Raw genomic sequence first — 108513 nt, 5'->3', positions numbered from 1 at the left:
ACGCTCGGCGCTGAGTACGTTCGAGGAGCGCATCCTGGAAGAGGCGCGGCAAAAAGCCGAGGTCTCTGCCGACGGCGTGCTGAACGGGCTCAACATGCTGATGCTGAACGGCATCATCAGCGATGCCGACCAGCGCAAGCTGTATGTGGAGAAGATGGGGGCTTCGAACAAGGTGGTCAATCTGCGCGTGATGCGCCACACCCCCGTCATCGAACAATTCGGTGCCGGATTGCCTTCCGAGCAGGCCAAGGATGAGATGGACAGGGAGGCATTGTCCACCGGCAAGCAGCAGACGCGGGTGGAGAAGCAGGGCGAGTTGCACACCTTGCGCGTCGTCGTGCCGTTCATCGCGCAGGCGGATTTCCGCGGCACCAATTGCCTGATGTGCCACATCGTTCCTGAAGGTTCCGTCAACGGTGCGGCCAGCATCACGCTGGACGTTTCCGAGGAGTTCGATCTGATGGCGCGTGCCAATACCGTGTTGTGGGGCATCCAGATCGCGATCCAGATATTCCTCTATTTCATGATCGGCTGGCTGATCGGATTCGTCACCGGGCCGACCCGGACGCTGCAGCAAGCCATGCTGACGATGCAGGCTACCGGCGACCTGTCCAAGCGTGCCCCGGTGAGCACCGAGGATGAAGTCGGGCAGACCGTGCAGGCGTTCAACGCGCTGGCCAACAATTTCCAGGTCATCGTATCGCAGGTCGACGGACAAGCTTCGCAAGTGGCGAGCGCCTCGCATTCCCTGTCTGGCGATGCCGCCACACTGGCGACCAGTGTGCAGAAGCAAAGCGATGCGGCGGCCGTCGTGGCGAGCGCAGTCTCGCAAGTGAGCAGCAGTATCGGCCAGGTCGCGGAAAGTACCAGCCGCGTGGCCAAACTCTCCCACGAGAGTCTGGAACGCGCCAATCGCGGACAGGAGAGTTTGCAGGAGATGGTGCAGGAACTGAGCAACGTCGAGCGTGCGGTGGGCGAGATCGCCAATTCGGTCAACCAGTTCGTGGCCAACACGCAGAGCATCACCAGCATGACGCAGCAGGTGCGCGACATCGCCGAGCAGACCAATCTGCTGGCACTGAATGCCGCGATCGAGGCGGCGCGCGCCGGCGAGCAGGGCCGAGGCTTCGCGGTGGTGGCCGATGAAGTGCGCAAGCTGGCGGAGAAGTCCGCCCAGTCCGCCACCCAGATCGACGAAGTGACGCAGTCGCTGGGCAGCCAGTCCGAGCAGGTCGAGCGCACGGTGCAGACCGGCATGAGCGCCTTGCAGACCAGCCAGGCACATGTGGGTGATGTGACCAAGATCCTGATCGAATCGAACCAGTCGGTCGGCGGCGTGAATGAAGGACTGGAGGAGATATCCCGTTCCATCAATTCACAGCGCGACGCGGCACAGGAGATCGCGCGCAACGTCGAGAACATCGCCGCCATGGCCGAGCAGAGCAATGCCGTGGTGCAACGCACCGTGGCATCTGCGCAAACCATGGAACAAGTCGCGGAAAGTCTGAAATCCACGGTGGGCAAATTCAAGATCTGATGAGCAGGCAGCACCAGGAGGAAGATCATGCAAAACAAGAACGCATATGTGTCGCAGAAGGAGGTCACCTTCCCGGAGGGGGAGGTGCTGATCTCCAAGACCGACACCAAGGGCATCATCACCTATTGCAATGACGCCTTCGAGCGGCTGTCCGGTTTTTCACGCGAAGAGTTGATCGGCAAGAGCCACAACATCGTGCGCCACCCCGACATGCCGCCGCAGGCATTCAAATGGTTGTGGGATACCCTGAAATCCGAACGTCCGTGGCGCGGGTTGGTGAAGAACCGCTGCAAGAACGGTGACCACTATTGGGTGCGTGCCACGGTCGCTCCCATCCTGGAAGGCGGCAATATCATCGGCTATGTCTCGGTGCGACGGCCTCCCACGCGGGCGCAGATCGCCAGGGCAGAATCCAAGTATCGCGAACTCAACCAGGGCGGCGGCGAGGTCGTCTCCCGCTACGAGAAGTTCAAGATCAAGAACTGGTCGCTGAAAGCCAAGCTGCAGGCCGCGATCCAGATCCCGCTGTTGCTCATCCTGACCGTGGCGCAGATGTATCTGACCGGCAGCATGCAGGACGAGGCGAAGCTGCAGGCGGAATCCAAAGGCGCACAGATCGCCACGCAGATCATCGACAACGCCAACATGCTGATGGTGACCGGCCAGATCGGTATCGAGGAGAACCGCAAGCTGCTGATCGAGAAGGTCACCTCATCGGGTCATGTGAAATCCGCGGTCATCCTGCGTTCGGATCATCTGGCATCCCAGTACGGTGCCGGCACGCCCGAGCAGAAGGCCAGGGACGACGTGCAGCGCGATGTCCTGACTTCCGGCAAGGCTAAAGTGAGCTATGGCGAAGACAGTGCCGGTTCACCGATCCTGCGTATCGTCACCCCCTATCCCGCCAGCAAGGACTTCCACGGCACGGATTGCACGCTGTGCCATGCCGGGCCGGATAACTGGGTGACGGGTGCATCCGACATCACCATCGACCTCAAGGACGATTTCGACCGCATCCATCTGATGGAGATGAAGGTACTGGCAGGACAGATCGTGCTGCAACTGTTCCTGTTCTTCTTCATCGGCTACTGCGTGGACCGCTTCATCCATCGTCCGCTGTCCCAGGTCGAAAGAGAATTCCGCAACATCATGGAAGGCAACCTGGATACCGAACTGGACATCACCATCCAGGACGAGATGGGCAAACTGTTGTGCGCGATCCAGACCATGCAGACCTATCTGCGCACCATGGTGGACGAGATCGTCACGCCGGTCGGCAAGATGCGCGACAAGGTACGCTCCGTGGACGAGAAGGTGGGCATGGTGGCGAGCAATGCCGTGACGGAACAGGCGCAGATACAAAGTATCGCGGCGACCATGGAGCAGTTCAGCCAGTCCATCGCCGAAGTGGCGAACATGGCGTCCGACTCACTGACCGAGATGAAGCGTACCCAGAGCATCGTGGAACAGAACAATGCGAATATGGGGCTCAGTATCGACGCGACCACCAAGGTGGCCGAGACCGTGCAGCGCTCCAGCAAGACCATTTCCGATCTGGGGGCTTCCATAGAAAGAATCGGTAAAATAGCAAACTCGATCAAGGAGATCGCCGACCAGACCAACCTGCTGGCGCTGAATGCCGCGATCGAAGCGGCGCGTGCCGGCGAGCAGGGTCGCGGGTTCGCGGTGGTGGCGGACGAGGTGCGCAAGCTGGCGGAACGCACGGCCTCAAGCACCAAAGACATCACCAGGACCATCGCCGAGATCACGGCCATCTCCGAGGAGGCGGTCAAATCCATGGGCGAGGCGGTGACCGAGGTGGAGAGTGGTATAACCCTCATCCGCACCAATGGCGAGCAGCTGAAAGAAGTGATGGAGGCTACCGTGAGCATGTCGCAGCGCATCGATCACATCACGCTGTCGTCGAAGGAACAATCGGTGGCAGGTGAGAACGTGGCCAAGAGTCTGGAACACATCACCAGTCTGGTGGACGAGAATGCCCGGTCTTCGCAGCAGACGCGCGATGCGGCGGTAGAACTGGCGAAGTCGGCCGATGAATTGAGCAAGGCCGGTTATCCGCTGACCAAATGTGGCATGCGGAACCAGGGCTGAGCAAGGAGGAAGCAATGTCAGAACTGTTAAAGAATATCGACGCGCGCACCAAGCTTGCGGGTACCAACAAACTGGAGATATTGATGTTCTCCCTCGGCAAGGACCTGCGCACCGGTCGCGAGGAGACCTTCGGCATCAACGTGTTCAAGGTGCGCGAAGTGATGCGCATACCAGAGATCACACGCGCGCCAGAGATGCCCCCGTCGGTCGAGGGCATGGTGAGCCTGCGCGGTGCACTGGTGCCGGTGATCGATCTGGCGAAATATATCGGCATGGAGTCCGACACCAAGCCTGGCATCATGATCGTGACCGAGTACAACGGTCACACGCAGGGCTTCCTGGTGAAGTCGGTGGATAACATCCTGCGTCTGGACTGGTCTGCGATGCGCGTTCCGCCCGAGATGCTGGTGGCCGAGATGGGCGGACTGGTGACTGCCATCACCGAGCTGAAGGACAAGCGGCTGGTGATGATGCTGGATGTGGAGAAGGTGCTGGCGGAGACCGGTCACTTCGGCTCCGACGAGATGATCTTCAAGGCGGTCCAGCCCATCAACAAGGAGAACCGCACCGTGTTCTTCGCCGACGATTCGTCCGTCGCCCGCAACCAGATCGCGCGCACCCTCGAGGCGATGGGCGTCAAATCCATCTCCGCCATCAACGGGCGCAAGGCTTGGGAGGAGCTGGCACGCATGGCGGACTATGCCGAGTCTTCCAACACGCCGTTGAAAGAGATGGTGCAGGTGATCCTGACCGACGTGGAGATGCCGGAGATGGACGGCTACATGCTGACCCGCAAGATCAAGGCGGACAAGCGCTTCAACGGGATCCCGGTGCTGATGCATTCCTCGCTGTCCAGCAGCTCCAACCAGCAGTTGGGTAAGGCGGTCGGCGTGGATGAATATGTACCCAAGTTCGAACCGCAGAAATTGTCGCAGACGCTGGCGCGTCTGCTGGGATAAGGGGGCACGACATGGCATACAACGAAGACATGCTGGCATCAGAACACGACGGGCTGCTCGATCATATCGATGCGCGCACCAATCTTGCGGGCACCAACAAGATGGAGATCCTGTTGTTCAATCTGGGCACGGAAGAGAAGTTCGGCATCAACGTGTTCAAGGTGAAGGAGGTGTCGCAGGCCGGCAAGATCACGCGCACCCCCAATATGCCGCAGGGCGTGGACGGCATCGTCAGCCTGCGCGGTCATGTGATGCCGGTGCTGAACCTGGCGAAGTTCATGGCGATCCGCGAGGAACAGCCGCACCAGACCATGATGGTGGCCGAATACAACAACCATATCCTCGGCTTCCTGGTGAAGGATGTGGATCGCATCATCCGCGTCGACTGGGACAAGGTGCGGCCGACCGAGGGCATGCTGTCCGACAAGGACGCGCTGATCACCGCCATCACCAATCTGGATGACGGCTCGCTGGTGTCCATCCTGGATGTGGAGCAGATCCTGTCCAACGCGTTCGGCGAGGCCATCGTCGGCAACGTCGAACGCATCGAGTCCGCGCATGACCTGTGCGTGTTCTTCGCGGATGATTCGATGGTCGCGCGGCGCAAGATCGTCGAGGTGCTGGACCGCATGGGTGTCAAGCACATCCAGTCCAACAACGGGCAGGAGGCGTGGGACCGTTTGCGCGCGATGGCGGATGCCGCCCAGAGCAGCGGACAGAACCTGCATGACCAGATCCAGGTCATCCTGACCGATGCCGAGATGCCGGCCATGGACGGCTATGTGCTGACCCAGTATGTGAAGAACGACCGACGCTTCGAGGGTATCCCGGTGGTGATGCACTCGTCGCTGTCGTCCGATGCCAACCGCGCGATGGGCAAGCGTGTGGGCGTCGACTATTACGTGCCCAAGTTCGACTCGATGGTGTTGTCGTCGACCTTGCGACCGTTGCTGACATAACAAGCTGTATGGAAGGTGTAACGAGGAGATTGAGATGGGAATAGAGAACACAAAATTTCTGGTGGTGGATGATTTCTCCACGATGCGACGCATCGTGCGCAATCTCCTGAAAGAGCTGGGTTTCGTCAACGTGCAGGAAGCAGAGGACGGTGTCGATGCGCTGAACAAACTCCGCAGCGAGCAGTTCGAGTTCGTGGTGTCGGACTGGAACATGCCGAACATGACCGGCATCGAACTGCTGCGCGCCATCCGCGCCGATGCGTCACTCAAGCATCTGCCGGTATTGATGGTGACGGCAGAAGCGAAGAAGGAGAACATCATCGAGGCGGCACAAGCGGGAGCGTCCGGCTACGTGGTCAAGCCGTTCACTGCCGCGACGCTGGATGAGAAACTGAAGAAGATATTCGCGGCTAACCCGCATCTGAACAAGTGAGGTGAATCATGGCTAATCCTGCAAATCAAGACTCGGACGATCTCGAAGCACTGTTCGACAGCATCATTTCCGCCAATACCGACGAGCCCAAGGCGCCGGCCAAGGTGATCCAGCTGAACGCCGATGCCGAGCCCGCGAAAGTCATCAACCAGGTCGGACAGATGGCGCGCAAGCTGCATGACACGCTGCGCGAGCTGGGCCTGCACAATGAGATCGAGAAGGCGACCTCTTCCATCCCCGATGCGCGCGACCGCCTCAACTATGTCGCGACCCTGACGCAGCAGGCCGCCGAGCGCGTGCTGACCGCCACGGAAGCGGCGCAGCCGCTGGTCGACAAACTCTCCGACGAATCGCAGCGCCTGGCCTCGCAGTGGGATCTGCTGTTCCAGAAGAAACTGGATGTGCAGCAGTTCAAGGAACTGGTCACGCAGACACATGCCCATCTGCACGAGGCCCCCAAACAGGGCAAGGAAGTGAACGCCTATCTGCTCGAGATCATGATGGCGCAGGACTTCCAGGATCTGACCGGGCAGGTCATCAAGAAGATCATCCAGTTGACGCAGGAGATGGAGAAGCAACTGGTAGAACTGTTGCTGGAGAACGCACCGCCTGCGGTGCGTGCCGAGAACTCGGGTCTGCTGAACGGTCCGGTTATCAACGCTACCGGCAGGAACGATGTGGTCACCAGCCAGGATCAGGTGGACGACCTGCTGGAAAGTTTGGGATTTTAACCATGACGTGTATGAACAGCAGGTCTGCAACACCTCCCGCACCAGACGGCTACGCCGCACCGTGTCGGAATGGCTACCTGCTGGAGAGCTTGGGGTTCTAGAACGAGAAGGTCAAAAGGCGAAGAGAGAAGTGGCGTTGCGAGCGGAGGTCCGATCCGGCCCGCAGAGCCAGCTTCCCTAACCAGGAGAAGAACATGAACGATTTTGCCGGAATGGAAGACCTGTTGAGCGATTTCCTGATGGAAGCGGGAGACATGTTGTCCGATGTGGACAGCAAACTGATGGAGCTTGAGAAAGCGCCCGACGACAGTGGTTTGCTGAACGAGATATTCCGCGGTTTCCACACCATCAAGGGCGGGGCCGGATTCCTGAATGCAACGGAACTGGTCACCTTGTGTCATCTGACCGAGAACCTGTTCGACAAACTGCGCAACAAGGAGCTGAAGCTCAGTGCGGAACTGATGGATGTGATCTTCGCCGCCACGGCGGAAGTGCGCCATATGTTCGGTGCCCTGCAGCAGAGCGTGCAGCCGCAGGCGGCACCCGCCGACATCATCCGAGCCCTGAAGGATGCGCTGGAAGGCAAGGCGGTCGCTGCGATCAAATCTGCCGCCGCCCCTTCTGCCGCAGCACCTGCGGCAGCACCCGCACCGGCGGCCCTGCCGACCATCGAGGCGGAGAACGTCGACTGGGACGCCTTGTACAAGGCGCTCACCGGCAGCGATATCGTCGAGCAGGTCGGTGCCAAGCGCGATCCGGAAGTGATCAAGCAGGCGATCAACGAAGAAGAATCCACACGCAAAGCGTTCGGCAGACGTTCCACCGACGTGCCGGGCAGCACGGTCGGCCGGCGCGGCGGCGATGTGCCGGCAACCGAAGCCAAGGAGACCACCATCCGGGTGGATACCGAGCGTCTGGACCAGGTGCTCAACCTGTCGGGCGAGATCGGTCTGACCAAGAACCGGTTGACGCACCTGCGCTCGGACATCCTGCAGGGCCGCACGGACGCCGATATCCTGCGAGAACTGGACCTGTCCGTGACACAACTCGACATGCTGGTGGTCAACCTGCAGAACGCGGTGATGAAGACGCGCATGCAGCCGATCGGCCGACTGTTCAAGAAATATCCGCGCCTCGCACGCGATCTGGCACGCTCGCTGGGCAAGGATGTGGAGCTGGTACTGTCCGGCGAAGAGACCGAGATGGACAAGACCATGATCGAGGACCTGAACGACCCGCTGGTGCACTTGGTGCGCAACGCGGTCGACCACGGCGTGGAGACGATAGAGGAGCGCCGCGCTGCTGGCAAGCCGGAAAAGAGCGTGGTCGAACTTTCCGCCCGGCAGGAGGGTGATCACATCCTGATCACCATCACCGATGACGGCAAGGGGATGCGCCCCGAAGTGATACGCAACAAGGCGGTGGAGAAGGGGCTCATCACCAACGAGGTGGCCAACACGCTGGACGAGAACCAGTGTCTGGAGCTGGTGTTCCTGCCCGGCTTCTCCACCAAGGACGAGATATCCAGTGTATCGGGACGCGGCGTCGGCATGGACGTGGTGAAGACCAATATCCAGAAGCTGAACGGCAGCATCCAGATCCAGTCCGAAGTCGGCAAGGGTTCCACCTTCTCCATCTCGCTGCCGCTGACGCTGGCCATCCTGCCGGTGCTGGTGCTGCGCCTGGGCGACCAGTCTTTCGCAGTGCCGTTGTCCATGGTGCGCGAGATCCTGCCGGTCACGCGAGACGCGCTGCAACAGGTTTCCGGCAAGGCGACCATGATCGTGCGCGGCGAGGTGTTGCCGGTGCTGCCGCTCACCCAGCTCATCGGCTGGGGCAGCAATGAGCGGTCCGAGGTCGGGGTGCTGATGCAGTTCGGCAGCAACAGCTTCATCCTGACTGCGGACGGTTTCGTCGGCCATGAGGATGTGGTTATCAAGTCGCTGGATACCTTCCGCCCCAAGGGCGTGGCGGGTGTCACCATGTCCAGCGAGGGCGATATCGTGCTGATCCTGGACATCAAGGAACTGCTGAGCGACGTGCGCGGCAACTGAACCGATAACAAGAACAGCAACAACCGGAGGATTAGATGTTTGCAGCACTTTCGTTGAAGAAAAAATTCCTTGCCCTGGAAGCGACGTCGTTCGCCATGTTCGTGGCGATGGCGGTGTTCGCGCTGGTCATGCTCAAGGGGGCAGTGGACGCGGAGCAACACGAGGTGGAAAGACTGAAGTCCGACATCACGGTGATGGAACATATCAGCACCATGGACATCGCGTTCCTGAAGCAGACCAAGCATGCCAAGAACGTGTGGATGCGCGGCGATGATGCGGACAAGAAAAAGAAATACCGGGCCGGTTTCATCGAAGAGCGCGAACGTTTCGAACATAGTCTGCAAGCGGCCAGTGCAGGGCTGAAGCAGCTCGCTGCCGGTCATGAACAGGAATTCGCCGGTTTCATCGGCAAGCTGGACGCGCTGGGTGATGAGCACAGGGATGTGAGTGACCAGTACCTCGCCCAGATCGATGCGCACCGCGGGGACGGCATGGCTTCGGATGCGAAAGTGGAAGGGATAGACCGTCCCGTGCTGGCACATGTCAGGGAGTTGCGTGAAAGTTTCGTGTCCTTCACCGAACAGAAAGCGTCCGAGAAGATATTGCTGGCGCAGCAGGATTATCAACACCGGCGCAACGTGATCATCACCTGGGTTCTGGTCTCGCTGGCCATCTCATTCCTGCTGGCAACCGCCATCATCCGCCAGGTCATGCGCCAGTTGGGTGGCGATCCGCGCGATGTCGCGGCGGTCGTGAATACGATGGCGCAGGGTGACTTCTCGCGGCAGCCTGCTGCCCAGCCCGTGCCGGGCAGCCTGCTGGCGAACGCCTACCTCATGCAGAACAGCCTGCGCGACATGATCGGTCAGGTCAAGTCACAAGCCTACCATGTAGGGGATATGGCCCATAACCTCGCTACCTCGGCCAACCAGATCGCACAGAACGTCAATCATGAGTCGGATTCCGTGTCGGGTATGGCCGCTGCGATCGAGGAATTGAGCGTCTCCACGACGCATATCAGCGACCGGGGCGGCAATGCCAAACAGATCGCCAACAGCTCCCGTGCCAGTGCCGAAAAAGGGGCGCAGGTCGTCAACAAGACGGTCGCCGGCCTGCTGGAGATCGCGGGCGAGATCGAGAGCGCCTCGGGTGAAGTTTCGCGGCTCGGCGAGGATGCGTCGCGCATCAGCGATGTGGTGAAGGTGATCAAGGAGATCGCCGACCAGACCAACCTGCTGGCGTTGAATGCGGCCATCGAGGCTGCAAGGGCGGGCGAGCAGGGGCGGGGTTTCGCCGTGGTGGCGGACGAGGTGCGCAAGCTGGCCGAGCGCACCGCCGGGGCGACCAACGAGATCAGCCAGATGTCGGGCAAGATCGGTGCCGTGGCGGCGAATGCCCTGGAGGGGATGGACAAGGTGGTCAATACCACGCGGCTGGGGGTGGCGGATGCCGAGACGGCGCAGACTTCCATCAAGCAGATACAGAGCAGTTTCGGCGAGGTCGCCGGTGTGATCGACGACATCGCGGTGGCGCTGGAGGAGCAGAATGCCGCCGCCACCGAGCTGGCCAAGAGCACCGAGCGAGTGTCGCAGATGTCGGAAGAGAATGCGGGCGCAGCAAAAGGCCTGCTCGATCTGGCGAACTCGCTGGAAATGAAATCAAGGGAAGTCAGGCAGTCGGTGGAAGTGTTCAAGGTCTGACCCGGTTACGAATAAAACAACATCATCAAATCTGGAGGAAGTCATGTTTGGCGGAAAGATCAAGCAGGACTACCAGGCGGCGCAACGCCGTCTGGTAGAGACGGAACGTGACATCGGCAATCTTCGCGACGAACTGTCCAGGCTGGAAAGCCAGCGCGAGTCGTACCGGCAGGAGGCCGAGCAGGCGAAACTGAAATGCGAGGTGGCCGACCGGATATTCGCCAACATGCAGGGATTCGGCGAGTCTTTCATCGCCCTGCAAACCTCGCAGGTCGAGGCGGCGACCTCTTTGGGCGCAGAGAAGCAGCATGCCATCGAGGCGGCGAACGTCTCGGTGAACAACCGCGAAGCGGTGCTCAACATCGCCTCCAGTCTGGAATCGTTGTCCGGCGACACGCTACGCACATCGAAGAACGTGCAGGGACTGACCGAACGTGCGGCGCAGATCGGCAGTATCGTGCAACTCATCAAGGAGATCGCGGACCAGACCAATCTGCTGGCGCTGAATGCGGCCATCGAGGCCGCCCGTGCCGGCGAGCAGGGACGCGGTTTCGCGGTGGTGGCGGATGAGGTGCGCAAACTGGCTGAGCGTACCGCCAAGGCGACCAGCGAGATCTCGGTCATCGTCACCGCCATCCAGGATGAGACGCAGCATGCCCGTACCCAGATGGAAGAATGGGCGGAGAAGTCCAGGGTGTTCAGCAGCGATGTGGGCACTGTGATGGAGAACATGAAGCATCTGCTGGATCTGTCGCATACCATGGAAGGCACCATCTCCGCCGCCGCGCTGCGCAGTTTCGTCGAAGTCGCCAAGATCGATCACATCCTGTACAAGTTCGAGATCTACAAGGTGTTCATTGGTATCTCCGACCGAGCCCCGGACAGCTTCGCCTCGCACACCGCCTGCCGTCTGGGTAAATGGTATTTCGAGGGAGAAGGCAAGGATTGTTTCTCCAAACTGGATGGCTATCAGGCGGTGGCAGCGCCGCACCAGAGCTTCCATCACAACGGCAAAGATGCGGTGGCGGCGTTCCATGCGAACGATCCGTTGCGCGGCATGGAACTGGTGGCCAAGATGGAGGCAGACAGCATGGCCGTCCTGTCCGCACTGGAGCGTATCGCTATCGCCGGAGAAGGGGACAACAGCCTGTTGTGCGCTTCCACGAAATAATGGATGCACCGGGTTCCGGCTGTGCTGTGCGCGGCAGCCGGAGTCAGTGGTTGTGACTTCATGATGAACCGTGAATTCGTTTTTACCGATCAGGACTTCGAGAAGATCCGCGCCCTGATCCATCGCCATGCCGGTATCGCCCTGACAGACAGCAAACAGGAACTGGTCTACAGCCGGTTGGCAAGAAGGCTGCGTGCGACCGGCATCAAGACCTTTGCCGAATACCTGTCGCTGCTGCAGAAAGGTAACGAACAGGAATGGGAGGCGTTCGTCAATTCCCTGACGACCAATCTCACCTCGTTCTTCCGTGAGGCGCATCACTTCAAATTATTGTCGGAGCACCTGAAGAAGCTCGGCCCGTCGCGTCCGATACATCTTTGGTGTTCCGCCTGCTCCACCGGCGAGGAGGCCTATTCGATGGCGATCACCGCCGCCGAGACGTTCGGCGGTTTCGACCACCCGGTCCGCATCATCGCTTCGGATCTGGACAGCCATGTGCTGGTGACCGCCAAAGCCGGTCGTTACAAGGCCGAAGCAGTCCTCAAGCTGGGAACGGAGCGGGTGGCCCGCTTCTTTGTGGCGGATGGGGACGGATATTTCAAGGTGCGCCCGGAATTGCAGCAGTGCATCGAGTTCAAACGCATCAACCTGCTCGATGCCAGCTACCCGATCCGGCAGAAACTGGACGGTATCTTCTGTCGCAATGTGATGATCTATTTCGACAAGGATACCCAGCTCGGCATCCTGAAGAAGTTCGCACCCTTGCTGCACCCGCACGGACTGTTGTTCGCGGGACATTCGGAGAGTTTCTATCATGCCGCCGCCTATTTCAGGCTGCGCGGCCAGACCGTCTACGAGTTGGCCGGACATGCCTGACGGGCGCATCATCGTCGTCGGTTCCTCCACCGGCGGGACGGATGCCTTGCGTGTGTTCCTGTCGCAGATGCCGGCCGATGCGCCGCCCATCCTCATTGCGCAGCATATGCCGGAGAACTTCGTGCCTTCTTTTGCCGAGCGTCTGGACGGGCTGTGCAAGTTGCGCGTCAAACTGGCCGAGCAGGGAGAGGACGTCCGTGGTGGCACGGTATATCTCTCCCCGGGCAATGCCCATCTGCAGATCGCAAGATATGGCGCGGGTTACCGCATCCAGCTGAACGATGGACCGCCGGTGAACTTCCACCGCCCGTCGGTGGAGATGCTGTTCCGCTCCGCCGCCACGGTACTGGGGGCGCGCGCACTCGGCGTGATGCTGACCGGCATGGGCAAGGACGGGGCGGTCGCGATGCGGGAGATGAAGCAGGCCGGTGCCATCAACCTGGCGCAGGACGAGGACAGTTGTGTGGTGTTCGGCATGCCGCGCGCGGCGATCGAACTGGGCGCGGTGGATGAGGTGTTGCCGCTGGAAAGGATCGCCGAGCGGGCGATCCTGCGCAGCAGGGAACGCTGAGCGGGGGCAGACGCGCGGACCGCGCCGCCTGCCGACGGTCAGCCGCGCTTCGCTACATGCGGGTGCTTGTCGGCAACCATCTGGTCGATGACGGCCATCACTTCCAGGCTGGCGTCTTCCGCCACTTTAAGTTGCGCCAGGATCTGATCCTGCAGCGACTCGTCGTGTGCCCAGTTCATCTCCATCAGTGACAGCATGCGATGCACGGAACCGTGCACCTTGCCGTGCGGCACGTCCAGTTTGCGGAACGAGGGCATCTCGCCGAACACGTCCTTGCCGGCACCTTCATACCACTTGCCCAGACGGCAGTTGTGGTGGTCGACACCGACTGCGGTCTTGTATTCCTCGTTGTCCCAGTCGTTGACCAGCACATAGGCGCGCTGTTTGTAGATGACGTGATCGACCTTCACCAGCGAGGCGAAGCTCAGGTCCTGTGCATAGCGGGCGCTGGCCAGCGAGGTCACCGCCGATTCGTAGAACTGGCCGAACTTGTGTTCCAGTTTTCCGATGACGCTCTGCGAGGAATTGGCGATCTCGTGCATCTCCTGCGAGTCGGTCAGCATCTTGGCCGATTCGCTCTGCAGCATCAGCATGATGCGGCCGATGGATTCGGAAGCGTTCTTGGTGTTCTCCGCCAGCTTGCGCACCTCGTCCGCGACCACGGCAAAACCGCGTCCGGCCTCGCCCGCTCGGGCCGCCTCGATGGCGGCGTTCAGGGCGAGCAGGTTGGTCTGGTCGGCGATGGATGTGATCAGGCCGACCGCCTTGGTGATCTCACTGCTGCGCGCATTCAGGTTGGTGATCGCCTCGTTGGCGTGGTTCACCCGCGCCACGATGCCGGACAGGCGCTGCACCACATCCTTCACCGATTCGCGGCTCTCCTCGGCATCCTCGCGCGTGCGGCGCGACAGGCGTGCCAGCTCTTCCATGTTGTCGGTGATGGTCTTCAGGTCGCTCTGGTTGGAGACCAGGTTCTTCAGCAGATTGTCGGTGTTCAGATGGTGGGCGCGCGACAACATGTGCGTGCGCATGGCGCTGCGTTTCTGCTCGGCCATGCCTTCCAGCAGGATGTTCTGGTTGGTCAGCCCTTTCTTGAAGCCGCCGTGCACGCCGCCGCTCATGGCCTGGCGCTCGAAGTTGCCCGCGAGGTTGGCGCGGAAGCTGGTCTCCTGCTCACGGAAGAAGGTGGCCAGCTGGTCCAGCATGTCGTTCACGTCCCAGCACAGCAGGCTGATCTCGTCGCGCGCATGGCCGATGCCGGTGACGCGGGAATTGAACTTGCCCGCCGCGACGGCATGCACCACCTCTTCCACTTTTTTCAGTGGGGACAACCAGCGTCTGGCCAGCATCTGTCCTGCGGCAGAGACAGCGATGCCGACCACCAGGAAGGTGATCATGAACGCATCGAACCCGTGGCGCGCGAAGCTGGTCAGGATGATGACCAGCGTACCGAAGGAGAACGCCCACAACAGGGCGGAGAATCTAGATTGCAAGGACCAGTTCGTCATAGCTCATTCCTTTTTCGTTCAGCAGATCCACCAGGATCTTGGTGGAGGCGGCGATGGCATTGGCCGGTCCGGCCTTGCGCTCGGCTTCCAGCATGGCGGCATACAGCGGGGTCACCGCGTCGATGCCGCTGCGCCTGGGTTTGCGTCGTACCGAGAAATATCCGTTGATGTTGCCGGAAGAATCGAAGGTCGGCGTCACGTTGGTGAATACCCAGTAGAAGCCGCCGTCCTTGGACATGTTCTTCACATAGGCGAAGCATTCCTCTTTCTTCTGGATCTTGTCCCACAATAGCTGGAACACTGCGCGCGGCATGTCCGGGTGTCGGATGATGTTGTGCTGGGTACCCAGCAATTCTTCTTCCTGGTAGCCTGAGAACTCGATGAAGATGCGGTTGCCGTAGGTGATGCGGCCTTTGGTGTCGGTCATGGAGACGATGAAGTCGTCGTCCCGCATCACGCGCTCGAACGTGGTCGGTGTGATATCCCTTTTCATGCTTCCCCCTGATGCATTATGTCTGTCTTATCGGCGACTTCCGTGTTTGCTTGAGACGCCTGCCGCTAATGATGCCATCTTATGCCTGCCCGGTGCACGGGAATCTGTGCAATAGCGTGGGAAAACCCCTTCATTTCGGACACTTGGCCGCGCGCGGCCACGTCCATAATCGCCGCACCGATACAGGACGGAAGACATGGCCGAGCAGGACAGCGACCTAGAAAAGACAGAACTCCCCTCGCAACGCAAACTTGACAAGGCGCGCGAGGAGGGGCAGGTCGCGCGCTCGCGCGAGCTATCCACTTTCCTGGGGCTGGTGGCGGGCGGGGCCGGGTTGTGGATGATGGGGGAGGCGCTGGGACAGGGCATGTTGCGCCTGCTGCAGAACGGCCTCACGCTGGACCGCGCGCTCGCCTTCAACATCGAGCTGATGGTGCCCAGACTGCACGACCTGTTCATGGACATCCTGCTCACCTTCGTGCCTTTGCTCGGGCTGCTGTTGCTGGTGGCACTGTTCTCGCCGATGCTGATGAGCGGCTGGCTGTTCTCGACCAAGGCGCTACAACCGAAATTCGGCAAGCTCAACCCGCTCAGCGGCATCAAGCGGATGTTCTCCGCCCATAGTCTGATCGAGCTGGTCAAGGCACTGGGCAAGGCTATCCTGGTCGGCGGCATCGGAGCCTGGGTGGTCTGGGCCAATCGCGACGAGGTGATGCAGCTGGTGAGCGAGCCGGCGGTGCGCGCCATCCCGCACCTGAACGACATGATCTGGTGGAGTTACGCCGCCATCATGGCTGGCATGGTGCTGATCGTCGTACTGGACGTGCCGTTCCAGCTGTACGAACACACCAAGAAGCTGAAGATGACCAAGGAAGAGGTGCGGCAGGAAGGCAAGGAGACGGAAGGCGATCCGCACGTCAAGGGACGCATCCGCAGCATGCAGCGCGAGATCGCCCGCCGCCGCATGATGTCCGAGATCCCGACCGCCGACGTGGTGGTGACCAACCCGACCCACTACTCGGTGGCACTCAAATACAGCGAGGACAAGATGCGCGCGCCCATCGTGGTCGCCAAAGGCTCGCATCTGCTGGCGGCGAAGATCAAGGAGATCGCCAAGGAACACAACGTGCCCATCCTCGAAGCGCCGCCGCTGGCGCGAGCCCTGCACAAGCACGGCGAACTGGGGGCACCCATCCCCGAGGCGTTGTACACCGCCGTCGCCGAAGTGCTGGCCTATGTCTATCAGCTGCGCCGCTACAAGAAGCTGGGCGGTGCCAAGCCGGTGATGCCGGGTGAACTGCCCGTGCCCAAAGAGCTCGACCCGCTGAACAAGGAGCCGGCCGAAGCGGCGGCGGATTGATGCAGTGTCCGGGCACTGCGATTAATAGCCGCACAATTCCCCTTCTATTCCCACCTTTGATTTGACGCGCGCTCCAGATAATACGCATGAGCCATGAACCTCTGCACGGGGCGGCAAAACGGAACGGATAACGGGGCGCGACATGAACGATTTCTTGGGCACATTGAAAGCATCACTGACCAGCACCGGCGTGCGCGGCCTGGCCGGGCCGTTGCTGATCGTGATGATCCTGTCGATGATGGTGTTGCCGTTGCCGCCGCTGCTGCTCGACATCCTGTTCACATTCAATATCGCGCTGGCCATCATGGTGCTGCTGGTGGCGATGAACACCACCAAGCCGCTGGATTTCGCGGTGTTCCCGGCAGTGCTGCTGATCTCCACGCTGCTGCGCCTGTCGCTCAACGTCGCCTCCACGCGGGTGGTGCTGCTGGAAGGTCACACCGGCCCGGCTGCTGCCGGCAAGGTCATCGAATCGTTCGGCCACTTCCTCGTCGGCGGCAATTACGCCGTCGGACTGGTGGTGTTCATCATCCTGGTCATCATCAACTTCGTGGTCATCACCAAGGGCGCGGGCCGTATCGCCGAAGTCGGCGCGCGCTTCACGCTGGACGCGATGCCGGGCAAGCAGATGGCCATCGACGCCGATCTCAACGCCGGCCTGATCGGCGAGGATGTGGCGCGCAAACGCCGCGCCGAGATCGCGCAGGAAGCCGAATTCTACGGGGCCATGGACGGTGCCTCCAAGTTCGTGCGCGGCGACGCGGTGGCCGGCATCATGATCATGTTGATCAACGTGATCGGCGGTCTGGTGGTCGGCATGCTGCAACATGATCTGGATCTGGCGACCGCCGCCAAGTACTACACCCTGTTGACCATCGGCGACGGGCTGGTGGCGCAGATCCCGGCATTGGTGATCTCCACGGCGGCCGGTATGGTGGTCAGCCGCGTCGCATCCGAGGACAACATCGGCCAGCAGCTGAGCAAGCAGCTGATCTCCAATCCGCATGTGATCGTTCTGACCGCTGCCATCATCGGCATGCTGGGCATGATCCCCGGCATGCCGCATTTCGCCTTCCTGATGCTGGCCGGTGCGATGGGCTGGTTCGCCTACTTCCTGATGCAGAAGGGCAAACGGGCCGAAGTGCAGGCGCAGCAGACCGAGACGCAGGAAGTGGTGATCCCGGAAGCGGCGGAAGCGAGCTGGGAAGATGTGTCGCAGGTGGATGTGCTGGGGCTGGAAGTGGGCTATCGCCTGATTGCGCTGGTGGACAAGGCGCAGGACGGTGACCTGCTGCGCCGCATCAAGGGCATCCGCAAGAAATTCACACAGGACATGGGCTTCCTGCCGCCGCCGGTGCATATCCGTGACAACCTCGATCTGTCGCCCAACAGCTACCGCATCACCCTCAAAGGAGCCGAGATCGGTAGCGGCGAAGCCTATGCGCAACAGTTGCTGGCGATCAATCCCGGTAACGTGAGCGGCGTATTGCCCGGCACCCCGACCAAGGATCCGGCCTTCGGTCTGCCCGCCGTCTGGATCGAGCAGAACCTGCGCGACCAGGCGCAGGCCATGGGCTACACCGTGGTCGATGCCGGCACCGTGGTGGCGACCCACATGAGCCACCTGATCCAGAGCAATGCCGCCGAGCTGCTGGGCCGTCAGGAACTGCAACAGCTGCTGGATCATCTGGGCAAGATCGCGCCCAAGCTGACCGAGGACCTGATCCCCAACCTGCTGCCGTTCACCACCGTGCAGAAGGTGCTGCAGAACCTGCTCGACGAGGGCATGCATATCCGCGACATGCGCACCATCCTCGAGACGCTGGCCGAGCATGCGCCGCGCACGCAGGATGCCACGGTGCTCACCTCGCTGGTGCGTGTCGGACTGGGGGCCGCCATCGTGCAGCAATACTATCCGTCGTCGCAGGAACTGCAGGTCATCGGCATGGACAAGGAACTCGAATACGTGCTCGGCCAGGCCTTGCAGGCCGGTGGTTCCGCCATCGAGCCCGGGCTGGCCAACACCCTGCTGAACGAGGCGCGCGCCGCCACCGAGGCACAGGAACGGCTGGGTCTGCCCACCGTGCTGCTGGTGCCCGGCGGTCTGCGCGACCTGTTGGCGCGCTTCCTGAAACGCGCCGTGCCGCAACTCAAAGTCATTTCACAAGAAGAGGTACCCGGCTTCAAGACCATCCGGGTGACAGCCATGGTAGGAGGTAGAGCATGAACGCAAGGAAATTCATCGCAGGCAGCTCGCGCGAGGCCCTGAAACTGGTACGTATCGAACTGGGCGAAGACGCAGTCATCCTGTCCAATCGCAAAGTGGCCGAGGGGGTGGAGATCGTCGCCATCCCGGGCAGCGAGCTGGCACATCTGAACGAGACGCGCGTGGTCGAATCGCGCGCCTCTTCCAGGCCGCCCCTGGCGCAGCGCACAGCACCCCGTTCCTCGCTATCCGACCGGGCGCAGAACCAGGCCGCCACACTGGGTGCGAAAGTGCTCGCGGCCGACACGCAACGTGCCGTGACGCCGGCTCCTGCCCTCGTCCAAGTCGGGCAGTCGGAAGAACCCGCCGAGCAGCAGCGCCTGTTGAGCGAACTCAAGGCCATGCACAAGCAGATGCAGGAACAGATGGCCACGCTGGCCTGGGGCAACATCCAGCAACAGGATCCGAAGCGCTCCAGTCTGATGCGTGACATGGTCAATGTCGGCTTTAGCCCCGCGCTCTCGCGTCGTCTGCTGGACAAGATGCCTGCCGATGCCGACCTGAACTGGGTCAAGCGCGTCCTTGCGCACAACCTGCGCGTGGCCGGTGTGCAGGACGATGTGGTGACGCGCGGCGGTGTGTATGCATTGGTCGGCCCCACCGGTGTCGGCAAGACCACCACCACCGCCAAACTGGCCGCTCGCGCCGTGGTGCGCTACGGCGCGGACAAGGTGGCGCTGGTCACCACCGACAGCTACCGTGTCGGCGCTTACGAACAACTGCGCATCTACGCCAAGATCCTCGGCGTCAGCGTGCATGCGGTGCGCGATGCCAACGACCTCAAGCTCACCCTGTCCGGCCTCAAACACAAGCATCTGGTGCTGATCGACACCATGGGTGTGGGCCAGCGCGACAGCCGCGTGGCCGAGCAGACCCGCATGTTCGACGAGGCGGGCATCAAACGCCTGCTGCTGTTGAACGCCACCAGCGCCGGCGGCACGCTGGACGACGTGGTGAAGATGTACGGCGGGCCGGGGGTGATCGGTTGCATCCCGACCAAACTGGACGAGGCGGTGACGCTGGGCACGGTGCTCGATGTGGTGGCACGCCACAAGCTGGCCATGCACTACATCGCCAGCGGCCAGCGTGTGCCGGAGGACCTGCATGAGGTGAAGCTGGACTATCTGCTGCACCGCACCTTCAAGGATATCGGCAAGGCCTCGAACTTCGCCCTGCCGGAGATGGATTTCCCGGCCTTCATGGCCGGACTGACCAGCGGCGCGACCGCGGGGAGGGAATATGCCCACTAAGACCTCCCACTTCGGTTTCGGCGACCAGGCCGCCGGATTGCGCAAACTGCTGGCGCGGGGCAATGCCCAGGTGATCACCGTGCTGGGCGCGCGCGACGGACTGGGCGCGACCAGCATCGTCACTAACCTGGCGGCGGTGTTCGCCCATGGCGGCAAGGATGTGCTGGTGCTGGACGAGAACCTGTCGCACGACAACGTGGCCAACACGCTGGCGCTGCGTCCGCGTTACGACCTGTTGCATGCCGCACGCGGCGACAAGACCTGGCAGGAGGTGCTGCTGCAGGGCGTGGCCGGTCCCGGTGTGTTGCCGGTGGCGCGAGCGATGCAATCCTTGCCCAAGATGCAGGAGGACGAACGCGAACGTCTGCTGGAAGCGCTGCTGGGGGCGGCGGTCGGGCGCGATGTGGTGCTGGTGGATGCGGCACGCGACGGTCATTCCGTCTGTGCCAGCCTGTCCGGCGACGAGCCCTTGCTGCTGGTGCTGAACGCGACCGCCAGCGGCATCACTGAAAGTTACGCATTGCTGAAGAAGATGGCGGTACACAACGGTCGCCAGGCTTTCGATATCGTGGTCAACCGCGTCGGCAGCGAGCGCGAGGCGCTGGCGGTGTTCGACAATATGGACAAGGTCGCACGTCATCATTTGCAGGTAAGCCTTTCGTATCTGGGCTATATTCCGGTTGATGAGAAGTTGCATCGTGCGACACAATTGTGCCGTCCGGTGGTGGAAGCGTTCCCCTCGGCCGCATCGTCGATGGCGATGCGCGAGATCGCACAGGGACTGTTGCGCGCGCCCGCTGTCAACGAGCATGTGCAGGACCGACTGGGAAGCGTCATGCAAAGACTGATGCGCATGTCGCAGCCGCGAGCCCTCAGGGGCGTGCGGTCGCATGCCGGCGGCATGGCGGCGCTGACATGAGTCCCGTCGCCGTCGCCGAGGCGCCGGTGACGCGCCAGGCACAGTCCGCTGCTGGCAAGATCGGAAGAGTGAAGAAAATGTACACGCCCAATGGACTGAACGACAAGAACCAATGCCTGCAGGAACATGCGGCGCTGGTGAAGCGCATCGCTCACCATATGATGCTGAAACTGCCGGGCAGCGTGGATGTGGACGACCTGATCCAGGCCGGCATGATCGGCCTGCTGGATGCGGCAAGCCGCTACGACGAACTGCGCGGCGCGCAGTTCGAGACCTATGCGGCGCAGCGCATCCGCGGTGCCATGCTGGACGAGTTGCGCGGGGCCGACTGGCTGCCGCGCAGCATGCGCCGCGACACGCGCCGTATCGAGAACGCCATCAGCAGGCTGCAGCAGCGGCTGGGGCGTGCACCGAGCGAGACCGAGATCGCCAAGGAGCTGGGGGTGGGTCTGACCGAATACCAGCAGTTGCTGCAGGAGGCACGCGGCGCGCAGCTGGTCTATTACGAGGATTTCCACAACGAGGACGAAGAAAGCTTCTTCGACCGGCACGATTACAGCACCGAAGCCAACCCGATGGAACTGTTGCAGGACGAGCGTTTTCGTGCCGCTCTGGTGCAAGCCATCGAACGCCTGCCGGAGCGCGAGAGACTATTGATGGGTATGCACTACGAACAGGAGATGAACTTGCGCGAGATCGGCGAAGTGATGGGCGTGTCCGAATCGCGCGTGTGCCAGTTGCATAGCCAGGCCGTGGCGCGCCTGCGCACGTCTTTGCGGGGACACTGATGGACATCCTCAGCCTGTTCGGACTGGTCGTCGCCGTCGCCGGCATACTCGGCGGCCAGTTCCTCGAGGGTGGGGCGATCGATGTGCTGCTGCAATTGGCGGCTTTCCTCATCGTGTTCGGCGGCACGCTGGGCGCGGTGATGGTGCAGCATCCGATGAAGATATTCCTGAATGGCGTGAAGATGGCGAAGTGGGTGTTCGTCACCCCCAAGAGCGAAGCCCAGCAACTGTCTTATCGTCTCACCGCATGGGGCAATGCCGCGCGCAAGGACGGCATCCTCTCCCTGGAAAGCCAGATCAAGACCGTGAACGATCCCTTCGTGCAGAAGGGCTTGCAGCTGCTGGTGGACGGCCACAGCGCGGAGAAGATCCGCGAGGTGCTGGATATCGACCTGAACAGTTACGAGACGCTGCACTGGCAGAGTGCGCGCGTGTGGGAAGCGGCGGCAGGTTATTCGCCCACCATCGGCATCCTGGGCGCGGTGCTGGGCCTGGTGCATGTGATGCAGAGTCTGGGCGAACCGGCCAAACTGGGGGCGGGTATCGCGGTCGCCTTCATCGCCACCATCTACGGCGTGGGCTTCGCCAATCTGGTGTTCCTGCCCATCTCAGGCAAACTCAAGATCCTCATCCAGCGCCAGGTGAACACGCGCGAGATGGTGATCGACGGCCTGTGCATGATCGCCAATGCGGAGAACCCTCACTTCATCGAGAACAAACTCAGGGGTTACCTGAACTGACATGGCGCGCCGGGCGAAAAGACAGGGGCCGGACAACCATGACCGCTGGATGGTCTCCTACGCGGACTTCATCACCCTGCTGTTCGCCTTCTTCGTGGTGATGTACGGCATCTCCTCGGTCAATGAGGGCAAGTACAAGGTGTTCAGTGGTTCCATGACCAAGGCCTTCGGTGCCAAGGAAGGCACAGATGCCGGAACCGGCATGAGCGAAGAGGAGATGTACTTCAAGGCGCTGATCGAGCGCCGCAACGCCCGCCTGGCGGAGAAATACATCAAACAGCAGGAACGCATGAAACGCCTGAGCGAGGCGCTCAACGGCAAGCTGGCGAACTTCGTCAACAAGGGCGCGATGAGCGTCACTCAGACCGAGCGCGGCGTCACGCTGGACATCAATGCCAGCCTGCTGTTCCTGCAGGGCGATGCGACGCTGCAAGCCGAGGCGGTAGCGACCCTGACGGATGTCGCAAAGATACTGGCCGAAGAGAGCGCGCCTGTTGAGGTGGAAGGCTATACCGACAACCTGCCCATCGCGACCGTGAAATTCCCTTCCAACTGGGAACTGTCCTCCGCCCGCGCCAGCAGTGTGGTACGCCTGTTCATCGAACAAGGCTTGGCTGCAGAACGACTCAAGGCCATCGGCCATGCGGACAACGATCCGGTGGCATCGAACGACAGCAACGAAGGCCGGGCGCGCAACCGCCGCGTGACGGTCACCGTGCTGGCGCCACCGCCCGAAGCGGCGATCTCAACCAGCGAGAACTGATCCCTTTTCCTGCAGATGCCGCTGCAGGCCGTGCACGAGGTTCTGTGTCAATTCCGCTTGCAACTCCTCGAATTCCGGTGCGATACCCAGTTCCAGACATTGCGTCACGCGCAGCCCCTGATAACCGCAGGGGTTGATGTTGTCGAACGGTGTAAGGTCCATGGCTACATTGAACGACAGGCCGTGGTAGCAGCAGCCGTTCTTGATCTTCAGCCCGAGCGCGGAGATCTTGGCACCGTTCACGTACACGCCGGGCGCGTCCGTCCGTCCTTCCGCCTGCACACCGTGTTCCGCCAGCAGGTCGATCACGGCCTGCTCGATCAGGCGCACCAGGTCGCGCACGTTGATCTTCCAGCGGCGCAGGTCGAGCAATAGATAGAGCACGATCTGGCCGGGGCCGTGGTAGGTGATCTGGCCGCCGCGGTCTATCTTGACCACCGGGATGTCGGTCGGGTTGAGCAGGTGCTCGGGCTTGCCTGCCTGTCCTTGTGTGTAGGTGGGTGGGTGCTGCACCAGCCAGATCTCGTCCACGGTGTCGGCAGTGCGCTCATTGGTGAACTGCTGCATGGCACGCCAGGTCGGCTCGTAGTCGACCAGTCCCATGGCGCGGATGTGGAAGGGCGGTGTCATAGCACCATCTTCACCATCGGGTGGCCGCTAAGGGTGCGATAGACGTCGTCCAGTTGATCCTTGGAAGTGACGCGTACGGTGCAGGTCAGGCTGAGATACTTCGCACCACTGCTGGCACGCATCTCGATGCTGGCGGCATCGAAGTCCGGTGCATGGATCTGCACGGCCTCGGCCACGGCCTGTGCGAAGCCGTGCTGTGCGACGCCGAACACCTTGATGGGGAAGTCGCAGGGGAAATCGATCAGGGTATCTTTGGGTTCGCTCATTTACGCATGACCTCTCGTTTGAATGTCTGGTACAGCCCGTACAACTGTTCGAATATCGGCCCCGGCTTGCCGTTGCCGATGGGTCGGCCGTCCACCGAGGTGATGGCCATCACCTCGCGGGTGGAGGAGGTGAGCAGCAGTTCGTCGGCGCTGAACAGTTCTTCTTTCATTATCTTGCGGATCTGCGATGGAATGCCGTGGCTGGCGGCGAGTTCCAGCATCACATCGTAGGTGATGCCGGGCAGCATCAGGTGGTCCTTGGGCGGGGCGAGCAGCACGCCGTCCTTCACCAGGAAGATGTTGCTGGCCGAACCTTCGGTCAGGAAGCTGTCGTCGCGGATGAGGATGGCTTCGCCGCAGCCGGCATCGACCGACGCCTGTCGCATCAGTACGTTGGGCAGCAGTGAGATGGCCTTGATGTCGCAGCGCAACCAGCGGTTGTCCTGCACCGTGATGCAGGCTACGCCTTGCGTGACTTGTTCTGCCGACGGATGCGTGAGCGGGCTGCTCATCACGAACACGGTGGGTGGCACCGGCGGGTTCGGAAAGGGATGATCACGCCTGGCGACGCCGCGCGTGATGTGCAGGTAGAGGTAATGGTCGTCAAGCGACAGTGGCGCGATCATGGTCTCCAATATGGCTTCCCACTCTTCGACGCTATGCGGATTGGGCAGGCGGATGCCGTCCAGGCTGTGTTGCAGGCGCTGCAGATGGTCGCGCATGCGGAACGGGCGGCGCGCATACACCGGGATGACCTCGTACACGCCATCACCGAACATGAAGCCGCGATCCAGCACCGGGATGCGGGCTTCTTCCATGGGCATGTATTCCCCGTTCAGATAGACATCCATCGTCGCCTCCTATTGGAACAGCAATCGTATCGCATCCACCCCGCGCGAGAACACATTGGCCAGCGGGACGGTATGCAACGCCATCACGGGCAGATCCAGGAACGGCTCGCCGTTCAGGGACAGATGCAGCGTGCCGACCTGTTGCCCCGCATTCACTGGCGCGAGCAGGGGCTGCATGGTTTCCAGTCGTGCGCTCAATCCTTCTCGTTGTCCTGCCGGAATGGTGATGTAGCGATCCTCGCGGAAACCGATGTCGAGCCGGTCCTCGGTGCCTTTCCACACCGGCATGCTGCGCATGGCCTGCTGCTTTTGATACAGACGCAGCGATTCATATTCGCGGAAACCGTGGTTGAGCAGGCGCTGCGTCTCGGAGGTGCGCAACATCTCCTTGTCGGCACCGATCAATACAGCGATCAGGCGGCGCGGTTCGCGCAATGCGGACGCGACCATCGAGAAGCCGGTCTCTTCGCTCCAGGCGGTCTGCATCCCGTCAACATGGGGATCCAGCCACAACAGACGGTTGCGGTTGAACTGGTTGATGCCGTTGTAGCTGTATTCGCGCAGGGCATACAGGCTGTAGTACTGCGGAAAGTCGCGCACCAGCGCCGCCGCGATCAGCGCCAGGTCATGCGCGCTGCTGTAATGCTGCGGGTCGGCCTCGCCGGTCGCGTTGGTGAAATGCGTGTCGCGCAGCCCCAGCCGTTTTGCTTCGCTGTTCATGCGATCCGCAAAGGCGATCTCATGGTTCGCGACAGCTTCAGCCAGTACCCGCGCGGCATCGTTGGCCGATTGCACGATCATCCCGCGCAGCAACACTTCGACGGTCACTTCCTTGTCCGCCTCCAGGAACATGCGCGGCTCCTCTTTCTGTAACCGTAGCGCATAGGGTGTGGGGGTCAGGCGTCGCACGGGAGACAGTTCGCCGCGTTCGATCGCGCCGAACACGACATACGCGGTCATCAGCTTGGTCAGGGAGGCGGGGGCGATATGCGCATCCGCCGCTTCGGACACCAGCATCTGTCCGCTGCTGGCGTCATACAGCGCATAGTGCTTCGCCGCCAGGGTCGGGGCAGGAGGGAGTGCATGGGCTGCATTGCACCAGCCGGACAGCACACACAGCAGGAAGAGGGGAAGTCGCATATCGATCATGGCAGAGACGGGCGCGGATTATACAGTGCCATGGCGGGTCGATCGTCCGCGGCGAACTTGAGTTGCCGGCGATCTGCACGTATCCTCCTCTCCACTATGACAGTCGATAACTCCCGCACCCTGGATTTCACCCAGGAAACGAACAGATCCGTTGACCTGCGGCAAGGCATACGCCATCTGGATTCTCTCCCTGCCATGCCCGTCATCGCGCAAAAGCTCATGTCGCTGAATCTGGATAGCGACGAGGGCGAGCAGCAGATGATGTTGCTGATCTCACAGGACCCGCTGATCTCGGCCAAGATCATCGGCCTGTCGAACTCGCCGTTGCTCGGTACTTCACGCAAGGCGGGCTCGGTCAAGGAAGCGGCCATGCTGCTCGGTCTGAACCGCGTCAAATCGGTGGCGACCGGCATTGCCGTGATGTCGCTGGTGAGCAAATCCATCGGTCGTTTCGACCCGCAGGAGTTATGGCTGCACAACCTGAGTGTCGCGTTCGCCATGCTGCCGGTGGTGCGCGCCATGCCTTACAAATCACGTCCGCAGGACGACCTGATCTTCCTCGCCGGCATGTTGCACGATATCGGCTATCTGGCGCTTGCGCATCTGGATGCACAGCTCAGCGACGATCTGCACACGCGGATCGCCATCGAGCCGGAGCGGCCTTCCATCGAGATCGAACGGGAACTGCTGGAGGCGACGCATGATGAGCTGGGGGCCGAACTGGCAAAGTACTGGAACCTGCCGGATGAACTGGTCGCCGTGATCCGCTATCACCATACACCCGGCGCGCCCGAGGCTGCGGCAGGGTTGCCGCTGGCGCGCATCATCCATATCACAGAAAAACTGATCCCGTCCGTGGGGCTGCGCGAATTCGTCGGTGTCCATATCGACGATGAGGAATGGCTGGCTTTGGGTATCGATCCCGGTCAGTCAGAAGAGATCGCCGCACAGGCCATCGAGCAGGCAGACCAGGCAGTGCAGTTCGTCAGCTCGCTCTGAACGTTGCGCCGGTCGGCGCGCTGATCAATCCACCACGTGTCTTTTCGCCAGCTTGCGCTGCAGGGTGCGGCGGTGCATGTTGAGCAGGCGCGCGGTGGCGGAGATGTTGCCGTTCTGTTCCAGTAGCACGCGATTGATGTGTTCCCATTCCAGTCGGTCGACGGTGGCGGGCTGGGCTTCCACCGCCTTGTCCGGGTCTGCACTGTGGCCGAAGGCAGCCACGATCTCATCGGCGTTGGCCGGTTTGGAAAGGTATTGCGTGGCCCCCAGTTTGATCGCCTCCACGGCGGTGGCGATGCTGGCATAGCCGGTGAGCATGACGATGCGCGTGTTGGGATCGAGCTCGTGCAGACGCTGCACCAGCACCAGTCCCGACGCACCGTTCATCTTGAGGTCGATCACCGCGAATTCGGGCGGATTCTCTTCCGCCAGCGGCAAGGCGCTTTCCACGCTGTTCGCGGCGCTCACGGCATAGCCGCGTTTTTCCAGTGCCCGTTTCAACACGCCGCGAAAGGTGTCGTCGTCGTCCACCAGCAACAGGGTGGGCAGGTCGCTCATGCGTTCACCTTGCTGCGCGGCAGCACCACTTCGGTGGTCGCGCCGCCGCCCTCGCGGTTGGAGAGTTGCACGCTGCCGCCCAGCCGTTCCAGTGTGGCATTGGCGAGGAACAGGCCGAGTCCGCGACCTTCCGCCTTGGTGGTGAAGAAGGCGGCACCGGCACGTTCCGCCGCTTCCGGCGTGAGGCCGGGGCCATGGTCGCGTATCTCCAGTACGGTGTGCTGATCGTCCCAGTGCAGCAGGATGTCCATCTCGTCCGGCGAAGCGTCGGCGGCGTTGTTGAGCAGGTTCAGCAGGGCGGCGCGCAGCGCCGGATCGGCGCTGATCTGCGGCGCGGGCTGTGCACCGTCGGTCTGGTAGCGGTAATGCACGGTGGGGCGCAGCAACTGCCATTCGTCCAGCACGTCGTGCAGGAAGGTCGCCACGTCCGCCTCGCCCGGTGTCTCCTGTGCATGTCGGATCAGCGTGTCTAGGATGCGTTTGCAGTTCTTCACCTGGTCTTCGAGCAGGCCGAGGTTCTCCTGCTGCTCCGGGTTGTCGCATTCATCGCGCATCTCGCCGATCACCACCGCCATGGTGGACAGCGGCGTGCCCATCTCGTGCGCGGCGCTGGCCGCCAGCGTGCCGAGCGCCACGATGCGTTCATTGCGTAGCGTCTCCTCGCGCACGCGGTTCAGCTGCGCATCTCGCAGGCGCACCGCCGCCGCCATCTCCACCGCGAAATAGGCGATCACCGCCGCACTGATGAGGAAGCCCAGCCACATGCCTATCACATGCGTATTGAAGGCATCGCCCAGCGGCGAGGCATCGGGTTCGGAGGCGGAGGGGGGCTCGGTGCGGCAGAAGTCGGGGTCGTCATGCCCGGTGTGCTGGTCGGGGGCGATCTGCGATATTGGGGATGCGTGTTGTGCATGGGCATCCCCGGTCGGGAGCGGCACATACCACACCATCAACAAGCTGTAGCAGGCCAGCGTCAGGCCCGCCATGCCCCAGGTGTAGCGGCGCGGCAGGATAGCGGCGGCCAGCACCAGCGGGAGCAGGTAGAGCGAGATGAAGGGGTTGGTGGAACCGCCCGCGTGATAGAGCAAGACGCTGAGTATGGTCACGTCCAGTGTCAACTGCACGAACAGCTCCAGGTGGCTGACCGGATAGTCGCGCGACAGTCGCCACCAGGTCAGGCCGTTCGCCAGCGCCAGCACACCGACCGTGGACAGCATCGGCAGCCAGGCGAGTTCCGTGCTGAGGAAGCGATATACCAGCAGCAGCGTGGCGAGCTGCGCGAGGATGGCCCAGTTGCGCAACATGAACAGGCGGCGCAGATGCGAGTGTCCGGTCTGGGTGGCGAGCAGGGAGGAATGCATGGCGCGGATTCTACCGGAAGCCCGTGGTGGCGGGCGTGCGACAAAATGACGCAGGGGTGCGCAGCTTGAATTCCCTACAATCTTTTTCGCTTGTATTTCTATAAACCGGAGGAGATTGAGATGAAGTTGAAGTTGATCGCGGCAAGCGTCGCACTGGCGTTGGGCAACCCGGTCATGGCCGCAGACGAGGTGCTGGATGAAGTGGTGGTGACCGCGCCGCAGAGCAGCGCGCCGCTGACGGTGCAGACTGATCCGCGCAAACCGCGCCAGCCGGTGCCGGCCCACGACGGGGCAGATTATCTCAAGACCATCCCCGGTTTCTCGGTGATCCGCAAAGGCGGCACCGACGGCGATCCGGTACTGCGCGGCATGGCCGGTTCGCGCCTGAACATCCTGCTCGACGGTGAACAGATCCTGGGCGGATGCGGCGGCCGTATGGATCCGCCGACGGCCTATGTGTTCCCTGGTGCGTATGACCGCATCACCGTGCTCAAAGGCCCGCAGACCGTGTTGTACGGTGCCGGAAACTCGGCGGGCACGGTGTTGTTCGAGCGCAGCATGGACCGCGATGCACAGGTCGGTACGCATGGTCAGGCATCGTTGATGTTGGGCAGCTACGGCCGCAACGACGAGATGTTGAGCGTCACCTCCGGCAACGAAGAATATTACGTGCGCGCCGACGCGACGCGCTCGGATGCCAACGATTACCAGGACGGCAACGGCGTGGCCGTGCATTCTTCCTACACACGCTGGAGCGGCAACGCGGCGCTGGGCTGGACGCCGGATGACGATACGCGGCTGGAAATGACACTGGCCAAGAGCGACGGCGAAGCGGCCTATGCGGATCGCAGCGTGGACGGCACCAAGTTCGCACGCGACAACTTCGGTGCGAAGTTCGAGAAGCGCAATCTGGGCGGCATGCTGGAAGCAGTGGAGGCACAGGCGTATTACAACTATGTCGATCATGTGATGGACGTTTACACCCTGCGCAGTGGCAATCCCGCTTCGATGATGGCGGCGATGAACCCGGACCGAAAGACCACTGGCGGACGTGCCGTCGGCACGCTGCAACTGGCGGACGACAGCCAGCTCAAACTGGGGCTTGATACGCAGAACAATGTGCATACCAACCGTAGCGGTGCGGCACCGGGTTACACGGGCGACTACACGCTGAAAGCGCGCACCAGGGATGCCGAGTTCAAGAACCTCGGCGTGTTCGGCGAGTGGCGTCAGGACATGAGCGACACGCGCCGCGTGATCGCCGGTCTGCGTGCAGACAGTTGGCAGGCGACCGACTATCGAACCATGATCATGCGCGGCATGACCTCGGTGATGAACCCCACCGCCAATCAGACGCGAAAGGAAACGCTGTCCAGCGGATTCCTGCGCTACGAGCAGGATACTTCCGCGACGCACACCTGGTATGTCGGGGCGGGGCGCACTTCGCGCGCGCCGGATTACTGGGAACTGTTCAACAAGGAAAGCCTGACCACGGCCAGTTCGTTCAACACCCGCAGCGAGAAGACCACGCAACTCGACGTCGGCATGAACTACCGCGCGGGTGACTATCTGTCCGGCTCGGTATCCGCGTTCTACAGCAAGATCACCGACTTCAACCTGATCCAGTCGAACGTGATGAAGGGTATGACGGCCGTCACCGTGACGCGCAATGTCGACGCGACGACCTATGGTGCCGAGGCGGGTGTTGCCTATGCTTTGATGGATGACTGGAAGGTGGACGGCAGCCTGGCCTATGTCCATGGCAGCAACGATACCGACGCTACCGCGCTGGGGCAGATGCCGCCGCTGGAAGCGCGTATCGGTCTGAACTACGACGACAATGTCTGGTCGTTCGGCGCCTTGCTGCGTGCGGTTGCCGCGCAGGATCGCGTGGCGGTGAACCAGGGCAATATCGCCGGGCAGGACATCGCGGCGTCTGGCGGTTTCAGCGTGTTCTCGCTGAACGGCGGCTGGCATGCGAATACGGCGTTCAAGGTGAGTGCGGGCGTGGATAACCTGTTCAACAAGACCTATGCCGAGCACATCAGCCGTGCCGGTGCGATGGTGACAGGCTACACGCAGACCACGCGCGTGAACGAGATGGGACGCAATCTGTGGCTGAAAGGGGATTTCGCTTTTTAAGGCGGGATCGGAGCTAGAATAGTGTGCCGCCGCGATGCGGCACCTCATTGATAAGGAGTGTCAAATGCGTAAGGTTATTTTAGCGGTCTTGTTCGGTCTGTCGTTCGCGGCGCAGGCGGCCGATGTGGAAGTCTCAGAAGCCTGGACACGCGCCACCGCGCCGGGGCAGAACAGTGCGATGGTGCAGGCTGTCATCACCAGCCGTCAGGCAGCCGAGCTGGTCGGTGTCACCTGTTCCTGCGCCGAGACTGCCGAGTTGCACAGCATGGTGCACGAAGGCGGCATGATGAGGATGCGCCAGGTCGAGTCCATCGAACTGCCTGCCGGTACCGCGGTCGACCTGGGGGCGGCTGGCTACCACCTGATGCTGCTGGGTTTGAAGCAACAGATCCGGGAAGGCAAGAAGATCGAGCTGACTCTGACCCTGCGCTACAAGAACGGCAAGAGCGGAAAAGTGAAGTTCCAGGCACCGGCCAGGGCCCTGGACGCAAGTTCAAGCAAACCCATGCACGACATGCCAGCCGCCGGTGGGCATGACATGGGTAACATGTACAAACATATGCAGCATTGATAACGGAGGGCGGCATGCTCAGATCCCTGTTCATTGTCCTGGCATTGCTGGTTGCGCCGCAAGTGTTCGCGGCCAGGGATGTGATCGTGGACAAGGCATGGATGCGCGAGAGCGTTCCGGGGCAGACAGCCGCCACCGTGCAACTCAATCTGTATGTGACCCGGGATGCGACACTGCTGGGCGTCAGCAGCCCGCTGGCGGGCACCGGCGAGATACGCCACGTCATGAAGCGCGGGGGCAAGATGCAGCAGCGCACTTTGCGCGACCTGAAACTCGCGGGGCACAGCAACACGCTGTTCGGAGAACGCGGCCTGTACCTGATGCTGAACGGGCTGAAGCAGCCGCTCGGCGTGGGTGACAAGGTGCCGGTGACCCTGTCACTCAGGATTGGCGGAAAGACGCGCGATGTCGAAGTCGAAGCGACTGTTCGCGCATTGGAGTTGAGCTACAAGCATTATAACGATCCGGCGGTGATGGATCACCAGTGAAGCATATGCCTGCAAAGGAAAAAGGCGGCTGTCAGCCGCCTTTTTTCATGCCCTTGAAATTCATGCGGGCGACCATAGATTGCTGTCAGGCGGGGTTGCCCGCCAGTCCGTGAACGCAACCGAAGGAGAACGAAATGGCCAACATCAGCAGATACAACCCGACCCGCGATGCCCTGGACGACCTGTTCCGGGGGTTCTTCATGCAGCCTGTGCGCCTGGAGGGACAGCAGGAAGTGCAGATCAGGATGGACGTCAGCGAGGACGACAAGGCATACAAAGTACACGCCGAGATCCCCGGCGTGAAGAAGGACGATATACATGTGCATATCGACGGCAACCAGGTTTCCATCAGTGCCGAGGTCAAGAACGAGAAGGAAGTGAAGGAAGGCGAGAAGCTGCTGCGCAGCGAACGTTATTACGGCAGCGTGTCGCGCGCCTTCACATTGGCGCAGGATGTGGACGAGAACGCGGCGCAGGCGAAATACCAGGACGGCGTGCTGGAACTGACGCTGCCCAAGAAGGTGGCGGTCAGCGCGAAGAAGCTGGTCATCCAGTAGGCATCAGCTGGCAACATGCATGCGGGCGGCGCTTTGCCGCCCGTTTTCATTCTGTCTGGAGTAGAATCCGCGGCAATTTCTTCAGGAGCTGCCATGCCTCTATCTGCCGCCACCGCTGCGCAAAAAGCCCACACCCTGTCTGAAGCGCTGCCCTATATCCAGCGCTTCTTCGACAAGACCATCGTCATCAAGTACGGCGGCAATGCCATGACCGACCCGAAGCTGCAGGAAGGTTTCGCGCGCGACGTAGTGCTGCTCAAACTGGTCGGCATGAACCCGGTGGTGGTGCATGGCGGCGGCCCGCAGATCAACGAGCTGCTGCAGAAGGTGGGCAAGAAGGGCGAGTTCATCCAGGGCATGCGCGTCACCGATGACGAAACCATGGACGTGGTCGAAATGGTGCTGGGCAAGGTCAACAAGGACATCGTCAACCTCATCAACCGCTACGGCGGCAAGGCGGTCGGCCTGACCGGGCAGGACGGTGCCTTCATCCGCGCTGACAAGATGATGCTGGAGAGCCACGATGAGCCGGGCAAGATGCTGGACATCGGCCAGGTGGGCGAGATCAGCAAGATCGACCCGTCCATCATCACTTTCCTCGATTCCGGCGACTTCATCCCGGTGATCGCACCCATAGGCGTCGCACCGGACGGCGAGACGATGAACATCAACGCCGACCTGGTGGCGGGCAAGCTGGCCGAAGTGTTGCGTGCCGAGAAACTGGTGCTGATGACCAACACGCCGGGCGTGCTGGACAAGGACGGCAAGCTGCTCACCGGTCTGACGCCCAAGCTGGTCGACGAACTGGTGGCGGACGGCACCTTGTCCGGCGGCATGCTGCCCAAGATCGGTTCTGCGCTGGATGCTGCACGCAGCGGCGTCAAGGCGGTGCACATCATCGACGGACGCGTGGCGCATGCGCTGCTGCTGGAGATCCTGACCGACGAAGGCGTCGGCACGCTGATCAAGAGCAAGTGAACGGGCGCGTTTGGGTCTTCGATCTGGACAATACGTTGCATGATGCGACGCCGCATATCTTTCCGCACATCAACCGCAGCATGACGGCCTACTTGCAGGAGCACCTCAAGTTGGATGTGAAGGAGGCGAACGCGTTACGCATCGATTACTGGCAACGCTACGGTGCGACGCTGACCGGCCTGATGAAGCATCACGGCACCGACCCTGACCATTTCCTGTGGCATACCCACCAGTTCCCGGAACTGCCCGAGATGGTGTTGCGCGAGCCGCGCCTGCGCTGGGCATTGAAACGTCTGCCGGGGCGCAAGCTGGTCTATTCGAACGCCCCGGCGCATTATGCGCGGGCGGTGCTGAAACTGATGCAGGTGGACGATCTGTTCGATGACGTGTTCGCCATCGAGAACGCGCGCTACCGCCCCAAACCGGAGGCGGCCGGTTTTCGCCGCCTGTTGCGCAAGCACGGGCTGAGTGCCGCGCAGTGTGTGATGGTGGAAGACAGCGCGGAGAACCTGCGCACCGCGAAACGATTGGGCATGCATACCGTATGGGTGAGTCGTGCGCCGCGTACGCCGCGCTTTGTGGATGTGAAGATAGGTGATGTGCTGGATTTGCCGCGCATCGCGAGCAAGTTATAGGAAAGGAATAAGGATGGCGACCAAACAGACGGGCGAACGGAAATTGCAGATCTTGCAGACCATTGCCGAGATGCTGGAGCAACCCAAGGGCGAGAAGATCACCACCGCCGCTTTGGCGGCGCGCCTGCAATTGTCCGAGGCGGCGCTGTACCGCCATTTCGCCAGCAAGTTCATGATGTACCAGGGGCTGATCGATTTCATCGAGCAGACCGTGTTCGGCCTGATCAACAAGATCGCCACTGAAGAACAGGACGGGTTACGGCAGGTGGAGGGTATTCTGGCACTGCTGCTGGGCTTCGCGCAGAAGAACCGCGGCATGACGCGCGTGCTGATCGGCGACGCGCTGGTGAACGAGGACGAGCGCCTGCAGCAGCGTATCAACCAGTTCCTCGACCGTGTCGAGACCACGCTCAAGCAATCGCTGCGCATCGCCTCCTCGCAGGGCGGATTGTCGGCGGATGCCGACGTCGGCGCACATGCCAACCTGTTGCTGTGCTACGTGGTCGGGCGCTGGCAGCAGTTCGGCAAGAGTGGCTACAAGCGACTGCCGCTGGAACAGTGGCCGCAGCAGTGGGCGATCATGCTGCAGCAGTTCAAGTAAGCACGGTTGCGGCCCCCAATAAAAGCCGCTATATTGCGGGCCATGCATTTCTCCCGCCACATCTCGCTTTTGCATTCCACCTTCAGCCTGCTGGCCGCGCTGAAGCTGCGCCCGCGCGCAAACTGAACCCACCCCCACATGTATCAAAGCAGGCGGCTCGGTCGGTGAGAGCCGTGGATGAACAATTGCGATGGAGCTACACAAAATGACTGACAAACTGATCATATTCGATACCACCTTGCGCGACGGCGAACAGAGTCCGGGCGCTTCCATGACCAAAGAAGAGAAGATGCGCATCGCGCGCCAGCTGGAGAAGCTGGGCGTGGATGTGATCGAAGCCGGTTTCGCCGCGGCCAGTCCCGGCGACTTCGATGCGATCAAGTCCATCGCCGAAGTCATCAAGGATTCCACGGTCTGTTCGCTGGCACGCGCCAACGAGAAGGATGTGCGCGCGGCAGGCGAGGCGATCAAACCGGCCAAACGCGGGCGCATCCACACCTTCATCGCCACCTCGCCCATCCACATGCAGCACAAGTTGCGCATGACCGAGGACCATGTGGTGGAACGCGCGGTGCAGGCCGTGAAGTGGGCGCTGGAATACACCGATGATGTGGAGTTCTCCGCAGAGGACGCGGTGCGCTCGGAGATGGATTTCCTGGTGCGTGTGTTCGATGCGGTGATCAAGGCGGGCGCGAAGACATTGAACGTGCCGGATACTGTGGGTTACAGCATCCCGGCCCTGTGGGGCGAGCGTTTCAAGGAGCTGATCGCGCGCGTGCCGAACAGTGACAAGGTGATCTGGTCCACCCATTGTCATAACGACCTGGGTATGGCTTCCGCCAACTCGCTCTCTGCCGTGTTGAACGGCGCACGCCAGGTGGAGTGCACCATCAACGGTCTGGGCGAGCGCGCGGGCAACGCCTCGCTGGAAGAGATCGTGATGGCGGTGCGTACCCGTCGCGACGTTTTCTCTTGCGATTGCCGCATCGATGCCACGCAGATCGTGCCGACTTCCAAGCTGGTGTCCAGCATCACCGGTTATCCGGTGCAGCCGAACAAGGCCATCGTGGGGGCCAACGCCTTCGCGCACGAATCCGGCATCCATCAGGATGGCGTGCTCAAGCACCGTGAGACCTACGAGATCATGCGCGCCGAAGATGTGGGCTGGAGTACCAACAAGTTGACCCTCGGCAAACTGTCCGGGCGCAATGCCTTCCGTACCCGCTTGCAGGAACTGGGTATCGTGCTGGAGAGCGAGGACGCCTTGAATGCCGCGTTCGCCCGCTTCAAGGATCTGGCCGACCGTAAGAGCGAGATCTTCGACGAGGATATCCAGGCACTGGTGAGCGACGAGGAAGTGACGCAAGTGAGCGAGCATTACCGGCTGGTAGCGATGGGAGCCCATTCAGAGACCGGTGCCCTGCCGGTGGCGCGGGTCGTGCTCAATGTCGGCGGGAAAGAACAGCATGCCGATGCGCAGGGCGGTGGACCGGTGGATGCCACGTTCAAGGCGATCGAACAGATCGTGCAGAGCGGCACCGAGTTGTTGCTGTACTCGGTGAACAACATCACCAGCGGCACCGATGCACAGGGCGAGGTGACCGTGCGTCTGTCCAAAGGAGGGCGTGTGGTGAACGGGCAGGGGGCCGATACCGACATTGTGGTCGCTTCAGCGAAGTCCTATCTGAACGCTCTGAACAAGTTGCACGCCGGGACCGAGCGTGCGCATCCGCAGGTGTGAAGCGGGATGAGGCCGGTGCGTGAACGGAGCCGGTATCCGACCCTGATGCTCGGGTGGATGCTGGCTGTGTTCGCGGCATCTTCATCGGCCGCGCCTTTGGCTGAAGCAGCCGTCCAGACTCAGGCAGTCCCGCCTTCGAAAGGGAAAGCGGTGCTCTACATCGAGAATATCCCGGAAACTCACCCGCAGGATCAGAAAGCCTTGAAAGCGCGGAAGGCCAGGCAGTTTCCGGCTGAAGCGCTTCCGCCGACAGTCAGCGAACCGCCGCCGCTGGAGTTGAAAGGCGTGCGCGGTTAAGCAGATGCAGTGCGGATGGCGCTGAGGGCGTCAGCCGAGCTGAGCGCAATCTCTTTGAAATCCTGGCGTCGTGTTTTGCCGGCCTGCATCAGGTCGCAACCGTCGCAATCGACCCCTATCCACAAGCTGTCGGCATTCTGGCTGTGGCTGTTCAGTTCCGCGAGCAAGCCATCCTCTTCATCCATCAGCGGGTATCTGGAAACCAGATAGCGTTCGCCCTTGACCCAGTGGATGTCGCCGAAACCGCCGATGTAGCGGATCGCCAGTGGTGTGATGCGGTAGAAATTGAAGTCTGCCATGTCGTAATAGGTCTGCGCTTCCGGGAAGTAACGCAGATAGCGTTTGCCGCAACGCTCCCTGTCCTGCTGGAACACAGCGTGCCCGACCACGGTGACACGTCCCTGTGTCTGGATGTGCGGATCATCCTGATTGTGGGTGATCAGGCTGACGCGCGAATCGCCGAGGATGTTTTTGGTGTGTTCCGCCAGTCCGCTGATCAGGATCAGCAGGCTGCCATCATGGTCGACCAGATAGGGCGTGATGGAGGTGAAGGGGTGGCCGTCGAATTTTTTTGAAAGCGTGCCGAGTGCGCCGTAGCGGTGGGCACGCAACAAGCGGCGCGCCATGCTGCCGTGGTCTTGTTGTGCGGTTTTGTCGGTTATCATGCGCGCATTGTATGGAGTCTGGCTGGAATATGGAACGTCTAAAACAGGATGTGCTGGATGCACTGCGTTTCTTGCGCTTCGTCGCCCTGCGACTGCGCGATGACCGCTGTATGGAGATGGCGGCCAGTCTGACTTTCACCACGCTGCTGTCGCTGGTCCCGCTGATCACCATCATGCTGACGGTGTTCTCCGCCTTCCCGGTCTTTTCGGACATGGCGGCCGAGATCAAATCCTTCTTCCTGTCGAACATGCTGCCCGAGACCGGTGGCAAGATGATCACGCGCTACGTCGAGCAGTTCGCGGAAAGTGCATCGCGCCTCACCGCGATGGGTATCGCCTTCCTCGGTATCGCCGCGATGATGCTGATGATGACGATAGACAACGCGTTCCATCGCATCTTCCGCGTATCCAGGCAGCGCAAGCTGTTGCAGCGCATCCTGGTGTACTGGGCGGTCATCACGCTCGCCCCGCTGCTGGTCGGGGCCAGCCTGTCGTTGACTTCCTGGCTGACCGGCCTGTCCGTCGGCTATGCCAAACATGTGCCGCCGGGCGGGCTCGCGGTCTTGAAGGTGTTCCCCGTGATACTGACGGCTGCGGCGTTCACCATGTTGTTCAGTGTCGTGCCCAATCGCTATGTCCCGATCCGTCATGCGCTCATCGGTGGTGTGATCGCTGCGGTCGCCTTTGAGTCCATGAACATGGCGTTCGCCTACTACATCACCCATTTCCCGACATACAAGCTGGTGTACGGGGCTTTTGCCAGCCTCCCGATCTTCCTGTTGTGGATATACCTGTCCTGGCTGATGCTGCTGTTCGGGGCCATCATCTCGGCGGCGATCCCGCACTGGCGCAGCGAGCATGCCGTCAGGAAAGATCAGGTGACCCAGCTGTATTTCGCGCTGCACATGCTCAAATTCATGGATGAAGGGCTGAAGAGCGGGGAAGTGCAGGTGTTGCAAGGGCTGTCTCGCAGGCTACGTATCGGTTACGAAGAGGTCGAGCGCATCCTGCAAAGACTGAGCGACGCGAAGATCGTGGGCAAATTGTCGGATCAGGGCTGGGGAATGGTGCGTGCGCCGGAATATGTCATGGTGTCCGAACTGATGCGCATGTTCCTGCTGGATACCTCCAGCTTGCCCAAGCAGGCCAGCGATCCGCATATCGATGCCTGGTTCAAGGTGCTGGAACAGCGCTTGTTCCAGTCCGAGCAACAGACGCTGCGCGACCTTTGGGAGACGCGGCTCTGAGCGGTTGCCGCCGGGAGGCATTTCGGTTCTAATGCGCGCCGTTCGAATCCCGTAACATGTACTGATCAGGAGAGATGCAATGAAATTCTTTGAACAACTGTTCGAGGGCGCGCTGTGGAACAGCCGCTTCGTCATCATGGCCGCGGTGGTCGGCAGTCTGCTGGCGGGCTTCGCCATCTTCTACATGGCCACGGTCGACGTGATAAACCTGTTCCAGCATGCCTTGCATTATGGTGATGCTTCGCTGAGCGACGAGGCGCGCAAGGCCCTGCACGACAGCATCGTGTCGCACATCGTGGAAGTGGTGGACGGTTATCTGCTGGGGACGGTGATGTTCATCTTCTCGCTGGGACTGTACGAGCTGTTCATCAGCGACATCGACCAGGCTCACGGCAGCAAGGCATCCAGCAAGATACTGGTGATCAACAATCTGGACGACCTGAAGTCCAAACTGGCCAAGGTGATCCTGATGATCATGATCGTTACGCTGTTCGAGGAAGCGATCACCATGCATGTCGAGAGTCCGCTCGATCTGGTGTATTTCGGTGCCGCCATCGCGCTGATCTCGCTGGCGCTGTACCTGACGCACGCTGCGGACGGGCATTCTGGCGGGCATGATGCGGACGCGACTGACATCGGACATGACGACCGGAAAAGCGGTCACTGATGCGTCGTCTGTTTTTGCTGTTGCTGTTCCTGCTGGTCGCGACCCCGGTCGCGGCCGGCAGCTTCAGTTTCAAGGACCTGCAGGGAAAGACACAGCGCCTGTCCGATTACAAGGGCAAATGGGTGCTGGTCAACTTCTGGGCGACCTGGTGTCCGCCCTGTCTGGAAGAGATCCCCGATCTGGTCGACCTTCATGAAGCCCATCGGCGCAAGGATCTGGTGGTGATCGGCGTGGCCCTCGACTCCACCGAGAAATCGGTACGCGAGTTCGTGACGCGCTTCGCTATCAGTTATCCGGTGGCCGTCAGTGACTATGACCAGGCGGCGCAGGTGGGCGAAGTGAACGTGTTACCCACTTCGTATCTCTACGATCCCCAAGGCGAGTTGGTCAGTTATCAGGAAGGCCTGTTGACGCGCAGCAGCGTCGAGTCCTACATCAAACGCCGTCCGTGATCAGCCCTCATGGCGCGGCGAAGCGAACGGCGAATGCCAGTGTTTTTGCCAAGCTGATTTGACCAGATTGGGATATTTGGACTTTCCGAGGCTGCCGTTGTAACGCCCGAGCGCGCGGTACAGATTGCCTTTCTCGATATCCAGATAGTGGCGCAGGATGGTGCAGCCGTAGCGCAGGTTGGTGCGCAGGTGGAACAGATTGTGTTCGCTGGAACCGATAGCTTTGGTCCAGAAGGGCATCACCTGCATGTAACCGCGCGCGCCGACTTTCGAAACCGCATATTTCTTGAAGCCACTCTCCACTTCGATCAGACCCAGCACCATATGCGGGTCCAGTCCGGCGCGCGTCGCCTCGTAATGCACGGTACTGAGGAAATCGAACCGGAAGTCCGCGTCAGGCATGCGTTTCTCCAGACGCCGCGACATCTCGTCCAGCCAGGTCTGCGCCTCCTGCTGCGACGCAAAGGCCAGTTTGGGCGCGGCCTGGTCGGACACGGCGCGCTGCAACATGGCTCGTACGCTGGCGGACAGTTTTTCCTGTTTCTGAGCGCCGGCGTGCGCGGCGAGCGGCAGGCAGAGCGCGAAAGCAAGGACCAAGGGTACGGGATTCAGGATTCCGGGAGATGCGAAGCCGCGGGGCGGCGTATTGGCGTCCCCGAATCCCGAATCCTGAATCCTGAATCCTGTTTTCATAGTTTTGATTGTACGAGCTTGAGCACATCTTGCAAGGCGACGACTTGTGCGGCATCGTCCTTGCGGCCCTGATATTCCACGTTTTTTTCCTTCAAGCTGCGGTCGCCGATCACGATGCGGTGCGGGATGCCGATCAGCTCCAGATCGGCGAACATCACGCCGGGACGCTCGTCGCGATCGTCCAGCAACACTTCTATACCGGCTGTTTGTAACTCGGAATAGAGCTGGTCGGCGGCGGCTTTCACCGCCTCGCTCTTCTTGTAGCCGATCGGCGCGATGGCGACCTGGAAAGGTGCCATGCCGGCCGGCAGCGCGATGCCGCGTGCATCGAAGTTCTGTTCGATGGCCGCGGCCACGATGCGCGATACGCCGATACCGTAGCAACCCATCTCCATGACCTGTGTCTTGCCGTTCTCGTCCAGATAAGTGGCTTGCAGTGCTTCGGAATACTTGGTGCGCAGCTGGAAGATGTGGCCGACTTCGATTCCTCGGCACAGTTCCAGCGTGCCTTTGCCGTCCGGTGACGGATCGCCCGCCACCACGTTGCGGATGTCCGCGACCAGATCCGGTTCGGGCAGGTCACGGCCCCAGTTGATGCCGGCGGTGTGGAACTTGGGCTTGTTGCTGCCGGCCACGAAGTCGCTCATCGCGGCGACGGTGCGGTCCGCGATCACGCGCGCTTGGCGGCGGTCGATGCCGACCGGGCCGAGGAAACCGGGCGGGCAGCTGAAGAAGGCGCGGATCTCGTCCTCGCGCGCGAAGCGGAATTCGGACAGGCCGGGCAATTTGTTGACCTTGATCTCGTTCAGGCTGTGGTCGCCGCGCAGCAGCAGGATAACCAGCTTTTCTTCCGCAACGATGGCCAGCAGTTTCACCGTGCGTTGCAAGGGGATGCCAAGCAGTTCGGCCACTTCTTCGCAGGTGGTCTGGCGCGGCGTGTCGACTTCGCGCATGGTCTCGCAGGCAGCTGCACGAGGCGCAGTCGGCGCCAGCGCTTCGGCCAGCTCCACGTTGGCGGCGTAATCCGAGTCCGGGCAGAAAGCCAGGCCGTCCTCGCCGGAATCGGCCAGCACGTGGAACTCGTGCGAGCCGGAACCGCCGATGGCGCCGGTGTCCGCCGCCACGGCGCGGAACTGCAGGCCGAGGCGCGTGAAGATGCGCGAATAGGTGTCGTACATCACCTGATAGGTCTGCTCCAGACTACTGAAATCCGCATGGAAGGAATAGGCGTCCTTCATCACGAACTCGCGCGCGCGCATCACGCCGAAACGCGGACGCACCTCGTCGCGGAACTTGGTCTGTATCTGGTAGAAGTTCAAGGGTAGCTGGCGATAACTCTTCACTTCGCGTCGCGCGATGTCGGTGATGACTTCCTCGTGGGTGGGGCCGAAGCAGAACTGGTGATCATGCCGGTCGCGGATCTTCAACATCTGCGGGCCGAACACATCCCAGCGTCCCGTCTCCTGCCACAGTTCGGCGGGCTGCACGGCCGGCATCAGCAGTTCGATGCCGCCGCTGTTGTCCATCTCTTCGCGCACCACGGCCTCGACTTTGCGCAGCACGCGCAGGCCAAGAGGCATCCAGGTGTATAAGCCACTGGCGAGCTTGCGGATGTAGCCCGCGCGCAGCATCAGGCGGTGGCTGGGCAGTTCGGCCTCGGCAGGGGCTTCCTTGAGAGTGGAGATGAAGAATTTTGAAACGCGCATGTTATCGACTCGTGGGGCGTAAGTAAGAGGGCGCGATTCTACTGCAAGCTGCCAGCCCCGTCTTTCCCGCAGGGCTGAAATGTGGAACAATCGGGCCATCGAAAAATGTATGGGGCGAATCATGATAGACCGAGAAGGTTATCGCCCGAACGTCGGCATCATTCTGACCAACGCAAAGAATCAGGTATTCTGGGGCAAACGAATCAGGCAGGACGCATGGCAGTTCCCGCAGGGGGGTATCCAGCACGGTGAGACGCCGGAACAGGCGATGTACCGTGAGCTGCACGAGGAAGTGGGCCTGCAAGCCTGCCATGTGAAGATACTGGGCCGGACCCGGGACTGGATGCGTTACGATGTGCCGCAAAGTTGGGGCAAGTCGCGCTCGCATTATAAGGGTCAAAAGCAGATTTGGTTCCTGTTGCGTCTGACCGGACGGGACTGTGATGTGTCCTTGCGCGCGTCAGGACATCCCGAGTTCGACGCCTGGCGCTGGACCGAATACTGGATAGAGTTGGACACCGTGATCGATTTCAAGCGGGATGTATATCGTTCGGCACTCAACGAACTGGTGCGTTTCCTGCCCGCCTTGCGCGGACAGGAACATCTGGCAACACAAAAATAGCACTCGTCCACTTCACACAGGAGGAATCATGATCACCCAGTACAAGCCGTTGACATCTGCAGTATTGAAAACCGGTTCTTCCTTCGTGCGCCCGACCCAGTCCTTGCCCGAGCGTGTCAAGCTCAGCAATCCTGCCACGGACGTCATGACCGACCTGTCCAAGGTCTCGGTGGTCAGCGTGCGTGCCAAGACCTCGATGGACAAGGCCAATGCCAAGATGATCAAGTACGGCGTGCGCATGCTGCTGGTGCTGGACGACAACGAGCAGATCGCCGGCCTGATCACCGCCACCGACGTGCTGGGCGAGAAGCCGATGCGCTTCCTGCAGAACATGGGCGGCACCCATGCCGACATCATGGTGCGCGACATCATGACCACGCAGCGCGAGATGGAAGTGCTGAACATCGAGGACGTGAAGAAGGCCAAGGTCGGTGACGTGGTGATGACGCTGAAGGCGGCCCATCGCCAACACTCGATGGTGGCTTCGACGGCGCCCGACGGAACGCAGACCATATGCGGCCTGTTCTCCATCACCCAGATCGCCCGCCAGCTGGGTGCACAAGTGCAGAACTTCGAGCTGGCAAGCACTTTTGCCGAGATCGAAGCGGTCATCGCCCAGAGTTAACATCGCTCGCCCGCTTTCCGGGCTTGTGTCAGCAAAGTATAAGGAACGCTCAATGTTGAAATCGCAGTGGCTATTCCCCGGATTGTTTCTGGTTGCAATGCTTGCAGGCTGTGCGGGGACGCAGGAGCCGGGTAATGCCATCTATATGCATATCGGCGACAAACCTTCCCCCAACGCCCGCCAGCAGAAATATCCGGTGATGGTGCGACTGGCGGCGTATCAGGATGCGCGCGATGTATCCGATCCGCACCTGCTGGGCGTTGCGACGACCCGCGTGCTGGGCATGACGGGCAAGGACATCATGCTGGATAGCGAGGTGGCGGCAGCGGTCGGTGCCAGCATGAAGAAACGCCTCAGCGACGATGGATTGCAATTCGTCGAGGCCGACCAGGCGCAGTACCAGTTGGGCGGTGTGGTCAAGACGCTGGCGGTGGACATCAAGGATCGTGATCAACTGAGCATCGCCATCGAATCTACCTTGACTGAGACCGGCAGCGGGCGGGTCGTCTGGTCGGGCGTGGTGACCGAGAAGAAGGAGCGTTATGCCGGGGTCATGGGTAACAGCAAAGGAGACGTCGCCAACTTCCTGAAAGCCGGATTGGATGCGGTCGCGCACAAGACCAGCGAGTCCATCCTGTCCGTGCTGATGGCGACGCGTCCCGAGCTGTTCGGTGTGGCGGGTGTGGCCAAGGTTGTGCCGGGTGTGACGGTCTATACGGGCGCACCGCCGACCATCGCAGCCCCGCCAGCCGTGGCTACCGGGCCGGTAGCCGCGACAGGCGTGCTGGCACTGACTTCCGAGCCTGCCAACGTCAAAGTCTATGTCGACGATGTCTATTACGGCCTGACGCCGCTCGATGCCGAGATGCCCGCAGGCATATATCAGTTGCGTTTCGAACTCGATGGCTATGGCAAGAGCAGCGAGAAGGTATCGGTGCGCAGCGGTGACCGCACCGAACTGAAGGTCAAGCTACACCGGTGAGTATGGGCCGGCCAGAAAAAAAGCCCGCGTGATGCGGGCTTTTTCATTGGGACAGGGGTCAGTGCTTGCCGGTGCTGCCGAAACCCCCTGCGCCGCGATGGCTGATGGGGAATTCTTCCACGATATTGAACTGCACCTGTGCCACAGGCACGATCACCATCTGTGCGATACGTTCCATCGGCATCAGTTCGAACGGGTGAGAACCGCGGTTCCAGACCGAGATGAAGATCTGTCCCTGATAGTCCGAGTCGATCAGGCCGACCAGATTGCCGAGCACGATGCCATGTTTGTGGCCGAGGCCGGAACGGGGCAGGATCATCGCGGCGTAGTGCGGGTCGTTGAGGTGCAGCGCAACGCCGCTGGGAACCAACTCGCATTGCCCCGGCCGAATGGTGACGGCATGGTCTATGCAAGCGCGCAGATCGATGCCGGCAGAGCCCGGTGTGGCGTACAGCGGCGGATGATCGTGCAGGCGCGGGTCGAGTATCTTGACGTCCACTTTCTTCATTGCGATTTCCCTTTCTTGTAAAGCATGGCGGCATGCCGCAACAGGGCGCGTGCCAGTGACAATTTGTCGGTGCGCGGCAATACATGTTCACCCGCATCGTCGAACAGCACGAGTTCGTTATCCTCTGCACCGATGGCATCCTGAGCCAGATTGGCGGCCAGCAGCGGGATGTTCTTCTTCTTGCGCTTGGCCGTGGCGTGCTCGCGCAGTCTCTCGCTTTCGGCGGCGAAGCCCACGCAGAAAGGGGGAGGGGTCTGGCTGGCGACCCAGCCGAGGATGTCGGGATTAGGTATCAGTTCCAGATGCAGGTTGGCATCGCTCTTCTTGATCTTCTGTGTACTCGGTTGCGCCGCACGATAATCGGCTACGGCGGCGACGCCGATGAACATGTCGCTCTGCGGCACAGCCTGCTGCACTGCCTCGAACATCTCCGCTGCGGAAGTGACATTCCGCACTTGCGCGCCGGGAGGCGGTGCAAGCGCAACAGGTCCTGAAACGAGTGTGACCTGTGCGCCCATCTCTATGGCGGCCTGCGCGATGGCATAGCCCATCTTGCCGCTGCTGCGATTGGTGATGCCGCGCACCGCGTCGATGGCTTCATAGGTCGGGCCGGCGGTGACGAGCAGGCGCACGCCTGCAAGCTCACCGGAGCGTTCAGTCGACAAGGCGTCCAGGATGTCCTGTGCCAGAGCTTCCGCTTCCAGCATGCGTCCCATGCCTTCCTCGCCGCAGGCCTGCACGCCGCTGACCGGGCCGAGCAGCGTCACGCCGTCCGTGGCCAGTTGCCGCACGTTGCGCTGTGTCACGGCATTCGACCACATCTGCCTGTTCATGGCCGGTGCGACCAGTAGCGGGCAATCGCGCGCCAGGCAAAGCGTGGACAGCAGATCGTCCGCCAGGCCATGCGCCAGCTTGGAGATGAAGTCGGCCGTGGCCGGAGCGATCACGATCGCATCGGCCATGCGACTGCTGTGGATGTGCGACATGCCTTTGTCATCCTGCCATTGGTCGAGCAGGACGGGCTGGCCAGTGAGCGCCTGCAGGGTGGCGGGGGTGATGAAGTGTGTCGCGGCGTCGGTCATCGCCACCTGCACCGTGACACCCTGTTTGATCAGCAGGCGAGCCAGTTCGGCGGCCTTGTAGGCCGCGATGCCGCCGGTGATGCCGAGCACGATGCGTCGCTGGGGAGTGGCTGGTGTCATGTCGCGCATCTTAACAAGAAAGTATGGCTTATGCGGGTGTGGCGGCCGGGTCAATGCTGGCAGTGCGGGCAATAGAAGGTCGAGCGTTGTCCTTGCCTGATGACGCGGACCGGCGTCCTGCAGCGGTGGCAAACTTCGCCGCCGCGCCCGTAGACGAAGTAATGCTGCTGGAAGTAGCCGCTCGAACCGTCGCTGTGGATGAAGTCGCGTAGCGAACTGCCCCCCTTGTCGATGGCGGCGCGCAACACCTCCTGCACGGTCTGCACCAATATCGCGCAACGGGCTCGCGACAGCCGCTTTGCCGGAAGTTGCGGGCGGATGCCGGCACGGAACAGCGCCTCGTTGGCGTAGATGTTGCCCACGCCGACCACCAGGTGGTTGTCCATCAGTGCCAGTTTGATCGCGGCGCTGCGCGAGCGGGTGGCGCGGTACAGATAGTCTGCGTCGAAAGCCTCGCCCAATGGCTCCGGTCCGAGCGTCACCAGCAATGGATGTTCAAGGATGTCCCCTTTGTGCCACAACACGGCACCGAAGCGTCGCGGGTCGCGCAGGCGCATCAGTTTGCCGTTGTCCAGCACGAGGTCGAAATGGTCGTGTCTTTCCGGCGGAGTGCCGTGCGGCAGGATGCGCAGGCTGCCGCTCATGCCCAGATGCAGGATCAGCGTGCCGTGTTCGAATGCAATCAGCAGATATTTCGCGCGGCGCTGCAAACCGAGGATCGCGCGGCCTCGCAACAGCGAAGGCAATGCGGCGGGTATCGGCCAGCGCAGTTGCGCATTGCGCACGATCACGTCTTGCACGAGTGCCCCTTGCAGGTGCGGCGCGATGCCGCGCAGCGTGGTCTCGACTTCGGGTAACTCGGGCATCAGGCGGCGCGATGTCTGCGCCACCACAGCAAGCCGCCGATGGCGACCATCAGCAGCGGCAGCGCGAGCAGCAGACTGTAGGTGAACACGGTCAATTGGAGCTTGCTGAAGGTGAGGGCACCGTCCTTGGCCGTATGCGGGGCGAGCGTGATGAACTGTTCGTCGCCCGCCAGCCAGTTCACCATGTTCATGCCCAGATCCAGGTTGCCGCCGTTGCCCGAATATGCGTTCGACAGGAAGGCACCGCTGCCGACCACCACGATGCGCTGCTCATGTCCGGGGTCACCGCGCTGCAGGGAGACAGCGAGACTGAACGGGCCGGGGACATCCTGCGTCGCATCGAAGCGCAGGTCGCGCCGCTGGCTCACCCAGCCGTTGGTCGCGCCTTCAACCAGGGTGTGGCGCACCCAGTCCGGATTGTCTTCCGCGTTCAGCGCGGTGGCATACGGGAATGCGGTGATCAGGTCGAAATCGCGCGTGACGGCGTGCGGCGGGTAGCCGCCACCCAGCGTCCAGTCCGAAGGGGCGTTCAGTTGCTGCGCTGCGGGGTCGACGATCATGCCCGGCAGCGGGTCGATATGCAGTCGTTCGGCCAGACTCTCCAGGCCGCGCAGAGGCTCGGCATCCAGCAGCCACAGCAGGTTGCCGCCGCGTTCCACGAAGCGCAGCAGTTTGGCGCTCTCACCCTTGAACAGTTTGTGCTGTGGCTGGGTGATCACCAGCAGGCTGATGTTGTCGGGCACCTCCGGCGCGACGGTCAGATTGAGCGGGGAGACGCGGTAACCGTTCTGCACCAGTCTGCGCCCGAACTCGCCCAGATCATGGTTGGCGTTGCCGTCCAGCTTGCGTTCGCCATGGCCGGTCACATACATCACCCATTGTTCGCGGTTGCGGGCCAGGCGCATCAGGGCGCTGGTCAGCGTCTGCTCGTTGAGCGTAGTCAGGTGCTCGCTGCGGCCGGCGTAATGCACCACCATCTCGCCGTTGCCGCGTATGCCGGATTTTCGCAGCGCTTCTGGTTCCTTCAAGGGGTCGATGAAAGTGAGGTGGATGTCGGATTTATAGCGCTGGTACAGCGCGACGAAATCGCTCACCAGCTTGCGCACATCGCCTTGCTGAGCATCCTGCCCGGTGGCGAAGACGGTGATGTCCAGCGGCTGGTCGAGCTGGGCCAGGATATGCACGCTGCCTTCTTCCAGGCTGTTCAGCGCGTTCTGCGTGAAGTCGTGCTGCAAGGGGAAGCGTGCGGCCAACTGGAACAGTGCGACGCAGGCCGCGAGCAGGACGATGTAGAACAGGCTGCGATAGACCAGCGGACGGTTCATCAATGGCCTCCCCGTTCGCGGCGCAGATGATGGATGGTCAGCAGCAGGAAGAAGACGCAGAACAGGATGAAGTAGACGATGTCCGCGCTGCTGAGCAAGCCCGAGTTCAGATTCTGGAAATGCGTGTTGGGCGACAGCGCGCGCAAGGTGCCGCCCGCCATCTCCAGCAGCCACAGCGCGACCGAGACAGCCAGTGCGGTGAAGGCCGCAACCACCGGCTGGCGGCTGATGGCGGAAAAATACAGGCCGAGTGCGGCATAGGCGGCGGCGAGCAGCCACAGGCCGAGCAGGTTGCACAGGATCAGCCCGGCATCGGCAGCTGTGCCCAGCGCCAGCAGTGCCATCATCGCCACGGCAGCCAGGATGACGAGGGATAGCAGCGCCAGCAGACCGGCGAACTTGCCGAGCACGATCTGTGCGGAAGAGAGCGGGGAGGTCGACAGCAGCAGCCAGGTCTGGTTGCGCCGCTCTTCCGCGATCAGGCGCATGCTGAACAGGGGCGTCAGCATCATGAGCAGCAGTGCGAGCAGATTGGCGAGCGGCGCGGCGATGGAGATGGTCGCGCCCGGCGCGTCGTCCATCTGTGCCAGCTGCGTTTGTACTTGCAGGTAATCGTCCAGGCGCGCCAGGAAGAACCAGCCGAGGATGAACTGCAGCAGCGCCAGCATCATCCAGGTCGATGGCGCACTGAACAGGGTGTGCAGGTCTTTGCGGGCGAGGATGCGGATCATGTCGGCGTACTTCCCGCATCGGCGTTCAGGCGCAGGAAGCTCGATTCGATATCGCTCTGTGCGCGCAACTCGTCCAGCGTGCCGTTGAAGATCGCGCGCCCCTCGCGCAGGATCACGGCGCGGTCGCAGACTTGCTCGACCTCGTGCAGCAGGTGGGTGGACAGGATCACGCTGCTGGAATCCCCAAGTTCGCATATCAGGTCGCGGATGTCGCGGATCTGCGCCGGGTCGAGGCCGACCGTGGGTTCGTCCAGGATGACCACTGCCGGTCGGTGGATGATCGCTTGGGCGATGCCCACGCGCTGCTGGTAGCCTTTGGAAAGGTCACCTATCAGGCGGCGTCCGTGATCAAGCAGGCCGCAACGTCTTTTCGCCAGTTCCAGATGTTCGGACAAATGTGTCTTGTCCAGCTTGTGCAGGCGGGCGGCGAACAGCAACTGGTCGTCCACGCGCATGTCGCGATAGAGCGGGGGATGCTCGGGCAGGAAGCCGAGGCAGGCCTTGCCCAGGTCCGGGCGTCGAGACAGGTCGAAATCGCAGACCTCGACCTTGCCGCTGTCGGGTTGCAGCGCGCCGGACAACATCATCAGCGTGGTGCTTTTTCCGGCACCGTTGTGGCCCAGCAAACCCAGCACCTCGCCCCGCCGCAGCTCCAGGGACACATCGTCCACGACCCGGTGTCTGCCGTGTGAGCACACCAGATTCCGGGCGGAAAGCGTAGTTGGGGCGGGCATGGAGGGTGGGTGTCGCGCGGTTTTGAGTTGCGGCGAATATAACCTAAACTGTCGGCTCGCATCAAAACACTCGGGCCCTAGATGAACTTTCCGTCACGAATCCTTGCGCTGCCGCTGGTCCTCATGTTGGCAGCCTGCGCGAGCACGCCGCAGAAACCGGCGGCAGACGAGCCAGCCGGCGATGGCTCGCCGCATGGCCGTCTGGAGCAGATCGCTCCCGAGCCCAAGCTGGATCTGCCCGATGTCGAACTCACGGATCGCCTGATGTACGGATTCCTGCTGGGAGACATCGCGGCACAGCGCGGTCGCCCGGAGCTGGCTGCGCAAGCCTATCTCGACTTGGCGCGCACCACCCGCGATCCGCGTGTGGCGCGCCGCGCCGCGCAACTGACCTTCGAGGCGCACCAGTACGACCAGTCGCTGGAGGCGTTCAAACTGTGGCAGGAACTGGAACCCGCCTCGCCGCTGGCCAAGCAGATGCTGGTCTCGCTGCTGCTCTCCGGCGGCAAGCTGGAAGAGGCGCGCCCGCTGGTCACCGAGATGCTGGCTGCGGAACAACAGAAGGGGCGCGCCTTCATGAGCCTGTATGGCTTGCTGGCGCGCGTGCAGGACAAGGCGGCCGCGCTGGACTGGCTGACCGGCGTGGCGCAGCCCTATCCGGATGTGGCCGAGGCGCACTGGGTGCTGGCACAGACCGCCATCACGGCCGGCAAGCAGGAGCTGGCGCTGGCGGAAGCGAACAGGTCGCTCGCGCTCAAGCCGGACTGGGACCTGGCGGTGATGCTCGCCGCGCAGCAGACGCAGCGCAACGAACCGCAACGTGCGACCACCATGCTGTCGCGCTTCCTGGACACTTATCCGGAACGCCACGAGGTGCGGCTGTTCTACGCGCGCATGCTGCTGGAACAGAAGCAATACCAGCCGGCACGCGAGCAGTTCAGCGAATTGCTGAAGCAACGCCCGGGCAGCGCGGAGCTGGCATTCGCCATCGCCATGATCTCGCTGCAGCTGGGCGAGCTGGACCGGGCGGAACAGGAACTGCGTCAAGCGCTGTCCAGCAAGGGCAGCGACAACGACACGCTACGTTTCTATCTCGGTCAACTGTACGAGGCGAGGGAAGACTGGTCGTCCGCGATGCAGCATTACCGCGAGATACAGGGCGGCGACAGGCTGTATGCCGCGCGCTTGCGCATCGCCTATCTGCAGAACAAACAGGGCGAGTTGCAGGCCGCGCGCGAGACGCTGGCGAAGATCGTGGCGAAGGACGATGCGCAGCGTGTGCAGCTGCTGATGGTGGAGGCGCAGTTCCTGCGCGAGGCCGGCCACCATGCCGAAGGCTTCCAGGTGCTGTCGCGCGGATTGAAGCGCTTTCCCGATCAGGCGGAATTGTTGTACCAGGCCGCGCTGCTGGCCGACCGGCTGGACAAGCACGCAGACTTCGAACGCCTGATCCGCAGACTGATCGAGATCGAGCCGGACAACGCGCACGCCTACAACGCGCTGGGCTACGGCTGGCTGGCGCGCAACATCCGCATCTCGGAAGCCATGCAACTGGTCGAGCAAGCCTATCGGCTGGCACCGGACGATGCGGCCATCATCGACAGCATGGGATGGGGCTATTACCGCTCCGGGCAACTGGAGAAGAGTCTGGAATTCCTGCGCCGTGCCTATGCGGCCAATCCCGACCCCGAGATCGCCGCCCATCTGGGAGAGGTGCTGTGGGTGAAGGGCGAGCGTGAAGCCGCGCAGAAGGTCTGGCGCGCCAGCGAGCAGGCGCATCCCGACAACACACTGTTGCGCGATGTGATCCACAAGTTCCTGCCCTGATCCGATGCGCCGCATAGTTTTGCTGTCCCTGCTGTTGTCCGCATGTGCCACGACGCCGCCCGTCGTGCAGCGCCCGGCTGCTGACGAAGCGCCGTTCACCATCAATGGCCGTATCGCCATCATCCAGCCCGAGCGGCGCGACAGTGCCGGTCTGCGCTGGACGCATGACGCAGCCACGGACGAGGTGTTGTTGCTGGCCCCGCTTGGACAGGTCTTTGCGCGCATCACTTCCGATGTACAGGGGGTGACGCTGGAGGCGGACGGAGAGAAGCATATGGCGCCGGACGCAGAGACACTCACCCAAGACTTGCTGGGCTGGCAGCTGCCGCTTTCCGGCTTGCGCTACTGGGTTGCGGCATTGCCCGCTCCGGACGGGGAATACCGCAGTGAGCAGGACGAAACGGGCAGGCTGTCCGTGTTGTATCAACAGGGCTGGACCATCCGCTACACGCGCTATGCGGGGGAAGGGCGTGACGCATTGCCGCTGCGTCTGAGCCTGCAGCGGGAGGGCATGGAGGTGCGCGTGCTGATAGACGAATGGGAAACGCGATGAACACGCTGGTCTGTAGCGCACCGGCCAAACTGAACCTGTTCCTGCATGTGGTGGGCCGCCGCGACGACGGCTATCACCTGCTGCAGACATTGTTCCGCTTCATCGACCTGCACGACACCCTGCATTTCACCCTGCGCGAAGATGGCCAGGTGCGGCGTCTGAATGCGCTGGAAGGTGTGCCGCCAGAGCAGGACCTGTGCGTGCGCGCCGCGCGTCTGCTGCAGCGGGAGGCCGCTTGTACGCTCGGCGTGGATATCGAAGTGGAGAAACGCATCCCCATGGGCGGCGGCCTGGGGGGCGGCAGCTCGGATGCGGCCACCACTTTGCTGGCCCTGAACATGCTGTGGGGATTGGGTTTAAGCCGTGAACGACTGATGGCGCTGGGCCTGACGCTGGGGGCGGATGTGCCGGTGTTCGTGTTCGGCGATAACGCATTCGCGGAAGGCGTGGGGGAACGTCTGCAGGCATACGAACTGCCGGACGCGTGGTATGTGGTGCTGTGCCCGCCGGTGCATGTGCCGACGGCGAAGATATTTACGCATCCGGAATTGACACGAAATACGATTTCGATGACAATGCGCGCCCTTCCGAAGGGGCTGTCTTTTCGGGCGGGCCGGCAAGCCGGTCTGCGCAACGATCTGCAGGCGGTAGCGTGCAGCTTGTACCCCGAAGTGGCCGAACATCTTGCCTGGCTGGCGAACTTTGCCCCGGCGATGATGACAGGCTCCGGCGCATGCGTGTTCGCCGAGTTCGCAACGGAAGCGGAAGCAATAGCGGTATTGCAGCAGTTGCCGCCGGATATGCGCGGATATGTCGCGCACGGCCTGCAACAGCACCCTCTCAGGGCATTCGCTGCATAGAGTTTTTGGGGAGTCGCCAAGTGGTAAGGCATCGGATTTTGATTCCGACATTCGTAGGTTCGATCCCTACCTCCCCAGCCAGTTTCTTCAAGGATCGATGGGCGTTCGCGCCCTTTTCATTTTTCTAAAGAGGTGCACACGATGTCCGGCGACATGATGGTTTTCACCGGCAATGCCAATCCCAAGCTGGCCGAAAGCGTGGCGCGGCATCTGGGCATCCATCTGGGTCGCGCAACCGTCAGCCGTTTCTCCGACGGCGAAGTGATGGTGGAGATCCTGGAACATGTGCGCGGCAAAGACGTGTTCATCCTGCAGTCCACCTGCGCCCCCACCAATGACAATCTGATGGAGATCATGGTGATGGTCGATGCCTTGCGCCGCGCGTCGGCAGCACGCATCACCGCCGCCATCCCGTATTTCGGCTATGCACGCCAGGATCGCCGTCCGCGTTCGGCGCGCGTGGCGATCACCGCCAAGGTCGTCGCCAACATGCTGTCCGGTGTCGGCGTCGACCGCGTGCTGACCATGGACCTGCACTCCGACCAGATCCAGGGTTTCTTCGATATCCCGGTGGACAACATCTATGCCAGCCCCATCCTGCTGTCCGATGTGTGGAAGCAGAATTACGAGAACCTGATCGTGGTGTCGCCAGACGTCGGCGGCGTGGTGCGCGCGCGGGCATTGGCCAAGCAGCTGGATGCGGACCTCGCCATCATCGACAAACGCCGCCCCAAGCCGAACGTGGCCAAGGTGATGAACATCATCGGCGACGTGGCCGGTCGCACCTGCCTGATCATGGACGACATGGTCGATACCGCCAACACCCTGTGCGAGGCCGCCAATGCGCTGAAAGAGAAGGGTGCGACCCGCGTGCTGGCCTACTGTACCCACGGCGTGTTGTCCGGCCCGGCCATCGAACGCATCGAGAAGTCCTCCATCGACGAGCTGGTGGTGACGGACACCATCCCGCTGCAGGAGAACGCGCGCAACTGCAAACGCATCCGCCAGCTCAGCGTCGCCGAACTGATGGCGGAGACCCTGCGCCGTATCAACGCGGAAGAATCTGTCAGTTCGCTGTTCGTGGACTGACGAAATTGCGGTGGCCATGTCGGTCATCGCGTAACCCGGAAGCTCTGGTCGCGGAGCCTTCCAATTGAAGTGGAGAAGTAACAATGGCAATCGAAATCAGCGCAACAAAACGCCAAGCGCAAGGAACGGGTGCGAGCCGCCGTCTGCGTAAAGCGAACCGCGTACCCGGCGTCGTATACGGCTCTGGCGACGCAGTCATGATCGAACTCGATCACAACAACGTCTATTTCGCACTGAAGAACGAAGCGTTCCACGCTTCCGTGCTGTCGCTGGACCTGGAAGGCAAGAAGGAATCCGTGCTGCTGCGCGACTTCCAGATGCACCCGTTCCGCCAGCAAGTGATGCACATCGACTTCCAGCGCGTCGATGCGAAGAAGAAGGTGCACATGAAGGTGCCTCTGCACTTCGTGAACGCCGAGATCGCGCCGGGTGTGAAGCAAGGTGGCGGCATCATCACCCACGTGCTGAACGAACTGGATATCGTCTGTCTGGCGAAAGATCTGCCGACATCGATCGAGATCGATCTGTCTGGTCTGGAACTGGGCCATTCCATCCACATTTCCGACGTCAAGCTGCCCAAGGGAGTGGAAGTTGCGACTCATCACCATGCTGGTGATGCCGTGGCGACGGTCACAGTGCCGCGCGGCCACGTTGAAGCTGCTGCCGAAGCTGCAGCTGCAGCTGACGCGTCTGCTGCTTCAGCCGCTGCCGCCGCACCTGCCGCCAAGAAGTAATACGCAACAGGAACAACCCGCCATGTCATCTACGGTGCATGGCGGGTTTTTTCATTATGGATGCCTCTAAAAATCCAGATTTCATCCCAACTGCTGCGTTGCGGAAAAAATCTCTTGCTTGCATATTCTCCATATGCGGCGCGGCTAGATTTTTCCCGCGCCTTGCATTTGGGCGAACTCTGAATTTTTAAAGGCATCCAGCGTGAGCGAACCGATCAAACTCATCGTCGGACTGGGCAATCCCGGCAAGGAATATGAAGCCACGCGCCACAATGCAGGTTTCTGGTGGGTGGATGAACTCGCGCGCGCACACAACGCCAGTTTCAAGACCGAGAACAGGTTCCACGGTTTGGTCGCCAAAGCCGTGCTGCACGGACACGAAGTACATCTGCTCAAGCCGCAGACCTTCATGAACGTGAGCGGTCGAGCTGTGGGTGCGCTGGCGCAGTTCTACAAGTTCACGCCGTCACAGCTGCTGGTCGTGCATGACGAGCTCGACCTGCCGCCGGGCAGCGCCAAGCTGAAGCTGGGTGGTGGGCACGGCGGACACAACGGTCTGAAGGACATCATCGCGCATCTCGGCAGCAAAGATTTCTGGCGTCTGCGTATCGGTGTAGGCCATCCGGGCGACCGCGCGCAAGTGGTGAATTTCGTGCTGAACGCGCCGCGCAAGGAAGAACAGGGTTTGATCGATGAAGCATCGCAACGCGCACAGGATGTCGCATCGCTTATCATCGAAGGCAAGCTGGAAGCGGCGATGTTGAAGCTGCATAGCAACTAAGAAGGAAACAAACATGAGTCTCAAATGCGGTATCGTCGGTCTGCCCAACGTGGGCAAATCCACCATGTTCAATGCGCTGACCAAGGCCGGCATCGCAGCGGAGAACTATCCTTTCTGCACCATCGAGCCCAATGTAGGCATCGTCGAAGTGCCCGATCCGCGCATGGAAGAGCTGGCCAAGATCGTCAAGCCGCAGCGCATGCAGTATGCCATCGTCGAGTTCGTCGACATCGCGGGGTTGGTGGCGGGCGCGTCCAAGGGTGAAGGTCTGGGCAACCAGTTCCTCGCCAACATCCGCGAGACGGATGCCATCGTCAACGTGGTGCGCTGTTTCGACGACGAGAACGTGGTGCACGTGGCGGGCAAGGTCGATCCTATCTCCGACATCGAGGTCATCCTCACCGAACTGGCTCTGGCCGACCTCGCCGTGGTGGAACGCACCATCCAGCGCGACGGCAAGAAGGCCAAGTCCGGCGACAAGGACGCGCAGAAGCTGGTGGCGCTGCTGGAGAAACTGCTGCCGCACCTGAACGAAGGCAAGCCGGCGCGCACCTTCGGGCTGAGCGAAGAAGAGGTGCAATTGCTCAAGCCGCTGTGCCTGCTCACCATCAAGCCTGCGATGTATGTCGGCAACGTGCTGGAGGACGGCTTCGAGAACAACCCCTATCTGGACCGTTTGCGCGAGCACGCCGCGAAAGAGGGGGCACCCGTCGTCGCGCTGTGTGCCAAGATCGAGCAGGAACTGGCCGATCTCGACGATGCCGACAAGAAGGAATTCCTGGCCGACCTCGGCCTGGAAGAGCCTGGCCTGAACCGCCTGATCCGCGTCGGTTATGACCTGCTCGGCCTGCAGACCTATTTCACCGCAGGGGTGAAGGAAGTGCGCGCCTGGACCATCCACAAGGGCGACACCGCCCCGCAGGCGGCCGGTGTGATCCACACCGACTTCGAGAAAGGTTTCATCCGCGCGCAGACCATCTCCTACGAGGATTTCATCGCCTGTGGCGGTGAAGCCGGTGCGAAGGAGAAGGGCAAGATGCGTGTCGAAGGAAAAGAGTACGTCGTGCAGGACGGCGACGTGATGAACTTCCTGTTCAACGTCTAAGTCGGGATCCATACAAGAAGGCCAAGCCGGGAAGCCGGCTTGGCCTTCTTGCATTCATGGAGAGTCCGTTGCGCTCACTCGCCGTTCAGGAATGCCAGCATGTCCCATTTCAGTTCCGAGTATTCCTGCTCGGACATCTCGAAGTGTGCCAGCACCAGCTCGCCATGCTTGTCCCATTCCTTGTCGCGCACATGCAGATGTTCGTCCGTGACATTCTCCGCCATGTGGATCAGTCCGATCAGGTCGCGCACGTCCGCACCGGCACGGTCGTCCGGTGAGGTGAAGACCGTCTCGTCATGATGGAAGAGGATGGCCATGCTGACCCGGGCCGGCAATGCCCAGGAGCGGGTCAGCATGTTGCCGACCACGGCATGATTGGTGGAGTAGTGCTTGTCCTCCGTTGCGCAGAGCGGGATGCCCAGCTTGCCCTCCGTCATTACCGTGGTCCGGTAGTCCGGGTATTTCTGCATCAGTACAGGGATGCCGCAATCGTGGAACAGTGCGGCGATATAGCTTTCCTCGCGCGAGACCGTCGGGAATCTGGCTGCCATCCTTTCGGCGACGCTGGCTGCGATGCTGGAGCGCTCCCAGAATTTGTCGAAGCTCTGGCCGTCTCCGCCCAGGCTTTGCCGCAATGCGATGTTGTGCACCAGATTCATGATGTTCTTGAGGCCGAGTATGCTGGCCGCGTGGAACACCGATGACACCTTGGTGCGCAGGCCGACGAACGGCGAGTTGGCCAGTTTCAGCAATGGTGCGAGGATGCCCGCATCCCTGCTGATCAACTGCGCGATCCTGTCCAGATCGGCTTCCGGGTGTTTGATCTCGCGCATGAGTTCGGTCAGCGTGGCCGGGCAGGGCGGGATAAAGATTCCGTTGAGCGTCTGTTCGGTGGCGGAGAGGGTCAATTCAGAATTCATCGTGTGTCCTGTGTCTGCATGGTTGATGCGCTGTGCCGCATGATGCATAAGTTTCGGCGTTTTTCATATATGCCGAAATATATAGACCAAGGTATAGATATGCTGTTTGGAAATGATGCATGCGGTGTGTTTATGTTCTGTTACACTGCGCGCCGCAATCACGTTTCAGTCTGGTGATCGCCGCCGATCCCGGTTCGCAACACCCACCTCATTCAGCCTCAGACTGGCGCTCATCCGAGCGACAGGCCGTTTGTAAAATCCAAGAAAGAACAAGAATATGTCATTCGCATCCCTCGGCTTGTCCGAAGAAATCGTTCGCGCCGTCACCGAGCGCGGTTATACCGAACCCACCCCTATTCAAGCCCAAGCCATCCCTGTCATCCTCAAAGGTGGCGACCTCATGGGCGGCGCGCAGACCGGCACCGGCAAGACCGCCGGCTTCACCCTGCCGCTGCTGCAACGCCTGATGGAAAAGCCCGTCAGCGGAAAACATTTCATCCGCGCACTGGTACTGACCCCGACCCGCGAACTCGCCGCGCAAGTGGAAGAGAGCGTGCGCCTGTACGGCAAACACCTGCCGCTCAAGTCGATGATGATGTTCGGTGGTGTCAACATCAATCCGCAGATCAAGCAGCTGCACGGCCGCGTCGATATTCTCGTCGCGACACCGGGTCGCCTGCTCGACCACCTGCAACAGAAGACGGTCGACCTGTCGCACGTCGAGATCCTGGTGCTGGACGAGGCCGACCGCATGCTGGACATGGGCTTCATCCGCGACATCAAGAAGATCCTCGCCGTGCTGCCGAAACAGCGTCAGAACCTGCTGTTCTCCGCCACCTTCTCCGACGAGATCAAGCTGCTGGCCGACGGCCTGCTGACCAATCCGGCGCTGATCGAAGTGGCACGCCGCAATCAGGCCAACGAACTGATCGAACAGCGCGTGTACCCGGTGGACCGCGAACGCAAGCGCGAACTGCTCACCCACCTCATCAAGGAACATAACTGGTTCCAGGTGCTGGTGTTCACGCGCACCAAGCACGGTGCCAATCGTCTGGCCGAACAGCTCGACAAGGACGGCATTCCCGCCATGGCGATCCACGGCAACAAGAGTCAGGCTGCCCGCACGCGCGCGCTGGCCGAATTCAAGACCGGCAAGTTGCAAGTACTGGTCGCCACCGACATCGCCGCGCGCGGCATCGACATCAGCGAACTGCCGCATGTAGTCAACTTCGAACTGCCCAACGTGCCAGAAGACTATGTGCACCGTATCGGTCGCACCGGCCGCGCGGGCAGCGAAGGCGAAGCAAGCTCGCTGGTGTGCATCGACGAAAAGAAATTGCTGAACGACATCGAGCGCCTCATCAAGCGCGAGATCCCCGTGGTGAACGTGCCGGGCTTCGATGTCGACCCGCGCATCAAGGCCGAGCCCATCCTGAACGGTTCCAATCGCGGTGGAGGACAGCGCCAAGGTCAGGGACGCGGCGGTCAGCCGCGCACAGGCGGCGGACAAGGCCGTAGCGCGCCGCGCCCCGGTGCCGCCAAACCGGCAGGTGGCGCGGGTCGCGGTGCGGCACCGAGCGGTGCGCAACACCGTTCGGGTGGACGCGGTCGTTAAGGTGGTCGTCATTCCGGCGAAGGCCGGAATGACGCTTGCTGGAAAGGGCTGATAAAAATGAACTCAACCGTAACCGACGAACAAGCTATCGCCGACACCAAACTGTGGCTGGAGAAGGCCGTCATCGGCCTCAACCTGTGTCCGTTCGCCAAGGGCGTGCATGTCAAAGGCCAGATACGCTATTTCGTGAGCACCGCGACGACGCCGGATGAACTGCTGGCCGATGTGTTGCGCGAACTGGAGCTGCTGGCCGAGACCCCGCGCACCAAGGTCGACACCACGCTGCTGATCCACCCGCACGTGCTGACCGACTTCCTCGATTACAACGACTTCCTCGCCGTGGTGGATGCTGCGCTGGAAGAGGTGGATCTGGCGGGCGAGTTGCAGGTCGCCAGCATGCACCCCGACTACCAGTTCGCCGATACCGAAGCGGACGACATCACCAACTACACCAACCGCTCGCCCTATCCCACGCTGCACCTGATCCGCGAGGACAGTATCGACGAAGCCGTGGCCGCTTTCCCCGAGGCCGAGATGATCTTCGAGAAGAACATGGAGACCATGCGCAAGCTGGGCCACGAGGGATGGGATGCGCTGGGTCTGGCGGAAGTGCAAAGAAGCAAAAAGTGATTCAGGCATAATCCTGCCCGGCCTCAAGCTATCAGATTTTCTTGAACCCGGAGACACACATGGACATCGCCCGCATCGCCCTGAACCGCCACACCTGCAAAGCCTACGACCCTGCCCGCAAGATCCCCGCCGCGCAGGTCGAACAACTCAAGACACTGTTGCGCTTCTCGCCTTCTTCGATCAACTCGCAGCCCTGGCACTTCATCATCGCCGCCAGCGATGAGGGCAAAGCGCGCATCGCCAAGGCCGCGCAGCAAGGCCCCTACGCCGCCAACGGCACCAAGATACTCAACGCCTCCCACGTAGTCGTATTCTGCGCCCGCACCACCATGGACGACACCCACCTCGCCAGCCTGCTTGCGCAGGAAGATGCAGACGGCCGCTACCCCACGCCGGAGAGCAAAGCCGCGCAAAGCAAGGGCCGCAGTTTCTACACCGGCCTGCACCGCTACGATTACAAAGACACGCAGCACTGGATGGAAAAACAGGTGTACCTCGCCCTAGGCACCCTGCTGCTGGGCGCTGCCGCACTGGAGATCGACGCCACCCCCATCGAAGGCTTCGACCCGCGCATCCTCAACGAAGAACTCGGCCTGCGCGAACAGGGCCTGACCAGCGTGGTCATCGCCGCGCTGGGCTATCGCAGTGCGGACGACTTCAATGCCAAGTTGCCGAAATCGCGCTTTCCGATGGAGAGGGTGATTTCGGAGTTGTGACGAGTGAATGACTGTATCCTAGATCCATGACCACACCTGACTATTCGCAACTGACACCCGACTGCGTCCTCAACGCGCTGGAGAGTATCGGCCTGCGTTGCGACGGGCGTCTGCTCGCGCTCAACAGCTACGAGAATCGCGTGTATCAGGTGGGCATGGATGAGGGCGCGCCGCTGGTCGCCAAGTTCTATCGCCCGGCGCGTTGGACCGATGCGGCCATCCTCGAAGAGCATGGTTTTGTGCAGGAGCTGGTGGAGCGCGAGATCCCGGTGGTGCCTGCGCTGAGCATCGACGGCAACACGCTGCACCACTTCGACGGCTTCCGCTTCTCGGTGTTCGAGAAGAAGGGCGGGCGGGCGCCGGAACTGGAAGATCGTGACACGCTGGAATGGCTGGGGCGTTTCCTCGGGCGCATCCATGCGGTGGGGGAGACCAAGGCGTTTGAACATCGACCGGAATTGAACATCGAGACCTTCGGCGTCGAGCCGCGCGATTATCTGTTGGCCAACAACTTCATCCCCACTGACATCGAAGCGGCCTATCGCAGCGTGATCGATCAGGCGCTGGATGGCGTGCGCCATTGTTTCGATCGCGCGGGCAAGGTGCAGACCTTGCGCCTGCATGGCGATTGCCACGCGGGCAACGTGCTGTGGACGGACGACGGCCCGCACTTCGTCGATTTCGACGACAGCCGCATGGGGCCGGCCGTGCAAGACCTGTGGATGCTGCTCTCCGGCGAACGCGAAGAACGCGTGAAGCAGATGGGCGATGTGCTGGCCGGCTATGAAGACTTCTGCGAGTTCGACGCACGCGAACTGCACCTCATCGAAGGACTGCGCACCCTGCGTCTCATCCATTACTCCGCATGGCTCGCCCGCCGCTGGGAGGATGTAGCCTTCAAGCAGGCCTTCCCCTGGTTCAACACCCAGCACTACTGGCAGAACCGCATCCTCGAACTGCGCGAGCAGATCGCCCTGATGGAAGAACCGCCGCTGTGGCAAAACTGAACGCCTGTCCCTGCGGCAGCAACAAACCCTACACCTCCTGCTGCGCCCGCTACATCGAAGCAGGCCAACCCGCGCCCGCTGCCGAAGCACTCATGCGTTCGCGCTACAGCGCTTACACCCTGCTCAAGGAAGACTACCTGCTGGCAAGCTGGCATCCCTCCACACGACCCGCCGCACTGGGCTTGGCAGAAGAAGCGCCGACCAAATGGATCGGACTCGAAGTGAAACGCCATGAACAGCAGGACGCGACGCATGCCATCGTCGAATTCGTCGCGCGTTACAAGGTGAACGGGCGGGCGCATCGTCTGCATGAAGTGAGCCGATTCGTGAAGGAGGCGGGGCAGTGGTTCTATCTGGACGGGGACATTCAGGACAGCCATCCCGCCACAGTCAGGCGCTAGAATGCCTGCAGATTCCGCGCATAACCAAGGTCACCCAACCATGAGAACCGAGATAGACAACACCCACCTGATCATCACCGCCTGCGGCCCTGACCGGCCCGGATTGGTCGAGCGGCTTAGCGGTTGCATCGCCGACAGCGGATGCAGCATCGAAGAGAGCCGCATGTCAGCGCTGGCCGGACAATGCACCATTGCCGTGCTCGCCGCCGGCCCCTGGCATGCACTCTCCAAACTGGAAGGGCAACTGGATGCACTCGGCACATCGCTCGGGCTGACGCTGCATCACGAACGCACCGGCAAGCGCGCTGCCCCCGCCATCCCCTACAGCGTCGAGCTCATCACAGCGGACCGTCCCGGCGTCGTGCGCAACCTCGCGGCATTCTTCACGCGTAGCGGCATCAACATCGAAGACCTGCAGTCCAGCACCTACCCCGCGCCGCATACCGGATCCACCTCACTGTCCGTGGTGATGACCGTCGGCATCCCCGCCAATATGCACATCGCCACCCTGCGCGGCGATTTCCTCGACTACTGTGACAGCCTGAATCTGGACGCGACGCTGGAGCCAGTGCGGGGCTGATCGCTGCGCTTGCATAAAGCAGGGCGGTGATTTTTGTGGAGGGGGAGGCCGGTTGTCGGCCAAAGCCGCCATTTGCAGGGCCTACCAAGTCGTTCCGCTTTATTGTCCGTAACGGACATCGCTATCTAGGCTATATATAGATATTTCGGCATATATGCTGAAAGAGGATTTGCTGCTACGGTGCTATCCGTTGCGGTGTCTCGAATAATGCCGCGTTTGCAAGAGGAAGTGCCGTGTTCGAAAGTTGATAAACCAATAAAATCGAACCATTAGCCAATTCATTCCAGCTTATGCGGCATATCGCTCCAATATATGGTGTTTTTGCCATCTACTTTACGTTAGGCATGCAATCCCTACTATGAAGGCCTCCACTCTTCACTCACTCATTACCGCCCGCACCCTTCACGATGAAGCCCGGCGGCTCGTTGCTGCGGGTGATCGGCACATGTCGTCTGCGGGCTTGATCCTCCTGCAAGACGCCTTAGAAGTGGTCTTCTTAGCCATGTTGGTCGAGAAAGACATCGACGAGCAGAAGACACTTGAGTCAAAAAGTTTCGACGAACTCATCGGCGAATTAAAAAAGTCTGGCGTCCCAGTGCCGAAGTCCGGCACGCTCAAGGCGCTGAATAAGCAGCGGGTAATTACAAAGCACTATGGACAGCTCGCTGAGCCGCTTACGGTGCAAACGTACGCTGAAGCTGCAGATATCGCCGTCGAAGCTATTGTGCAAACAGTTCTCGGGCGACGGTATCGAGAGATCTTTTTGTCGGACCTTCTATCCGATGGGGAGGCAAAGGCTTTCCTGACCGAGGCTGCCACTCACCTTGAGCAAGCAGCCTTCCTCGAGGCACTCATTGCAGTGCGCAAAGCCCTGTTTGTGGAGATCGAGACAGAGTATTGCATCCACAAGTGGTCCGATGCTGATCCAAATGAAGGACTTGGACTTCTCTCGTTTTCTCGCGGAGGTATGAAGGCTCCGTACTGGACAAGAAAGCGAGACTGGATACAGAAGCATGTATTCACGCCGTTCGACTTCATTCAAATCGATCACGAAAAGCTCCGGATGGATGCAATGGAATGGGGGGTCAACACTGCCGAGCTCGACAATCTCCGGCGACTCACGCCCGAGGTTTTTCGCGAAGACAAAGATGCGCAATGGCAAATTCAGTACGACCTTGAATTCCCGCCAAACGAAGCAACTGCCGCCAACGCTCGCTATTGCCTAGACCGGGCGATCTCTATCCTCCTGAGAAAGCAGCAACACAGCACTGCCCGTCGTTGGCCCAGCCGAGATGTGGGCTTTGACCCGCCCACTATTTATCTGGATGCTCCAGTTTTCTCTAAGGCCCGCCAAGACTCCGAAGTTGTTCATCGCATTAACGATCAATACCGGTACAGGCTGAGTGCCTTGGTTTCTGGCTTCAACGCAGCAGAGCAGTACTACACGATCAGCGGACACAGACCTGTCGAAGGCAAAGAGTTCGGAGCCGACTGGATTCACGGGTACTTGCTCGTGCAAGGCGATGCCTAACCCCTCGGTCAAGGCGCGCCCTTCGGTCGCTGGGACGCGCCGCAAGCGGCGCGCCCCTTACCTCAAACGTTGGGCCTGCGAATAGCGCTATGCCAAAGCTCCGTACAAAAATTTCCCCCGACCTTGTGCATACCGTGCTCTATAAGAGCGCCAAGACCTGCTGTGTCTGCCGCATTCCGCGAGCGCCCGTCGAAGTTCATCATATCGACCAGAATCCGGCAAACAATGTCGAAGAAAACCTAATTGCCATTTGCCGAAACTGTCACGATGAAGCGCATACAAAGCGATCCCTTTCTCAAAACCTGACGCCTGCTCGCCTCATTGATTTCAAACATAGGTGGCAAGAAGAGGTTGCCTCAAGGGCCGCACATGCCATGCTGCCAAGTTCCAATCTATCGCAAGCGATGTGGACCTACGTGAATCACCAACGCCTTCCCGACGTCATGAAGTCGAAAGGAGTTAAGTTCGATCCATCACTTCTTCGCATGCTTCGCGCTGCTCACGTCGTCGACAATGCAGGAATACCGACGTTTCAGCGCAAAGGAAAATCCACAGGCCTCAATACGATATACGACCGATTCGAGTGGGATGATTCTCAGAGACTTCACCTTCTTTATACCCGCGCAGTCGATGCACTAATCGTCGAATCGCACCCGATTGAACTTGGCGCAATCTGGACCAAGACAGACATCAAGAGCATTTTGCGCCCAGGTGATATTTGCTTTTGTATGCGAGGGTTTCGCTTTAAGCGAGGCACTGAAGTTGATGGAGAAGAAGATCGAGTGGCGTACGCGAAGGCACAAGGTATTGAGGTGCGGTTCACCGCCAATACTAGGCATATGTATGGCAGTTCCGCTCTCTATGACGCGTTTTCAGGCAATCGATTTGCAGCGGTATTACTGCTCGTGCGTGATATCTCTCAAGAGGATTCAACCCTCGTTATCAGGACCACACCACTAGCAATGGGAGCAGGATTTGTTTCCTCCGAATACAAAACGCCATTTACATTGCGCTATGGCTGGGCGCGGTAGGCCCAACCCAGCAGTCGAGAGGGACGCTTCGCGGCGAAGCCGCTCGCGCCCCTCACTTTTACGTTGATCATCTGTTGTTGAACTAGTAGCGGACTAAATTCTGAACTGGTTGGAAGGTCCGCATTGGCCGAAGAGCGGCCTCTTTGAAGACTCACTCCACGCCCGGCTTCGCGCCGGGCGTTGTGTTTTCTAGCCCCCGCAGATTACCCGCTGCTTCCGCATGCTGCGGATCAAGCTGCAATGCGCGTTCGAATTCGCGGCGCGCTTCATCTTCGGTTCCTGCCAGAAGCCAGGCGAAGCCGAGGTTGTTGTGTACGCGCGCTTTGTTGGGCGACTGTTCCACTGTGGCTTGCCACAGGGCGATCTCGCTGCGGTAGTCGAGGTTGCGTTGGGCGGTGAGCAGTGCGGCTGCGAGCAGCAAGGTGAGCAGGGCGATGCGCACGTGGTCGGCCCTCAGCTGCTGGAAAATTTCGATGCACAGGGCCAGTGCGAGCGGCCAGCCGACGAGGTAGAGCTGGCGTTCGTTGGCAATGTCGAGGCGCGGCAGCAGAACGTAGAGGGGCAGTAGTTGCAGCACGGCCCAGGCCAGCGCGAAGGACCACCACGGGCGCAGCTTGCGCAGCCACCATGCGGTGACTAGCAGTGCCAGCGTGAGCAGCAATGCCGACGGGGCCTCGAAGAGATGGCGATACAGCGGCAGGTCGGGGTCGATGTTGAGCCATAGCGGCAGCGCCCATTGCTGCAACAGCCACAGCATGCCGTTCGCCTGCGTGGCGAGGTTGCCGCCCAGTGTGTTGAAGTGGGCGCTGCGCGCCATGTGGGATTGATAGGCGGTGCTGAACAGGAACAGCAGCACGGCCGCCAGCAGCAGTGCCCAGCTCGTCCATTGCGCTTTAAAGGAGTTGCGTTGTTCGGCCAGCGCATAGCGTTCCCACAGCAGCAGGGCGAAGGGGAAGGTGATGGCGGTCTCTTTGCACAGCAGCGCGGCGAGGAAGCACAGCGGCGTAAGCAGATGCAGGTGCAGTGCGCTCGCGTGCTGGCGGCCGTGGGTATAGGCGAGCAGGCCGGCCAGATAGCACAGCGTCATCAGCGAGGCGGAGCGGCCGCTGATGTAGCTCACCGCTTCGCTGTGCGCGGGATGCAGCACGAACAGCAGGGCGACGAACAGCGGCAGCGTGGCGGGCAGTCCGCCGTGGCGCACGTAGTAGTGCTGGCTGAGGCGATAGACCAGCCAGCCGTTGAGCAGGTGGATGAGGAGGTTGCTGAGGTGGAAGCCGGTCGTGCCCAGACCCAGCGTCCAGTCCAGGGTGTAGCTGGCTTTCAGCAGGGCGCGGATGCCGTGGCCTAGACCGGCCAGCCAGTTTCCCCAGCTATGCACTTCGGGGTTGTGGACGATGACCTTGTAGTCATCGAACTGGAACGGTGCGCCGAGCACGTTGGCATAGGCGAGGCAGACGGCCAGCGCCAGCCAGGCGAAGGCGCGCGGGTCACTGTTTTCGCTGGGCTTCGGCGAAGGCCACATCGAGGATGTCCACCGCGTCCCACCAGCGGTCGTTGCCGTGCAGCAGCACCAGCAGCACGGTGGTGTCGCCACGCTTGACGTAGGCGATCAGGCATTTTCCGGCGCGGGCGGTGTAGCCGGTCTTGAGACCGAACGCACCGCGATAGCGGCCGACCAGCGCGTTCTTGTTCTCGAAGCGGATGCGGCGTGTGCCGTCCACGCTCTGGATGTCCTGTTCGATGCGCGAGGTGAGTCGCAGCAGTTCCGGCTGGCGGATGACGTGGTGCGCAAGCAGGGAGAGGTCGTGCGTGCTGGAAAGGTGACCCTTGGCATCGTGGCCGCAGGCGTTGGCGAACTGCGTGTCGTGCATACCGAGTTCGGCGGCGCGCTGGTTCATGCGTTTCACGAATGCGTGTTCGCTGCCGGCGATCGCATCGGCCAGCGCGTGGCAGGCGTCGTTGGCCGAGGCCATCAATGTGGCGGCGAGCAGGTCGTGCAGGCGGTAGCGTTCGCCGGGTTTGAGTTTCAGGCGGGCACCGGTCTCGCGCGCGGCGGCGGGGGAGATGGTGACGGTGCTTTGCAGGTCGCCGTGCTCGATGGCGAGCAGGGCAGTCATCAGCTTGGTCAGGCTGGCGGGCGGCAGGTGTTCATGCGCCTTGCGTTCCCAGGTCGGTATGCCGTCGATCTCGACACGATAGGCGCGCGCGACATCGGGGAACAGATCGGGCAGGGCGGCGGCCAGTGTGACGTGGCACAGCAGCCACAACCCGATCAGCTGGCGCATGCGTTCAGAAGCCGAACAGGCCCTTCAGCTGTTTCGCGCCGTCGATGGCGTTACCCACCGGGTTGTCGGTGACCATGTCGCTGGAGCGGGACGAGCTGGTGTAGCTGCGGCCGGCGGCGGCCATGGCAGAGAATTTCTTGTATTCCGCCGGGCAGGCGTCCTCGAAGTCTTCGTAGTTGTTGTCGTCGACTTTCTTGCAGGCGGCTTTGGTGGCGGCCTTCATGTCGATCTTGCAGGCGGCGGCGATGGAGATGTCGGAGGTGTCGTCGTGCTTCACCAGCGCGAGATAGACCTCCGGTTTTTTCATCACGTCCTTGCTGATCACCTTGCAGGCGTATTTCTGGTTCTTGGCGCACATCGCGTTCGGGCCGAAGAACTGGTTGCTCATCAACTGTTCCGCTTCATAGCGTCCCACTTCGCACTGCTCGGCCATGCCGGCGGCCATCTGCGCCTTCGCCATGCCCATCATCTCGTTCATGTCTTCCATGCCCTTGCCGCCCACCACCATCGGGGCGGAGGTGTCGCAGGCCGTGCCGATGCGCTTGCCACGGTAGCTGGCCTTCATGTCCACCTTCTCGCCGTCGGCGGTGCCGCTCATCTGCATGCTGCCCTGATAGCTGCTCTTGCTGTGGGTTATCTCGCCGCCGCCCTTCATGTCCTGGCCGTCGCCCTTGCAGCGCACCTTCCAGGTGACCTTGTTGCCGGAGGCCTTCACGTCGCTGACCTTGCAGTTGCCTTCGTCCTGCATCATCTGCTGCGGGTCGGGCTTTCCGTCCTTGCCCTGACACACGGTGATGACGGTCTCGGGCATGGCGTAAGGCATGCCGGCCATCTCGGTTTTGCTGGTGACTTCCCACGTTTCGCCGGCGGCGGCGAGGGCGAGGGAGGGGATAAGTGACGATACGAGCAGCAGGCAGGACAGTTTGCGCATGGCAGCCTCCGACAAGGGGTTGGTGATAGGAGAAGACGCGGTGGATTGTTTACCTTGCAGACAAGGGCGTCAAGCGGGCGGATAGGAAGGCCGGGCGGCCTCAGGTATCATGCACGCCCTTCCGGAAATCGCGGCGACCATCATGAACCCTACACTCGTCTTCGACATCGAGACCATCCCCGACATCGCCGGGCTGCGCACGCTGCATGACCTGGATGCCGCCGTCAGCGACGCCGAAGTGGCCGAGATGGCGTTCCAGATGCGCCGCCAGAAGACCGGCAGCGATTTCCTGCCGCACCATCTGCACAAGGTCGCGGCCATCTCCTGCGTGCTGCGCGAGGGCGACAACTTCAAGGTATGGTCGCTGGGCGAGCCGGACGAGGACGAGGCCAGCATCATCAAGCGCTTCTTCGACGGCATCGAAAAATACACGCCGCAGATCGTGTCCTGGAACGGCGGTGGTTTCGACCTGCCGGTGTTGCACTACCGTGGCCTGATCCACGGCATCCAGTGCCCGCGCTACTGGGACCAGGGCGAGGACGACAAGGATTTCAAGTGGAACAACTACATCAGCCGCTACCACTCGCGCCATCTCGACCTGATGGACCTGCTGGCGATGTACACCGGCCGCGCCAATGCGCCGCTGGACGAGCTGGCGAAGCTGATCGGCTTCCCCGGCAAGCTGGGCATGGACGGCAGCAAGGTGTGGGATGCATATCAGCAGGGCCGGCTGGTCGAGATCCGAAACTATTGCGAGACCGACGTGGTGAATACCTGGCTGGTGTTCGCGCGCTTCCAGCTGATGCGCGGCCAGTTCACCCGGGCGCGCTACGAGCAGGAACTGGAACTGGTGCGCGGCACACTGGCGAAATCCAGCGAGGCGCATTGGTCGGAGTATCTGGCTGCCTGGAAGTGAGCATGCCGGGATTGCGCAAGGTCTGGCTGGGGCTGGGCTGGTTGTGGGTCGCACTGGTGTGCTATCTGTCGTTGGTGCCGCACCCGCCCGAACCGGTCTCCTTCGACGGAGTCGACAAGATCGAGCATCTGCTGGCCTATGCCGGGCTGATGCTGTGGTTCTGTCAGGTGTATGTCTCGCGTGCCGCGCGCATCGGCCTGTTGCTGGGTTTGGTGGCGCTGGGCGTAGCGATCGAGATATTGCAGGGCATGGGCGGCTACCGATATTTTGAATACACCGACATGCTGGCGAACAGCGTCGGCGTGTCGGTCGGATGGGCATTGGCGCATACCCGCATGGGGCGCATGATTATTCAGTTGGAACGAGATGGCAGACATTGAACAGACAGTGGTGATCGAATCCATCGATCAGGAAGGGCGCGGCATCGCGCATCACGAGGGCAAGGTGATCTTCATCGAGGGGGCATTGCCGGGCGAGCGGGCGACCTATGCCTCGTACCGCAAGAAACCCAGTTTCGAGATGGCCCAGGCGACCAGCGTCGCCAACCATTCCTACATGCGCGTGCAACCGAAGTGTATCCACTTCGGCGTGTGCGGCGGCTGCGCCATGCAGCATATGGATTCCGGCGCGCAGGTCGCCATCAAACAGCGCATCCTCGAAGAGGGGCTGGCACGTATCGGCAAGGTGACGCCGGAGAACATCCTGTCGCCCATCCATGGTATCTACTGGGGCTATCGCCAGCGGGCACGCATCGGCGTACGTCATGTACTGAAGAAGGGACGCACGCTGGTCGGCTTCCACGAGAAGCGCAGCAGTTTCATCGCCGACCTGTCGCGCTGCGAGATCCTGTCACCCAAGATCTCCGCGCTGATCCCCAAACTGTCCGAATTGATCGACGGCCTGTCCATCCGCGACCGCATCCCGCAGGTCGAGATCGCCTGCGGTGACAACGTCGATGTGCTGGTGCTGCGCATCATGGAGCCGCTGACCGGGAAGGACGAAGACAAGCTGCGCGCCTTTGCCGATACGCACGACATCCAGTTCTGGCTGCAACCCAAAGGGCCGGACACGGCCGCGCCTTTCCATCCACCGGTCGCGCCGCAGCTCAGCTACAGCCTGCCCGAGTTCGGCATCGAGATGCCGTTCGCACCGACCGAATTCACCCAGGTCAATCACCAGCTCAACCGCGTGATGGTGCACCGTGCCCTGCGCCTGCTCGATCCGCAGCCGCATGAGAACATCGCCGACTTCTTCTGCGGCCTGGGCAACTTCACCCTGCCCATCGCGCGCAGCGGCGCGCAGGTGCTGGGTATCGAAGGCAGTGCCGCGCTGGTGAAACGCGCTGTGCAGGGCGCTGAACATAACGGCCTGACTGCCAACACGCGCTTCATGGACATGAACCTGTTCGAGATGAACGAAGAGACACTCGCAGGATTAGGCAGGTTCGACAAATGGCTGGTCGATCCACCGCGCGACGGCGCCATCGAACTGATCAAGGCCATCACGCCGGACACCGCGCCGCAACGCATCGTCTATGTGAGCTGCAACCCGGCCACGCTGGCGCGCGATGCGGAAGTGCTGGTGCATGTGAAGGGCTATACGTTGAAGGGGGCGGGTGTGATGAACATGTTCCCGCAGACGGCGCATGTGGAGTCCATCGCGGTGTTCAGCAAGGAGTGAAGCGATGAAACGCTATGACGATCTGGTTGAAGAGGCGCTTGCACGTGTGAAGGAAGTCACGCCCTGGGATTTCGGGCGGCGCTACCAGTCGGGCGATGTGCCGCTGTTGCTGGATATCCGTGAACCGTCCGAATTCGCGGCCTTGCACATCCCCGGTTCGATCAATGTGCCGCGCGGCATATTGGAGCAGTCCTGCGAGTGGGATTACGACGAGACCGTGCCGGAGCTGGTGCAGGGGCGCGAGCGCGAGATCGTGGTGATCTGCCGCTCGGGCAAGCGCTCCGTGCTGGCGGCGGATGTGATGCAGCAGATGGGGTTTTCCAATGTCGTTTCGCTCAAGCTCGGTATCCGCGGCTGGAACGATGCCGAGTTGCCCATGGAAGACGCGGGCGGCAATGTGGTGGATGCGGACGCGGGTGACGAACTGCTGGCTTCGCGCGTGAAACCGGAACAGCGCAAGCCCAAGTGATCAGGCGGCTTTGGGCGTCAGCGCCTCGCCCTCGAATGCGATACCTTCCCAGCCGGTCTTCATGAAGTTGCGGATGTTGGCGTGGTCGGTCCCGGCCGGGTTGCCGAGCACATCCTTGCGGTAATAGTCCCCGAAACAAGTCAAAGTCTGTTGCGGCGTCAACCCGTTCAGCTTCGCGAACGAGAACAGTTTGCATGAGCCGTTGTTCTGTCCGGCCTCGTTGCGGGTCGCGCCGTTGCGGAAAGCGGTCGGGGTGAAATCGTAGTGCGCGTCGATCAGAGCGATGGTGTCGTTGAAGCAGATGCTGTCCGGCGCGTCGGCCAGTTTTTTCAGGAAGTCATTCAGTTGCATATCGTCTCCGTGGAAAACAAAAGGCGGCCGTTCGGCCGCCTTGTCGTTGCTGCGGGAAGCTTATTCGCGTTCGCCGGTGAAGGCCATCAGCAGTTGCAGCAGGTTGATGAACAGGTTGTAGATGTTCAGATACAGACCCAGCGTCGCCATCACATAGTTGGTCTCGCCGCCGTTCACGATCTGGCTCACGTCATACAGGATGTAGGCGGAGAAGATCAGCACCGCGATGGCGGAGATGGTCAGGCTCAGTGCCGGGATCTGGAAGAACAGGTTGGCCAGCGAAGCGACGATGAGCAGGATCAGCCCGATGAACAGGAACTTGCCCATGAAACTGAAATCCTTCTTGGTCACGGTGGCGATGGTGGCCAGCGAGAAGAAGATGATGCCGGTGCCGGCGGCGGCCATGCCGATCAGTTGTGCGCCGTTCTTCAGGTGCAGGGCGACTTGCAGGATGGGGCCGAGGAACACGCCCGCGACGAAGGTGAAGCCGAGCAGTGCGGCGATGCCCCATATGCTGTTGCGCAATGCGGACACGGCGAACAGCATGCCCAGCATCACGGCGAACATCACCAGCGAGGAGATGATGGGGCTGGCGGCCATGAACGACAGGTTCAAGGAGGTGCCGATGAAAGCGCCGATCACGGTGGGGATCATGGTCAGCGACAGCATCATGTAGGTGTTGCGCAGGACCTTGTTTCGTTCGACGGGTAGTGTTCCGATGGGGGCGGTCTGGGTCTGGTAGTTCATTTCTGCTCCGTTCAAATAAAGTGCGACTTTGCGCACGGCGAGCATGAGACTACCCAAGCAGCATAAAAGTTGCAACCGTGCATGCAAGGCGGTTTTGGAAGGCAGGATGAATTCGGGTATCATGCGCGGCGTTGCTTGCCTGCGGTCATCCGTCGTTTGCTGCAAGTGATTGAAGTTCAAGGAAGCGTGGCCGAGCGGTTGAAGGCACCGGTCTTGACCACACACCGCGAAGCGGTTTGTGGCGGCGCAGGCTCTTGTACCCGAAGGGTGAACCTTCAGGTTATGCCGTAGCCAAAACCGGCAATATGATTTCGTAGTAATAACAATTTGGAAGCGTGGCCGAGTGGTTGAAGGCACCGGTCTTGAAAACCGGCAACGATGTGAGTCGTTCGTGAGTTCGAATCTCACCGCTTCCGCCAATTCCCCACTGATTTAAGGAGTCCTGTATGTTGCGTCGTATAACTGCTGCTGCACTGATCATGGTCGGTTCGACGGCCTTTGCCGACACGCTGGATATCAATCTGAGCAACAGCACCGCCCAGTTCAAATACACGATCCCTAGCGGTATCGCCGGCAAGTCCGACCTGTTCGCCTCGCTGGCCTACAACGATGTGAACGACATCATGGTCGATGCCGGCCTGCTGGTGCTGAACGAAGAAGGCAGTGTGTCAGGTCTGTCGCTGGGCATCGGTGCCAAGGCGGTGGCGGCTTCGCTGAGCAAGGTGGCGTCGACGCGCAAGCTGGTGTCCGGCGTGGCGCTGGGCGCGCAGATCCGATTCGAGTTGCCCAACGACCGCCGCTTCGCGCTCGTGGGCGAGTACAACTATGCGCCGCGCATCATCAGCTTCGGCGACGTGGATCATTTCACGCAGGGCATGGCGCGTTTCGAGTTCGCCATGTCTCCGCTGACGCAGGCCTACCTCGGCTACCGTTCCAGCAAGTTCATCATGAAGAACGGTTTCCCGGAAGGACGTGTGGATAACGGTGGCCATATCGGTGTGCGTCTCTCCTTCTGACCGCATCCGTTGTACTGCTGTAAACGAAACGCCCCGGCATGCCGGGGCGTTCGCTTTGGTGTGGGGGGATTGTTTCAGTACCCGAGTGCCCGGGCCGATTGGTAGAACACGAAGCTGATGGACCAGGCCAGTACCAGTGACCAGCCCAGGGTGAACAGCGTATAGCGCATGTCCTTGGCTTCGGTGCGCAAAGTCGCGATGGCGGACAGGCAGGGTGTGTAGACCAGGGTGAACAGCATGAAGCTGTAGGCTTGCACCCAGTCCAGTTGTTGTCCCAGTGCGCTGCTCAGGGCATCGCCGCTCATGCCGTAGATCACTGCCAGCGAACCGATCACGATCTCCTTGGCGACGAAGCCGAAGATCAGCGCGATGGTCAGCTGTTCATTGATGCCTATGGGCGCGAAGATCGGGTGCAGGGCGCTGCCGATCATGCCGGCCAGCGTGTCGACGCTGCCCGGCGCAGCTGTGGACGGCAGGTTGGTGAGCAGCCAGACCAGCACCACGCCGGCGATGATGAACTGCGTGGCGCGGCTCAGGAAATGGCGCACTTCGATCCAGCCGCGTAGCAGCATCTGGCGCAGGGTGGGGAAGCGGTAGGGCGGAAGTTCGAGCACGAACGGCTCGCTACTCTGGAACTTGTTGCGGAACAGCAGCGCGGTGAGGATGGCAGCGGCGAAGCTGAACAGGTACAGGCTGAACAGCACCAGCGGTGCGTGCTGCGGTGAGAACAGCGCGGCGGTGATGAACACGAACACTTGCAGGCGTGCCGAGCATAGCGAGAAGGGGATCACCAGCATGGTCAGCAGTCGCATGCCACGTGAACGCATCACACGTGTGCCCATCAGCGCGGGGACGTTACAACCGAAACCCATCAGCAGCATCACGAAGCCGCGTCCATCCAGTCCCATCTTTGCCATCAGTGCGTCCATCAGGAAGGCGGCGCGCGACAGATAGCCGCTGTCTTCCACCATGGCCATGAACAGGAAGAACAGCACGATGATGGGCACGAAGGCAGCCACTGTCGCCACGCCGTTGTAGATGCCGTCCAGCAGCAGGCCGGACAGCCAGGGCGGCGTACCGGCCACGGCTGCCTCCAGCGCGTTGCTGCGCAGCCAGCTCAGTGCTTCGGCTACGCCGCCCTGCAGGGGCTGGCCGAGCAGGAAAATGCCCTGGAACAGCAGATACATGATGCCGAAGAAGATGGGCAGACCGAGCCACGGGTGCAGCATGACGCGATCGAGCTTGTCGGTCAGGTGTTCCGGCATCTGAACCGGTACCTGCACCGCATGTTTCAGCACGCGCGCCATCTCGGATTCGATGTGCTCGTCCTGCTCCAGTTGCGAGCGCAGCTGCTCGGCCATGCCCGGGGTGGGGTAGCGCAGGGCTTTGGTGACGGCCTGCAGCGCGTCCTGGTAGCCCGCACCGTATTTGCCGCTGAGCAGATAGATGGGCAATCCCAGCATCTCGGACATCCTGGCGCTGTCGATGGTGATGCCGTATTTGCGCGCCTCGTCCGACATGTTGAGCAGCACCACCACGTTCATGTTGAGCTGTTTGAGTTGCAGCAACAGGCTCATCTGGCGTTCGATCTGCGTGGCATTCAGGATCACCAGCGCCAGGTCGGGTACGTTGTCGTGCAGGAAGTGGCGCACCACCTGTTCGTCGTCGGAGAAACCGTGCAGGTCGTAGATGCCCGGCAGGTCGATGATCTCCACCATGTCGCCGCCGAGCAGGATCTTGCCGGACAGCAGCTCCACGGTGATGCCGGGCCAGTTGCCGACGCGCGCGGCGCCGCCGGTCATGCGGTTGAAGAGGGTGGACTTGCCGGTGTTGGGCATGCCCAGCAGAGCGATGCGTTTCATGCGCAGCCGGCTCCTTTGCACACTTCTATCTTGCCGGCTTCGTTGCGGCGCAAGACGACATCGGTGGTGCCCAGCCGTACCTGCAGCGGGCCGGAGAAAGCGGCGATGCGAACCAGCTCGACCTGCTTTCCCTTGCGGAAGCCCAACGCGAGCAGGCGCTGGTGCAGCGCCTGCTCGGCATGGATGGCAACGATGGTGGCGATATCGCCTTGTTGCAGGGTGGCTAGGGTGGAAGCTGACATGGTCGCGGCATTATTCCACAGCCGCCTCGCTCCTGTCGCGTAAGCCGGTGTGATTAAGGTAGAATGCGCGCTCCCGAAACGGTTCAAAAAGATCATGATCACTGGCAGTCTTGTAGCAATCGTCACGCCCATGCATGAGGATGGCAGTCTCGACCTCGAAGCATTCCGCGCACTGATCGATTTCCATATCGCCGAAGGCACCGATGCCATCGTGGTGGTCGGTACCACCGGCGAATCCCCTACCGTCGATGTGGAGGAGCATGAGCTGCTCATCGCCGAAGCGGTGAAGCATGCCTCGAAGCGCGTGCCCATCATCGCAGGTACCGGCGCAAATTCCACGAAGGAAGCCATCGAGCTGGCCACCTTCTCGAAGAAGGTCGGGGCGGATGCCTCGCTGACCGTGGTGCCTTACTACAACAAGCCGACGCAGGAAGGCCTGTACCTGCACTTCAAGGCCATCGCCGAAGCGGTGGATATGCCGCACATCCTGTACAACGTGCCGGGACGCACCGGTGCGGACATGGGCAACGACACCGTGCTGCGTCTGGCGCAGATACCTAACATCATCGGCATCAAGGATGCGACCGGCAATATCGAGCGCGGCAGCGACCTGCTGCAACGCGCACCAAAGGACTTCGCCATCTACAGCGGTGATGATGCCAGCACGCTGGCGCTGATGCTGCTCGGCGGCCATGGCACCATCTCGGTGACGGCCAACGTCGCCCCGCGCCTGATGCACGAGATGTGTGCAGCCGCGCTCAAAGGCGATGTCGCCACCGCGCGCGCGATCAACTTCCGCCTGCTCGGCCTGCACCGCAAACTGTTCATCGAAGCGAACCCGATCCCGGTCAAATGGGCGGTCGCGCGCATGGGCAGGATGAACAACATACTGCGATTGCCGCTCACACCGCTCACAGCCACCTCCCAGCCCGAGGTGGAGGATGCGATGCGTCAGGCCGGCGTCATTTGAACCCACTGGAATCACTATGAAAACAAGCAATGCGATCACTGCCGTCCTCGTCCTCAGCCTGCTGGCCGGGTGCGGTCTCATCCCCGAGCGCAAGCCGGTGGACTACAAGAACGGCGGAACGCCGGCCCCCGCGCTGGAAGTTCCACCGGATCTGACGCTGCCGGGAAGCAGCCAGCGCTATGCCATCCCGGCTGCGGACGGCACGCAGGTGGCCAGTTACTCGGATTATTCGCGTGATGTGAAGAATGCCGATCAACCTCCCGTGGCTCCGGTGCCGACACCCGTTGCTGCGGTGGAAGAAGAACCGGCGCGCCTGATTTCGGTGGAAGGCCAGCGCTTCGTGTTGCTGTCCGAGCCGTTCGACCGCGCCTGGCGCAAGGTCGGTCTGGCGCTGGAACGTGCCGGCCTTGTCGCGGGCGATGTGAATCGCAGCAAGGGCGTGTTCTATTTGAAGGGCACGGACAAACAACCGGCTGAAGTGCGTGTGCTGGTACAAGAGACCAAGGGCGTAAGTGTGGTGACGGTGGTTGCGGATGCAGCAGCCGAGGCCGAGACTGCGCGTATCCTCGACCTGCTGTACCAGCGACTGGAGAAATAACGCGCAGTGATGCGTTTCGCGTTCCTCGGCAGCGGCAGCGAAGGCAACTCGCTGCTGGTGCAGGCCGGCAACACCACTCTCATGCTGGATTGCGGGTTCTCCGTCAACGAGACGGTGGCGCGTCTGGCGCGTCTCGGCCTGCAAGCCGAACAGCTCGACGGCATCCTCGTCACCCACGAACACAGTGACCATATCGGCGGTGTCGCGCGGCTGGCACGCAAGTTCAAACTGCCGGTGTGGATGACGCACGGTACCCTGCTGACTCAGCAGACCTCGTTCGCGGATATCAGTGTCACCGAACTCAATCCCCATCACTGCATCGCCATCGGCGATATCGAGGTGCAGCCTTTCCTGGTGCCGCACGACGCGCGCGAGCCGGTGCAATATGTGTTCAGCGACGGTGCATGTCGTCTCGGCGTGCTGACCGACACCGGCCATATCACGCCGCACATCACAGCATCATTGGCAGGGTGTCACGCGCTGGTGCTGGAATGCAATCATGACGAAGAGATGCTGCGCAGCGGGCGTTATCCGCCCGTGCTCAAGCAGCGCGTCGGCGGTCGCTTCGGCCATCTGAGCAACCGTCAGGCGGCGGGGTTGCTGGCGGGCATGGATACCAGTCTTCTGAAATGCATCGTAGCCGCGCACCTGAGCAAGCAGAACAACCAGCCCGGGTTGGCCGCGCTGGCGCTGAGCGAGGTGCTGTCTTGCCGGCAGGATGAGATCGCGATCGCGTCGCAGGCCGAGGGGCTGGACTGGATAGTGATAGGTTGATGTGTTGTGTTGCAAAGAAAAAAGCCGGCTTGCGCCGGCTTTTTTGATCGTGCGGGTATTACTTGGCAGCAGCTGGAGCTTCTGTAGCCGGTGCAGCCGCTTCGGTTGCGGAAGCGGCAACCGGTGCAGCCGCTTCAGTTGCAGGAGCAGCGACAGGAGCAGCAGCTTCAGTTGCAGGAGCTGCGGTTTCAGCAGCTTTTTCACCACAAGCAGACAAGGACAGAGCCAACAGAGCGGCGATCAATGCAGAGCGTTTCATTTTCAATTTCCAATCGATAGGTAGGTGCTACTAGACTTTAAGTGAAGGTTTGTATTGAGTTGCCCTTTCTGCAACCTTCCCAAAGAAAAGGCGGCGCATTCTAGCGCTTCCAAAGGGAAATACAAGAGGGATGCTGTGGCGGAAAACCCCTTTTATTTCAAGCTGAAAGAGCTCGTGCAAGGCGCTGTCAAAAGCATGTAATTGTTGCGATTGTCTGGTAATTCCGGCGAGGGCGGTGAGCCGGGCTTGCCCGGCTCACCGGTAGGGCAAAAGGACTTACTTGTTGACGGCATCGGCGGCCTCGTTGACTACTTTCTTGGCGGCATCCTTGGCAGCTGCGGTCGCGTCATCGGCGACTTCCTTTGCTTTGTCAGCCGCAGCCTGTGCGGCGTCTTCGGCAGCGCTCTTGGCTGCGTCACCTACCTCCTTCGCGGTTTCTGCTGCGGCATCCTTGGCTTTGTCGGCGGCTTCTACGGCCGCTTTCTTGGCTGCGTCCAGAGACTCGGCGGCTTGTTCGCCGCAGGCCGTCAGGGAGAGGGAGAGCAATGCGGCAATCAGAATGGGGAATTTCATTTTCGATTTCCTATCGTTGGATGTTTACAGGATAAAATGCCGGCGTGCAGCGCTTCGATTCTAGCAAGACTTGCAAGCCATCAAAGCCCGAGCCGCGTCGGCGTCGCCCCGGAGTGGGATGCCAGCCACATCTCTTGGAAGCGCGAATTCAATTCGTGCGCACCCTCCGGGTCGTTCATCGCCAACAGTCCGCGTGTATCGTCGAAGTGATAACGGCGAACGAAATGGTGACCGTCGGCAACGGCGAACGGTTCTGTCACGCCGTGCAGGTGCGATGGCGTTTGGAAGATGGACATGCTGTGGCTGAATTCGCGCAACAGCATCATCATGCGCGGGCAGAAGCGGATCAGATGTTGCGTGTCATGTGCCAACAACTGCAGGCGATTGTTACTGCTGAGCAGCAGGTAATGACGCAGCGCATCGTAGCGCGCTTCCGAGTTGAAGCCGATGTCGGAGAAATCCTTCTCGAAGATATTCAGCGAATGCTGCGCCGAAGCGCAGACCGTATCCAGCGCCGCTATGTAATCGGCAACGCCGTCGAAAGTGGTGTGCTGCAGGGGCTCATCGTTCATGGTCGGCGTCTCCGGGTGGCGGGGGCAAGGTATCCGTCCAGATACCACTCATACAACAATTCCAGAGCGTCCTGCGTCAATGCGGTCCCGGCGGGGAGCATGCGCGCATCGGCCAATTCACGCAGCACGCGATAGTCGCTCTTGCGCACCTTGTGCGCCTCTCCATTGACGAACACCGTGCGTTCCTGGCACAGCATAAGCGTCTTCAGATCCAGCGCCACCCCGTGCTTTAGCACTGCCTCGGTGAAGCGTGCCGCAGACAGCGGTCGTGCGGGGCCATCGAAGAAGATATGCGGCTTTGGCTCGGAGAGATAGCTACCCAGAAAGTTGGCGATATCCTCGTCGTCCCAGCGTATCTTGCGGATCGCGGAACCGACCTGTTTCAGCATCGCGGGGCCGAGTTCGGAAGCATGCTTCTGCAGCTTCAGATCGGGATCGGAATAGGTGCCTTCGATCTCGATGCGGTCCTGCAGATATACGAGGAACTGCTCTGCCAATTCCTGATACCAGGGGGTGCGGAAGCCGATGGAGTAGGTCATGCAATCGTCTTCCGCGATGCCGTTGTGGGCGCAGTGTGGTGGCAGGTAGAGCATATCCCCCGGTTCCAGTACCCACTCCTGTTCCACCTTGAAATCCTTCAGGATGCGCAGCGGTGCGCCTTCGACCAGTGTCTGGTCTTCCTGGGTGGAGATCTGCCAGCGGCGGTGACCGTATCCTTGCAGCAGGAACACGTCGTAGGCGTCGAAGTGCGGGCCGACGCCGCCGCCTTTGGGCGCATAGCTCACCATCAGGTCGTCCAGCCGCGCATGCGGGATGAAGTCGAAACGTTTCAACAAGTCGGCAGCTTCCGGCAAGAAATGGTTCACACCCTGCACCAGTACCGACCATTGGCCTTTCTTCGACAGGCCGCTGAAATCCTTCGCGACGAAAGGCGAGTGACGCAGCCCGAACTTGCCGTGCTGCTGCGTGACCAGTCTTGCCTGCGCATCCTCGTCACAGGCCAATGCAATCAACTGCTCAGGATCGAGCAGGCCAGCGAATCCAGGCACCGCCTGACGGATCAGCAACGGTTTCTTTTGCCAGTAATCACGCAGGAATCTTTGCGGAGTCAGTCCGCCGAGCAGGGTATTTTCCATACGGCGATTATAGTCCTGCCACATGCATTGAAAAGTGCGGTAGATGGAAAATTCCGGGGTGCACCACGCGCGAATTTCGATAGAATGCGGACAGGAGGACGTTATGCCCACACAAGCTGTACCACTACAAGCTGGAATGGAGGCACCGCACTTCGAGTTGCCGGATGCCGACATGGAGACGTTCAGGCTGGCCGCGCAACAAGGCAAGCACAACGTCGTGTTGTACTTCTACCCGAGGGACGACACGCCGGGTTGCACGATGGAAGCGAACGAATTCACCGATCTGGAGGATGCGTTCGCGAAGCTTGATACCATCATCGTCGGTATCAGTCGTGACGACTGCATCAGTCACGCCTGCTTCCGCGACAAATACGGTCTCTCGGTGCTGCTGCTGTCCGATCCCGAGGCACGGGTCTGCAGGAAATACGGTGTCATGTACGAGAAGGAAGTGGATGGTCACAAGAAGCTCTCCATCCAGCGCTCGACATTCATCATCGACAAGGCCGGCACGCTGCGCCACGCCCTCTATGCCGTACACGCCCACGGGCATGCACAAGAGATACTCACACTGATAAAGGAAATGAAATGAAGATCGAAAAGAATGCTGTCGTCTCGCTGACCTATGCACTGAATGACGCCAGCGGCGCATTGATCGAGCAAACGAACGACCCCATCAGCTACCTGCACGGCGGTTTCGATGGCATCTTCCCCGCGGTCGAGGAAGCGTTGCACGGCAAGGATGTGGGCGACAAGTTCACCGTCAGCATGACGCCCGATGAAGCCTTCGGCGAATATGAGCACGACCTGGTGCGCGTCGAGTCGCGCGACATGTTCCCGCCAGAAGTCGCTGTAGGCATGCAGTTCGAGGGCGGTGCGGAAGGCGACGATGACGAAGATTTCATGCTGTACACCGTCACCGAAGTCACCGACAAGGAAGTCACTGTCGATGGCAACCATCCGCTGGCCGGCAAGACGCTGACATTCTCCGGCGTCGTCACCGGCGTGCGCGCCGCCACGGCCGAGGAGCTGGAACACGGCCATGTGCACGGCGACGGTGGCCACCACCACTGAGCATTAAGGCCGAGTGAAAAAAGCCCGCTTGAGCGGGCTTTTTTCCGTGCAAGACCCGATCGGTTCAATCGCCTTGTTCGGCTTTTCTTCCCGCCAGGATGTGGCACAAGTGTTCATCCGCCGGCTCCAGTGTATAGCGGGCGACGTCGTTAAGTAGCGCCTGTATCTCTTCCAGCGAGAAGTGCGCCATGAGGCGGTTCGCCATGTCCGGCTCGATCGGCAGCAGACGCGCCTCGCCCGAGGGGAGTTTGAAGCCGAAGCCGGCCAGCCGGTGCAGATCACCGTCGGCAGCGCTCATATCCTCCTGCTCGTCTTCCAGTGACTCGTAGAAGGCCTCGATCTCATCCGATAGCGCTTCCGGGATGTCTTCGGGGACGGCGACCACCAGGCCCAGCGGATCGTCGCTGCACTCGCAGCTCGATCCATGCTGCCGCACAAAGTCTACGAAGCGGTCACGCAGTTCGGTAGAAAAGAAGATATATTCGATCATGCGGGGCGTCCATGTGCCGGGAAGGTCGACATGGTGCCGCCGGCAGGGACCGCTGGCAATCACCCGAAGGGGGAACTATGCGTTTGTCCGCCTGCTGAGCGAATGATTTTGTTGTTAGAATCGCCCGCAGGCCACAGTTTCGGTGCTTCCTTGCCGACAACCCGAGATAACGGAAACGACATCATGGACAAGACCGTCAAGATTCGCGCTTACACCGACCCTGCATCGGGGCAACAGGCATCCAAGCAAAAGGAGCAAGACATCGAGCTTGCCGCGCGTGAAGCGCAGCTGGAAGACGAGCGCAAGAAGTCGCTGGAACAGCTCAAGACCATCGTGCAACTGCGAGAATCGCTGAAGCAGGAGCAGGCCAGAACGGCGGAAGCCAGCAAGCGCGTCAACGAACTGGAATCCGGATTGAAGCAGGTCACTGCCTCCAGCGCCAGCGAGCTTGCGCGCAAGGATGCGCAGCTCGAAGCCGAGATGAAGCGTGCGGTTGATGCCGAGAACAAGTGCAAGGAACTGCAGGCACAGCTCAAGCAGGAGCAGGACAAGCTGTCCAATATGCCGGACCATAGCCGCTTGCTGGAAGCCAAGGACAAGGAACTGGCCGACCTGAAGGCCAGGCTGCAGGATATGGGCGGTGTGTTGAGCAAGATCATCAGCATCGCCGAAGCCGCCAAGCTGGTCGGCAAGCCATAACTTCCGCTGCCCGCGTCAGATCGGGCAGCTCTCCGTGCCGCGCAGGAACTGCAGATATTCATCCAGTCGTTCACGCAGGTGCTGCGGGGCTGTCACGATGTCATGCGACAAGGCGAACAGCGGATAGGCGCGCCAGTCGAACACCCCGAATTTCTCCACCATGCGCAAGGTGTGCACCCCTTCACCGGAGATGTCATCCCACTCGCCGCGCGCCAGCTTGCGGCCCAGTTCATGGTGGTGCGAATCCTCGCTGGTCGCGGTCGTGATCAGATCACCCAGCCCGGCATAGCTGTAAGGGGTATGCGCCTGCCCGCCGAAGGCCTGCACGATGCCTGAGAGTTCCGCGATGGACGCCGCCACCAGATGGCCGCGCATGTTGTCTCCCAGCTTCAATTCATCCGCCATGCCGAACAGGATGGCGTACACGTTCTTCAGGATCACCGACCAGCTGCGCCCGTGCAGATCGCTCGCCTGCTGGCAAACCAGGCCGCTGCCACGGAACAGGCTGCGCATCACCCCGAAATCCGCCGCATCGGACAGCACCGCATCGGCGAACCCCAGCCGACCCGCGCGCAGCTCTTCCGAGATCATCGGGCCATAGATCACGCCGAAGTGGTGTCGTCCTTCGAACACATGGTCGAACACCTGTGCCGCCGTACGGCCGGACTCATCCAGTCCCTTGGCGATGGTGAGGCAGACGCTGTCCGGAGTGAGGAAGGGAGCGATGCGCTGTGCGATCTCCTGATGCGGGTTCACCGGCAGGCAGAACAGAACCACCTGCGCCACGGACACTTCCTCTTCCAGCGTGGTGAACTTGCCCTTCACCACTTCGCCCATGTTCCAGATGTGCACGTCATGGCGTTCCGCCAGCAGGGATTCCATGGCGTGGCCCATCTCGCCGTATCCCAGGATAAGTACGCGCAGTTTCATTCAGTGTCCCCGGTATGGTTGTTCAGGTCGCCATCATAGATCGAAGTGCCCCCGTGTTCGCAGATCATGTTGCCGACCATCATGGATCGCCGCTTGTTATCATCTGCCCGCGCTGCACCGATCAGGGGGAGAAGCATGCAATACGACATGGCAAGATTCGATCAGCCGCTGGTGGACGAGACACAGCCGAAAGCGCAGGTGTGGACCGACATCGGCGATGCGGAGGTGGAGTATTCGATATTCGGCAAGGCCAAGGTGCGCGTATATCGCCAGAAAGACGAGGTGCGCGGCACATTGCGCTGGACGCTGCTGGCCATGGGTTTGATAGTCGCCGCGGTGTGGCTGGTAAGCGAAGCGGCACGCCAGCCCGCGATCGTTCATGTCGCAGCGCCCAAGCCTGCCGTTGAGGTCGTCGTGCCCGATGTGCAGAAGTCGGTGCGCGTCGCGACTCCTGTCAAACCCAGGATAGTGCCCCACACAAGCGATACGGCGTCGCAGTTGCCGGTAACCTCCGCTCCGGTGGCGGCCAATCCCTTGCCGCGCGCCCCGGTCGGCGTGTCCGGCGTTTCGGCCCCTGTTGTGGTGGTCCAGCCTGTTCCGTCGGCGGCTAAACCCCTTTCTGCACCTGTCAGGCCAGCCGTGCCAGCCGCGATCTCGTCTGAAGCGATGCAGCGTCCGGTCGAGGCGACATCGGCTGTGCATGCGAGCGACTGATCAGCGCCCGGATGGTCCCTGCTGCAGCACTTCCGCCAGGAATCTTTGCAATTGCAGCCATGAATCTTTGTCCGCTGCCGCGTCATAGGCCAGCGGCAGGTTGAACTGCTTGCCGTAGGCATCCGCATCCGGGTTGGTGAAGCTGTGCATCGCACCGGGGTACACCACCGCCTTGTAGTCCACACCGGCTGCTTTCATCTCCTGCTCGAACGCTTGCACTTGCGCAGCCGGGATCATCTTGTCATCCGCGCCGGTGAAGGAACGTATCCTGGCTTTGACCTTGCCTTTCTGTGCGGGCGTATCGGTCGCCAGCCCGCCGTGGAAGCTCGCCACGCCGAGCAAAGGCTCGCCCTCGCGCGCCATGTTCAGCACCACCGAGCCGCCGAAGCAATAACCGATGGCGGCCAGCTTGCTGCTGTCCACGCGCGGATCATCGCGCAGCACTTTCATCGCCGCCTCGAAACGGGCCTTTGTCAGGGGACGGTTCTTTGACACCTCGCCGGAGAACTTCCCGGCATCGGAAGGATGCAGTGCTTGCTTGCCGTCACCGTACATATCCACGGCCAGTGCCACATAGCCCAGCCCGGCCAGCATGTTCGCCCGCTTGCGCGCATAGGCATTGTGTCCCCACCACTCATGTACCACCAGTACCGCCGGGCGCTTGCCCATGGCATGCCCTTCGTAAGCCAGCCAGCCTTTCAGCGTGGTGCCGTTCGCAGAGTAGCTGACCTCTTCACCCTCGACAGCCGCCAAGGCAGGCACGGTCAGACAGAGCAGGGCGAGGGAGATAAACAATCGTTTCATAGGTGCCTCCATTGTTGTGTGGGCAGAAAACAGGAAGCCCGCACAGGCGGGCTTCAGGATTCTATCTGTTGTACGGGGAGGTCACATCCCGACCATCGAAGCGGCGGGATCGACTTTGCGCACCATATGCAACAACTCGATACCTTCGACTTCTTCGGGGTCATATCTCACCAGCAAGGAATGCGGATGCGGCTTGTGCTCGAACTCGGCGCAATCCACGCCGATGCGCCCCATGATCTTCCTTTCCAGATTTTTTCTCGTTTGTGCTTCCAGCTCGGGATGCACATAGATCAACATGTCGGCTGTATGCATGATCGTCTCCTTCAGTGATGAAAGAACAGGAAGTGCGGGATTTCCCCCGCGCGTGCAGACCATGCTACGCCTTTGGCAAGCTGATAAAAATGGCTACACGCAACAGGGTTGTTCGGGTCAGAAGCGCAGTTCCACCGCCTGGCACAGGAAGCGCATCAAAGGTGCCGCCTGCCGGTAACGCTCCACCACCAGCGGACGCAGTTTGGCCGACGTGACCGTGGCTTCGGTGAGGTTGGCCAGAGCGATGAAGTCCTTGCGCTTGAGGTCTGCCACCTGCGGATGATCCTTGGCGAAACCGCGCGGTGCGTTGGCCAGCGTATCGCCGACCAGTTCGTACTGCTCGCGGAATGACGCATCGTCGCGCGCCGCCAGCCATGCCTCCGGTTTCTTCACGATGGCCGAGCGTATCTTGAACAAGGCATCCGCATCCGGATGCCACAGCCCCACGCCCACGAAACACTCGCCCGGCGAGATGTGCAGGTAATAGCCCGGCGCATGGATGTCCTTGCCCAGCTCGTGCCGGAACTGGATGCCGATGTTGGTCTTGTACGGCGTCTTGTCTTTGCTGAAACGCGTATCGCGATACACGCGCATCAAGGAACCGCCCACCTTCTTCGGCTGCGCCAGAAAGTGGCGAGAGATCGCCGGCATCTCCTCCGACATATCGCTGATGAGATCCAGCGCGGGCGTGCGCACCAGATCTTCGTATTCTTGTTGATGCTGCTCGAACCACTCGCGGTTGTTGTTCTGCTCCAGAGCGGAGAGGAAAGCGAAAGTCTGCTTGCTGAAGTAGCGGTCTGACATGGCATTCACCTGCAGAGGAATGAGTGCCGTGATTCTAGAACAATTCGATTTCGAGTCGTGATCAGGTTTGTTCCTGCAGCGCCGCCTGCTGTCCGCGCGCGGCATCCACACCGCGCAAGATCAGCAAGCCCGCCACTAAGAACGCGCCGGTGAAGAGGATGGCTGTGCGGTGGTCGCCTGCCGTCAGCCAGCTCACCATGCCGTAGGTCACCGGGCCGAGGATGGCGGACAGCTTCACTGCCAGTCCCCACAGGCCGAAGAACTCGGCGCGCCGTGCCGCCGGCGAGAACGCGCCCACCAGCGCACGCCCAGCCGACTGGCTGGCACCCATGCAAAGCCCCGCCAGATTCGCGGCAGCCCAGAACAGCCCCGGCCCTTCGGATGCCCAGGCCAGCAGCACCATCACGATCCAGCCGACCAGCGTCAGGGCGATGGCCGGCACATGGCCGATGCGATCCTGCAGATAGCCGAAACTGAACGCGCCGATAGCGGCCGTGATGTTGACCAGGAAGATCAAGCCCAGCGTCTGCTGCATGGTGAAATGCATCGCCTGCTGCGCGTAGATGGCGGCCAGCGAGATCACGGTCTGGATGCCTGCCTGATAGAACACGGTACAGATCAGGAAGCGGCGCAGGTCGCGGTATTGCCGCGCATGCCGCACGGTCTGCAGCAGACGCGCGAACGATTCTTGCAGCATGTTCTTGCCGACCAGATGTGGCTGCGGCTGCGCGCGTTCCTTCAATAGCAGGAAGGTCGGCAGGCTGGCCAGCGCGAACAGTGCCGCCGTGATCAGCATGGTCACCGGCACGAAATCCGCCGCCGTGTCGCCGCGCGCCTGCGCCCAGCTCACATAGGCGAGGCAGACGCCCAGGCTGAGCAGGCCGCCCACATAACCCAGGCTCCAGCCCCAGCCCGATACCTTGCCCAGCGAGCCCTCGCGCGCCAGTTCCGGCAGAAAGGCGGCGATCAGGTTCTCGCCGCTGCCGTAGAAGAAATTGGACAGCACGATCAACGGGATCGCCAGCCACAGCATGCCCGGCCCGACGAAGTAGAGCGCGGCGGTAAACAGCACGCAGCCGGCGGTGGTGATGAGCAGCAAACGCTTCTTCGCCGCATAGGCATCCGCATACGCCCCCAGCAGAGGCGCGGTCAGCATGATCAGCAGATACGAGGCGGCCAGCGACAGTGTCCACGCCAGGGTCGCCCACGCTGCGCCGCCCGCCACCACCGAGACGAAGTAGGCATTGAAGACCGCTGTGATGACGATGGTGGTGTAGCCCGAGTTGGCGAAGTCATACATCGCCCAGGCCCAGGCTTCGCGGCGGTTCACATCGGCGGCAAGGTTCTTTTGCATGGTGCGGATGGTAACTGCTCGCGCGGGCGGACAGTATAAGATTCGCACTGAATCGAAACTCACGGACTGCAAACATGAGATACAGACACTACAAGGGCGGCATCTACGAGATCGTGTGCGAGGCGAAGCTGGAGGCAGATCCCAAGGTCACTCTGATGATCTACAAGTCGGACGAGGGGCTGATCTGGGCGCGCCCCAAGGACATCTTCTTCGAAACAGTGCAGCACGACGGCAAGACCGTGCCACGCTTCTCGCCGCTTGACTGAGATGGATTTTGCAAGCCTGCTTCTGCTGGTGGTGGTCGGCGGTGCATTCTGGTTCTGGCTGCACAGCATCCGCATCCTCGAGATCGCCCGTGAAGCGGGGCGGCTGATCTGCAAACAGACCGGCGTGCAGTTCCTGGACGACACCGTTGCCAGCACGCGTATGCAGCTGGCGCGTGACGACGATGGGCGTCGCATCCTGCGCCGTACCTACCGTTTCGAATTCACCGAGACTGGCAACAATCGGCGCGAAGGTGAAGTGGTGATGCTGGGTGCGCGCATCGAATCGGTCTCCATGGAGCCGTACCGCATCATGGATGAGGAGGAAGAGGCCTAACTGCCGCTGACGCGGAACCAACCCGCGATACTGCGCCGCGTGGTGTTCGAGACGAGCACCTCGTGCGGGAACGATTCGCTCAGGAAGATGATCATCGTGCCGAAGGTCGGTTGCACCCTGAACAGTTCCGACTCGCCGGACGGGTCGTAGACCACCAGTTCACCGCCATGCTCGGGCTGCCAATCCTCGTTCAGGTACAACACGGTGGTCAGGATGCGGTTCTTCTTGCCCTGCAGCACATCGGAATGTTTCGCATAGCCTTGGCCGCTGTTGTAGATGGCGTAGTGGCTCTCATAATCGAACATGCCCAGGAACAGCCGGGCATTCAATTCACGGCGCAGGGTTTCCATCTGTTCCAGAAAGGAACGATCGACCGGGTCGTCCGCCTCGATCCAGCTGATGACATCGCCGCGCAGCGACCTGATCTGCTGCTTGGCCGCCCCGCGCCCCACATGAGCCGGCTGGAACCGCTCTGAACCGTCATCCTCACAGCGTTTTTGCAGGCCATGCAATAGCTCGGCCGGCAACGCATTGGCCAGCACGATATAGCCGGTCTGTTCCAGCTCCTGGGCGATGAGGTCTATGTCCATGGGGCGCGCAGTCTAGCATTGAAGAAAGGGGGCGGGCAGCAGATTATCCGGCTGTCCAAAGCCTATCAAGCTGCTGCTAGAATGCGTCGCCGATTCAATTTGCAGCGTTAAACGTAACGGGGAAAAAAGATGTCGACAGGCCTGACCGATCAGCAAGCATACGAATACATCATCAAGCTGCTCACCGCCATGAGCAAGGCGGGCGGTTCCGACCTGTTCATCTCCAACGACTTTCCGCCCAGCATGAAGTCGCACGGCGAGATGCAGCCGATGACCTCGCAAAAGCTCAACGGCAAGATCACCCGCCAGCTCGCCTATGCGCTGATGAACGAGACCCAGCGCGCCGAATTCGACAAGGAGATGGAGTGCAACTTCGCCATCTCCGTTCCCGGCGTGTCGCGCTTCCGCGTCAACGTGTTCGTGCAGCAGCAGAACGTCGGCATGGTCATCCGCACCATCGCCGCCGAGATCCCCAACTTCGAGAAGCTGGGTCTGCCCGAAGTGCTGAAAGAAGTCATCATGCACAAGCGCGGTCTGGTGCTGGTGGTCGGTGGCACAGGCTCCGGCAAGTCCACCTCGCTGGCCGCCATGATCGACCACCGCAACAGCACATCCAAAGGCCACATCATCACCGTCGAAGACCCGGTGGAATATGTGCACCAGTCCAAGCAATCGCTGATCACCCACCGCGAGGTCGGCGTCGATACGCATAGCTGGCACCACGCGCTGAAGAACACCCTGCGTCAGGCGCCGGACGTCATCCTCATCGGCGAGATCCGCGATGCCGAGACCATGGAACACGCCATCGCCTTCGCCGAGACCGGCCACCTGTGCCTGGGCACGCTGCACGCCAACAGCACAAACCAGACCATAGACCGCATCATCAACTTCTTCCCGGAAGAACGGCGCAATCAGTTGCTGATGGACCTTTCCGCCAACATGCGCGCGCTCATCTCGCAGCGCCTCGTCCGCACACAGGACGGCAAGGGTCGCAAGGCCGCCATCGAGATCCTGCTCAACACGCCCATCATCGCCGACAAGATATTCAAGGGAGAATTCCACGAGATCAAAGGCATCATGGAGAAGTCGCGCGAACTCGGCATGCGCACCTTCGACTGGTCGCTGTTCGAGCTCTACAACGACGGCCACATCTCTTACGAAGAAGCCATCCGCAACGCCGACTCCGCCAACGAACTGCGTCTGAACATCAAGCTCAAGAGCCAGCGCGGCGAGCCGGGCGACGCATCAGGCATCGAACTCTCCTTGCATGAGCACAAGAGCGAAGAAGAACTGGAAGAAGAACGCAAGAAAGAACTGGCCGCACAGGAAGAGAAGAAGCGCCAGTTCGAAGCGGAAAAGCTCGCCAAGGAACAGCAGGAGAAACTGGCACAGCAAGCCGCCGAAGCCGTGAAGCCGAAAGCGCCACCCGCACTGGACAAGCTGGAGCTGTCGCTGGATTAAGTTCTGCTACAAGGGAGATACAGACACTGCCAGTATTGAATCAGGAGGGCGCTGCGGTGGCCGCTGTTCCGCAGGCCCTCCTGTGATGCCGGTATCGGAGACGTTCAGAAGATCAGTTCCCTCCGCCCTGGCGCATGCCGCCGCCGGGTCCCATGCCACCACCCTGACGCATGCCGCCGCCGGGGCCCATCATCATTCCACCGCCTGCGGCTGGCGGCATATCCGGTAACGTCACGCCGCGTTCTTTCGCACGCATCTTCATTTGTTCATGATGCTCGTTACGGATGCGTTCACGCTCCTCGGCGGTCTTGGCAGCCCGCATCTTGGCGCGATACGCGTTCCGCTCCTTCTGCGTCATCAACTGACTGCCGTAGATGCGCTCCTGATCCTGATCCTTCATCTGATCCTGCTTCTGGTCGCGGACCTGATCCGCCGCAAACAGCGGCCCCGCTGAAACTGCCAAAGCACCTGCAAATAGTGAGATTGCAATCGTTCGTATAAACATGATGCACTCCTTTTCGTATGGTCAAGCGGCGAACCACTATGCGCTTTGCCGGACGAAGGTGCAAGACGGGGGGCTGATGCGGTAAGCAGAGGGGGAAGCTGATCCCTTTGGCTAAACCGTGGCCTCTCCCCGATTATTTAAGGCGGCACGCACGGCATTATTCAAAATGTACCAGAGTCGAATTACCTGCTCAAATTCTGACGTTCCAGACGGATATTGAGTGCATCAATCAGTACAGTACGATCTAGGAAATGAATAATGTTGGAAGAGCTTGCCCCTCGAATTGCCATACCGCATAGCCCTGCTGTAGGTGGTTCACCGGGAAACCGAAGAACCGAAAAGACAGGGCCGCCACTAAAACCATTGAACGTGCTGAGACTATGGGCGTCAGTTATTTTCGCCGTGTGCAAGTATGGCAGTGATGATTTGCCGACATAGCGACCATTTAGAACGACACGCTGCGTGTGCAGCATCCCACTCTCTGGATCAACAAAAGAATGATCTTTTGGATAGCCAATCAGAAATAGCTCAGAAGCATGCTCAGGCCACCCAACAAGGTCAGACGTTAGGGCTATCAGATGGGCGTTGGCGACCTCCGCATGCGTGATGCGAGACGTGTCGATAGCGACAACGGCCAAATCCATGAAATCCTCTGGTTCATCAGTGCTCGGTACGAAGAAGACGTCATCGAGGGGAATTAAGCGGTGGGAGTAGTCAGATGGGAATACGCATATCGGTTGAGGAGTTTCCGGGAGAAGGCCATGTCGCGAGGTGAGGATGAATGGTTTGCCTGCATACCCGACCAAGAATACTGTGCCAGCTGTTGAATATGGGAATTCATCCAAACCTGTCTCGAATACGAGCGGTTGAACAGCACGGGAATAATCGGAGATGAGTTCGTGGAGGGATGGCATCGTATTCAGGGATAAATTAAAGGTTCCAAGCTCAAATTACTTCTCGGAAAATCTGTTTTCAATATCCATCGCCAGATGGAGAACGCGCACGATACACAGCGTATCCGGATTCTCCTGAAAGAAGATCACGTAGTTTCCATACGCGAATGACCGAATGCTGGTGCCCAGCTCAGGCCTGAGGCGACAGGCTTTAGGATTGGCTGCGATCTTGGCGCATTGATTGCGCAGTTCGATGATGTAAGTGATGGCGCGGTGCGGGTTGTCCTGTGCGATGAAATCGCCGATTGCCTCCAGGTCTTGTTCGGCAAGCGGCGAAATCCAGTAACGCGCCATGCCGGTTAGTTCACGGCTTGTTTGCGATATTTGTTTTCCAGCCGGTCAAATACTTCGTCCGCCGGTTTTCCTTTTCCGCTGGCGATCCCGGCGGCGATGGCGGATTTAAGTTCTTCGGTGGAGAGTCTGGGAATCAGTTGGATGACCGAGCCGGAGGAAACTAGCTCGAATTCTTGTCCCGGTTTGAGATGCAGCGAGTCTCGCACCTCCTTGGGGAGTGCGATCTGGTAGTCATTCGAAAGTGTGGCTGTGCTCATGGGGTATCTCCTTTGCGGGCTATGCTACACCAGCTTCTTCAACTGATAAATCCTCTCCAGCGCTTCCTTTGGACTCATCTCATCCGGCTGCAGATCACGCAGCGCAGACACCAGCGGATGCTCTTCCGGCTCTGGTGCTTCCGGCACGGCGGCGAACAGGTCGCCTTGCGGGTTCTGCGCGGCGCTGTTCTGTTCCAGCTTCACTAACTGTTTCTTCGCGTTGCGGATGACGCTGTTGGGCACGCCCGCCAATGCTGCCACTTGCAGGCCGTAGCTCTGGCTGGCGGCACCTTCATTTACGCTGTGCAGGAAGACGATGGTGTGCTGGTGTTCGACGGCGGCGAGGTGGACGTTGGCGAGTTGTTTGAATTCTTCGGCCAGTCGTGTGAGTTCGAAATAGTGCGTCGCAAATAATGTGTAGCTGCAGTTGAGTTCAAGCAGGTGGCGCGCGATGGCGTAGGCGAGGGCGAGGCCGTCGAAGGTGCTGGTGCCGCGGCCGATCTCGTCCACCAGCACCAGGCTCTTGTCGGTGGCGTTGTGCAGGATGTTGGCGGCTTCGGTCATCTCGACCATGAAGGTGGAGCGTCCGCTGGCGAGGTCGTCCGATGCGCCGATGCGCGTGAATATCTGGTCGATCTCGCCCAACACCGCCGCCTCAGCGGGGACGAAGCAGCCGACATGCGCGAGCAGCGCGATGATGGCGACCTGGCGCATGTAGGTCGATTTACCGCCCATGTTGGGGCCGGTGATGAGTAGCATGCGGCGCGCGTCGCCGAGCTGCGTGTCGTTCGGGGTGAAGGTTTCCACCTGTGCTTCGACCACCGGATGGCGGCCTTGCTTGATGACGAGTTGCGCATCGTCGCTGAACTGCGGTGCGCTGAAGTTGAGCGTGGCGGCACGTTCGGCGAAGGTGGCGAGCACGTCCAGTTCGGCGATGGCGGCGGCGATGCGTTGCAGTTGCGGGATGCTCGGGGCGAGCGCGTCCAGCAACTGGTCGTACAGGTATTTCTCGCGCGCCAGTGCGCGGTCATTGGCGGAGAGTGCCTTGTCTTCGAAGGCTTTCAGTTCCGGTGTGATGTAGCGCTCGACGTTCTTCAGCGTCTGGCGGCGGCGGTAGTCGTCCGGCACCTTGTCGGCATTGGCTGTACTCACCTCGATGTAGAAACCGTGCACGCGGTTGTATTCGACTTTCAGTTTGTCGATGCCGGTGCGTTCGCGTTCGCGCTTCTCCAGCGCCAGCAGGAAGTCGCCGCAGTTGGTCTGGATGCCGCGCAGCTCGTCCAGCTCTGCGTCGTAACCGTCGGCGATCACGCCGCCTTCGCGCAGCACAGAGGAGGGTTCGTCCTTGATGGTCTTCTGCAGCAGCTCGACCAAAGCTGCGTCAGCTTGCAATTCATTTGTCAGTTGCTGCAAGCGTGGTGCGCTGATGCCTGCCAGTGTTGTGTGCAGTTCGGGCAGTTGCTTGAGCGTGTCGCGCAGACCGGAAAGGTCGCGCGGTCTGGCCGACTTCAGCGCGATGCGGGCGGTGATGCGCTCCACATCCACGCTGGGTTTGAGTTGCTGGTGCACAGTGCTGTGCTTCTCATCCAGTTCATCCACCGCATCCAGTCGCGCACGCAACACATTGCGGTTGCGCAGCGGGTGATGCAGCCAGTGCGCGAGCAGGCGGCTGCCCATGTTGGTGGCGCAGGTGTCGAGCAGAGAGAGCAGGGTCGGTGCGGGTTCGCCGCGCAGGGTCTGGGTGATCTCCAGATTGCGGCGGGTGGCGGCGTCCATGCGCACGAACTGGTCGGCGTGGTACACCTGTGCGCTGCGGATGTGGGCGATGCTCTGGCCTTGCGTGAGCTTGGCGTAGCCGAGCAGGGCACCGGCGGCGGAGAGGCCCAGCGTGAATTCTTCGCAACCGAAGCCGGCCAGGTCGCGTGTGCCGAACTGTTGGCACAGTGCGCGGTGCGCGGTGTCGCGCTCGAAGTGCCAGTCGGGCAGCGACTTGTTGGCGGCGTTCTTGAACTGCGGCGCGGCGCTGCTTTCGGCGAACAGTATCTCCGATGGCTGCAAACGTTCCAGTTCGGCGGGCAGTTGTTTGGCATCCACTTCGGCCAAGGTGAATTGACCGGAGGCGAGGTTGAGCCAGGCGAGGCCGACTTCATTACGGCTCTGGTGCAGTGCGAGCAGCAGGTTGTCGCGCTTCTCTTCCAGCAGGGCGGAATCGGTGACGGTGCCGGGGGTGACGATGCGCACGACTTTGCGTTCGACCGGGCCTTTGCTGGTGGCGGGGTCGCCGATCTGTTCGCAGATGGCGACGGACTCGCCCATCTTCACCAGCCTTGCGAGATATTGCTCGGCTGCGTGGTAGGGCACGCCGGCCATCTTGATCGGTTGGCCGTTGGAGGCGCCGCGCTGGGTGAGCGTGATGTCGAGCAGTTTGGCGACGCGCACGGCATCGTCATGGAACAGTTCGTAGAAATCGCCCATGCGGTAGAACAGCAGCTTGTCCAGATGGTCGGCCTTCAGCCGCAGGTACTGCTGCATCATGGGGGTTTGTTTTTCGAGGGCGGTGTCTTTCATGCTTCTAATCGAGTACGACGTAATTTCCGGTGAATTCCACGGCAGTCTGGTCTTGTTGATGGATGGCGACGGTCAGCGTGATGCGCGCGCGGCCTTTCTTTTGCAGCGGCTGCATGAACTCGGTCAGCGCGTCGCTGGTGAGCGCGCATGTCGCGCGCAGTTCGCCGGTGACCGGCAGCAGGTAGCGCGTGTTCGCCTCGTGGATGACGATGTTCTTCTTGTTCAATCCGGCTTCGTTCAATTTCAGTCGCAGCAAACTCCAGCCGCACAGCACAGCGATGTTGTACAGGCTGCCGCCGAACGCGGTGCCCTTGTCGTTGACGTTGGGCGCGAGCGGGGCGGCGAGCTCCAGTCGTTCACCGTCATAGACGCGTGCCTGCAACTGCATCGTGGCGGTGAGCGGGATGTGTTCGTGCAGGAACCGGGTGAGGGTGTCGGTCGTGCGCATCGTGCTTTCAGCTGATCTTGACCACGATGTCGTGCAGCGTGTTGGCGCACTGGGCCATGTGTTCGGCGGCGTTGGTGAGGTGGCGGTAGATCTCGCGGCGCTTGAACATGTTGATGTAGTCGTCGCCCTCGAACAGCTCGGGCAGCGCGAAGCGGTAGAGTTTCTCGGCGTGGCGCTCGGCCTTGCGCGCGATGTCGGCATCCAGCGCTGCGGTGGCGGGTGTGGTGCCCAGCTTGGCGAATCCGTTGGCCAGCGCATCCACGCCTTCCTTGATGCGTAGCGAGATGTCGCGCATGAATCTGTCCGGCGTCACCCCCAGCACATCCATCTCGTGCACCGTGGTCTTGCAGTACATCACGATGTCGTCCAGCGCCATGATGGCGCGATAGATGTCCTCGCGGTCGATGGGGGTGGAGAAGGCGTCGTTCAGCTCATGCAGGTTGCGCACCTTGAGCAGGTCGGCCTGATGCACATTCTCTTTCAGCGACTCGGCAATGGCCGGGTCGCCGTGTTTCATGTAGTCGACCAGCAGACTGACGGTGAGCGCGACCTCTATGGTCTGCTCGGTGAGCATGTGGAAGAAGTCCGGCACCTTGGGGAACACCCGGTCAAGGATGCGGGCCAGCAGGGTTTTGGAGGCATCTATGGGAGGTGTCATGGTCTCGATATCTCAGACGAACAACTTGACGACAAGATAACACCCTATCGCCATCAATGCTGCCCCGGGGATGGTGATGACCCAGGTGGCGACGATCTCGGCCGCCTTGCCCCAGCGCACCGCCTTGGGCCGCTCGGAGGCACCGATGCCCATGATGGACGAGGCGACGACGTGGGTGGTGGAGACCGGTGCGCCGCCCAGCGACGAGGCGAAGATCACCCCGGCGGCAGTCATCTGCGAATCCAGCGCGTGCAGCGGGCGGATCTTGTAGATGGAGAAACCCAGTGTGCGCACGATCTGCCAGCCGCCGGACAGGATACCCAGCGTGATGGCGAGCGAGCAGGCCAGCATCACCCAGAAGGGCACTTCGAAAGTATCGATGAAGCCGCCCAGCAGCAGCACCAGTGTGAGGATGCCCATGCTCTTCTGCGCATCGTTCGCGCCGTGAGAGAAGGCGAGGCCGGCCGAGGTGACGTATTGCAGATGGCGCAGGTCGCGATTGATGGAAGGGCGTGCGCCGCGCAGCAGTGTGAGCATGACGCGGTGCAGTACGTAGCCGACCCAGAAACCGATGATGGGAGACAGGATGAGTGCGGCGATGACTTTTGCGACGCCGTGGAACTGACCATGCAGCAGATCGGCAAAGCCCCATTCCACATGGTTGGCACCAGCCGCCACGACCACTACTCCGGCCAGTCCGCCCACCAGCGCGTGCGAGGAAGAGGAGGGGATGCCGAACCACCAGGTGAGCAGGTTCCATGCGATGGCGCCGATCAGTCCGCACAACACCACCACCAGACCGAGTACCGCGTCGAGGTCGTCCAGCGTGACGAAGGTACCGATGGTGTTGGCGACGGCGGTGCCGCCCAGCAGCGGGCCGAGGAATTCGAAGAAGGCGACCAGCAGCACCGCCTGCACCGGCGTCATCGCGCGCGAGGCGATGACGGTGGCGATGATGTTGGCGGCGTCGTGGAAACCGTTGGTGTACTCGAACACCAGCACGATGACGATGGTCGTGATGGCGAGGACGAGCAGGGAGGTATCCATCGTGCCGCCTGTCCGGGGAGTTAACCCTTCAGGCCGTCGGTGAGATGCGGCGCGATCAGTTTCAGCAGTTGCTCGTGGATGTGCGGATTGCCGGCGCAGATGTGGCCGCTTTCCAATTGGTTCTGGTTGCCCGCGAGGTCGCTGACGATACCGCCCGCTTCCGAGATTAGCAGCGCACCCGCTGCCAGATCCCAGGGCTTGAGGCCGGTCTCGAAGAAGCCGTCGAAACGACCGGCTGCAGTCCAGGCCAGATCGAGCGAGGCCGCGCCGGGACGGCGCAGGCCGGCGGTGTGCTGCATCACATCCTTGAAGATGGCGAGGTAGGCGTCCATGTGTTCGAAGCGGGTGTAGGGGAAGCCGGTGCCGATCAGGCTGTCGGCCAGTTCCTTGCGCTTGCTGACGCGGATGCGTTTGTCGTTGAGGAATGCACCGCTGCCGCGCGTGGCGGTGAACAGGTCATTGCTGGTCGGATCGTAGACCACGGCCTGGGTGAGCACACCGTTATGCTGCAGCGCGATGGAGACGGCATATTGCGGCACGCCATGCAGGAAGTTGGTGGTGCCGTCGAGCGGATCGATGATCCACACGTATTCCGACTCGCCTTGGGCGCCGCCTTCCTCTGCTAGAATCGCATGCGTCGGATAAGCCTGTAACAAGGTATCGACGATGGTGCGCTCTGCGGCGCGATCCACTTCGCTGACGTAATCCGCATGGGATTTCTTGGTCACCGTGAGGTGGTCGATGTTGTCGGCGGCGCGATGGATCAGATTGCCGGCGCGACGCGCGGCCTTCACCGCGATGTTGAGCATGGGGTGCATAGTCGAAATACCTTGTGTTAATGAGCGGGAAACTTCGATCAACCGGCTGTGGGTCACCCGAAGTTTCGAAATTGTTGAAGTAACCGGCCCGCATTTTAATCGGTATTGCCCTTTGAATAAACCTGATCCTTTGAATAATGTACGCGTGGTGCTCAGCCACACCTCGCATCCCGGCAACATCGGCGCGGCGGCGCGGGCGATGAAGGTCATGGGCTTGCGCCACCTGTACCTGATCAATCCCCGTCATTTCCCCGATGCGCAGGCCAATGCCATGGCCGCCGGGGCGGATGACATCCTTGCCAGTGCAGTGGTTTGCAGCTCCATCGACGAGGCGTTGCAGGGCGTGGTGTACACCGTGGCGATGACGGCGCGGCTGCGCGACATCTCCATCGAGGTGCAGACGCCGCGCGCGGCGGCACCACTGGTGATGCAGGAAGCATCGGCCGGGCCGGTGGCCTTGCTGTTCGGTACCGAGATGTCCGGTCTGACCAACGAGGAGATGGGCAAGGCACAGCTGGGGGTGAACATCCCGGCCAATCCCGAATTCTCTTCTTTGAACGTGGCATCCGCGGTGCAGCTGATGGCTTATGAGTTGAGCGTGGCGGCATCTTCATTCCAGCCGGCCCTGCCGGAGATCAACCCGGCGGCGCATGAACGCGTGGAAGGGTTGTACGAACATCTGGAGAAGACGCTGGGCGAGATCGGTTTCTTCACCACGCAGAACCCGGAGCGCTTGATGCGCCGCTTGCGCCGCCTGTTCTCGCGTACGCGGCTGGAGGATGAAGAGGTCAACCTGCTGCGCGGTATCCTGAGCGTGACGACCGAGTACAATGCGCGCCTCAGGAAGCGTTACCAGGAAGAGCATCCAGATGTTTAAGAATATCCGTGAAGACATCGCCAGCGTATTCGCCCGCGATCCCGCCGCGCGCACCACGTTCGAGGTGCTGACCTGCTATCCCGGGCTGCACGCGCGCATCTTCCATCGTCTTTCCAATACCTTGTGGCACGCCGGCCTGAAATGGATGGCGCGCTTCACCTCGCACTTCGCGCGCTGGTTCACCGGTATCGAGATCCATCCCGGTGCGACCATCGGTCGCCGTTTTTTCATAGACCATGGCATGGGCGTGGTGATCGGCGAGACCGCGCATATCGGTGACGATGTCACGCTCTATCACGGTGTGACGCTGGGCGGCACTTCCTGGAAGGAAGGCAAGCGCCATCCGACGCTGGGCAACGGCGTGGTGGTGGGCGCGGGGGCCAAGATACTGGGCCCTATCCATATCGGGGACAATGCCAAGATCGGTTCCAATGCGGTGGTGGTGAAGGACGTGCCGGCCGGGGCGACAGCGGCGGGTATCCCCGCCAGAGTCCTGGATGATGCAAAGAAATCAACAGGTTTTAACGCTTACGGCATCAGCAACGACCAGAACGACCCGGTCGCCAAAGCCCTGCACGGCCTGATCGGGCACAGCGTCACGGTAGACCAGCGCATCGAGCATATTCTTCAACAATTAGAGAAGCTTGGCGTAAGAGTGGAAGACGAGCAGGCGACCGCCGACAAGTTCGATCCGAACTACCTGAACAAGATAGTTGATTAAAACTCTCGGGTATCCTATGATCCTTTTCCAGAGGGGGTCATTTCATCGTGGTGGGATGGCTTGAGCGAGTAGGTCTGACATTCTGAGGAGATTAGTAAAATGCGCCTGACAACCAAAGGACGTTTCGCAGTGACGGCAATGGTCGATCTGACCCAGCGCGGCGGTAAAGGCCCGGTCACGCTGGCGGCGATCAGTGAGCGTCAACAGATTTCTTTGTCGTATCTGGAACAATTGTTCGCCAAGCTGCGCAAGAACAATGTGGTCGCCAGCGTGCGCGGCCCCGGCGGTGGCTACTGTCTGGCACGTCCCGCCAACAAGATCACCATCGCCGACATCGTGGTGGCCGTGGATGAGCCGCTGGATGCCACCAACTGTGACCGCCAGGGTAATTGCAAGGACGGCAAGCCGTGCTCCACGCACGACCTGTGGTACGGTCTGAGCGAGCGCATCTATGAATACCTGCAGCAGGTCAATCTGCAACAGCTGGCGGACGGCGAGCTGGGCAAGAAAGACGAAGTTTCCCCGGTGCGCATGACGCGCGGCGCGGCTTCGGCGACTGCTGCGGTCTGATCTAGAAAAGGAAGTGAAACCCATGCAACTGCCTATCTACATGGATTACTCGGCCACCACACCGGTAGACCCGCGTGTGGCTGAGGCCATGATCCCGTACCTGACCGAGAAGTTCGGCAATCCGGCGTCGCGTTCGCACTCCTTCGGCTGGGTTGCTGACGAGGCGGTGGAGCGTGCGCGCGAACAGGTGGCTGCACTGGTGAACGCCGATCCGAAAGAGATCGTTTGGACTTCGGGCGCGACCGAGTCGAACAACCTCGCCATCAAGGGCGCGGCGCATTTCTACAAGGACAAGGGCAAGCATATCGTGACCGTGATGACCGAGCACAAGGCTGTGCTCGACACCGTGCGCGAACTGGAGCGGCAGGGTTTCTCCGCAACCTATCTCGATCCTGAGCCGAACGGGCTGATCGATCTGGACAAGCTGAAAGCAGCGTTGCGTCCCGACACCACCCTCGTGTCGGTGATGATGGTCAACAACGAGATCGGAGTGGTGCAGGACATCGAGGCCATCGGCGAGATATGCCGTGGCAAGGGCATCCTGTTCCATGTCGATGCCGCGCAGGCCACCGGCAAGGTCGGCATCGACCTGCAGAAGCTGAAGGTCGACCTGATGAGTTTCTCCGCGCACAAGACCTACGGACCCAAGGGCATCGGCGCGCTGTACGTGCGCCGCAAACCACGCGTGCGCCTGGAAGCGCAGATGCACGGCGGCGGTCACGAGCGCGGCTTCCGTTCCGGCACGCTGGCCACGCACCAGATCGTCGGCATGGGCGAAGCGTTCCGCATCGCAAAAGAAGAGATGGCGAGCGAGAACGAACGCATCCGCATGCTGCGTGACCGCCTCTGGGCAGGCCTGTCAAGCATGGAAGAGGTCTATCTGAACGGCGACATGGAACACCGTGTGCCGCACAACCTGAACGTCAGCTTCAACTTCGTCGAAGGCGAGTCGCTGATCATGGCGGTGAAGGACATCGCCGTGTCCAGCGGTTCGGCCTGTACCTCGGCCAGTCTGGAACCGTCCTATGTGTTGCGCGCGCTGGGCCGCAACGACGAACTGGCGCACAGTTCCATCCGTTTCACGGTGGGACGATTCACCACCGTAGAGGAAGTGGATTACGCCGTGAAACTGTTGCATGAAAAGATCGGCAAACTACGTGACCTGTCCCCATTGTGGGATATGTACAAGGACGGTATCGATCTGAACTCGATACAATGGGCCGCGCACTAAGGAGGACATCATGGCATACAGCGAAAAAGTACTGGATCACTACGAGAACCCGCGCAACGTCGGGTCCATGAACAAGGACGACGAGATGGTCGGCACCGGCATGGTCGGTGCGCCGGCTTGCGGCGACGTGATGAAGTTGCAGATCAAGGTGGGCAAGGACGGCGTGATCGAAGACGCGAAGTTCAAGACCTACGGATGCGGTTCGGCCATCGCGTCGAGCTCGCTGGTCACAGAGTGGGTGAAGGGCAAGACCGTCGATCAGGCATTGGCGATCAAGAACACGCAGATCGCCGAAGAACTGGCATTGCCGCCGGTGAAGATCCACTGCTCCATCCTCGCGGAAGACGCGATCAAGGCGGCCGTGGCCGACTACAAGGCCAAACACGGCGCGAACGTCGAAGCAGCGGCCTGCAACGCGAACAAGTAGGGGCGAAGATGAGCATCTCGTTGACTGAGAACGCGGCCAGGCATGTGCAGAATTTCCTGGTCAAGCGTGGCAAGGGCGTGGGCCTGCGCATCGGTGTGCGTACCAGCGGCTGTTCCGGCATGGCCTACAAGCTGGAATTCGCCGACGCAGCGGAGAACGAAGACCTGAAGTTCGAAAGCCACGGCGTGACCGTGCTGGTCGACCCGCAAAGCCTGCCGTACATCGACGGCATGGAACTGGACTACACGCGCGAAGGCCTCAACGAAGGTTTCAAGTTCAACAATCCGAACGTGAAGGATTCGTGCGGCTGCGGAGAAAGCTTCAAAGTGTGATGACCTCTCCGGCTGTCGATCTTCAGCAAGACTTCTTCACCGTTTTCAATCTTCCCCGCAGCTTCCAGCTCGACAGCGCCGCGCTCGACCAGCGTTATCGCGAGCTGCAATCGCAAGTCCATCCCGACAAGTTCTCCCACCTCTCCGATGCCGAGCAGCGTCTGTCCATGCAATGGGCGACCCGCGTCAACGAGGGCTACCAGACCCTGCGCGATCCGCTCAAGCGAGGCCGCTACCTGCTCACGCTGCACGGGGTCGACACGCAGGAAGAGAACAACACCGCGATGCCGATGGATTTCCTGATGCATCAGATGGAGTGGCGCGAAGGCCTGCAGGATGCCATCTCCGCTCGCGACCTTGACGCGCTGGATGCATTGGCCGACACGGCGCGCAACGAGACGCGCAGCCTGCAGCAGCAGCTGGCCGAACAACTCGACACCACACATGAGTTCGTCGCGGCTGCCGGCACTGTGCGAAAATTGCGCTTCCTTGAAAAACTGGCGGAAGAGATCGCTGACGCCTACGACGAGCTGGATTCCTGAACATGGCATTGCTGCAAATCTCCGAGCCGGGCCTTTCCGCCGCACCGCACCAGCACAGGCTGGCGATCGGCATAGACCTCGGCACCACCAACTCACTGGTCGCCACCGTGCGCAACGGCATCAGCGTGGTGCTCAACGACGACGATGGCAGCGCCTTGCTGCCCTCGGTCGTGCGCTATCTGGCTGATGGTTCGACGCAGGTCGGTCTGGCCGCGCAGGCCGTGCAGAGCGAAGACCCGCAGAACACCATCGTGTCCGTGAAGCGCTTCATGGGGCGCGGCCTGAAGGATGTCGGCGACGTGGTGGACCTGCCCTATCGTTTCGTGGATACGCCCGGCATGTTGCAACTGCGCACGGCGGCCGGCGTGAAGAGCCCGGTCGAAGTCTCCGCCGAGATCCTGAAAGTGTTGCGCGACCGCGCCGAGCGTTCGTTGGGCGGTGAGCTGGTCGGCGCGGTCATCACCGTGCCTGCCTATTTCGACGATGCGCAGCGTCAAGCCACCAAGGATGCCGCCCGGCTGGCCGGTCTGAATGTGTTGCGCCTGCTCAACGAACCGACCGCAGCCGCCATCGCCTACGGGCTGGATAACGCCTCGGAAGGTGTGTACGCAGTGTACGACCTTGGCGGCGGCACCTTCGATATCTCCATCCTGCGCTTGTCCAAAGGCGTGTTCGAAGTGCTGGCGACCAATGGCGATTCAGCTTTGGGCGGCGACGATTTCGATCAGCGCATCTACTGCTGGATACTGGAACAGGCCGGACTGTCGCAGCTCGGCGTGAACGACGTGCGCCTGTTGCTGACCCATGCGCGCACCGCCAAGGAACAACTGACCGACAACCTGCAGGCGCAGATCACAGCTGTGTTGAGTGGTGGCGAGCTGGTGGACGTGACGCTGACGCGCGAAACGTTCTACGACATGACCAGGAACCTGCTGGCGCGCACCCTGCAGCCGACGCGCAAGGCTTTGCGCGACGCCGGGCTGAGTGTGGATGAAGTGCAGGGCGTGGTGATGGTGGGCGGCTCCACGCGCATGCCGCAGGTGCAACGCGCCGTCGCCGAATACTTCAAGCAGACACCGCTCACCAATCTCGACCCGGACAAGGTGGTGGCGCTGGGCGCGGCCATCCAGGCCAACGTGCTGGCGGGCAACCGCAGTGCCGACGACTGGTTGCTGCTGGATGTGATCCCGCTGTCGCTCGGCCTCGAGACCATGGGCGGACTCACCGAGAAGGTCATCCCGCGCAACAGCACCATCCCGACCGCGCGCGCGCAGGAGTTCACCACCTACAAGGACGGCCAGACCGCCATGAGCATCCACGTGGTGCAGGGCGAGCGCGAACTGGTGAGCGATTGCCGTTCGCTGGCGCGTTTCGAGCTGCGCGGCATCCCGCCCATGGTGGCTGGGGCGGCGCGCATCCGTGTCACCTTCCAGGTGGATGCCGACGGCTTGCTGAGCGTGTCCGCGCGCGAGATGACGACGGGGCACGAATCCAGCATCGCTGTGAAACCTTCCTACGGCCTCACCGACGAAGAGATCACGCAGATGCTGAAAGATTCCGCCCAGCATGCGAAAGACGACATGCAGGCGCGTGCCCTGCGCGAACAGCAGGTCGAAGCGCGCCAGTTGCTGGAAGCGGTCGAAGCCGCCTTGCAGGAGGATGGCGATCTGCTCGATGCCGACGGCAAGGCCGTCATCCGTGCCAGCATGGAAGGCGTGCGTTTCCTGCTGGAAGGTGAAGACCAGGCCGCGATCAAGCGCGCGGTGGAAGCCTTGAATCAGGCGACCTTGCCGTTCGCACAGGCACGCATGGACAAGAGCGTGTCGGGTGCGTTAAAAGGACACAAGATGTCGGACCTGGAAAGTTGATATGACTCAGATCATCGTATTGCCTCACGAAGAACTCTGCCCCAAGGGTGCGCTGTTCGACGCCGCGCCTGGCACCTCCATCTGCGACGCATTGCTGGAGCACGACATCGAGATCGAGCATGCCTGCGAGAAATCCTGTGCCTGCACCACCTGTCACGTCATCGTGCGCGAAGGATTCGACAGCCTGGAAGAAGCGTCCGATCTGGAAGAGGACATGCTGGACAAAGCCTGGGGCCTGGAAGGCAACTCGCGTTTGAGCTGCCAGGCCATTGTGGCTGACACGCCGCTGGTGGTCGAGATTCCCAAGTACTCCATCAATATGGCGAAGGAAGGGCACTCAAAATGAAATGGATAGACGTGCGAGATATCGCGATCGCACTGGCCGAAAAACATCCCGATGTCGACCCGCTCAAGGTGAACTTCGTCGACCTGCATAACTACGTGGTCGAACTGGACGGTTTCGACGATGACCACAGCCGTGGTGGCGAAAAGGTGCTGGAAGCCATCCAGGCGACGTGGATCGAAGAGGCGGAATGATGCTGCAACGCCTGCTTGCCCTGTCGCCGCGCTGGCTCTACCTCGCCGGCGCGCTCATCGTCGCCGTGTTGTTCGGCGCTGCGCTCTACCTGCAATACGTGCTGCGCGAAGAACCTTGTCCGCTGTGCATGTTGCAGCGCGTCATCTTCGTCGTCATCGGTGTGCTGTTCCTCATCGCCGCTGTGCACGATGCCGGCCGCATCGGTCGCCGCATCTATTCCAGCCTGATCGCCCTGTTCGCTCTGGGCGGTATCGCCACCGCCTCGCGCCACATCTGGCTGCAGAATCTGCCCAAGGACCAGGTGCCTGCCTGCGGACCGGGTCTCGACTACATGCTGCAGAACTTCCCGCTGGCCGAAGTGTGGCAGGAACTCATGCACGGCTCCGGCGAATGCGCCGAGAAAGGCTGGACCTTCCTCACCCTTGGCATCCCCGAGTGGTCGCTCATCTGGTACGTGCTGCTCGGCGTGTGGGCCATCTACATCGCCATGAAAAAACCGCCCGCAGGCGGTTCACTCTGAATCGAACAGGGCGCCGAACGGCGCCCTGTTCGATTCATGCCGTGACTTTTGCTACCACCCTCCTCACGAACGGCGCAACGAACAGCACGGTAGGGAAGGCGATGGGCCAGGCGGTGGCGAAGCCTTTGAACCAGCGCGCGAAGAACTCCGCGTCGTAGCCCTGATTGATGAGTACCACGGTGGCCGAGATGATGCTCACCATGATGAGTGAGAGCAGGGCGCCGAACAGGATGTGGCTATAGCGGGCGGGTATCTTCATTGTTGCGCTTTCCTTGCTTCCAACATTCAAATGGGTCGAGCGGTTGTCAGGAGGGCGATAGCTTCAGTGTGCTTGCGCCTTGAGGCTGGAGACCAGTTTGGACAGGTGCACCGGCTTGTGCAGGATGGGCCAGTCGCAATCGACTGCGCTCCGGATGAAGCTGCTGGAGGTGTCGCCGGTCATCAGCACGGCCCGGATGGGTCTGGCGAGTTGCGGCCGCAACTGGTTCAGGAACTCGATGCCGTTGAGCTTTCCAGCCAGCATGAAATCCACGATGTAATAATCGGCTCGGCCGGCATCTGGATCGATGAGCGCTTCTTCCGCGCTGGCAAAGCAGCGCACTTTCCCGCCCAGGTTTTCCAGTATGCCCTTGAGCGCTTCCGCGACCATGCCTTCGTCCTCGATCACAATGAACTGCTTGCCGTGGGCGAACGATTCGTCGCTGCTTCTGATCTCGGTCGGGACGATCTCGACATGCTTGCTCACAACAACCGAGGCACCGGTCAGCGGCAGGCTGAATTCGAAGACCGAGCCGCGTTCCGGGATGGAGCGGCAGGTGATCGCGCCGTCGAACAGCGCCAGCGCCCGCTTGGCGATCGCCAATCCCAGTCCAACTCCGCGTGTGCGGTCACGCTGCGGATTGTCGACTTGATAGAACTCGTCGAAGATGTGCGCCAACTGGTCGTTCGGTATGCCAACACCCGTGTCCCATACCTGGAACAGCATACTGCCACCGCGCTTGCGGGCGCCGATCAGAATCGTCCCTGCGGGCGTGAACTTGATCGCATTGGAAACAAGGTTCATCAGTACCGATTTGAGCAAGTCGAAATCGGCACGGACCATTACCGGTTTCGCGGTGGGGAAGAACAGCCTGAAGCCCAGTCCCTTGTCGCGCGCCAGCGGCTCGAAGCTCTGCTCCAGCCAGGCAAAGATGTCGGCCAGGCTGATCGGTGCGAAGACCGGCTTGATCATGCCCGCATCCAGTCTGGAGACATTGAGCAGGGCATCCAGCAGCTCGTTGAAGCTGGACATGGTTTGCGCCAAACGCTGGAGGACGCGCTCCTGTTCCGCAGTCGGTTTGGAAAGCTTGAGCGCGTCGATGAACAGATTGGCGGCAGCCAGCGGCTGGCGCAGATCGTGACTCGCGGCGGCAAGGAAGCGGGATTTGGCGAACTCCTTCTGCTCCAGCTTGTTCATCAAGGTCGCGAGTGCCTGCTCGGATTCCTTGCGCTGGGTGATGTCTTCGCCCACCGCCTGGAAGCTGGTCACCTTGCCGTGCGCGTCGAAGAAGGCGCGATTGGTCCACTGATGGTAGAGCGTTGCGCCGTCCTCGCCCTGATATTGCTGCAGGTGGGTCTCGATGGGGCATTCCGGCGTGAGCGCATTCAGCCGAGCGCGGACCATGTGCCGGTCGTCTTCAGACAGGAAGTCATAGAAGTTCATGCCGACCAGCTTCATCGGCGCGATGTTGACTGATTTGGCGATGGCCGAGTTGGCGAAGGTCAGGGTCCCGTCCGGCAGGAAGGTCACGACGAACAGCGGCATATCCTCGGCCAGGCGACGGAAATGCTCCTTGCTTTCATACAGGGTCTTCTCGGCTTCTTTCCGGTTGGTGATGTCTTCGAAGATGGTGACGAAGCATTCCTTTTCGGGCGAGAACGCGTTGATCAGGAAATGTTTACGCAGCGGCGGGAAGTACTGCTCGAACTTGGCCGGTTGCTGTGTCTCCGCCACTCTGGCATAGACGTCCAGAAACGGAGCCGTGCCAGCGCCGTAGGCCGCAGAGGCCCGTTTTCCCTTGACTGTCTCCTTGTGCAAACCCGTCTGCCGCTCGAATGAATCGTTCACATCGAGGATCAGATAATCGACTACCTTCCCGTCGGCATCGCGGACCAATCGATGGATCGCCATCCCTTCGGACATGGCGGCGAACGATGCCCGCAGCAGTCCTTCCGTGAGCAAGGGGTCGGCATCAGTCTTGGGTGTGCTGGTTTGATCAGAAGCCATAGAGCGGGTGCACCCTGTCGGTTATTCAGCGAACGTGAAGAACGGCGGTCGCACTATAGCTTGTATCCGTGTCATTTGCTGATGGCCCACTCCGCCACGCCCTCACGCAGATGGAATGCGGTGAACCCTTCGTCTTTGAGCAAGGCGACGGCATCCGCCGCCATCAAGCAATACGGGCCCCGGCAGTAGGCGACCACAGAGCGGTCTTTGGGAAGTTCGCTCAGGCGCTGACGCAACTCTTCCAGCGGGATCGATCTGGCAAAGGGCAGGTGCGCGTTCAGATATTCCTCGGACGGGCGCACATCTAGCACCACCACTTCGCCTTTGCGTGCCGCCTTTATCAGGCTGTCGCGGTCACTGGCGATCAGGTCGTCCGGCCGGGTGGCGATCTTTTGCAATGCCAGTTGCAGCTCGACCAGTCGGTCTTCGGCCAGCGTGTGCATC

General features: G+C 61.1%; 123 protein-coding genes and 2 tRNA genes (2 of these 125 running past the window's edge). 77 read left to right on the top strand and 48 right to left on the bottom strand.

The features are described from left to right. The 11 genes from ACYPYQ_RS10565 to ACYPYQ_RS10515 all read left to right on the top strand — a co-directional run. Positions 1-1537, top strand: the 3' portion of a protein-coding gene (locus tag ACYPYQ_RS10565; RefSeq protein WP_459723794.1) for a methyl-accepting chemotaxis protein. 95 nt of this gene lie to the left of the window's left edge; only the last 1537 of its 1632 coding nucleotides appear in the window; its start codon lies beyond the left edge, outside the window; its stop codon occupies positions 1535-1537. Between the two features lie 27 nt (positions 1538-1564). Further along, positions 1565-3649 (top strand): methyl-accepting chemotaxis protein, encoded by a 2085-nt coding sequence (locus ACYPYQ_RS10560; RefSeq protein WP_459723793.1) that lies wholly within the window; start codon positions 1565-1567, stop codon positions 3647-3649. A 14-nt stretch (positions 3650-3663) separates the two neighbouring features. Further along, positions 3664-4608, top strand: a complete 945-nt coding sequence (locus ACYPYQ_RS10555; protein WP_459723792.1) for a chemotaxis protein — start codon at positions 3664-3666, stop codon at positions 4606-4608. Between the two features lie 11 nt (positions 4609-4619). Beyond that, on the top strand, positions 4620-5567 hold the full coding sequence (locus tag ACYPYQ_RS10550) for a chemotaxis protein (protein ID WP_459723791.1): 948 nt from the start codon (positions 4620-4622) through the stop codon (positions 5565-5567). A 34-nt stretch (positions 5568-5601) separates the two neighbouring features. Continuing rightward, a complete protein-coding gene (gene cheY / locus ACYPYQ_RS10545) occupies positions 5602-6000 on the top strand; it encodes a chemotaxis response regulator CheY (protein ID WP_459723790.1) in 399 nt (132 codons plus the stop codon). Between the two features lie 8 nt (positions 6001-6008). After that, complete coding sequence (gene cheZ, locus ACYPYQ_RS10540) at positions 6009-6731, top strand: protein phosphatase CheZ (RefSeq protein ID WP_459723789.1); 723 nt, start codon at positions 6009-6011, stop codon at positions 6729-6731. Between the two features lie 194 nt (positions 6732-6925). After that, positions 6926-8785: a chemotaxis protein CheA gene (locus ACYPYQ_RS10535; RefSeq protein ID WP_459723788.1), complete on the top strand. Its 1860-nt coding sequence runs from the start codon at positions 6926-6928 to the stop codon at positions 8783-8785. Positions 8786-8820: 35 nt separating this feature from the next. Next, a complete protein-coding gene (locus ACYPYQ_RS10530; RefSeq protein ID WP_459723787.1) occupies positions 8821-10485 on the top strand; it encodes a methyl-accepting chemotaxis protein in 1665 nt (554 codons plus the stop codon). A gap of 43 nt (positions 10486-10528) precedes the next feature. Next, the gene (locus ACYPYQ_RS10525) at positions 10529-11656 is read left to right on the top strand and encodes a methyl-accepting chemotaxis protein (protein WP_459723786.1); all 1128 of its coding nucleotides are present in this window, start codon (positions 10529-10531) and stop codon (positions 11654-11656) included. A gap of 60 nt (positions 11657-11716) precedes the next feature. Further along, positions 11717-12532, top strand: coding sequence for a CheR family methyltransferase (locus ACYPYQ_RS10520; protein ID WP_459723785.1), 816 nt, complete (start codon positions 11717-11719; stop codon positions 12530-12532). After that, positions 12525-13103, top strand: a complete 579-nt coding sequence (locus ACYPYQ_RS10515) for a CheB methylesterase domain-containing protein (protein ID WP_459723784.1) — start codon at positions 12525-12527, stop codon at positions 13101-13103. The genes ACYPYQ_RS10520 and ACYPYQ_RS10515 overlap by 8 nt, the downstream gene beginning before the upstream one ends. Positions 13104-13141: 38 nt before the next feature. Here ACYPYQ_RS10515 and ACYPYQ_RS10510 read toward each other — a convergent pair whose 3' ends face one another. After that, positions 13142-14611, bottom strand: a complete 1470-nt coding sequence (locus ACYPYQ_RS10510) for a methyl-accepting chemotaxis protein (RefSeq protein WP_459723783.1) — start codon at positions 14609-14611, stop codon at positions 13142-13144. After that, positions 14586-15104: a PAS domain-containing protein gene (locus tag ACYPYQ_RS10505; RefSeq protein ID WP_459723782.1), complete on the bottom strand. Its 519-nt coding sequence runs from the start codon at positions 15102-15104 to the stop codon at positions 14586-14588. The genes ACYPYQ_RS10510 and ACYPYQ_RS10505 overlap by 26 nt, the downstream gene beginning before the upstream one ends. A 196-nt stretch (positions 15105-15300) precedes the next feature. On the opposite strand from ACYPYQ_RS10505, the gene flhB reads away from it, so the two are divergent. The 7 genes from flhB to motD all read left to right on the top strand — a co-directional run bounded on the left by flhB (position 15301) and on the right by motD (position 23190). Then, the gene (gene flhB / locus ACYPYQ_RS10500; protein WP_459723781.1) at positions 15301-16464 is read left to right on the top strand and encodes a flagellar biosynthesis protein FlhB; all 1164 of its coding nucleotides are present in this window, start codon (positions 15301-15303) and stop codon (positions 16462-16464) included. Positions 16465-16606: 142 nt separating this feature from the next. Then, entirely contained in the window at positions 16607-18691 is a 2085-nt protein-coding gene (gene flhA / locus ACYPYQ_RS10495) for a flagellar biosynthesis protein FlhA (RefSeq protein ID WP_459723780.1), read from the top strand. Further along, positions 18688-19980 carry a flagellar biosynthesis protein FlhF gene (gene flhF / locus ACYPYQ_RS10490; protein ID WP_459723779.1) on the top strand — a complete coding sequence of 431 codons (1293 nt, stop codon included), beginning with the start codon at positions 18688-18690 and terminating at the stop codon, positions 19978-19980. Before flhA ends, flhF begins: the two co-directional genes overlap by 4 nt. Then, positions 19970-20899 carry a MinD/ParA family ATP-binding protein gene (locus tag ACYPYQ_RS10485; RefSeq protein WP_459723778.1) on the top strand — a complete coding sequence of 310 codons (930 nt, stop codon included), beginning with the start codon at positions 19970-19972 and terminating at the stop codon, positions 20897-20899. Before flhF ends, ACYPYQ_RS10485 begins: the two co-directional genes overlap by 11 nt. Positions 20900-20976: 77 nt before the next feature. Beyond that, a complete protein-coding gene (locus ACYPYQ_RS10480; protein WP_459723824.1) occupies positions 20977-21687 on the top strand; it encodes an RNA polymerase sigma factor FliA in 711 nt (236 codons plus the stop codon). Then, positions 21687-22427 carry a flagellar motor protein gene (locus tag ACYPYQ_RS10475; protein WP_459723777.1) on the top strand — a complete coding sequence of 247 codons (741 nt, stop codon included), beginning with the start codon at positions 21687-21689 and terminating at the stop codon, positions 22425-22427. Before ACYPYQ_RS10480 ends, ACYPYQ_RS10475 begins: the two co-directional genes overlap by 1 nt. Position 22428: 1 nt before the next feature. Next, positions 22429-23190: a flagellar motor protein MotD gene (gene motD / locus ACYPYQ_RS10470; RefSeq protein WP_459723776.1), complete on the top strand. Its 762-nt coding sequence runs from the start codon at positions 22429-22431 to the stop codon at positions 23188-23190. Here motD and lipB read toward each other — a convergent pair. Genes lipB through ACYPYQ_RS10450 form a run of 4 tightly spaced genes read right to left on the bottom strand, consistent with a single transcriptional unit; the run spans position 23173 to position 26077 of the window. Then, on the bottom strand, positions 23173-23820 hold the full coding sequence (lipB, locus tag ACYPYQ_RS10465) for a lipoyl(octanoyl) transferase LipB (protein ID WP_459723775.1): 648 nt from the start codon (positions 23818-23820) through the stop codon (positions 23173-23175). The two genes, motD and lipB, sit on opposite strands and share 18 nt — an antisense overlap. Further along, entirely contained in the window at positions 23817-24086 is a 270-nt protein-coding gene (locus tag ACYPYQ_RS10460; protein ID WP_459723774.1) for an HP0495 family protein, read from the bottom strand. The genes lipB and ACYPYQ_RS10460 overlap by 4 nt, the downstream gene beginning before the upstream one ends. Next, positions 24083-24937, bottom strand: a complete 855-nt coding sequence (locus ACYPYQ_RS10455; protein ID WP_459723773.1) for a D-amino acid aminotransferase — start codon at positions 24935-24937, stop codon at positions 24083-24085. Before ACYPYQ_RS10455 ends, ACYPYQ_RS10460 begins: the two co-directional genes overlap by 4 nt. Positions 24938-24946: 9 nt before the next feature. Next, complete coding sequence (locus ACYPYQ_RS10450) at positions 24947-26077, bottom strand: D-alanyl-D-alanine carboxypeptidase family protein (protein WP_459723772.1); 1131 nt, start codon at positions 26075-26077, stop codon at positions 24947-24949. Positions 26078-26182: 105 nt separating this feature from the next. Here ACYPYQ_RS10450 and ACYPYQ_RS10445 point away from each other — a divergent pair, with 105 nt between their 5' ends. Next, on the top strand, positions 26183-27085 hold the full coding sequence (locus tag ACYPYQ_RS10445; RefSeq protein ID WP_459723771.1) for an HDOD domain-containing protein: 903 nt from the start codon (positions 26183-26185) through the stop codon (positions 27083-27085). A 24-nt stretch (positions 27086-27109) separates the two neighbouring features. Here the strand turns inward: ACYPYQ_RS10445 and ACYPYQ_RS10440 are convergent, their stop codons facing one another. Together ACYPYQ_RS10440 and ACYPYQ_RS10435 are read right to left on the bottom strand one after the other, a co-directional pair. Further along, complete coding sequence (locus ACYPYQ_RS10440; protein WP_459723770.1) at positions 27110-27643, bottom strand: response regulator transcription factor; 534 nt, start codon at positions 27641-27643, stop codon at positions 27110-27112. After that, a complete protein-coding gene (locus ACYPYQ_RS10435) occupies positions 27640-29004 on the bottom strand; it encodes an ATP-binding protein (RefSeq protein ID WP_459723769.1) in 1365 nt (454 codons plus the stop codon). The genes ACYPYQ_RS10440 and ACYPYQ_RS10435 overlap by 4 nt, the downstream gene beginning before the upstream one ends. 120 nt (positions 29005-29124) lie before the next feature. Between ACYPYQ_RS10435 and ACYPYQ_RS10430 the strand changes: the two genes are divergently transcribed. The 9 genes from ACYPYQ_RS10430 (at position 29125) to ACYPYQ_RS10390 (ending at position 37014) form a co-directional block, all read left to right on the top strand. Then, positions 29125-31146, top strand: coding sequence for a TonB-dependent copper receptor (locus ACYPYQ_RS10430; protein WP_459723768.1), 2022 nt, complete (start codon positions 29125-29127; stop codon positions 31144-31146). 64 nt (positions 31147-31210) lie between these two features. Beyond that, the gene (locus ACYPYQ_RS10425) at positions 31211-31717 is read left to right on the top strand and encodes a copper chaperone PCu(A)C (protein WP_459723767.1); all 507 of its coding nucleotides are present in this window, start codon (positions 31211-31213) and stop codon (positions 31715-31717) included. A 14-nt stretch (positions 31718-31731) separates the two neighbouring features. Continuing rightward, a complete protein-coding gene (locus tag ACYPYQ_RS10420; RefSeq protein WP_459723766.1) occupies positions 31732-32205 on the top strand; it encodes a copper chaperone PCu(A)C in 474 nt (157 codons plus the stop codon). A 134-nt stretch (positions 32206-32339) separates the two neighbouring features. Then, the gene (locus ACYPYQ_RS10415; RefSeq protein ID WP_459723765.1) at positions 32340-32762 is read left to right on the top strand and encodes an Hsp20/alpha crystallin family protein; all 423 of its coding nucleotides are present in this window, start codon (positions 32340-32342) and stop codon (positions 32760-32762) included. Positions 32763-32855: 93 nt separating this feature from the next. Then, a complete protein-coding gene (argB, locus tag ACYPYQ_RS10410; RefSeq protein ID WP_459723764.1) occupies positions 32856-33740 on the top strand; it encodes an acetylglutamate kinase in 885 nt (294 codons plus the stop codon). Beyond that, positions 33737-34375, top strand: coding sequence for a pyrimidine 5'-nucleotidase (locus ACYPYQ_RS10405; protein ID WP_459723763.1), 639 nt, complete (start codon positions 33737-33739; stop codon positions 34373-34375). Before argB ends, ACYPYQ_RS10405 begins: the two co-directional genes overlap by 4 nt. Before the next feature lie 13 nt (positions 34376-34388). After that, complete coding sequence (gene slmA, locus ACYPYQ_RS10400; RefSeq protein ID WP_459723762.1) at positions 34389-34976, top strand: nucleoid occlusion factor SlmA; 588 nt, start codon at positions 34389-34391, stop codon at positions 34974-34976. A gap of 205 nt (positions 34977-35181) precedes the next feature. Further along, positions 35182-36717 carry a 2-isopropylmalate synthase gene (locus tag ACYPYQ_RS10395; protein WP_459723761.1) on the top strand — a complete coding sequence of 512 codons (1536 nt, stop codon included), beginning with the start codon at positions 35182-35184 and terminating at the stop codon, positions 36715-36717. 15 nt (positions 36718-36732) lie between these two features. Then, complete coding sequence (locus ACYPYQ_RS10390; protein WP_459723760.1) at positions 36733-37014, top strand: hypothetical protein; 282 nt, start codon at positions 36733-36735, stop codon at positions 37012-37014. Here ACYPYQ_RS10390 and ACYPYQ_RS10385 read toward each other — a convergent pair. Then, entirely contained in the window at positions 37011-37679 is a 669-nt protein-coding gene (locus tag ACYPYQ_RS10385) for a HugZ family pyridoxamine 5'-phosphate oxidase (protein WP_459723759.1), read from the bottom strand. The genes ACYPYQ_RS10390 and ACYPYQ_RS10385 overlap by 4 nt on opposite strands. Before the next feature lie 29 nt (positions 37680-37708). On the opposite strand from ACYPYQ_RS10385, the gene ACYPYQ_RS10380 reads away from it, so the two are divergent. The 3 genes from ACYPYQ_RS10380 (at position 37709) to ACYPYQ_RS10370 (ending at position 40045) form a co-directional block, all read left to right on the top strand. After that, on the top strand, positions 37709-38926 hold the full coding sequence (locus tag ACYPYQ_RS10380; RefSeq protein ID WP_459723758.1) for a YihY family inner membrane protein: 1218 nt from the start codon (positions 37709-37711) through the stop codon (positions 38924-38926). 79 nt (positions 38927-39005) lie between these two features. After that, positions 39006-39593, top strand: coding sequence for a YqhA family protein (locus ACYPYQ_RS10375; RefSeq protein ID WP_459723757.1), 588 nt, complete (start codon positions 39006-39008; stop codon positions 39591-39593). Continuing rightward, positions 39593-40045, top strand: coding sequence for a TlpA family protein disulfide reductase (locus ACYPYQ_RS10370; protein WP_459723756.1), 453 nt, complete (start codon positions 39593-39595; stop codon positions 40043-40045). Before ACYPYQ_RS10375 ends, ACYPYQ_RS10370 begins: the two co-directional genes overlap by 1 nt. Here the strand turns inward: ACYPYQ_RS10370 and ACYPYQ_RS10365 are convergent, their stop codons facing one another. Beyond that, positions 40046-40555 carry a lytic transglycosylase domain-containing protein gene (locus ACYPYQ_RS10365; RefSeq protein ID WP_459723823.1) on the bottom strand — a complete coding sequence of 170 codons (510 nt, stop codon included), beginning with the start codon at positions 40553-40555 and terminating at the stop codon, positions 40046-40048. It lies immediately after the preceding gene. 179 nt (positions 40556-40734) lie between these two features. Next, on the bottom strand, positions 40735-42444 hold the full coding sequence (locus tag ACYPYQ_RS10360) for a proline--tRNA ligase (protein WP_459723755.1): 1710 nt from the start codon (positions 42442-42444) through the stop codon (positions 40735-40737). A 121-nt stretch (positions 42445-42565) separates the two neighbouring features. Here ACYPYQ_RS10360 and ACYPYQ_RS10355 point away from each other — a divergent pair, with 121 nt between their 5' ends. The 3 genes from ACYPYQ_RS10355 to ACYPYQ_RS10345 are packed head-to-tail and all read left to right on the top strand — an operon-like array spanning position 42566 to position 44673. After that, on the top strand, positions 42566-43066 hold the full coding sequence (locus ACYPYQ_RS10355) for an RNA pyrophosphohydrolase (RefSeq protein ID WP_459723754.1): 501 nt from the start codon (positions 42566-42568) through the stop codon (positions 43064-43066). Between the two features lie 28 nt (positions 43067-43094). After that, entirely contained in the window at positions 43095-43691 is a 597-nt protein-coding gene (locus ACYPYQ_RS10350; RefSeq protein ID WP_459723753.1) for a CBS domain-containing protein, read from the top strand. Between the two features lie 52 nt (positions 43692-43743). Continuing rightward, positions 43744-44673 (top strand): PEGA domain-containing protein, encoded by a 930-nt coding sequence (locus ACYPYQ_RS10345; protein ID WP_459723752.1) that lies wholly within the window; start codon positions 43744-43746, stop codon positions 44671-44673. Between the two features lie 58 nt (positions 44674-44731). Here the strand turns inward: ACYPYQ_RS10345 and dut are convergent, their stop codons facing one another. From dut to ACYPYQ_RS10315, 6 genes are read right to left on the bottom strand one after another with little or no spacing between them, the layout of a single operon-like run. After that, complete coding sequence (gene dut / locus ACYPYQ_RS10340) at positions 44732-45181, bottom strand: dUTP diphosphatase (RefSeq protein WP_459723751.1); 450 nt, start codon at positions 45179-45181, stop codon at positions 44732-44734. Beyond that, complete coding sequence (gene coaBC / locus ACYPYQ_RS10335) at positions 45178-46392, bottom strand: bifunctional phosphopantothenoylcysteine decarboxylase/phosphopantothenate--cysteine ligase CoaBC (protein ID WP_459723750.1); 1215 nt, start codon at positions 46390-46392, stop codon at positions 45178-45180. The genes dut and coaBC overlap by 4 nt, the downstream gene beginning before the upstream one ends. A 41-nt stretch (positions 46393-46433) precedes the next feature. Beyond that, complete coding sequence (gene mutM, locus ACYPYQ_RS10330) at positions 46434-47249, bottom strand: bifunctional DNA-formamidopyrimidine glycosylase/DNA-(apurinic or apyrimidinic site) lyase (protein WP_459723822.1); 816 nt, start codon at positions 47247-47249, stop codon at positions 46434-46436. Further along, entirely contained in the window at positions 47249-48574 is a 1326-nt protein-coding gene (locus tag ACYPYQ_RS10325) for a GldG family protein (RefSeq protein WP_459723749.1), read from the bottom strand. Before ACYPYQ_RS10325 ends, mutM begins: the two co-directional genes overlap by 1 nt. After that, complete coding sequence (locus tag ACYPYQ_RS10320) at positions 48574-49305, bottom strand: ABC transporter permease subunit (RefSeq protein ID WP_459723748.1); 732 nt, start codon at positions 49303-49305, stop codon at positions 48574-48576. The genes ACYPYQ_RS10325 and ACYPYQ_RS10320 overlap by 1 nt, the downstream gene beginning before the upstream one ends. Next, on the bottom strand, positions 49302-49976 hold the full coding sequence (locus tag ACYPYQ_RS10315; RefSeq protein ID WP_459723747.1) for an ABC transporter ATP-binding protein: 675 nt from the start codon (positions 49974-49976) through the stop codon (positions 49302-49304). Before ACYPYQ_RS10315 ends, ACYPYQ_RS10320 begins: the two co-directional genes overlap by 4 nt. Before the next feature lie 186 nt (positions 49977-50162). Here ACYPYQ_RS10315 and ACYPYQ_RS10310 point away from each other — a divergent pair, with 186 nt between their 5' ends. The 8 genes from ACYPYQ_RS10310 (at position 50163) to ychF (ending at position 56988) form a co-directional block, all read left to right on the top strand. After that, a complete protein-coding gene (locus ACYPYQ_RS10310) occupies positions 50163-51866 on the top strand; it encodes a tetratricopeptide repeat protein (RefSeq protein ID WP_459723746.1) in 1704 nt (567 codons plus the stop codon). A 4-nt stretch (positions 51867-51870) separates the two neighbouring features. Then, the gene (lolB, locus tag ACYPYQ_RS10305; protein ID WP_459723745.1) at positions 51871-52419 is read left to right on the top strand and encodes a lipoprotein insertase outer membrane protein LolB; all 549 of its coding nucleotides are present in this window, start codon (positions 51871-51873) and stop codon (positions 52417-52419) included. Continuing rightward, complete coding sequence (gene ispE / locus ACYPYQ_RS10300; protein WP_459723744.1) at positions 52416-53279, top strand: 4-(cytidine 5'-diphospho)-2-C-methyl-D-erythritol kinase; 864 nt, start codon at positions 52416-52418, stop codon at positions 53277-53279. Before lolB ends, ispE begins: the two co-directional genes overlap by 4 nt. Before the next feature lie 6 nt (positions 53280-53285). Beyond that, a tRNA-Gln gene (locus ACYPYQ_RS10295) sits at positions 53286-53360 on the top strand. A gap of 60 nt (positions 53361-53420) precedes the next feature. Beyond that, positions 53421-54368: a ribose-phosphate diphosphokinase gene (locus tag ACYPYQ_RS10290; RefSeq protein WP_459723743.1), complete on the top strand. Its 948-nt coding sequence runs from the start codon at positions 53421-53423 to the stop codon at positions 54366-54368. 83 nt (positions 54369-54451) lie between these two features. After that, a complete protein-coding gene (locus tag ACYPYQ_RS10285; protein WP_459723742.1) occupies positions 54452-55102 on the top strand; it encodes a 50S ribosomal protein L25/general stress protein Ctc in 651 nt (216 codons plus the stop codon). A 202-nt stretch (positions 55103-55304) separates the two neighbouring features. Further along, complete coding sequence (pth, locus tag ACYPYQ_RS10280; RefSeq protein ID WP_459723741.1) at positions 55305-55883, top strand: aminoacyl-tRNA hydrolase; 579 nt, start codon at positions 55305-55307, stop codon at positions 55881-55883. 13 nt (positions 55884-55896) lie between these two features. Then, a complete protein-coding gene (gene ychF, locus ACYPYQ_RS10275; RefSeq protein ID WP_459723740.1) occupies positions 55897-56988 on the top strand; it encodes a redox-regulated ATPase YchF in 1092 nt (363 codons plus the stop codon). Between the two features lie 74 nt (positions 56989-57062). Here ychF and ACYPYQ_RS10270 read toward each other — a convergent pair whose 3' ends face one another. Further along, positions 57063-57908 (bottom strand): HDOD domain-containing protein, encoded by an 846-nt coding sequence (locus tag ACYPYQ_RS10270; RefSeq protein WP_459723739.1) that lies wholly within the window; start codon positions 57906-57908, stop codon positions 57063-57065. A 277-nt stretch (positions 57909-58185) separates the two neighbouring features. Here ACYPYQ_RS10270 and ACYPYQ_RS10265 point away from each other — a divergent pair, with 277 nt between their 5' ends. From ACYPYQ_RS10265 to ACYPYQ_RS10230, 8 genes are all read left to right on the top strand, one after another. Next, the gene (locus ACYPYQ_RS10265) at positions 58186-59523 is read left to right on the top strand and encodes a DEAD/DEAH box helicase (RefSeq protein ID WP_459723738.1); all 1338 of its coding nucleotides are present in this window, start codon (positions 58186-58188) and stop codon (positions 59521-59523) included. Positions 59524-59580: 57 nt separating this feature from the next. Then, positions 59581-60153, top strand: a complete 573-nt coding sequence (locus ACYPYQ_RS10260) for a DUF1415 domain-containing protein (protein WP_459723737.1) — start codon at positions 59581-59583, stop codon at positions 60151-60153. A 59-nt stretch (positions 60154-60212) separates the two neighbouring features. After that, positions 60213-60869 carry an oxygen-insensitive NAD(P)H nitroreductase gene (nfsB, locus tag ACYPYQ_RS10255; RefSeq protein WP_459723736.1) on the top strand — a complete coding sequence of 219 codons (657 nt, stop codon included), beginning with the start codon at positions 60213-60215 and terminating at the stop codon, positions 60867-60869. A 26-nt stretch (positions 60870-60895) separates the two neighbouring features. Further along, a complete protein-coding gene (locus ACYPYQ_RS10250) occupies positions 60896-61876 on the top strand; it encodes a serine/threonine protein kinase (protein WP_459723735.1) in 981 nt (326 codons plus the stop codon). Beyond that, positions 61873-62277 carry a YchJ family protein gene (locus ACYPYQ_RS10245; protein WP_459723821.1) on the top strand — a complete coding sequence of 135 codons (405 nt, stop codon included), beginning with the start codon at positions 61873-61875 and terminating at the stop codon, positions 62275-62277. Before ACYPYQ_RS10250 ends, ACYPYQ_RS10245 begins: the two co-directional genes overlap by 4 nt. Before the next feature lie 40 nt (positions 62278-62317). Then, entirely contained in the window at positions 62318-62857 is a 540-nt protein-coding gene (locus ACYPYQ_RS10240; RefSeq protein WP_459723734.1) for a glycine cleavage system transcriptional repressor, read from the top strand. A 358-nt stretch (positions 62858-63215) separates the two neighbouring features. After that, positions 63216-64388, top strand: a complete 1173-nt coding sequence (locus tag ACYPYQ_RS10235) for a hypothetical protein (protein ID WP_459723733.1) — start codon at positions 63216-63218, stop codon at positions 64386-64388. An 89-nt stretch (positions 64389-64477) separates the two neighbouring features. After that, entirely contained in the window at positions 64478-65419 is a 942-nt protein-coding gene (locus ACYPYQ_RS10230; protein ID WP_459723732.1) for an HNH endonuclease signature motif containing protein, read from the top strand. A gap of 151 nt (positions 65420-65570) precedes the next feature. Here the strand turns inward: ACYPYQ_RS10230 and ACYPYQ_RS10225 are convergent, their stop codons facing one another. From ACYPYQ_RS10225 to ACYPYQ_RS10215, 3 genes are read right to left on the bottom strand one after another with little or no spacing between them, the layout of a single operon-like run. Next, positions 65571-66941 carry a hypothetical protein gene (locus ACYPYQ_RS10225; RefSeq protein ID WP_459723731.1) on the bottom strand — a complete coding sequence of 457 codons (1371 nt, stop codon included), beginning with the start codon at positions 66939-66941 and terminating at the stop codon, positions 65571-65573. Continuing rightward, positions 66907-67704 carry a D-alanyl-D-alanine carboxypeptidase family protein gene (locus ACYPYQ_RS10220; RefSeq protein WP_459723730.1) on the bottom strand — a complete coding sequence of 266 codons (798 nt, stop codon included), beginning with the start codon at positions 67702-67704 and terminating at the stop codon, positions 66907-66909. The genes ACYPYQ_RS10225 and ACYPYQ_RS10220 overlap by 35 nt, the downstream gene beginning before the upstream one ends. Positions 67705-67708: 4 nt before the next feature. Further along, positions 67709-68635 carry a DUF3617 domain-containing protein gene (locus tag ACYPYQ_RS10215; protein WP_459723729.1) on the bottom strand — a complete coding sequence of 309 codons (927 nt, stop codon included), beginning with the start codon at positions 68633-68635 and terminating at the stop codon, positions 67709-67711. A 142-nt stretch (positions 68636-68777) separates the two neighbouring features. Here ACYPYQ_RS10215 and ACYPYQ_RS10210 point away from each other — a divergent pair, with 142 nt between their 5' ends. Genes ACYPYQ_RS10210 through ACYPYQ_RS10195 form a run of 4 tightly spaced genes read left to right on the top strand, consistent with a single transcriptional unit; the run spans position 68778 to position 71700 of the window. Next, a complete protein-coding gene (locus ACYPYQ_RS10210) occupies positions 68778-69551 on the top strand; it encodes a 3'-5' exonuclease (protein ID WP_459723728.1) in 774 nt (257 codons plus the stop codon). A 2-nt stretch (positions 69552-69553) separates the two neighbouring features. Then, complete coding sequence (locus ACYPYQ_RS10205; RefSeq protein WP_459723727.1) at positions 69554-69931, top strand: VanZ family protein; 378 nt, start codon at positions 69554-69556, stop codon at positions 69929-69931. Then, on the top strand, positions 69918-71231 hold the full coding sequence (gene rlmD / locus ACYPYQ_RS10200) for a 23S rRNA (uracil(1939)-C(5))-methyltransferase RlmD (RefSeq protein WP_459723726.1): 1314 nt from the start codon (positions 69918-69920) through the stop codon (positions 71229-71231). Before ACYPYQ_RS10205 ends, rlmD begins: the two co-directional genes overlap by 14 nt. A gap of 4 nt (positions 71232-71235) precedes the next feature. Continuing rightward, entirely contained in the window at positions 71236-71700 is a 465-nt protein-coding gene (locus tag ACYPYQ_RS10195) for a rhodanese-like domain-containing protein (RefSeq protein WP_459723725.1), read from the top strand. On the opposite strand, the gene ACYPYQ_RS10190 is transcribed toward ACYPYQ_RS10195, so the two are convergent. Further along, on the bottom strand, positions 71701-72051 hold the full coding sequence (locus tag ACYPYQ_RS10190) for a HopJ type III effector protein (protein ID WP_459723724.1): 351 nt from the start codon (positions 72049-72051) through the stop codon (positions 71701-71703). It abuts the gene before it with no gap. Positions 72052-72111: 60 nt separating this feature from the next. Then, complete coding sequence (locus ACYPYQ_RS10185) at positions 72112-72798, bottom strand: Bax inhibitor-1/YccA family protein (protein ID WP_459723723.1); 687 nt, start codon at positions 72796-72798, stop codon at positions 72112-72114. Between the two features lie 329 nt (positions 72799-73127). Between ACYPYQ_RS10185 and ACYPYQ_RS10180 the strand changes: the two genes are divergently transcribed. Together ACYPYQ_RS10180 and ACYPYQ_RS10175 are read left to right on the top strand one after the other, a co-directional pair. Further along, a tRNA-Ser gene (locus tag ACYPYQ_RS10180) sits at positions 73128-73217 on the top strand. A gap of 27 nt (positions 73218-73244) precedes the next feature. Continuing rightward, the gene (locus ACYPYQ_RS10175) at positions 73245-73814 is read left to right on the top strand and encodes a YfaZ family outer membrane protein (protein ID WP_459723722.1); all 570 of its coding nucleotides are present in this window, start codon (positions 73245-73247) and stop codon (positions 73812-73814) included. 74 nt (positions 73815-73888) lie between these two features. On the opposite strand, the gene feoB is transcribed toward ACYPYQ_RS10175, so the two are convergent. Beyond that, the gene (gene feoB, locus ACYPYQ_RS10170; RefSeq protein ID WP_459723721.1) at positions 73889-75676 is read right to left on the bottom strand and encodes a ferrous iron transport protein B; all 1788 of its coding nucleotides are present in this window, start codon (positions 75674-75676) and stop codon (positions 73889-73891) included. Continuing rightward, the gene (locus ACYPYQ_RS10165; RefSeq protein ID WP_459723720.1) at positions 75673-75918 is read right to left on the bottom strand and encodes a FeoA family protein; all 246 of its coding nucleotides are present in this window, start codon (positions 75916-75918) and stop codon (positions 75673-75675) included. The genes feoB and ACYPYQ_RS10165 overlap by 4 nt, the downstream gene beginning before the upstream one ends. Before the next feature lie 94 nt (positions 75919-76012). Between ACYPYQ_RS10165 and dapA the strand changes: the two genes are divergently transcribed. From dapA to ACYPYQ_RS10150, 3 genes are read left to right on the top strand one after another with little or no spacing between them, the layout of a single operon-like run. Further along, the gene (dapA, locus tag ACYPYQ_RS10160; protein ID WP_459723719.1) at positions 76013-76888 is read left to right on the top strand and encodes a 4-hydroxy-tetrahydrodipicolinate synthase; all 876 of its coding nucleotides are present in this window, start codon (positions 76013-76015) and stop codon (positions 76886-76888) included. Between the two features lie 16 nt (positions 76889-76904). Then, positions 76905-77486, top strand: a complete 582-nt coding sequence (locus tag ACYPYQ_RS10155) for a hypothetical protein (RefSeq protein WP_459723718.1) — start codon at positions 76905-76907, stop codon at positions 77484-77486. A gap of 9 nt (positions 77487-77495) precedes the next feature. Next, positions 77496-78260 carry an MBL fold metallo-hydrolase gene (locus ACYPYQ_RS10150; RefSeq protein ID WP_459723717.1) on the top strand — a complete coding sequence of 255 codons (765 nt, stop codon included), beginning with the start codon at positions 77496-77498 and terminating at the stop codon, positions 78258-78260. Positions 78261-78318: 58 nt separating this feature from the next. On the opposite strand, the gene ACYPYQ_RS10145 is transcribed toward ACYPYQ_RS10150, so the two are convergent. The 4 genes from ACYPYQ_RS10145 to ACYPYQ_RS10130 form a co-directional block, all read right to left on the bottom strand. Then, on the bottom strand, positions 78319-78519 hold the full coding sequence (locus ACYPYQ_RS10145; RefSeq protein ID WP_459723716.1) for a hypothetical protein: 201 nt from the start codon (positions 78517-78519) through the stop codon (positions 78319-78321). A gap of 276 nt (positions 78520-78795) precedes the next feature. Further along, complete coding sequence (locus tag ACYPYQ_RS10140; protein WP_459723715.1) at positions 78796-79092, bottom strand: hypothetical protein; 297 nt, start codon at positions 79090-79092, stop codon at positions 78796-78798. An 80-nt stretch (positions 79093-79172) separates the two neighbouring features. Next, entirely contained in the window at positions 79173-79664 is a 492-nt protein-coding gene (locus ACYPYQ_RS10135) for a DUF7931 domain-containing protein (protein WP_459723714.1), read from the bottom strand. Beyond that, on the bottom strand, positions 79661-80800 hold the full coding sequence (locus ACYPYQ_RS10130; RefSeq protein WP_459723713.1) for a JmjC domain-containing protein: 1140 nt from the start codon (positions 80798-80800) through the stop codon (positions 79661-79663). The genes ACYPYQ_RS10135 and ACYPYQ_RS10130 overlap by 4 nt, the downstream gene beginning before the upstream one ends. A gap of 103 nt (positions 80801-80903) precedes the next feature. On the opposite strand from ACYPYQ_RS10130, the gene ACYPYQ_RS10125 reads away from it, so the two are divergent. Together ACYPYQ_RS10125 and ACYPYQ_RS10120 are read left to right on the top strand one after the other, a co-directional pair. Continuing rightward, positions 80904-81389, top strand: coding sequence for a peroxiredoxin (locus ACYPYQ_RS10125; protein ID WP_459723712.1), 486 nt, complete (start codon positions 80904-80906; stop codon positions 81387-81389). Further along, positions 81386-81871, top strand: coding sequence for an FKBP-type peptidyl-prolyl cis-trans isomerase (locus ACYPYQ_RS10120; protein ID WP_459723711.1), 486 nt, complete (start codon positions 81386-81388; stop codon positions 81869-81871). The genes ACYPYQ_RS10125 and ACYPYQ_RS10120 overlap by 4 nt, the downstream gene beginning before the upstream one ends. A 64-nt stretch (positions 81872-81935) precedes the next feature. Here ACYPYQ_RS10120 and ACYPYQ_RS10115 read toward each other — a convergent pair whose 3' ends face one another. After that, positions 81936-82361, bottom strand: a complete 426-nt coding sequence (locus ACYPYQ_RS10115) for a hypothetical protein (protein WP_459723710.1) — start codon at positions 82359-82361, stop codon at positions 81936-81938. A gap of 183 nt (positions 82362-82544) precedes the next feature. Between ACYPYQ_RS10115 and ACYPYQ_RS10110 the strand changes: the two genes are divergently transcribed. Then, positions 82545-83060, top strand: a complete 516-nt coding sequence (locus ACYPYQ_RS10110; RefSeq protein ID WP_459723709.1) for a hypothetical protein — start codon at positions 82545-82547, stop codon at positions 83058-83060. 15 nt (positions 83061-83075) lie between these two features. Here ACYPYQ_RS10110 and ACYPYQ_RS10105 read toward each other — a convergent pair whose 3' ends face one another. Continuing rightward, the gene (locus tag ACYPYQ_RS10105; RefSeq protein ID WP_459723708.1) at positions 83076-83990 is read right to left on the bottom strand and encodes a hypothetical protein; all 915 of its coding nucleotides are present in this window, start codon (positions 83988-83990) and stop codon (positions 83076-83078) included. Between the two features lie 147 nt (positions 83991-84137). Here ACYPYQ_RS10105 and ACYPYQ_RS10100 point away from each other — a divergent pair, with 147 nt between their 5' ends. Further along, complete coding sequence (locus ACYPYQ_RS10100; RefSeq protein ID WP_459723707.1) at positions 84138-84704, top strand: hypothetical protein; 567 nt, start codon at positions 84138-84140, stop codon at positions 84702-84704. Here ACYPYQ_RS10100 and ACYPYQ_RS10095 read toward each other — a convergent pair whose 3' ends face one another. The 4 genes from ACYPYQ_RS10095 to ACYPYQ_RS10080 all read right to left on the bottom strand — a co-directional run bounded on the left by ACYPYQ_RS10095 (position 84705) and on the right by ACYPYQ_RS10080 (position 87978). Next, on the bottom strand, positions 84705-85508 hold the full coding sequence (locus ACYPYQ_RS10095) for a dienelactone hydrolase family protein (protein ID WP_459723706.1): 804 nt from the start codon (positions 85506-85508) through the stop codon (positions 84705-84707). Positions 85509-85589: 81 nt separating this feature from the next. Further along, complete coding sequence (locus ACYPYQ_RS10090; RefSeq protein ID WP_459723705.1) at positions 85590-85820, bottom strand: hypothetical protein; 231 nt, start codon at positions 85818-85820, stop codon at positions 85590-85592. Positions 85821-85937: 117 nt separating this feature from the next. Further along, on the bottom strand, positions 85938-86624 hold the full coding sequence (locus ACYPYQ_RS10085) for a DUF2461 domain-containing protein (protein WP_459723704.1): 687 nt from the start codon (positions 86622-86624) through the stop codon (positions 85938-85940). 61 nt (positions 86625-86685) lie between these two features. Continuing rightward, complete coding sequence (locus ACYPYQ_RS10080) at positions 86686-87978, bottom strand: MFS transporter (protein ID WP_459723703.1); 1293 nt, start codon at positions 87976-87978, stop codon at positions 86686-86688. Positions 87979-88052: 74 nt separating this feature from the next. Here ACYPYQ_RS10080 and ACYPYQ_RS10075 point away from each other — a divergent pair, with 74 nt between their 5' ends. Both ACYPYQ_RS10075 and ACYPYQ_RS10070 read left to right on the top strand, forming a co-directional pair. Continuing rightward, a complete protein-coding gene (locus tag ACYPYQ_RS10075; protein ID WP_459723702.1) occupies positions 88053-88244 on the top strand; it encodes a DUF1653 domain-containing protein in 192 nt (63 codons plus the stop codon). A 1-nt stretch (position 88245) separates the two neighbouring features. Further along, positions 88246-88578 carry a DUF3301 domain-containing protein gene (locus ACYPYQ_RS10070; protein ID WP_459723701.1) on the top strand — a complete coding sequence of 111 codons (333 nt, stop codon included), beginning with the start codon at positions 88246-88248 and terminating at the stop codon, positions 88576-88578. On the opposite strand, the gene ACYPYQ_RS10065 is transcribed toward ACYPYQ_RS10070, so the two are convergent. Beyond that, positions 88575-89168, bottom strand: coding sequence for a 2OG-Fe(II) oxygenase (locus tag ACYPYQ_RS10065; RefSeq protein ID WP_459723700.1), 594 nt, complete (start codon positions 89166-89168; stop codon positions 88575-88577). The two genes, ACYPYQ_RS10070 and ACYPYQ_RS10065, sit on opposite strands and share 4 nt — an antisense overlap. A gap of 129 nt (positions 89169-89297) precedes the next feature. Between ACYPYQ_RS10065 and ACYPYQ_RS10060 the strand changes: the two genes are divergently transcribed. Continuing rightward, positions 89298-90629: a PilT/PilU family type 4a pilus ATPase gene (locus ACYPYQ_RS10060; RefSeq protein ID WP_459723699.1), complete on the top strand. Its 1332-nt coding sequence runs from the start codon at positions 89298-89300 to the stop codon at positions 90627-90629. Between the two features lie 112 nt (positions 90630-90741). Here ACYPYQ_RS10060 and ACYPYQ_RS10055 read toward each other — a convergent pair whose 3' ends face one another. From ACYPYQ_RS10055 to ACYPYQ_RS10015, 9 genes are all read right to left on the bottom strand, one after another. Next, on the bottom strand, positions 90742-91134 hold the full coding sequence (locus ACYPYQ_RS10055; RefSeq protein WP_459723698.1) for a hypothetical protein: 393 nt from the start codon (positions 91132-91134) through the stop codon (positions 90742-90744). 182 nt (positions 91135-91316) lie between these two features. Next, a complete protein-coding gene (locus ACYPYQ_RS10050; RefSeq protein WP_459723697.1) occupies positions 91317-91979 on the bottom strand; it encodes a cupin domain-containing protein in 663 nt (220 codons plus the stop codon). Between the two features lie 105 nt (positions 91980-92084). Continuing rightward, positions 92085-92381 (bottom strand): type II toxin-antitoxin system RelE/ParE family toxin, encoded by a 297-nt coding sequence (locus ACYPYQ_RS10045; protein ID WP_459723696.1) that lies wholly within the window; start codon positions 92379-92381, stop codon positions 92085-92087. A 5-nt stretch (positions 92382-92386) separates the two neighbouring features. Continuing rightward, on the bottom strand, positions 92387-92638 hold the full coding sequence (locus tag ACYPYQ_RS10040) for an AbrB/MazE/SpoVT family DNA-binding domain-containing protein (RefSeq protein WP_459723695.1): 252 nt from the start codon (positions 92636-92638) through the stop codon (positions 92387-92389). A gap of 24 nt (positions 92639-92662) precedes the next feature. After that, positions 92663-95206, bottom strand: coding sequence for a DNA mismatch repair protein MutS (mutS, locus tag ACYPYQ_RS10035; protein ID WP_459723694.1), 2544 nt, complete (start codon positions 95204-95206; stop codon positions 92663-92665). 4 nt (positions 95207-95210) lie between these two features. Next, positions 95211-95654: a YiiD C-terminal domain-containing protein gene (locus ACYPYQ_RS10030; protein WP_459723693.1), complete on the bottom strand. Its 444-nt coding sequence runs from the start codon at positions 95652-95654 to the stop codon at positions 95211-95213. A gap of 7 nt (positions 95655-95661) precedes the next feature. Beyond that, the gene (locus ACYPYQ_RS10025) at positions 95662-96312 is read right to left on the bottom strand and encodes a DUF47 domain-containing protein (protein ID WP_459723692.1); all 651 of its coding nucleotides are present in this window, start codon (positions 96310-96312) and stop codon (positions 95662-95664) included. Positions 96313-96324: 12 nt separating this feature from the next. After that, positions 96325-97359 carry an inorganic phosphate transporter gene (locus ACYPYQ_RS10020; RefSeq protein WP_459723691.1) on the bottom strand — a complete coding sequence of 345 codons (1035 nt, stop codon included), beginning with the start codon at positions 97357-97359 and terminating at the stop codon, positions 96325-96327. A 20-nt stretch (positions 97360-97379) separates the two neighbouring features. Continuing rightward, entirely contained in the window at positions 97380-98177 is a 798-nt protein-coding gene (locus ACYPYQ_RS10015; protein WP_459723690.1) for an inositol monophosphatase family protein, read from the bottom strand. A gap of 112 nt (positions 98178-98289) precedes the next feature. Between ACYPYQ_RS10015 and ACYPYQ_RS10010 the strand changes: the two genes are divergently transcribed. The 11 genes from ACYPYQ_RS10010 (at position 98290) to ACYPYQ_RS09960 (ending at position 105803) form a co-directional block, all read left to right on the top strand. Continuing rightward, positions 98290-99054 (top strand): RNA methyltransferase, encoded by a 765-nt coding sequence (locus tag ACYPYQ_RS10010; RefSeq protein WP_459723689.1) that lies wholly within the window; start codon positions 98290-98292, stop codon positions 99052-99054. Next, the gene (gene cysE / locus ACYPYQ_RS10005; RefSeq protein ID WP_459723688.1) at positions 99047-99775 is read left to right on the top strand and encodes a serine O-acetyltransferase; all 729 of its coding nucleotides are present in this window, start codon (positions 99047-99049) and stop codon (positions 99773-99775) included. Before ACYPYQ_RS10010 ends, cysE begins: the two co-directional genes overlap by 8 nt. 99 nt (positions 99776-99874) lie before the next feature. After that, positions 99875-100345, top strand: coding sequence for an Rrf2 family transcriptional regulator (locus ACYPYQ_RS10000; RefSeq protein ID WP_459723687.1), 471 nt, complete (start codon positions 99875-99877; stop codon positions 100343-100345). A gap of 22 nt (positions 100346-100367) precedes the next feature. Further along, positions 100368-101576 (top strand): IscS subfamily cysteine desulfurase, encoded by a 1209-nt coding sequence (locus ACYPYQ_RS09995; protein WP_459723686.1) that lies wholly within the window; start codon positions 100368-100370, stop codon positions 101574-101576. 10 nt (positions 101577-101586) lie between these two features. Beyond that, the gene (gene iscU / locus ACYPYQ_RS09990; RefSeq protein ID WP_459723685.1) at positions 101587-102003 is read left to right on the top strand and encodes a Fe-S cluster assembly scaffold IscU; all 417 of its coding nucleotides are present in this window, start codon (positions 101587-101589) and stop codon (positions 102001-102003) included. Between the two features lie 8 nt (positions 102004-102011). Continuing rightward, positions 102012-102335, top strand: coding sequence for an iron-sulfur cluster assembly protein IscA (iscA, locus tag ACYPYQ_RS09985; protein WP_459723684.1), 324 nt, complete (start codon positions 102012-102014; stop codon positions 102333-102335). Further along, a complete protein-coding gene (gene hscB / locus ACYPYQ_RS09980) occupies positions 102335-102877 on the top strand; it encodes a Fe-S protein assembly co-chaperone HscB (RefSeq protein WP_459723683.1) in 543 nt (180 codons plus the stop codon). Before iscA ends, hscB begins: the two co-directional genes overlap by 1 nt. 2 nt (positions 102878-102879) lie before the next feature. After that, positions 102880-104745 (top strand): Fe-S protein assembly chaperone HscA, encoded by a 1866-nt coding sequence (hscA, locus tag ACYPYQ_RS09975; RefSeq protein WP_459723682.1) that lies wholly within the window; start codon positions 102880-102882, stop codon positions 104743-104745. 1 nt (position 104746) lies between these two features. Next, complete coding sequence (gene fdx, locus ACYPYQ_RS09970; protein ID WP_459723681.1) at positions 104747-105091, top strand: ISC system 2Fe-2S type ferredoxin; 345 nt, start codon at positions 104747-104749, stop codon at positions 105089-105091. After that, positions 105088-105282: a Fe-S cluster assembly protein IscX gene (iscX, locus tag ACYPYQ_RS09965; RefSeq protein WP_459723680.1), complete on the top strand. Its 195-nt coding sequence runs from the start codon at positions 105088-105090 to the stop codon at positions 105280-105282. The genes fdx and iscX overlap by 4 nt, the downstream gene beginning before the upstream one ends. Continuing rightward, on the top strand, positions 105279-105803 hold the full coding sequence (locus ACYPYQ_RS09960; protein WP_459723679.1) for a disulfide bond formation protein B: 525 nt from the start codon (positions 105279-105281) through the stop codon (positions 105801-105803). Before iscX ends, ACYPYQ_RS09960 begins: the two co-directional genes overlap by 4 nt. A 34-nt stretch (positions 105804-105837) precedes the next feature. Here ACYPYQ_RS09960 and ACYPYQ_RS09955 read toward each other — a convergent pair whose 3' ends face one another. The 3 genes from ACYPYQ_RS09955 to ACYPYQ_RS09945 all read right to left on the bottom strand — a co-directional run. Next, the gene (locus ACYPYQ_RS09955; protein ID WP_459723678.1) at positions 105838-106062 is read right to left on the bottom strand and encodes a DUF2798 domain-containing protein; all 225 of its coding nucleotides are present in this window, start codon (positions 106060-106062) and stop codon (positions 105838-105840) included. A gap of 63 nt (positions 106063-106125) precedes the next feature. After that, positions 106126-108069, bottom strand: coding sequence for a hybrid sensor histidine kinase/response regulator (locus ACYPYQ_RS09950; protein WP_459723677.1), 1944 nt, complete (start codon positions 108067-108069; stop codon positions 106126-106128). 71 nt (positions 108070-108140) lie between these two features. Continuing rightward, positions 108141-108513, bottom strand: the 3' portion of a protein-coding gene (locus tag ACYPYQ_RS09945) for an ArsR/SmtB family transcription factor (RefSeq protein ID WP_459723676.1). It continues 275 nt past the right edge of the window; 373 of the gene's 648 nt are visible here — the last part of the coding sequence; its start codon lies beyond the right edge, outside the window; its stop codon occupies positions 108141-108143.

Source organism: Sideroxyarcus sp. TK5 (assembly GCF_054601595.1).
The sequence above is the reverse complement of the archived record's forward strand: the minus strand, read 5'-3'. Positions and strand labels throughout refer to the sequence as shown.

Coding starts and splice junctions, on each gene's coding strand:
- ACYPYQ_RS10560 (WP_459723793.1), top strand. CDS start 1,565: ATGCAAAACAAGAACGCATATGTGTCGCAGAAGGAGGTCACCTTCCCG.
- ACYPYQ_RS10555 (WP_459723792.1), top strand. CDS start 3,664: ATGTCAGAACTGTTAAAGAATATCGACGCGCGCACCAAGCTTGCGGGT.
- ACYPYQ_RS10550 (WP_459723791.1), top strand. CDS start 4,620: ATGGCATACAACGAAGACATGCTGGCATCAGAACACGACGGGCTGCTC.
- cheY (WP_459723790.1), top strand. CDS start 5,602: ATGGGAATAGAGAACACAAAATTTCTGGTGGTGGATGATTTCTCCACG.
- cheZ (WP_459723789.1), top strand. CDS start 6,009: ATGGCTAATCCTGCAAATCAAGACTCGGACGATCTCGAAGCACTGTTC.
- ACYPYQ_RS10535 (WP_459723788.1), top strand. CDS start 6,926: ATGAACGATTTTGCCGGAATGGAAGACCTGTTGAGCGATTTCCTGATG.
- ACYPYQ_RS10530 (WP_459723787.1), top strand. CDS start 8,821: ATGTTTGCAGCACTTTCGTTGAAGAAAAAATTCCTTGCCCTGGAAGCG.
- ACYPYQ_RS10525 (WP_459723786.1), top strand. CDS start 10,529: ATGTTTGGCGGAAAGATCAAGCAGGACTACCAGGCGGCGCAACGCCGT.
- ACYPYQ_RS10520 (WP_459723785.1), top strand. CDS start 11,717: ATGATGAACCGTGAATTCGTTTTTACCGATCAGGACTTCGAGAAGATC.
- ACYPYQ_RS10515 (WP_459723784.1), top strand. CDS start 12,525: ATGCCTGACGGGCGCATCATCGTCGTCGGTTCCTCCACCGGCGGGACG.
- ACYPYQ_RS10510 (WP_459723783.1), bottom strand. CDS start 14,611: ATGACGAACTGGTCCTTGCAATCTAGATTCTCCGCCCTGTTGTGGGCG.
- ACYPYQ_RS10505 (WP_459723782.1), bottom strand. CDS start 15,104: ATGAAAAGGGATATCACACCGACCACGTTCGAGCGCGTGATGCGGGAC.
- flhB (WP_459723781.1), top strand. CDS start 15,301: ATGGCCGAGCAGGACAGCGACCTAGAAAAGACAGAACTCCCCTCGCAA.
- flhA (WP_459723780.1), top strand. CDS start 16,607: ATGAACGATTTCTTGGGCACATTGAAAGCATCACTGACCAGCACCGGC.
- flhF (WP_459723779.1), top strand. CDS start 18,688: ATGAACGCAAGGAAATTCATCGCAGGCAGCTCGCGCGAGGCCCTGAAA.
- ACYPYQ_RS10485 (WP_459723778.1), top strand. CDS start 19,970: ATGCCCACTAAGACCTCCCACTTCGGTTTCGGCGACCAGGCCGCCGGA.
- ACYPYQ_RS10480 (WP_459723824.1), top strand. CDS start 20,977: ATGTACACGCCCAATGGACTGAACGACAAGAACCAATGCCTGCAGGAA.
- ACYPYQ_RS10475 (WP_459723777.1), top strand. CDS start 21,687: ATGGACATCCTCAGCCTGTTCGGACTGGTCGTCGCCGTCGCCGGCATA.
- motD (WP_459723776.1), top strand. CDS start 22,429: ATGGCGCGCCGGGCGAAAAGACAGGGGCCGGACAACCATGACCGCTGG.
- lipB (WP_459723775.1), bottom strand. CDS start 23,820: ATGACACCGCCCTTCCACATCCGCGCCATGGGACTGGTCGACTACGAG.
- ACYPYQ_RS10460 (WP_459723774.1), bottom strand. CDS start 24,086: ATGAGCGAACCCAAAGATACCCTGATCGATTTCCCCTGCGACTTCCCC.
- ACYPYQ_RS10455 (WP_459723773.1), bottom strand. CDS start 24,937: ATGGATGTCTATCTGAACGGGGAATACATGCCCATGGAAGAAGCCCGC.
- ACYPYQ_RS10450 (WP_459723772.1), bottom strand. CDS start 26,077: ATGCGACTTCCCCTCTTCCTGCTGTGTGTGCTGTCCGGCTGGTGCAAT.
- ACYPYQ_RS10445 (WP_459723771.1), top strand. CDS start 26,183: ATGACAGTCGATAACTCCCGCACCCTGGATTTCACCCAGGAAACGAAC.
- ACYPYQ_RS10440 (WP_459723770.1), bottom strand. CDS start 27,643: ATGAGCGACCTGCCCACCCTGTTGCTGGTGGACGACGACGACACCTTT.
- ACYPYQ_RS10435 (WP_459723769.1), bottom strand. CDS start 29,004: ATGCATTCCTCCCTGCTCGCCACCCAGACCGGACACTCGCATCTGCGC.
- ACYPYQ_RS10430 (WP_459723768.1), top strand. CDS start 29,125: ATGAAGTTGAAGTTGATCGCGGCAAGCGTCGCACTGGCGTTGGGCAAC.
- ACYPYQ_RS10425 (WP_459723767.1), top strand. CDS start 31,211: ATGCGTAAGGTTATTTTAGCGGTCTTGTTCGGTCTGTCGTTCGCGGCG.
- ACYPYQ_RS10420 (WP_459723766.1), top strand. CDS start 31,732: ATGCTCAGATCCCTGTTCATTGTCCTGGCATTGCTGGTTGCGCCGCAA.
- ACYPYQ_RS10415 (WP_459723765.1), top strand. CDS start 32,340: ATGGCCAACATCAGCAGATACAACCCGACCCGCGATGCCCTGGACGAC.
- argB (WP_459723764.1), top strand. CDS start 32,856: ATGCCTCTATCTGCCGCCACCGCTGCGCAAAAAGCCCACACCCTGTCT.
- slmA (WP_459723762.1), top strand. CDS start 34,389: ATGGCGACCAAACAGACGGGCGAACGGAAATTGCAGATCTTGCAGACC.
- ACYPYQ_RS10395 (WP_459723761.1), top strand. CDS start 35,182: ATGACTGACAAACTGATCATATTCGATACCACCTTGCGCGACGGCGAA.
- ACYPYQ_RS10385 (WP_459723759.1), bottom strand. CDS start 37,679: ATGATAACCGACAAAACCGCACAACAAGACCACGGCAGCATGGCGCGC.
- ACYPYQ_RS10380 (WP_459723758.1), top strand. CDS start 37,709: ATGGAACGTCTAAAACAGGATGTGCTGGATGCACTGCGTTTCTTGCGC.
- ACYPYQ_RS10375 (WP_459723757.1), top strand. CDS start 39,006: ATGAAATTCTTTGAACAACTGTTCGAGGGCGCGCTGTGGAACAGCCGC.
- ACYPYQ_RS10370 (WP_459723756.1), top strand. CDS start 39,593: ATGCGTCGTCTGTTTTTGCTGTTGCTGTTCCTGCTGGTCGCGACCCCG.
- ACYPYQ_RS10365 (WP_459723823.1), bottom strand. CDS start 40,555: ATGTTGCAGCGCGCCGTGTCCGACCAGGCCGCGCCCAAACTGGCCTTT.
- ACYPYQ_RS10360 (WP_459723755.1), bottom strand. CDS start 42,444: ATGCGCGTTTCAAAATTCTTCATCTCCACTCTCAAGGAAGCCCCTGCC.
- ACYPYQ_RS10355 (WP_459723754.1), top strand. CDS start 42,566: ATGATAGACCGAGAAGGTTATCGCCCGAACGTCGGCATCATTCTGACC.
- ACYPYQ_RS10350 (WP_459723753.1), top strand. CDS start 43,095: ATGATCACCCAGTACAAGCCGTTGACATCTGCAGTATTGAAAACCGGT.
- ACYPYQ_RS10345 (WP_459723752.1), top strand. CDS start 43,744: ATGTTGAAATCGCAGTGGCTATTCCCCGGATTGTTTCTGGTTGCAATG.
- dut (WP_459723751.1), bottom strand. CDS start 45,181: ATGAAGAAAGTGGACGTCAAGATACTCGACCCGCGCCTGCACGATCAT.
- coaBC (WP_459723750.1), bottom strand. CDS start 46,392: ATGCGCGACATGACACCAGCCACTCCCCAGCGACGCATCGTGCTCGGC.
- mutM (WP_459723822.1), bottom strand. CDS start 47,249: ATGCCCGAGTTACCCGAAGTCGAGACCACGCTGCGCGGCATCGCGCCG.
- ACYPYQ_RS10325 (WP_459723749.1), bottom strand. CDS start 48,574: ATGAACCGTCCGCTGGTCTATCGCAGCCTGTTCTACATCGTCCTGCTC.
- ACYPYQ_RS10320 (WP_459723748.1), bottom strand. CDS start 49,305: ATGATCCGCATCCTCGCCCGCAAAGACCTGCACACCCTGTTCAGTGCG.
- ACYPYQ_RS10310 (WP_459723746.1), top strand. CDS start 50,163: ATGTTGGCAGCCTGCGCGAGCACGCCGCAGAAACCGGCGGCAGACGAG.
- lolB (WP_459723745.1), top strand. CDS start 51,871: ATGCGCCGCATAGTTTTGCTGTCCCTGCTGTTGTCCGCATGTGCCACG.
- ispE (WP_459723744.1), top strand. CDS start 52,416: ATGAACACGCTGGTCTGTAGCGCACCGGCCAAACTGAACCTGTTCCTG.
- ACYPYQ_RS10290 (WP_459723743.1), top strand. CDS start 53,421: ATGTCCGGCGACATGATGGTTTTCACCGGCAATGCCAATCCCAAGCTG.
- ACYPYQ_RS10285 (WP_459723742.1), top strand. CDS start 54,452: ATGGCAATCGAAATCAGCGCAACAAAACGCCAAGCGCAAGGAACGGGT.
- ychF (WP_459723740.1), top strand. CDS start 55,897: ATGAGTCTCAAATGCGGTATCGTCGGTCTGCCCAACGTGGGCAAATCC.
- ACYPYQ_RS10270 (WP_459723739.1), bottom strand. CDS start 57,908: ATGAATTCTGAATTGACCCTCTCCGCCACCGAACAGACGCTCAACGGA.
- ACYPYQ_RS10265 (WP_459723738.1), top strand. CDS start 58,186: ATGTCATTCGCATCCCTCGGCTTGTCCGAAGAAATCGTTCGCGCCGTC.
- ACYPYQ_RS10260 (WP_459723737.1), top strand. CDS start 59,581: ATGAACTCAACCGTAACCGACGAACAAGCTATCGCCGACACCAAACTG.
- nfsB (WP_459723736.1), top strand. CDS start 60,213: ATGGACATCGCCCGCATCGCCCTGAACCGCCACACCTGCAAAGCCTAC.
- ACYPYQ_RS10250 (WP_459723735.1), top strand. CDS start 60,896: ATGACCACACCTGACTATTCGCAACTGACACCCGACTGCGTCCTCAAC.
- ACYPYQ_RS10240 (WP_459723734.1), top strand. CDS start 62,318: ATGAGAACCGAGATAGACAACACCCACCTGATCATCACCGCCTGCGGC.
- ACYPYQ_RS10235 (WP_459723733.1), top strand. CDS start 63,216: ATGAAGGCCTCCACTCTTCACTCACTCATTACCGCCCGCACCCTTCAC.
- ACYPYQ_RS10230 (WP_459723732.1), top strand. CDS start 64,478: ATGCCAAAGCTCCGTACAAAAATTTCCCCCGACCTTGTGCATACCGTG.
- ACYPYQ_RS10225 (WP_459723731.1), bottom strand. CDS start 66,941: ATGTGGCCTTCGCCGAAGCCCAGCGAAAACAGTGACCCGCGCGCCTTC.
- ACYPYQ_RS10220 (WP_459723730.1), bottom strand. CDS start 67,704: ATGCGCCAGCTGATCGGGTTGTGGCTGCTGTGCCACGTCACACTGGCC.
- ACYPYQ_RS10215 (WP_459723729.1), bottom strand. CDS start 68,635: ATGCGCAAACTGTCCTGCCTGCTGCTCGTATCGTCACTTATCCCCTCC.
- ACYPYQ_RS10210 (WP_459723728.1), top strand. CDS start 68,778: ATGAACCCTACACTCGTCTTCGACATCGAGACCATCCCCGACATCGCC.
- ACYPYQ_RS10205 (WP_459723727.1), top strand. CDS start 69,554: ATGCCGGGATTGCGCAAGGTCTGGCTGGGGCTGGGCTGGTTGTGGGTC.
- rlmD (WP_459723726.1), top strand. CDS start 69,918: ATGGCAGACATTGAACAGACAGTGGTGATCGAATCCATCGATCAGGAA.
- ACYPYQ_RS10195 (WP_459723725.1), top strand. CDS start 71,236: ATGAAACGCTATGACGATCTGGTTGAAGAGGCGCTTGCACGTGTGAAG.
- ACYPYQ_RS10190 (WP_459723724.1), bottom strand. CDS start 72,051: ATGCAACTGAATGACTTCCTGAAAAAACTGGCCGACGCGCCGGACAGC.
- ACYPYQ_RS10185 (WP_459723723.1), bottom strand. CDS start 72,798: ATGAACTACCAGACCCAGACCGCCCCCATCGGAACACTACCCGTCGAA.
- ACYPYQ_RS10175 (WP_459723722.1), top strand. CDS start 73,245: ATGTTGCGTCGTATAACTGCTGCTGCACTGATCATGGTCGGTTCGACG.
- feoB (WP_459723721.1), bottom strand. CDS start 75,676: ATGAAACGCATCGCTCTGCTGGGCATGCCCAACACCGGCAAGTCCACC.
- ACYPYQ_RS10165 (WP_459723720.1), bottom strand. CDS start 75,918: ATGTCAGCTTCCACCCTAGCCACCCTGCAACAAGGCGATATCGCCACC.
- dapA (WP_459723719.1), top strand. CDS start 76,013: ATGATCACTGGCAGTCTTGTAGCAATCGTCACGCCCATGCATGAGGAT.
- ACYPYQ_RS10155 (WP_459723718.1), top strand. CDS start 76,905: ATGAAAACAAGCAATGCGATCACTGCCGTCCTCGTCCTCAGCCTGCTG.
- ACYPYQ_RS10150 (WP_459723717.1), top strand. CDS start 77,496: ATGCGTTTCGCGTTCCTCGGCAGCGGCAGCGAAGGCAACTCGCTGCTG.
- ACYPYQ_RS10145 (WP_459723716.1), bottom strand. CDS start 78,519: ATGAAACGCTCTGCATTGATCGCCGCTCTGTTGGCTCTGTCCTTGTCT.
- ACYPYQ_RS10140 (WP_459723715.1), bottom strand. CDS start 79,092: ATGAAATTCCCCATTCTGATTGCCGCATTGCTCTCCCTCTCCCTGACG.
- ACYPYQ_RS10135 (WP_459723714.1), bottom strand. CDS start 79,664: ATGAACGATGAGCCCCTGCAGCACACCACTTTCGACGGCGTTGCCGAT.
- ACYPYQ_RS10130 (WP_459723713.1), bottom strand. CDS start 80,800: ATGGAAAATACCCTGCTCGGCGGACTGACTCCGCAAAGATTCCTGCGT.
- ACYPYQ_RS10125 (WP_459723712.1), top strand. CDS start 80,904: ATGCCCACACAAGCTGTACCACTACAAGCTGGAATGGAGGCACCGCAC.
- ACYPYQ_RS10120 (WP_459723711.1), top strand. CDS start 81,386: ATGAAGATCGAAAAGAATGCTGTCGTCTCGCTGACCTATGCACTGAAT.
- ACYPYQ_RS10115 (WP_459723710.1), bottom strand. CDS start 82,361: ATGATCGAATATATCTTCTTTTCTACCGAACTGCGTGACCGCTTCGTA.
- ACYPYQ_RS10110 (WP_459723709.1), top strand. CDS start 82,545: ATGGACAAGACCGTCAAGATTCGCGCTTACACCGACCCTGCATCGGGG.
- ACYPYQ_RS10105 (WP_459723708.1), bottom strand. CDS start 83,990: ATGAAACTGCGCGTACTTATCCTGGGATACGGCGAGATGGGCCACGCC.
- ACYPYQ_RS10100 (WP_459723707.1), top strand. CDS start 84,138: ATGGCAAGATTCGATCAGCCGCTGGTGGACGAGACACAGCCGAAAGCG.
- ACYPYQ_RS10095 (WP_459723706.1), bottom strand. CDS start 85,508: ATGAAACGATTGTTTATCTCCCTCGCCCTGCTCTGTCTGACCGTGCCT.
- ACYPYQ_RS10090 (WP_459723705.1), bottom strand. CDS start 85,820: ATGCATACAGCCGACATGTTGATCTATGTGCATCCCGAGCTGGAAGCA.
- ACYPYQ_RS10085 (WP_459723704.1), bottom strand. CDS start 86,624: ATGTCAGACCGCTACTTCAGCAAGCAGACTTTCGCTTTCCTCTCCGCT.
- ACYPYQ_RS10080 (WP_459723703.1), bottom strand. CDS start 87,978: ATGCAAAAGAACCTTGCCGCCGATGTGAACCGCCGCGAAGCCTGGGCC.
- ACYPYQ_RS10075 (WP_459723702.1), top strand. CDS start 88,053: ATGAGATACAGACACTACAAGGGCGGCATCTACGAGATCGTGTGCGAG.
- ACYPYQ_RS10070 (WP_459723701.1), top strand. CDS start 88,246: ATGGATTTTGCAAGCCTGCTTCTGCTGGTGGTGGTCGGCGGTGCATTC.
- ACYPYQ_RS10065 (WP_459723700.1), bottom strand. CDS start 89,168: ATGGACATAGACCTCATCGCCCAGGAGCTGGAACAGACCGGCTATATC.
- ACYPYQ_RS10060 (WP_459723699.1), top strand. CDS start 89,298: ATGTCGACAGGCCTGACCGATCAGCAAGCATACGAATACATCATCAAG.
- ACYPYQ_RS10055 (WP_459723698.1), bottom strand. CDS start 91,134: ATGTTTATACGAACGATTGCAATCTCACTATTTGCAGGTGCTTTGGCA.
- ACYPYQ_RS10045 (WP_459723696.1), bottom strand. CDS start 92,381: ATGGCGCGTTACTGGATTTCGCCGCTTGCCGAACAAGACCTGGAGGCA.
- ACYPYQ_RS10040 (WP_459723695.1), bottom strand. CDS start 92,638: ATGAGCACAGCCACACTTTCGAATGACTACCAGATCGCACTCCCCAAG.
- mutS (WP_459723694.1), bottom strand. CDS start 95,206: ATGAAAGACACCGCCCTCGAAAAACAAACCCCCATGATGCAGCAGTAC.
- ACYPYQ_RS10030 (WP_459723693.1), bottom strand. CDS start 95,654: ATGCGCACGACCGACACCCTCACCCGGTTCCTGCACGAACACATCCCG.
- ACYPYQ_RS10025 (WP_459723692.1), bottom strand. CDS start 96,312: ATGACACCTCCCATAGATGCCTCCAAAACCCTGCTGGCCCGCATCCTT.
- ACYPYQ_RS10020 (WP_459723691.1), bottom strand. CDS start 97,359: ATGGATACCTCCCTGCTCGTCCTCGCCATCACGACCATCGTCATCGTG.
- ACYPYQ_RS10015 (WP_459723690.1), bottom strand. CDS start 98,177: ATGCACCCCATGCTCAACATCGCGGTGAAGGCCGCGCGTCGCGCCGGC.
- cysE (WP_459723688.1), top strand. CDS start 99,047: ATGTTTAAGAATATCCGTGAAGACATCGCCAGCGTATTCGCCCGCGAT.
- ACYPYQ_RS10000 (WP_459723687.1), top strand. CDS start 99,875: ATGCGCCTGACAACCAAAGGACGTTTCGCAGTGACGGCAATGGTCGAT.
- ACYPYQ_RS09995 (WP_459723686.1), top strand. CDS start 100,368: ATGCAACTGCCTATCTACATGGATTACTCGGCCACCACACCGGTAGAC.
- iscU (WP_459723685.1), top strand. CDS start 101,587: ATGGCATACAGCGAAAAAGTACTGGATCACTACGAGAACCCGCGCAAC.
- iscA (WP_459723684.1), top strand. CDS start 102,012: ATGAGCATCTCGTTGACTGAGAACGCGGCCAGGCATGTGCAGAATTTC.
- hscB (WP_459723683.1), top strand. CDS start 102,335: ATGACCTCTCCGGCTGTCGATCTTCAGCAAGACTTCTTCACCGTTTTC.
- hscA (WP_459723682.1), top strand. CDS start 102,880: ATGGCATTGCTGCAAATCTCCGAGCCGGGCCTTTCCGCCGCACCGCAC.
- fdx (WP_459723681.1), top strand. CDS start 104,747: ATGACTCAGATCATCGTATTGCCTCACGAAGAACTCTGCCCCAAGGGT.
- iscX (WP_459723680.1), top strand. CDS start 105,088: ATGAAATGGATAGACGTGCGAGATATCGCGATCGCACTGGCCGAAAAA.
- ACYPYQ_RS09960 (WP_459723679.1), top strand. CDS start 105,279: ATGATGCTGCAACGCCTGCTTGCCCTGTCGCCGCGCTGGCTCTACCTC.
- ACYPYQ_RS09955 (WP_459723678.1), bottom strand. CDS start 106,062: ATGAAGATACCCGCCCGCTATAGCCACATCCTGTTCGGCGCCCTGCTC.
- ACYPYQ_RS09950 (WP_459723677.1), bottom strand. CDS start 108,069: ATGGCTTCTGATCAAACCAGCACACCCAAGACTGATGCCGACCCCTTG.